Source organism: Streptomyces sp. NPDC102402, from assembly GCF_044765765.1.
Lineage (GTDB): Bacteria > Actinomycetota > Actinomycetes > Streptomycetales > Streptomycetaceae > Streptomyces.
The window spans coordinates 421,224-536,566 of sequence record NZ_JBIWKR010000003.1 but is presented as its reverse complement, the minus strand read 5'-3'; the positions used below and the strand labels follow the sequence as shown (position 1 = coordinate 536,566).

Genomic DNA, 115,343 nt, shown 5'->3' with positions numbered 1-115,343 from the left:
GGGTGCGGCAGCGGCTGCGGGGCTGGCCATCGTCCGTCCCGTCGCTCTGCGGCACATGGCACAACAGCCCGTCACACGTGAGGGCAGTGACGCGCTGATCGGCAAGCGGGCCGAAGTCATGCGGGAGGTCACCGCGACCCGCGGCCTGATCAGGCTCTCCGGCGAGGACTGGTCCGCCCGTGCCCTCGACGAGAGCCTGGTGATCCCGGCAGGAACGCTGGTGGACGTCATGGAGATCGAAGGTGCTACGGCCGTCGTCTACCCGCGCGAACTCCTTCCGTGACCGGCCCTGACCGGATCTGACCGGCCCCTGACCGGCTGAACGCATAGCAACGGAGGCAGCGGCGATGGACCCAGTTGTCATACCCATCCTCGTGGCGGCCATTGTCGTGATCTTCCTGGTGGCCGCCACCGTACGAATCGTGCCGCAGGCGCGCCGTTACAACATCGAGCGGTTCGGCCGGTACCGCAGGACGCTCCAGCCCGGCCTGAACCTGGTCCTGCCGGTGGCGGACCGCGTCAACTCCAAGCTCGACGTGCGTGAGCAGGTCTACTCGTCCGAGCCCAAACCGGTGATCACCGAGGACAACCTCGTGGTGAACATCGACACCGTGCTCTACTACCAGATCACCGACCCGCGATCGGCTGCCTACGAGGTCGCCGACTATCTGCACGCGATCGATCAGCTCACCGTGACCACGCTGAGGAACGTCATCGGCAGCATGGACCTGGAGGGGACACTCACCTCGCGTGAGGAGATCAACGCCCGGCTACGCGCGGTCCTCGACGACGCGACCGGCAAGTGGGGCATCCGGGTCAACCGCGTCGAGATCAAGGCCATCGATCCGCCGAACACCATCAAGGAAGCGATGGAGAAGCAGATGCGGGCCGAGCGCGACAAGCGCGCGGCCATCCTGCACGCCGAAGGGGAGCGCCAAGCCAAGATCCTCACCGCTGAGGGCACGAAGCAGAAGGACATCCTGGAAGCGCAGGGCACGCAGCAGGCCATGATCCTTCGGGCGGACGGCGAGGCCAAGGCGGTGGAACACGTGTTCCAGGCCGTCCACCGCAACAACGCCGACCCGAAGGTCCTGGCCTACAAGTATCTGGAGACGCTCCCTCACCTGGCGAGCAGCGACAACAACACGTTCTGGGTGATCCCGGGCGAGTTGACCGAAGCGGTGCGGACCGTCACCAGAGCCTTCGGTGACGAGCCCCCGGCGGGTGCTCCCGCCTCCGTGCGGCCGGAGGAAGGCGCTGTCACCGACAGTGACGGCGCAGCGGACGGGGACGGGATGCCGGAGCTCGATGCGGGCTCGGCCTTCCCGCTCGACGCCGCCAGGGCTACTGACGAGGCCGAGAAACAAGCCGCCGCCGCGGTGAGCGACGCCAAGGCCGAGGCCGAGGCCGCACAGTCACCCCAGGTCCCGCACAGGGGGCAGGCTTCCGACGACTGAGCCGAGCCCACGAGCCCACCTGGGCGTCGGCGACGAACCCCCGTCCGGGACCCCGGGGAGCACCACCGGTCCGCCGGTCCCGTCGAGGACGGTCGGGCGGCCGAGGCCGCCCGGCCGACGCGGCAGGCCTTGGCACCTGAACCGCCGGACAGAGCTCAGACGCAGGCGCCCGTCTTCGGAGCGCAGAACTTGACCTGCGGGTAGCGCGTGGACCGCTTGTTCAGGAGGGGCTGGGGCCGATGGCGCAGGTGCAGGTCGAGGAAGGCGCGGGTGTACCTGCGGGTGATCTCCGAGGCGCGGGCCGCCGGCAGATCGGCGCCGATGTCGATTCCCAGTTGCTCGGCCAGAAGTCCGACGTCGGTGAAAGAGGCGTGTTCGGCCCCTTCCACCACGAGCCACCGCTTCCACCCGGTCAGGCGTTGCCAGTCGCGTTCCCAGGTGGCGGCGGCGCCGCCTCCACTGCCCGGGCTGTACTGGGACTGCCTGCCGAGGAAGAGGAACGGCCGGGACAGACCGCTGTCAGGGATCGGTACCTGGGTCGTGCCGTCGATGTCGATGCCTGCGCGTACCCGGGGGTCCGTCACCATGGACGTGACGGCGGCGGCGCCGCCGACGGAGTGGCCCGCCATCGCGATCCGTGACGGGTCGATGAGCCGGGAGCCGTCCCATTTCGCGTGCGCGGCCGTCAGTTCACTCAGTACGAAGGAGACGTCGGCGGCCCGGCTCGTGACCAGCCGGTTCCAGAACGCTTCGTCATGCGGGACCTCGCAGGCAGCGCAGGTGGCTACACGACCGTCCGGAAAGGTGGTGGCAACGCTCTCGTAGGTGTGGTCGATCGCGGCCACTGCATAGCCGTGGCTCGCCAGGTCCTCGGCGAGGGAGGTCAGCGTGGTGCGCGGCTTGGTGAAGCCGGGAGAGAGAACGACCAGTGGCAGACTCCGCGTGTGCCCTGCCGGTCGGGCGTCGGCGAAGGCGTTGGTCCGGGTCGTGCTCAGCACGTCCGACGGCACGCCGGTGATCCCCCCTTCCTCGAGGAGCAGTTCGGACTCCCTCGGGGTCATGTACTGTGCCCGCCGCCCGCCCGGCGAGGCCGTCGGATACCACAGGGAGACCATGAGTTCGCGCGCGTCGACCCCGGAAGCCCAGGGATCAGGACGGGAGTTGTCCGTGACGTGCAGGGACGTGGTGCCGACCGCACGAGGCCCGGTGGGCCTGGGCAGATACGGTGCGCCGCCCGGGCCGTCGGCCGCCGCGGCGGGAGGCCCGCCCAGGCCGACGGCGAGCGTGAGCAGCGCGGTGGCGACGGTGAGGCCACGGCGGAAGAGCGCAGGGTTCACGGGTTCGTCCGTCCTCCGCTCGGGGCGGGCGGGGCCGTCGTCGTACGGGCGGCTCACCTCACGAAGTTCGATCACCGGCATGGGCATGAAACGGCTCCTCGGGTAAGGCGGTCGGACGCGTGAACGTTAGGAGCGGGACCGGCTGTCACGCGTCAGCCGCCCGGACCCGTTGCGGTACCGCGCTGGGACGATCCCCGGAGACGTCATCCCTGCGAAGTAGGCGGGTGATGTATCCGGTGCGAGGGAGATGGCCGCAAAGGCGGAGACCGCGGGTCAGCGCGGCAGCAACAATGAACCGGTGATGAACGTGCGTACGGGGCTGGAGCGGCTTCAGGAAGCCGCGCGTCGGACGGCCCGCGAGGTATGGGTCGCCGGCGGTCCACCTTTGCGGCCCACCAGGCGCGCCTGGCAGTTCGACGTGCTGGTGGCGCTGACGATCGGTGTCGCCACCGTCTACTACGGCGTCGACAACGCCGACAACGTGGTGGTGCGGGAGATCGCGCCCGGCGTGGAACGCGTCATCACGCGCCCGAACGGACCCGGCGGCATGGCCTTCATGGTGGCCCTCGCGTTCATCGCGTCGAGTGCCCTCGTACTGCGGCGCCGCTACCCGCTCGCCGTGCTGTGCGTCGTGACGGCCGCGACGCTGGCAACGCCTCAGAGCGTCCTGCGGCTGACCTTCTACGCGTACGTCATCGCCGTCCACAGCGCCGCCGTGCACAGCCCCTACCGGACGGCGACCCTGGCAGCACTGCCGGTGTCGGTCCTCCTGGTCAGCGCCTCGGGGAACACGGTGACACCCATCGTCCCCAACGAATACATCGCGCTGCTGATCCTGGTCCCGATGGCCGTGGCGTCCGTCGGCCTGCGCACCTGGAAACTCCGGACCGACGAGGGGCGCACCCGGCTCACCGCCCTGGAACGCGAACAGTCCCAGGTCCTGCGCCGGGCCGTCGAGCACGAGCGGGCCAGGATCGCCCGCGAACTGCACGACGTCGTCACGCACAACGTCAGCGTCATGATCATCCAGGCGGGCGCCGCACGCAAGATCATGACGGCCTCCCCCGCGCAGGCCGACGAGGCGCTGCTCGCCGTCGAGGCGGGCGGGCGAGCGGCCATGACCGAACTGCGCCACGTCATGGGACTGCTCACCATGGCTGACGAGGGCGAGGTGACGACCGTGGACGGTCCGTCCACGGTGCCGGCTCCGCAACCTGGCCTGGGCCAGCTGGAAACACTGGTCAGACGGGTCCGGAACACCGGGCTGCCGGTCGACCTGGCAGTTGCCGGCCCGCCGTGTCCGCTTGCACCCGGCATCGAACTGGCCGCCTACCGCGTGGTGCAGGAAGCTCTGACCAACACGGTCAAGCACGCTGCCGGCGCCACGGCTGCCGTGACCGTCGAATACGGTCCGGGCCGACTCCGGGTAGAGGTCACCGATACCGGAGGGCACGCGAGTGCGGGCGCAGCCGCAGGGAACGGCCGGGGGCTGATCGGCCTGCGCGAGCGACTCGCCGTCTACGACGGAACGTTGGACACCGGCCGGAGTCAGACCGGCGGCTACCGCGTGGAGGCACTGATCCCCTTGGAGACACCGTGACCGAGCCGCTGCGTGTGCTCCTCGCCGACGACCAGACTCTCGTCCGCACCGGGTTCCGGCTGATCCTCGGTGCCGACGGCATCGACGTCGTGGCCGAGGCGACCAACGGGGCCGAAGCCGTCGACGCCGTCCGACGCACCAGGCCCGACGTGGTGCTGATGGACGTCCGCATGCCCGAAATGGATGGTCTGGAGGCCACCCGCCGCATCCTCACCGGCATGCCGGGCGAGCCCCGGATCATCATCCTGACCACCTTCGACCTCGACCGGTACGTCTACGCGGCACTCTCGGCAGGAGCCAGTGGCTTCCTCCTCAAAGACGTCACCCCCGAGTACCTGGCCGCGGCCGTCCGCACCGTCCGTACGGGCGACGCCCTCCTCGCGCCCGCCATCACCCGCCGCCTCGTGAAGCGTTTCGCCCGGCACGGCAGCGACACCGCCGCCCTCCACCGCGACCTCGCCTCGCTCACCCCCCGTGAGCTGGAGGTCCTCGGCCTGCTGGCCCGGGGACTGAGCAACGCCGAACTGGCCGCCCACCTCCACCTGGCCGAGACGACCGTCAAGACCCATGTCGCCCGCATCCTGGCCAAGCTCGGGCTCCGCGACCGCGTCCAGGCCGTCATAGTCGCCTACGAGACGGGGCTGGTCAGCGCCGGGGCGGGCGAGGCCGCCGACCGGTCGTAGCCCGGGACCGTGCTCTGGGACCAGCAGACGGAACTCGCGCCTGTCCCTGTGGACCAGCACGGCTGTTCGCACCGTTCCGGGACGCTCCAACCGGCGGATCGTGAATTGTCGGCCGTCGATCAGTCGGCCGAGAGCGCTGTCGGCCTTCGCGTCGACCGATCCAAGGACGAGAGAGCACGACACTCGAAGCGCCACGTCCGCCACGCCGCCGCAGGCGGACGACGCTCGCAACACGCCCCGGTGAAGTCACGTTTCCCGGGCCGGCCGGAGGCGTCCGGTCTCGGTCAAGGGCGCATTGCGGCCCTCACCCGTTCAAGATCCCCGGACCGTGGTGACCGTCACCGCACCCGACCTGCGTGGACCGAACAGCTAGCATCAGTCCACCCGCTGAGGTCCGATCGAGAAGGCGATTCCGCGCGATGTCCGATGACGCATACCTGTTCCTTCTTCCTGACCGCCGACCTCGGCTGGGTGCGGCCCTGGCTGCCGTCGGGTTCCTGGAGTGTGCTGACACACCAGCCGTCCTGGGATGGCTGCAGGCCCATGGGGTCTCAGCGGTCTCGGAGCAGGTCAGGATCCTCCCGGCCGACGCCAGGATGTTCATCCCGGAGAACGCGGAGTGCCTGCCTGTTCCACTGGGTGAGGCAGAAGCGCGGCGGGTGCGTCAGGAGTGTGCGCCTCAGACCGTCACGGACGTGGAGAGTGAACTGCTGGAGTTCCGGGAGACCACTCAGGACTGGGAAGCCCTCGTACACCGGGCCCTGACGGCCGGCGTTCCGGCTCCGCGCATCGCCCAACTGACCGGTCTCGATGCTCAGGACATCGGCCGCCTGACGATGTGAGCGTTCGGCGACACCGCTTGTCAGGCTCGGTCGTCCACGTCCCGTGGCCGACCGAGCCGGCTCTGCACCGCAAGGACGGCGCCCTGGCTACGGCGGACCTGCTCGACAGCGGCGACGAGATCCCGGACCCGGTGTTCACCTTCAGCGACGAACTCGCCCTGGGGCATCGGATCCACAGTCCGGACGACGAGGTCCCCCCCTCGGACCTCACGGCCCCGCACCGCTTGGTGATACGCGCCGGTGCAGCCCAGCGGCCCGGGCCCTCCGGGCGACGAGCTCGGATCACCCTCGCCGACGTGGCGCGGCACGCGACCCGTCACCTCCGCACGTGACGGCCGTGCGCCGTGGGTCCGGCGCGCCAAGAGCGGTCTCGGCCTCCAGCCGGGAGCCTCCGTTCCACACGTACACACGCCCGCGCAAGCAACCTGCGACCGTTCAGGTCCCGAGGCGAGAGAGCCGGGCACGAATCGTCTTGCCGGCACCGGGGCCCGGGGTGACAGTCAGGTCGGTGGTGAGACGGCGGACCATGTGCCAGCCGAAGCCGCCGCTGCCACCGTTCAGGTCGGGTGCACGCTCGCACGGGGGCACCGGGCTGGGGTCACTGATCGCGGCGGTCATCGCGTCCGTCGTGGCGGACAGTTCGAGGGAGTACCGGCCGCCACCATGACGCAGCGCGTTCGTGGCGAGTTCGGAGACCACCAGGACGAGAGTGTCGACCGTGTCGGAGTCCGGGGCCGGGACGAGGCCGCAGGCGAATCCGCGGGCGGCCTCGCGAGCCCGGTGGATACTTTCGGTGTTGCCGCCCCGCACCATCCGTGGCGCAGAGGACGTAGATGGCGTGGAGGGCGCAGCACCGATGGTGATCTTCGAGCCGTTCACGTCTATTTCACCCCGCTCCTTGTCGATTGTTCCGCTTTACGGTGACAGGCAGCTTGCCCTCCCTTTCCAGCCCCACACGTCCCGGCGCAGCTCTCCGGCATCGTTCGGCAACGGAACACCGTCATTCGGCACACAGAAAATCTGTCACAGGGGATGACATTGCGGATTCCGGCAAAGACCGGCCCCTCAAGGCGGTCACCACATGGCGCTCCCCTCGGCACGAGAACCGGTCTAGGGATTCCACGGCCCAGGTCGCCGGCCGCCGACAGCGAGACGGCCTCATCCGTTCACACATGACAGTTGGCAAGCGACGACCGGACCGATAAGTCCCATATTGTCAGGGGTGCATCGCGTGATGCGCGCTTGCGCGTACTGTGCGGATCGATAATATTTAGCCTCCGACAATTATTGTTCGGCAGAGGAGGCACCCGTCCTCCGCACCTACTCGACTCCGACTCGTGACGGTGTGCTGGGCGTCGCGAGTGAGGAGCATCTGGTGAGCAGTAGTGAGACCGCCACGCGAGAGCGCGTGAGCAACGCGCTCAACGAGCGCGCCGACAAGATCGCCGACCGGTGGGTACAGCTGCAGCTCCAACGCAGCGAGGCCGGATCCGGGATCAGTGAAGCGGAGTTGCATGAGGAGGCGGACACCGTTGTCGCCGCCCTCTCATCGAGTCTGGCCGGCGGTCTGCCGGTGGAGCGCGTGGTGACAGCGCATCCCGAGTTGCACCGTGCGATCACCGAGCTTTCGCTGCGCCGCGCGCGAGGAGGGGCCTCACCCACCGACACGTCCCTCGCGGTCCTGACTCTCAAGGAAGCCTTGCTGGAGTCGGTGCAGGAGTCGGTGCGGGCCTCTGACGACGTGCTCGCCGTCGCACTGCTGATCAACAGGCTGCTGGACGCCGCCGGCGCACTCTCGTTCAACACCTACGTCGAGGGCCGGGAGGAGATCATCGGGCGGCAGAGCCGGCAGTTGCTGGAGCTGTCGACTCCCGTGGTTCGTCTGTGGCGTCACGTGCTCGCCGTACCGCTGATCGGGACCCTTGACACCGCACGCACCCAGGTGGTCATGGAGAACCTGCTGCAGGGGATCCAGGATCATGAAGCGCTCGTCGCGATCATCGACATCACCGCTGTTCCCACGGTGGACACGGCAGTCGCGCAGCACCTGATGCAGACGGTCAACGCGGTGCGGCTGATGGGTGCCGACTGCGTCATCAGCGGGATCCGGCCCCCCATCGCGGTGACCATCGCCCAGCTCGGCATCGATCTCTCCTCCATCCTCACCCGGTCCACCCTCGCCGACGCCCTGTCCGTCGCCATCAAGATCACCGAAGGTGATCAGCTGAAGGCCGAATCATCGGCGGTGCGATGAACGCCCGGCCCGTGGCAGGTGTGCCCATACTTCGGCTGGGCGACGTACTGGTCACCGGGCTCCTTGACGAACTCGACGACAAGGCCGCCCTGGCCTTCACCGACGAGCTCACCCAGCGCATCACGGCGGAAGGCGCAAGCGGTGTCCTCATCGACATCTCCCGGCTGGAGATCATCGACTCCTTCGTCGCCCGGACTCTCATGGAACTCACCACCATGGCAAGGCTCCTCGGAGCCCGGGTCATCGTGGCAGGCATGCTCCCTCCGGTGGCGATCACCCTGGTGGAACTGGGTCTGCGCCTGAACGGGGTCGAGACCGCGCTCAACGCCGAACGGGGCATGGCTTTGCTCGGATGGCGACAAAACCGACAGCTCCCCGAGGGGGCAACCAGTGCTGCGCTCCGCTGAACCTTCCCCGTCCTCCGGAACCGTCCCCCGCCCCGATCCAGGGCCGGGCGAGCCGAACTCCTACCCGGTGCGTACGGAAGAGGACCTGCTGGCGGCCCGTCACGCCGTTCGCGCGGCGACCCTGGCCCTCGGGTTCGGCATCGTCGACCAGACGCGCATCGTCACCGCCGCGAGCGAGCTCGTCCGCAACGCCTACATCCACGGCGGGGGCGGCACCCTTACCCTCACCTTGCTCGATCGTCCGGGCGCACGGGGCCTGCAGTTCGTCATCAGCGATGAAGGGCCGGGGATCCAGGACGTCCAGCAGGCCCTCACCGACGGCTACACCACGGGGGCCGGTCTCGGCCATGGGCTGGGCGGGGCACGACGGCTGATGGACGACTTCCGTATCGACTCGGCACCGGCCCGGGGCACCACCGTCACCGCCACCCGATGGACGACCCCGTGACACCGGCACCCACCACGCCGACTGTCCAGATCCGTGTCGACCACCACAGCTCCGTCCAGCTTGCCGCGGAAGCCGCCCGCTCAGTAGCCGAGTTGTGCGGTCTGAGCGGTTCTCTGCCCGACCAGGCCGCCGTGCTGGCGTCGGAACTCGCCGGCAACCTTGCCAAGCACGCCACCGGCGGCTCGGTTTATCTGCAGCCGCTCCTCCTCGGAGGCGGAATAGAGATTCTCGCCGCCGATCGCGGGCCGGGCATCGACGACCTCTCCCTCGCCCTCACCGACGGTTACAGCACCACCGCGACCCTCGGCGCCGGCCTGGGAGCCGTCCGTCGCATCGCCACGGACTTCACCATTCGCACCGAGCCAGGCACCGCAACCCTCGCCTGTGCCCGGCTCACCGATGCCGACCATCGGCCGAAGGCCCATCAGGAACTCGGATCCATCTGTCTCCCCATCGACGGTGAACAGCTCTGCGGCGACGCGTGCGCCTCGGCGGACACCGCGGGTTACCGCACGGCCTTCGTCGTGGACGGCCTCGGACACGGCCCAGAGGCATCGGAGGCGGCACAAGCCGCCCTGCGGGTGTTCCACCGCGCGCCTGACCGCGCGCTCCATGACATGCTCTTCTCCGTCCACCGCGCGCTACGCCACACCCGCGGTGCCGCAGTCGGCATAATCCGGCTGCACCACGACCGGACCGAGTACTGCGGCGTCGGCAACGTCCGCGCCCTGGTCGTGACTCCGGAGACCGCCCACCACGGGGCGACCGGCCTGCCCGGTGTCGTCGGGTGGAACATGCCGACCCCTCGCACACACACCCTGCCCACCGGTCCGGGAGCCATGGCTGTGCTGCACTCCGACGGGATCCACCCGCGATGGGCCCACGCCCCCTCGCGCTTCCTGCTCCGACTGCCCCCCGCCCTGCTCGCAGCAGCAGTGGCTCACACTCACCGTTCGACGCGTGACGACGCGACCCTCCTTGCCGCCCGGGCACCCGGCGGCCGTTTTGTCTGACACCTTCCGGACGCTGCGCTCCTTGCGCCGCGCCCTGCGTCAGTTGGCCGACGCCTACGCCCTCCCCCTCGAAGTGCGAGCACGGCTCGTTCTCTCGATCAGCAGCGTCGCCGGCCGCGAACTGCGGGCCGGACGCACGGTCAGGCTCGAATCCGTCTGTCAGCCAGGCTCCAAGGATCAGCCGACGCTTCTCTCCGTCAGTCTGGTGTCCCCGGCGTCGCGGCGCCCGCTGCCGTTGGCCGGGCTCCCTCTTGCCGCGCAGGCAGTCTGCGACACCACGGCCACCTGGCACGTGCCTGCCCCGGAAGGAACCGAGACGCCCCCCGACGAATGCGCCACGCCTGCAGTGCATCGATCGGAGAGCGAAGAGCTGGAACAGGAACTACGGGCCTCGCTCGCACGCGTGGACGCCTTCACCGCCGAGCACCGCATCCTCAAGCACGAGCTGGCCGAAACCAACAGCGGCGTACTCGCCCTGTACATCCAGCTCGAAGAGCGTGACGAGCAACTGCGCCAGGCACATGGGCAGATGCTGCAGGAAATGGAGAAGGCTCTTCGCCCCCCTCCCCTGGCGGTGGACGGCCTGGAACTCGCCGTCCACTACGAGCCTGCCCACACGCACGACCCCACCGGGGGAGACCTCTACGACTGGTTCCACCTGCCCGACGGCACCGTCCACATCACGGTCGTCGACGCCCTCGGCCACGGAGTCACCAGCACCCGAAGCGCCCTGAACGTGACCCACGCCGTGCGGACCCTGGCACTGGACGGGCACCCGCTGGCCGCGATCATCGAGCGGGCCGACGAGATTCTCACGCCTCTGGACGGCGAGCTCATGGCCACCGTGCTCCTGGCGCGGATCAACCCGGCGACGGGTGAACTCTGCCTGGCCAACGGCAGCCACCCTCCGGCGCTCCTCGTCCGCCCGGACGGCCGAGCAGACTTCCTCAACGCGCGGGGGCGCGGCGTTGGCTACCCGCTGTCCGGCAGCGACAAGGTGCTGCGGACACGGATGGAACCGGACGATCTGCTCGTGCTGTACACCGACGGCCTCACCGAGAGCCGCCGCAATCCGATCGAGGGTGAAGCGCGCCTCATCGACTCGGCCCGGAAGCGGTCGCGGGACGCGACGGCTTCCATCCCCGGAGCCGTCGCGAGGGATATGCGCACGGTCGTACTGCACCCGGACGACACGCTCGCCCTCGTCGTTCGCATGGGCCGGCCCGGGACATGACCAGTGCGTCGATGTCACCGCCCGACGGCCGATGACATGTCCCCGACGACCCGTCACCGAGTACGTGGCGATCACCGGACCGGCCGGAAGGGCCGTTCGGCCTGCGGACTCGAGTGATGGGCATGGCCCGGCCCGGCCCCGCGGAAGCTGTGCTCAGCCGCACTCCTCGACGAGCTGCTCCTCTGCATACGGGAGGGGCTCGGCGACGGCTTCGCAGAGGGCGGCGAGTCCGGTGGCCAGGGCGTCACGCGTGGCGGGGGTCATCCGGTTCATCGCCTGACGGAGAGCTCGCTCACGGCGTCGCCGGATTTCGCGCAGGTGCGCGGTGCCCGCCTCGGTGAGCGTCAGCTGCATCTCCCGGCGGTCCCCGGGGCGGGGAGTCCTGCGGAGGAATCCGGCTGCCTGGAGGCGGTCGCACAGGCGCGTGGCCGTGGGAGCGGCCACCGCCAGGCGGCGACGAAGGGTGCTGAGATTGATGCCGGGCTCGCGTTCGATGACGTACATCACACGAATCTGTGCCGGGGAGACAGGGGCGGTGCTCAGGACGTCCCGGCCCCGCTCCCAGGCGATCTCAAGGAGCTCAAGGACATGACCGACCTCAGGCAGGGCGGTGGGGGCCTGCTGGTGGAGAGCCATGGGGTCCTCGCGCATGTGACACTCCCGTGTGAGCATTTTGTGCTCGATCCGGCTGGTCGTTATGAGAAGTCGCATGAATGAAGATATGTCAAGGAAGGCAAGGTCCGGTACCGGTGGACAGACCCAGCGCGGTTGAGCGCCTGTTGCGCGAGGCTGCACCCCATGAGGTATTCGACGTGGTCCGCTCGGTGATCGAGCAGCGACACGGCGCGGTGGCGGTCGACCTCCTGATGGCCGACTATGCCATGACGCAGCTGCAGCCCGTCGGCATCCTCCCGCACACCCATCATTCGCTGCCGGTCCACGACACTGCCCCGGGTCGCGCCTTCAACGCCCAGGAAGCGCACTGTGTGACCGACGTCGCCTCCTCCACCGTCACGGTGCATCTGCCTGTCAGCGTCCGCGGTGACAGGCTCGGCGTGCTCAGTGTGCAGTTGCCCGGAGACGAGAGCGACGTCGGCCCCGGAATTCTGGCGGACCTCGCACAGTGCGCGGCCGCACTGGCCCACGAGATCGCCGTCGCAGAGCGGGACACCGACCTCTTCCTGCAGGCCCGCCGCGCAGAACGGCTCACCCTGGCTGCCGAGATGCAGTGGCAGCTCCTGCCCGGGCGCTCTTGCTCGCGGCCCGAGTACAGCCTCGGCGCGCAGCTGGAGCCCGCTTACGCGATCTTCGGTGACAGCTTCGACTGGTCGTCGTCCGCCGACGACCTCATCGTGACGGTCAGTAACGGCATGGGTGAGGGCATCGACGCGGCCCTGCTCACGAACCTTGCGATCAACGCCCTGCGCAACGCCCGCCGCGCCGGGCTGAACCTCGCCGACCAGGCATACCTGGCCGACCAGGCCGTCTACGGCCAGCACCGCGGCCGACGGTTTCTGTCCACCCTTCTGCTCCGCTTCTGCCTTCCGACCGGAGACGTGGAGATCATCGACGCCGGCTCGCCCCGCATCTGGCGGCTTCGCCGGGATGTGGTCGAGGCCGTCGAACTCGATGCGCAAATGCCGCTGGGGATGTTCGAGGACACGACGTACACGCCGCAGCGCTTCAAGGTCGAGCCCGGGGACCGGCTGCTGTTCATCAGTGACGGCGTCTACGACGCCCTCTCACCGGGGGGTGAGAAGTACGGCCAGCGGGCACTGGCCAGGGCAATCACCAGCACACGGCTGCTGCCCGCTTCCCAAGTACCCAGGACGATGCTGCAGGAGTTGCTGGGGCACCGCGGCTCCGGGCCGGCGGCGGACGACTCCCTGGTCGTATGCCTGGACTGGCGCGGCCGCCCGGGCACCGCCTGACACAGCCCGAACCAGGTTTCGGGAATCGAGCAGCATCCGATGGCGAGGATCATGGAGAAGTTCAAGGTCATCCCCGCGCCTTCAGGGCCAGGACGTGCCCCGGGTCACCGGAACGCTCTCCACTCTCCCGAGGTGGCCGTTGAGCGGGACACAGAATCCGGCTGCGTCCCGCTCGATCCCGCTCGACCGGGGGTGGTGCAGCGCTCGCGGCACCACCTTTCCAGGACCTCGCCGGGTTCCCGGCTCCACGATCAGAGCGCCACGAAGGGCTCCCTCGGCCTCGCGTTCCACTGACGACCGCGCCCAAAGCACTCGCTCAGTTGCGGCTTCACACACATGGGCAGCGACGCCTGGCGGGGCAGAGCAGGATCCAGGTCGACCACCCTCACGAAAACCCAGCTGATCGACCTGGTCGCGCCGTAGAAGCGGGGTCAGCCCGCCCCGCCGTCCAGCAGCCTGCTGTAGCGCAGCCGCATCGCCCGCTCCGTGCTGGCCGCCACGGTGACGAGTCCGAGCACGGCGTTGCCCCAGCCCGGCAGAGTGGCGGGCGAGGTGAAGGTCCCGACGTACTGGGCGAGGCCCTCCGGGTCCCGGGTGACCTGTTCGACGAGCTGAAGGACAAGGAGGACCAGGCCGATGACGAGCACCATCACCGAGAGGGAGCCGATCGAGCGGCTCAGCGCGGGGTGCGCGCGGTCGAGGCGCGCGCGGCGTCCCTCGGCGGAGGCGGTGTCCGGGACGAGCTGGAACTCGGCGCCCCCGGCGGTGACGTAGTGGCAGCGCTTGAGCCCGAAACTGCTCGTCCTCACTTCGACGGTGCCGCCCGGGACGGGGAAGACGGCGGGGACTCTGGACTCGGCGTGATGCCTGCCATCGAGGTACAGGTGGGCCTTGACGTGGCCGTTCGACGACTGCCTTTGATGCCTTACGTCGACGGTGCAGACCGTCTGCCGGCCGTCGTCACCTGTCAGCCGAAGATGGAACAGTGCGCGGGTAAGCATCTGCCACCAGCGGAAACGCTTCAACGGTCGCCCGTCCCCGGGCTTGACCCGCTGCACGGCCCGACGATGTCGCCACTCCTTGAACATGTCTCCGCTCCCGCTACTCACTCGGCTCCGCCGCGCAGGCGAGGTCCCGCGACGGGCGCTGCCCGGTGGTCAGGAACGTCGTCACCGCGTCGTTCGCGCACGTGTTGGGGCCGAACGGATAGACGCCGTGCCCGCCTTGGTCGGCCGTCACCATCGTGGCCCGCTTCCCGAACGCCCGCCGCAGCTCCTGGGCGCCGGCCAGCGGGGTCCCCGGGTCGCGCTCGTTCTGCACCATGAGCACGTTCGACGGGCCCCGATCCCCGATGCGCACCGGCGGCTCGACCCGCTTGTCCGGCCAGAACGCGCACGGTCCGATGCCTGCGGCGGACGCCGAGCATCGGGTACCTCACCCGATCGACCGCGACATTGCGCTGATACTCCCGGACCGTCCCCGGCCAGCGCGCATCCCCGCAGATCACATACCACCTGGCCGCCATGGAGTTCTCCATTCCGTCCATCGCCGGTGGGGTGTCGGGCGGCAGCGGACGGTCCTTGTCGAGCGCCTGCCACATCGCGGCCACCAGGGGCATGGACGCGTCGCTGTAGAGGCGGTCGAAGGTGAGCCCTCGGAACAGGGTCGCGTCCATGCCCTGAACCGGCTTCGCCTCCAGCCGCTTCGCGAGCTCGAAGAACTTCGCGGTCACCTGATCCGGTGTGGTGCCCAGGCCGTACTCGGGGTGCGCCGCGGCGAACGCCGCGAAGTCCGGGAACCGTTCCTCCATCCCCCGGGCGAGCAACCGCGTGGCCGTGACGTCGTACCCGCCGGGGCCCAGGTTGCTGTCCAGCACGATCCGGTCGCCGTGCTTCGGGAACATCGTCGTGTACACCGCGCCGAGGTAACTGCCGTAGGACCCACCGAGGTACGAGAGCTTCGGCTCGCCCAGTGCCGCCCGGATCCGGTCCATGTCACGCGCGGTGTTCGCGGTGGTGGTGTGCGGCAGCATCCACGCCGTCCGCGAGGTGGCACACTGCCCGGCGACGGTCCGGGCGTTCCCCGCCTCCCGCGCGACATCGGCCGCGGTGTGCGCGTACGGCGGCAGGTTGCCGCGGTTGCGCTGTGCCTGCGTCAGGTCGCAGGTCACCGGCGTGCTCCGGCCGGTGCCCCGCGGGTCGAAGCCGATCACGTCGTAGGAGTCCAGCACGTCCTGCGGCAGCCCTGAGGCGGCGAGAGCGACTGGGTAGCCGAGACCTGAGATCCCGGGACCGCCCGGGTTGGTCAGCAGCACACCGCGGCGCTGAGACGGCTTCTCGCTCGCCAGCCGGGAGATCGCGACGTCGATCTGCCGGCCATCGGGATTGCGGTAGTCCAACGGAACTTCGAGTGTCGCGCACTCGAGACGGGATGACGCGGCCTCACCGGGTGAAGCGGCGCTCTTCTCCGAGCACGGGCCCCACCGCACGGTGTCCGGCGTCGTCGCCGCCGTGCCGGGCGTCGCCACCGACACGTCCGGAAGCACGGTCAGCGCCACGGCGGCCGCCGTCACGGTGGTGGCGGCGAGGGTGAGGGGCAAGGTACTCCTGCGCATCTGATGTCCTCCTGAGGGGCGCACGGGGGCGCCGAAGCGGGCATGCTCGGGACAACCCCGCCGTCGGCCGTTCACGCGGACCAGCACGCCGATCCGGGCGGGGTCGCGGAGGCCGTGGGCGGCCAGGCTGAGTGCGTGGACGGCGCATGCTCTCCCCAGGGCACGCGGGCACACGTGCCGTAGCGGCGAGTCAGTCGTCCGGATGGGCGTCAGATCGTTTCTCGGTCGCGGATTCCAGCCAACCCTCCGGTCCGCTTGGTGGTCGGTTCCTTGCGGGTGTGTGCCCAGCCACCGGCCACCGTCGCGACGAGCGCGATGAGTCCGAGGAGGATCGTCTGGCCGGTGAGGCCCCCGGGGGCCCGGTCGAGGATGCCCCACAGCGGCTCGGAGGAGCCGTGGTCGAGCAGAGCGCGGATCATCCCTGGGGCGGCCAGGGCCGTGATCACCATGCCGACCGCCTCAAGGGCCGTATAGCCACCCTTGCGCATCGCGTTTCTCCGCCTGGTGTTCGGTTGTCTCGGCACATGGACGAGTCTGTCCGTACGGTGCGGCAGACACATCAGCTTTGTGGCTCGCCCCGCCTTCGACCGGAGGCGGGGTGGTGATTCGACTCCGGTCGGGGGCGCATCATCCCGGAGTCGGACTCACCGGGCGCACGGCTTCGCGACAATGGCCGGGTGAACACCGACGTAGCGCCACGGCTCGGGTGGTGGCAGCAGGCATGGCGGCTGGGTGCGGCTGCGGCAGTGGGGATACCGCTCTGGCTGTCCATCGGTGTGTTACTGCGGGGGCAGACGGACGAAACGGGCCCGTGGTTCGTCGTCGGTGATCCGCTGGTGGCTCTCGGCTGCCTGACGGCGCTTCTGTGGCGGCGGCGGTTCCCGCTCGCCGTCGCCATGACGGTCGTGATCGCCTCGACCGCGTCGGCACTCGCTTCCGGCGCCGCGTTTCTCGCGCTGGTCTCGATCTCCACACGTCGTCGTCCGGTGGAGATCGGGGTCGTCGCTCTGGCCTTGGTGACCGCGTCACAGTTCGCCGGCGGGTTCTACCCGGTCCAGAGCCCGCCCGGCCTGTTGTGGTACCAGCTCGCGTTCCCGGCACTGATCGCGGGCATCGCGGTGGCCATGGGCATCGCCATCGGGGGGCGGCGCGTCGAAGTGCGGTCCTTGCGAGACCGGGCGGAGAGCGCGGAAAGTGAGCAGACCGCACGAGCGGCGCAGGCACGTGCCCTGGAGCGGAACCGGATCGCCCGCGAGATGCACGACGTACTCGCACACCGGATCTCCCTGGTCGCCATGCAGGCCGGAGTGCTGGACCACCGCAGCGACCTCACCGCGGAGGAAGGCCGCGTGCTGGTCCGCGGTATCGCCGACGGCTCCCACCAGGCACTGGAAGAACTACGGGATGTCCTCGGTGTGCTCCGGGCCGACCCGGGCCGCCCGGAACCGCCCCAGCCCGCCCTCGACCGCGTCCCCGAACTGATAGCCGAAGCCCGCGCATCCGGACTGGACGTCACGCTCACCGGCACCGTGGCGGGAACACCGTCCGATGCCGTCGGACGCACCTGCTACCGGATCGTCCAGGAAGGACTGACCAACGCCGCAAAACACGCCCCAGGTGCGCACGTACACATCACCCTCGAAGGAACAGCCGGCGCCCACCTCAGCGTCAGCGTCCACAACTCCCCCGCCACCACGGCAACCTCACGACCACCGACGTCGGGATTCGGTCTGCTGGGCCTCACAGAACGCATCAGCCTCGCCGGCGGAGAACTCAGCCACCACCGCACACCCGACAACGGATACGTCCTCACCGCGCAGCTACCCTGGCCGAACCCCACCCACGAAAAGAGAGTATGAGTGGATACCGAGCGGGAGCGGGTGCGCGTCGTCATCGTCGACGACGACCGGCTGGTACGGATGGCGCTGAGGCTCGTCATCGACGCCGAACCGGACCTGACCGTCGTCGCGGAAGCGGTCGACGGGGACGACGCGATCACCGTGGTGAACGAGCAGCGGCCGGACGTCGTTCTGATGGACGTGCGGATGCCCGGCCGCGACGGTCTCAGCGCGACCCGGGAACTCCTCACCCGACCGGCGCCGCCGCGGGTGCTCATGCTGACCACATTCGACTCCGACGATCTGGTACTCGGCGCGCTGCACGCCGGAGCACTCGGGTTCGTCCTCAAGGACACCCGACCGGCACGGATTCTCGACGCGGTGCGGACCGTCGCGGACGGCAACTCCGTGCTGTCTCCAGCGGTTACGGCACGGGTGATCGCCGCAGCCACCAGCCCGCAGTCCTCCTACGCTCGCGACTCGTCCCGCGAAGCCGCGCGGAAACAGCTGTCCGCACTGACCGAACGAGAACTCGAAACTGCTCGGGCCGTCGCGGACGGACTGGGCAACCCGGAGATCGCCGAGCGGCTGTGCATCAGCGTCGCGACCGTCAAGGCGCACGTAAGCAACCTGTTCGCCAAACTGGGGGTCGACAACCGGGTGCAGATCGCACTCCTGGTACGTGACTCGGAGGAATGACCAGCCTCGCGCAGAGGGAGGTCGACGCTGCTCCGAGAGGGCGGGGCCGGGGCGCCGCCGCCGGCCAGGTAGGGCTCCAAGATCCTGCGTGGCGTGGGCGGATCCGCACGGCCGTGCGGGGCCGGACGGCCTCGACCGCGGCCGAGGACGTGTCGCCGTTCAGACGAAGGCGTAGGAGCAACCACATCCCTCCCACCGGACCCGGCACCACAAAAGCCCAGTTCACAGCAGTGCAAGGCATACCCTGACGGCCCGAAGCCCCCGCGTTCGCCACACCACCGCGAGGCGAACGCCACACGCAGGTCTCGGCAACGACGCCGGCCCCTGTGACCGCAGAGCCCGCGGGTCGCCCTCCACCGAGGTGGCCGGGTCAGCCCGGTCGACGCTCCCGATCAATAGACGGGCACCGTGACCTTTCGACGCACGTCGAATCGATTGGATGCCCAAGCCACTGGTGCCAGCCTGATCTCGGCAACTGCAGGACCCGGCCGTCCGATATCAGGAGACCTCATGATCTTCGTCAACATCACCACAACCGACCTCGAGCGCAGCAAGGCCTTCTACACGGCGCTCGGCTGCGCCATCAACCCGATGTTCACCGACGAGAACGCCGCGTGCGTCGTCTGGGACGGGAACACGAACTTCATGGTCCTCACTCACGGGCACTTCTCGCAGTTCACCGACAAGCAGATCGCCGACCCGCACACGGTCGCCCAGGTGCTGCTGTCACTCTCGCGCGACTCGCGGGACCACGTCGACGGGACCGTCGACGCCGGTGTCGCCGCGGGCGGCCGTGAGCCGCGCCCCGCGCAGGACCACGGGTTCATGTATGGGCGCTCCCTCGAGGACCCGGACGGCAACGTCCTTGAGTTCCTCTACATGGAGCCCCAGGCAGCCCAGCAGGGTCCGGAGGCGTACGTCGCCGAGCACGGCGCGGGACCGGACCTCGTTCCCGGGCGGTAACCCCCATGCCGGCCACGGATGCGCTTGTCCACCGCGTCAGACCCGGTGGACAAGCGCATCGCCGAGCGGCGTGCGCGCGTGCAGCACACGCCGCCCGGCACGCCGGGACGCGATGAGCCCGGCGGCGCGCAGGGCGTCAAGGTGGTGGGATGCAGTGGAAGCCGCGATCCCGGCCTCTCCTGCGGTCTCCGTCGTCGACAGCGACTCGCCGACCGCGACGAGCACCGCGGCCCGGCTCTCCCCTAGCAGGCCCGCCAGCGCATCCGTCGAATCGGCACGATGCCACACCTCGGACACACCGAGCGCGGGGTAGAACAGCGTCGGCTGCGCAGGCGGCTCGGTGAGCACAGCGCAGTGGCGCCCGAAGAACGACGGCACGAGCACGAGGCCCTGCCCCTGGCAGTCGACGATCTCCTCGTGTCGTTCCATCCGCACGCGCACGGTATCGAAGCCGGTGTCGGCACTCCACTCGACACCTTCGCCGAGATCGGCCGCCATCCCGGCCAGACCGTCCGCGGTCATCCGCCGCACCCGAGAGCCGATGTCCGCATGAAGAATGCGTTCGATCTGCGCCCAGTACGGCGCGAGCGCGGCCTCCCAGAGCGCCTCGACGTGGCGCACGATCATGACGCGGATCCTCGCGGGATCGGCCGCCATCCTCTCCAGCGCGGCCCGCGCGATGCCGGCGCTGCGGACCGCGCGCTTGTGCAGATCAACCGAGATCGGCTCGAGCGGCGCCTGTCGCAGCCGCTCGATCTCATCCTCAGGCGTGAGATCCCACGACGCGGCCGACGTGAACAGATCGGGCGCGTAACCGGTTTCGCCCACGACCAGGCGCAGCAACTCGAGGGACTCCCGCGGGACATCGTCGTGCACGGCGCGCAGCCATCCCCACTGCAGCGGCTGCTCCTGCGGTCGACTGAGGGCCCGCACCGCGTGGACGATCTCGTGCCCTGGCGACACGCCGAATCGAATGGTGGAGATGTCCTTCGAAGCAAGGCGGAACTCGACATATCTCTGCAGCACGTCGAGCAGGCTACCGCCGACACGACTCAGCCGACCGAGCGCGGCCCGCTCCGTGCGCGCCACTCGCGCCGGCCTCGACCAGGCGCTCGCCGTAGCGGATGGACACGTATCGGGCGAGCTCAACCGGTTGATGCAACACGCCCCGCACGAGGCCGACGCGGTGATCAACCACCTCCGCGACGGCTTCGGGGTCAAGCCCGTCGGTTGGGAACTGAACCTGTCGGTCTCCGCCTACAACGCCCGCTGCCGGCGTCCGAAGTCCGCACGTCGGCGGCGCGCGACGACCACCTCGTCGCGGAGATCCGCCCCATCCACGAACACCTCGAAGCCGTCGACCGCGTCCGTCGGCTCCGTCGCCGACAGCTATGACGGCGCGATGGCCGAGGCCCTCAACGGCTCCTTCAAAGCCGAGCTGATCGACCACCACGGCCCGTGGCGCGACGCTGACCAGGTCGAACGCGCAGTCGTCCAGTGGATCGGCCGGTACAACACCGAACGCCTGCATTCCGCCCTCGGCTACCTCCCACCCGAAGAAATCGAGGCCCGACGCCACCGATCCCAGACGACCACGAACATCGCCTGAAACCACGAAAACCCCGGCCGCTACGAAACTCAGGGCAGCTCAGTCAGGCGCGCACGTCTCGTTGCTGCACTTCCTTCAGGACCGCCCCCACCGTGGCGAAGTCGTTGTCCACGTTAAGCACCGTGTGACCGTGATGGACCGCCGTCGCACACGCCAGGAGGTCGATGGCTCCGGCGGCACGGTGCTGCCCTCGCTGGGTGAGCTTGTACTGCGCGGCGTCGACCCAGCGCCACGCACTCTTGGGAACCGTGGCGAGATGGCAGAGGTCATCCAGCTCCTCGGCCAACTCGTCCCGATGAGCGGGGCTTGTGGCCGAGTAGAGGAACTCCGCCCTCGTGGGCTCGCAGATATGGAACACACCCGCAGCGATGTGCCCCTCCCAGGGACGCAATGCCCCCGGTGTACGAAAGAGGTGCCAGAGGGCGGACGTGTCGAGCAGGTATGTGATCACTCGAAGGCTGCCCTCCGGGCCTGCTTGGCCGCCGCATGCGCCGCAGCCGCAGCCTCGAACTCGCCCCGCTCACCTCGCGCGGCCAGCTTCTCGGCGGCCTCCAGTCGCTTGATGCGCGCCACGTAGTCCCGCAGAGCCCCGTTGACCGTCTCCTTCTTCGTCGAGACACCCATGAGACGCATCGCCTCAGCCAGCGCCTCGTCATCGAGATCGACCTGGGTCACAGACATATCAGCCACCCCTCACCCTGAGTCCATGATGTACATAACTACGATACATCACCAACATTCGCGGCGGCAGATCATCGAGCACGAGACAGAGAGGACCCGCCCCGGCCTCCGAGCCGGCGGCCACGAGCCACATACCGAGCGGATGATGTCGATGCGGTGAGGCAGGGCCGCTGCCTCAACAGCCGTGGGGAGCCTTCACCACGCACCCCATCGAAGACTCGAACAAAAACCCCAGGTCACAGGCCTCTTGACCCTCACAGGGGACACAAAACGGCACACGTTCGCCACACCGATTCGGGACACCCCATCCCGCGAAAACCGCGTTTCCGCAGGTCAGAACGTTTCCTCGGGGTGACTACTGGTGGGGCGGGTGGGACTCGAACCCACGGCCGACGGATTATGAGTCCGCTGCTCTAACCGGCTGAGCTACCGCCCCGTTACGGCGTGGCGCGTACAAGTGTGCGCGCCGTCTGCCGCAGCATAGCCGGTCATACGATCTCCTGCTGCGGTTGGCCGGCTTCGCGTGACCATGAAGACCGCGCAGCGTGCTGCCCGGTTCCGGGCGCCGCGGAATCCCCCCGAAAGAGTCCGGAAGCGGTCGCGGACCACCCTCGCAGAGCACACGAAAAAGGACCCCGAAGGGTCCTCTTCCGTTCCGCTCCCCCGACTGGACTCGAACCAGTAACCCTCCGGTTAACAGCCGAATGCTCTGCCAATTGAGCTACAGGGGATCGCGCTCCCCCGACTGGACTCGAACCAGTAACCTGCCGGTTAACAGCCGGCTGCTCTGCCAATTGAGCTACAGGGGATTGCTGCGTTGCCTCGAATCGTACCTGCCTGGCTGCTGCCGAGCGGCGCGCGTTCGCTGCGACACATACATTAGCGCAAGCAGGGGGGTGCTCCGCCAATCGGTATCTCCCGGGGTGATCTCGGGTGTCCGCGGGTAGGCGGGCAGCACACGTCGCACGGAGCGAAGGAAGGGTGGCAGCCATGCGGTACCGGCTCACGTTCATCGCCGGAGTGGCCCTCGGTTACGTGCTCGGCACGCGAGCCGGGCGCGAGCGTTACGAGCAGCTGAAGAAGGCCGCGCGACAGCTGGCCGAGAATCCCGCTGTGCGGAACGCGGCGGAGTCCGCCGCGCACGGCGGCAGGGACTTCGCCGGCAAGGCCTACCACTCGGTGAGCGAGAAGGTCGGGGACAAGGTTCCCGTGTCCGTCTCCGACCGGGTGCGCTCGCTGCGTGAGCGCAGCGGGCAGAACGGCAGCGACGACTGGGGGACGACGAACACGTGAGGCCTGTTCCCGTACCGGGTACCGCCCGGTACGGGAACGGTCCCCGCGTGCGGCAGAATCGTGTCCATGGGCATAGTGGCCGGCTTGGACAGTTCATCCGCCTTCACGCACATCGTCGTCTGCGACGCGGACACCGGTGCGGTGCTGCGGCAGGGGTACGCCGCGCATCCCATCGAGGCCAAGGCCTCCGAGGTGGATCCGCAGGCGTGGCTGCTCTCACTCGGTGAGGCGGCCTCCGGAGGGCTGCTCGAAGGCGTGCAGGCCATCGGTGTGTCCGCGCAGCAGCACGGTCTGGTGCCGCTGGACCGCCAGGGGAATCTCGTACGGCAGGCGCTGCTCGGCAACGACCGCCGGGCACAGGCCGCTGCGGCCGATCTGATCGACGGACTGGGAGGGCGGCAGCCCTGGGCCGAGGCCGTCGGGTCCGTGCCGCAGGCCGCCCAGCCGGTGGCGAAGCTGCGCTGGCTGGCCCGGACCGAGCCGGAGAACGCACAGCGGGTCGCCGCCGTCCTGCAGCCCCATGACTGGCTCGTGTGGCAGCTCCTCGGCCGCCCGGCCCGCCGGACGACGGACCGGGGTGCCGCGTCCGGGACCGGCTACTGGTCGGCGGGCTCCGCGTCCTACCGGCCCGATCTCGTGGAGCTCGCGCTCGGCCATCAGGCCGCGCTGCCCGAGGTCCTCGGCCCGGCCGACGCTGCGGGGACGACTCCGGAGGGCCTGCTGATCTCGGCGGGCACCGGCGAGACGATGGCCGCCGCGTTCGGGCTGGGCGTCGCTGTCGGGGACGCCGTCGTGTCGCTGGGCGCCTCGGGTTCCGTGATGGCCGTGCACCACGAGGCGCTGGCCGACCCCACGGGGATGATCACCTCCTTCGCCGATGCCACGGGTATGCACCTCCCGGTGGTCCACACGTCGAACGCGGTGCGCGCGCTGCGTGGCACCGCCGAGATGCTGGGTCTCGAAGGGGGTCTGGACGAACTGTCCGCACTGGCCCTGAAGTCGACGCCCGGCGCCTCGGGCCTCGTCCTGCTGCCGTATCTGGAGGGCGAGCGCACCCCTCGGCTGCCGCACACCGCGGGAACGCTGAGCGGGCTGCGGCGCGAGTCGATGAAGCCGGAGCACCTGGCGCGGGCCGCCTTCGAGGGCATGCTCTGCTCGCTGGCCGACGCCCTGGACGTGCTGCGCGACCGGGGCGTGGAGGTGCGGCGGGTCTTCCTGCTGGGCGGCGCGGCCGAGCTGCCCGCCGTGCAGGCGCTGGCGCCCGCGGTGTTCGGCACCCAGGTCGTCGTGCCGCAGCCCGCCGAGTACGCGGCGCTGGGTGCGGCCCGGCAGGCAGCGTGGGCCCTCGGGGTTTCGCGAGGGACGCTGGATCCGCGTGATCCTCCCGCCTGGCGGGGTGCGGCGGCGCAGGTGCTGGAGCCGGGCGATGAGCTCCCGGTCGGCGGCGCGGTGCGCCAGCAGTACGGGGCCACCCGGGACCAGATCCACCCCGGGGCGTTCGGCGGAGCCCTCTGAGGAGAGCCGCGCTCCGGAATTTGACCCGGGCTTGAGGAAAAGCGTTCGCCGCCGGGGGGCGCCGTACCGGAGTATGGATCGGCCTCTGCCCGCCGCCGACCGAGAGACACGCGTGCTCATAAAACTCCTGCGGACCTATCTGGGTCCGTACAGGCAGCCCATCATGCTGCTGGTGCTGCTCCAGCTCCTGCAGACCTGCGCCAGCCTCTATCTGCCCAGCCTCAACGCCGACATCATCGACAACGGTGTCGTACAGGGCGACACGGGCTACATCCTGCAGTTCGGCGCCGTGATGATCGCGGTCAGCGTCATCCAGATCGTCTGCAACATCGGGGCCGTCCACTACGGCGCCCGGACCGCCTCCGCGCTCGGGCGCGACGTGCGGGCCTCGGTCTTCGGCCGTGTGCAGTCGTTCTCCGCGCGTGAAATGGGACGGTTCGGGGCGCCCTCGCTGATCACCCGTACGACCAATGACGTCCAGCAGGTCCAGATGCTCGTCCTGATGGCGTTCACCCTGATGGTCTCGGCGCCCATCATGTGCGTCGGCGGCGTCATCATGGCCCTCGGCCAGGACGTCCCCCTGTCGGCGGTGCTGCTGGCCGTGCTGCCCGTCCTCGGTGTCTCGGTGAGCCTCATCGTGCGGCGGATGCGGCCGCTGTTCCGCACGATGCAGGTGCGGCTGGACACGGTGAACCGCGTGCTGCGCGAGCAGATCACCGGCAACCGTGTCATCCGCGCCTTCAACCGTGACGGTTACGAGGAGGAGCGCTTCCGCGGCGCCAACACGGAGCTCACGGACGTCGCGGTCTCGACGGGCCGGCTGATGGCCTTCATGTTCCCGACCGTGATGACGGTGGTGAACCTGTCGTCCATCGCGGTGGTCTGGTTCGGGGCCCACCGCATCGACAGCGGCGGGATGCAGATCGGGGCGCTGACCGCGTTCCTCGCGTATCTGATGCAGATCGTCATGTCGGTGATGATGGCCACCTTCATGTTCATCATGGTGCCGCGCGCCGAAGTCTGCGCCGAGCGCATCCAGGAGGTCCTGGACACCGAGTCGAGCGTGGTGCCGCCCACCGCCCCGGTCACGAAGCTGCTGAAGCACGGGCATCTCGAGGTCCGGGGTGCGGAGTTCCGCTACCCGGGCGCCGAGGAGCCGGTGCTGCGTTCGGTCGATCTGGTGGCCAGGCCCGGGGAGACGACCGCGATCATCGGGTCGACGGGCAGTGGGAAGTCGACGCTGCTCGGGCTCGTTCCGAGGCTGTTCGACGCGACGGGCGGCGAGGTGCTCGTCGACGGTACGGACGTGCGGACGCTGGATCCGGTCCTGCTGGCGAAGACGGTGAGCCTGGTCCCGCAGAAGCCGTACCTGTTCTCCGGGACGGTCGCGACGAATCTGCGGTACGGCAATCCGGACGCGACCGACGAGGAGCTGTGGCACGCCCTGGATGTGGCGCAGGCGAAGGAGTTCGTGGAGCGCCTGGAGCACGGCCTGGACGCGCCGGTCGCGCAGGGCGGCACCAATGTCTCCGGTGGCCAGCGGCAGCGGCTCGCGATCGCGCGGACGCTGGTGCAGAAGCCGGAGATCTACCTCTTCGACGACTCGTTCTCGGCGCTGGACTACGCGACGGACGCCGCGCTGCGCGGCGCCCTGTCCCAGGAGACCGCGGGAACGACCGTGGTGATCGTGGCGCAGCGGGTGTCCACGATCCGTGACGCCGACCGGATCCTGGTGCTGGACGAGGGCAGGCTCGTCGGGACCGGCACCCACCACGAGCTGATGGCCGGCAACGAAACCTACCGGGAGATCGTGCTCTCCCAGCTGACGGAAGCGGAGGCCGCCTGATGGCAGGGCCGGGCGGACGGATGATGGCAGGGCCCACCGAGCGGTCCATGGACTTCAAGGGGTCCGGCAAGCGGCTGCTGAGACGGTTCAGCAAGGAGAAGTCCTCGCTGTATCTGATGCTGGGCGCGGGAACGCTGAGCGTGGCGTTCTCCGTGGTGGGGCCGAAGATCCTCGGCGGGGCGACGGACCTGATCTTCGCGGGTGTCGTCGGACGGCAGATGCCGGACGGCACCACGAAGGAGCAGGCCATCGACGGCCTGCGTGAGCAGGGCAGCGGCGGGCTCGCCGACATGCTGGGCGGGGTGGACTTCGTCCCCGGCGACGGCATCGACTTCGGTGCGGTCGGCGGCGTCCTGCTGGCGGCACTGGCCGTGTACGTCGGCGCGGGGCTGCTGATGCTGGTGTCGACCCGGCTGTCGATCCGGGTGATCAACCGCGTCGTCTTCCAACTGCGCGAGGACCTGCAGACGAAGCTCTCGCGGCTGCCGCTGTCGTACTTCGACAAGCAGCAGCGCGGCGAGGTCCTGAGCCGGGCGACGAACGACATCGACAACATCTCGCAGACGATGCAGCAGACGATGGGCCAGCTCATCAACTCCCTGCTGACCATCGTCGGCGTGCTGATCATGATGTTCTGGATCTCGCCGCTCCTCGCCCTGGTGGCACTGGTGACGATCCCGCTGTCGGTGTTCGTCGCCACACGGGTCGGCAAGCGGTCGCAGCCGCACTTCGTGGCGCAGTGGAAGGTGACGGGCACGCTCAACGCCCACATCGAGGAGATGTACACCGGCCACACCCTGGTGAAGGTCTTCGGGCGCCAGGAGGAGTCCGCGAGGGACTTCGCCGAGCAGAACGACGCGCTGTACGAGGCGGGCTTCAAGGCCCAGTTCAACAGCGGGATCATGCAGCCGCTGATGATGTTCGTGTCCAACCTGAACTATGTGCTGGTCGCGGTCGTCGGCGGGCTGCGGGTGGCGTCGGGATCGCTCTCGATCGGTGACGTGCAGGCGTTCATCCAGTACTCGCGGCAGTTCTCGATGCCGCTGACGCAGGTCGCCTCGATGGCGAACCTGGTGCAGTCGGGCATCGCGTCGGCCGAGCGGGTCTTCGGCCTGCTGGACGCCGAGGAGCAGGGGCCCGACCCCGACCCGGCCGAGCGTCCGGAGGAACTGCGCGGCAGCGTCGCGCTGGAGCACGTGTCCTTCCGGTACGACCCGGAGAAGCCCCTCATCGAGGACCTCTCGCTGAGTGTGGAGCCCGGCAGCACGGTCGCGATCGTCGGGCCGACCGGCGCCGGCAAGACGACGCTGGTCAACCTCCTGATGCGCTTCTACGAGGTGACGGGCGGCCGGATCACCCTCGACGGGGTCGACGCGGCGAAGATGTCGCGTGACGAACTCCGTTCGGGCATAGGCATGGTGCTCCAGGACACCTGGCTGTTCGGCGGCACGATCGCGGAGAACATCGCCTACGGCGCCTCGCACGAGGTGACCCGGGAGGAGATCGAGGAGGCGGCGCGGGCGGCCCACGCCGACCGGTTCGTCCGTACCCTGCCCGACGGTTACGACACGGTGATCGACGACGAGGGGTCCGGGGTCAGCGCGGGCGAGAAGCAGCTGATCACCATCGCGCGGGCGTTCCTGTCCGATCCGGTGATCCTGGTGCTGGACGAGGCGACCAGCTCGGTGGACACCCGTACCGAGGTGCTCATCCAGAAGGCGATGGCGCGGCTGGCCCACGGGCGTACGAGCTTCGTGATCGCGCACCGGCTCTCCACCATCCGGGACGCGGACGTGATCCTGGTGATGGAGAACGGCTCGATCGTCGAGCAGGGCACGCACGACGAGCTGCTGACGGCCGGAGGGGCGTACGCCAGGCTGTACGCGGCACAGTTCGCGGAGGCGCTGGCGGAGGTCGACTGACGGCACCGCCCGGCGGTGGTACGCGTCCGGACGGGGCGGGGCGGTACGCAGCGGTTGCGCGAGCCGCCCCGCCCGCTCAGTCCAGATAGCCCCGGAGCTGGTCGGCGAAGGCGTGGTCCCGCAGCTTGTCGAGCGTCTTGGACTCGATCTGGCGGATGCGTTCGCGCGTCACGCCGAAGATCCTCCCGATCTCCTCGAGCGTGCGGGGCCGCCCGTCGTCCAGCCCGTAGCGGAGCTGGACGACCTTCCTCTCCCGCTCCCCGAGGGTGGAGAGCACCGCCTCCAGGTGCTGGCGCAGCAGGAGGAAGGCCGCGGTCTCCACGGGTGAGGCGGCGTCGCCGTCCTCGATGAGGTCACCGAGTGCGACGTCGTCCTCCTCGCCGACCGGCGCGTGCAGGGACACGGGCTCCTGGGCGAGGCGCCGGACCTCGACGACTCGTTCGGGCGTGAGGTCGAGCTGGGCCGCGACCTCTTCCACGGTGGGCTCGTAGCCGCGTTCCTGGAGCAGGCGCCGCTGGACGCGGACGACCCGGTTGATCAGCTCGACGACGTGCACCGGGACTCTTATGGTCCTGGCCTGGTCGGCCAGGGCCCGGGACATGGCCTGGCGGATCCACCAGGTCGCGTACGTGGAGAACTTGTAGCCGCGGGCGTAGTCGAACTTCTCCACCGCCCTGATCAGCCCGAGATTCCCCTCCTGGACCAGGTCGAGCATGGTCAGGCCCCGGCCGACGTAGCGCTTGGCCACGGAGACGACGAGGCGGAGGTTGGCCTCGATGAGCCGGCGCTTCGCCATCCGCCCCATGACCACGAGCCGGTCCAGGTCGTAGGCGAGCCGGGAGCCGGGGTCGGGGGTGCGGGCGAGCCGTTCCTCGGCGAAGAGCCCCGCCTCCACGCGGCGGGCGAGTTCGACCTCCTCGGCGGCGCTCAGCAGCGGTATCCGCCCGATCTCGCGCAGGTACTGGCGGAAGAGGTCGGACGACGGGCCGCCCGGCTCCGGGCGGCTGCGCGGCTCGGGGAGCTCGGGGCGCTCCACCGGTTCCTCCAGCACCGGTTCGGGCGGGCCTCCCGCGGTCTCCGGGTGACGTGCGCCCCGGTTCTGCGCGGGAATCGCCGGGACGAGCTCGGTCGTGATCGGCATGGTCCGGGTCTGCACGGGGGCGACCTCCAGGTGATCGCTGCGCGGATCGCGGGGATGGGGGTCCGCCCTCGGCGGACCGGCCGCGCTCCGATGACTCAGGCACCGCCATCCAGTGTGGGGTACGACACATCGCTGCCACGAGGGGCGTGCGGTGACTTTTTGCGTCCGGAGGGTGACGGGGTGCTGACCGGCCCCGGGTCCTGCGTGGCGAGGGCCTACAGGGCGTCGGCGCCGTGGCTGCGCAGCGACTGGGCGTACTGCTGGAGGACCCAGACCTCGTTCTGCGCGGCGGCCAGGTGGTCCGGGGCGACGTTGCTGCCCAGCCGGGCGAGACTGCCCTGGACGTCGTCGATCCTGCGGTCGACGGCGCGCAGGCGGACCTGGACGAGCTGCATGCCCGCATAGGTCTCATCGATCGTCTTGCCGTGGAACACCTCGACGGCGAGCTCGGTGACGAGGTTGCGGACGGTGTTGTCGGGAGCCGCGTCCAGCACGTTGACCAGGTACTCGCGGGTCTCGGCCAGGCCCTGTTCGGCGCCGCCCGCCTCCGCGATGCACTGGCGCACCGCCGCGTAGGGCGGGGCGGTGAACTCGTCGGTGCCGTAGGCGTCGAAGGCGGGCGAGACCAGGGCGGGCTTCTGCAGGGCCAGCTTGAGCAGCTCTCGCTCGGTGCGGTGGGCGGGGCTGCGGAGGTTGAGCGCGGGGCCCGCGGGTGCCTTCGGGGCCTGGACCTGGTGCTGCGGGGGTCCGCCCCGGGGCGGACCGCCCTGCCCGGGGCCGCGCTCGCCCCGGTCGCGGGCCCAGCGGGCGAGCTGGCCGACGCGCTTGACCACGAACTGGGTGTCGAGGATGCCCAGCAGGCCGGCCAGCTGGACGGCGACCTCGTGCTGCGAGGAGCTGTTCTTGATGCGGGCGACCACGGGCCCGGCCTCGTCGAGGGCCGCGGCGCGGCCCGCGGGGGTCTCCAGGTCGTACCGGCCGACGATCTGGCGCAGGGCGAATTCGAAGAGGGGGGTGCGGGGTTCGACCAGGTCGCGGACGGCGTCGTCGCCCTTGGCGAGCCTCAGGTCGCACGGGTCCATGCTGTCCGGGGCGATCGCGATGTAGGTCTCGGCCGCGAACTTCTGGTCGTCCTCGAAGGCGCGCAGCGCGGCCTTCTGGCCTGCGGCGTCACCGTCGAAGGTGAAGATCACCCGGGCGCTGCCGTTGTCCATCAGGAGCCGTCGGAGGATCTTGATGTGGTCGTTGCCGAACGCGGTGCCGCAGGTGGCGATGGCGGTGGTGACCCCGGCGAGGTGGCAGGCCATGACGTCGGTGTAGCCCTCGACCACGACGGCACGGCTGGCCTTGGCGATGTCCTTCTTGGCGAGGTCGATGCCGTACAGCACCTGGGACTTCTTGTAGATCGAGGTCTCAGGGGTGTTGAGGTACTTCGGGCCGTTGTCGTCGTCGCGCAGCTTGCGGGCGCCGAAGCCGACGATCTCGCCGGAGGTGTCGCTGATCGGCCACATGAGGCGGCCGCGGAAGCGGTCGATGGGCCCACGGCGGCCGTCCTGGGAGAGGCCCGAGCTGATGAGCTCCTTGTCGCTGAAGCCCTTGCCGCGCAGGTAGCGGGTGAGGTGGTCCCATCCGGCGGGGCTGTAGCCGACGCCGAAGTGGGCGGCCGCGTCCTGGTCGAAGCCGCGTCCGGCGAGGAACTTCCGGCCGATCTCGGCTTCGGGGCCGTTCAGCTGCTCACGGTAGAAGTCCGCGGCGATCTTGTGTGCCTCGACCAGCCGGATGCGCTCGCCGCGCTGGTGGGAGGGGTTGTAGCCGCCCTCCTCGTACCGCAGGGTGATGCCCGCCTTGGCGGCGAGGCGCTCGACCGTCTCGGAGAAGGTGAGGTGATCGATCTTCATCACGAAGGCGATCGTGTCGCCGCCCTCCTGGCAGCCGAAGCAGTGGAACAGGCCCTTGCCCGGGCTCACCTGGAAGGAGGGGGACTTCTCGTCGTGGAACGGGCAGAGTCCCTTGAGGTTTCCGCCGCCCGCGTTGCGCAGCTGGAGGTACTCGGACACGACGGCGTCGATCGGGACCGCGTCCCGGACCGCCTTCACGTCGTCGTCATTGATCCTGCCTGCCACGAGTGAAGTCTACGGGTGGGGCCAGGCTTCCGGGACCGGCCGGCGGCGGGGCGGCGCCCCTGGAGACGGCCGGTCCCGGAAGGGCGGGCCAGGGCTCAGAGCAGGGAATCCAGGGGCACCGAGGGGTCGCCCAGGGCGTCCGGAGCGACCGGCCGGGCGGCCTTGATCAGCTTCTGGATGCTCTCGGTGACGTCCCACACATTGACGTTCATCCCGGCCAGGACCCGGTCGTCCTTCAGCCAGAAGGCGATGAACTCGCGCTTGCCGGCGTCGCCGCGGATGACGACCTGGTCGTACGAGCCGGGGGGCGCCCAGCCGGAGTACTCCAGGCCGAGGTCGTACTGGTCGGAGAAGAAGTACGGCACCCGGTCGTACGAGACGTCCTGGCCGAGCATGGCCTTCGCGGCGGCCGGTCCGCTGTTCAGGGCGTTCGCCCAGTGCTCCACGCGCAGCCTGCCGCCGAAGAGCGGGTGGTCCACGGACGCGATGTCCCCGGCGGCGTAGATGTCGGGGTCGGACGTGCGCAGGGAGGCGTCGACGACGACACCGCCGCCCTCGGAGCGGGCCGCCGTGGTGAGCCCGGCGGCCTCCGCGAGCGAGGTGCGCGGCGCCGCGCCGATCGCGGCGAGCACGTCGTGGGCGGGGTGTTCCTCACCGTCGTCGGTACGGGCGGCGAGGACGAGGCCGTCCTGTCCGGTGATCTCGGTGAGGCGGGCGCCGAAGTGGAAGCGGACCCCGTGCTCGGCGTGCAGCTCGGTGAAGATCTGGCCGACCTCGGGGCCGACGACGTGGTGCAGCGGGGTCGCGGAGGGGGCGACGACGGTGACCTCGGCGCCGTAGCCGCGGGCCGCCGCGGCGATCTCCAGGCCGATCCAGCCGGCTCCGGCGATCACCAGGTGGCCGTTGTCGCGGCCGAGGGCGGCGAGGACGCCGCGCAGCCGGTCGGAGTGGGCGAGACGGCGCAGGTGGTGGACGCCGACCAGGTCGGTGCCGGGGATGTCGAGCCGCCGGGGCTCGGCGCCGGTGGCGAGCAGCAGCTTGTCGTAGCGGACGACGGTGTTGTCCCCGAGCTGCACGGACCGGCCGGCCCGGTCGATGGAGGTGACGGTCTGGCCGAGGTGCAGCTCGATGTCCGCACCGGCGTACCAGTCGGTCCTGTGGACGAAGACGGAGTCCCGCTCGTCCTTGCCCAGGAGGTATCCCTTGGACAGGGGCGGGCGTTCGTACGGATGGTCGCGCTCGTCGCCGATGAGGATCACCCGGCCGCTGAAGCCCTCCGCCCGGAGTGTCTCGGCCGCCTTCGCTCCGGCGAGTCCTCCGCCGATGATGACGAACGTCCGATGTGCGTCGACCACTTGGTGCCTCCTCGGTACTGTGCTGCGCGGCGCCGCCACCTGCGAGCGTCCCGCACGCGGCGTGATGGCGAAAGAGGGTGTGCCCCGATCAGGTCACAGCCGCTGGCATGTGGCCCGGTCATGGTCCAGTCTGCCGGGCGCCCGTGAGTGTCCCGTGGAGGGACCGCGCGGAAGCGTCCGTAAGTGCGGCGATCTGGTCGACGAGGACCCGCTTGCGCGCCCGGTCGTCGGCGGCCGCCCCGTACAGGGCCCGGAACTGTGGTTCGAGGCCCTCGGGCGCGCGGGCGGTGAGGGCGGCGGCCAGTTCCGCGATGACGACCCGCTGGTCGGCGCGGATGACCTCCTGCTCGGCGCGCTGCATGACGTAGCGGTCCGCGACGGCCTTGAGCACGGCGCACTCGTTGCGCACCTCGCGCGGGACGATCAGCTCGGCGCCGTATCTGCCGAGCCGTCCGGGTCCGTACGCGGCGTGGGTCGCGGTCTCGGCCGCGAGGCAGAACCTGCCGATGAGCTGGCTCGTCGCGTCCTTCAGCCGGGCCTGGGCGACCGCGGTGCCGTCGTAGCCGTGCGGCCACCACTCCTGGGCGGTGAGGCGGTCGAGGGCGTCGGCCAGCTCCTGGGGGTCGGTGTCCGCGGGGACGTACCGCCCGACGGCGACGTCCCAGATCTCCGCACGCTCCGGCTCGGAGAAGAGGCAGCCCGGGTCGACGTGCCCGGCGTGCAGGCCGTCCTCGAAGTCGTGCACGGAGTAGGCGACGTCGTCGGACCAGTCCATGACCTGCGCCTCGAAGCACTTCCGGTCCTGCGGGGCGCCCTTGCGCACCCACTCGAAGACGGGCAGGTCATCCTCGTACACACCGAATTTGGGTGAGCCCGGGTCCGTGGGGTGCGCGTCCCTGGGCCAGGGGTACTTGGTGGCGGCGTCCAGGGCGGCCCGGGACAGGTTGAGTCCGACGCTGACGAGGTCACCGCTGCGGGGGTCGCGGACGAAGCGCTTGGGTTCGAGGCGGGTCAGCAGGCGCAGCGACTGGGCGTTGCCCTCGAAGCCGCCGCAGTCCGACGCGAAGTCGTTGAGCGCCTGTTCGCCGTTGTGGCCGAAGGGCGGGTGGCCCATGTCGTGGGAGAGGCAGGCGGCCTCCACGAGGTCGGGGTCGCAGCCGAGCGCGGCACCGAGCTCCCGGCCGACCTGGGCGCACTCCAGGGAGTGGGTGAGGCGGGTGCGCGGGCTGGCGTCCCAGGACAGGCCGCGGGTGCCGGGTGTGACGACCTGGGTCTTGCCGGCGAGCCTGCGCAGGGCGGCGGAGTGGAGCACCCGGGCGCGGTCCCGCTGGAACGCGGTGCGGCCGGGGCGCTTGTCCGGCTCGGTGTCCCAGCGCTCGGTGTCAGCGGCGCCGTAGGGCGTGTCCCTGGGGTCGTGCGTACCGTCCATGTCACCGACATTAGCCCGGTGGGCTGACAGGAAGGGTCAGGCGGAGGCCAGGAGGCGGGGGTGCGTCCAGGCGTCGTGCGCCGGGGCGGTTCCGGCCACCGCCTGGTCGTAGCGGTGCAGCAGGAGGCGCGCCATCGCCGGGTGCGCGCCGAGCGGTGCGGCGGCGATGCCCGGCGCGGCGGCGGCCGAGACGGTCGCGAAGCGGCCGGGAGCCGTGAAGTACGAGGCGACGGCGGTGCGGTGACGGCCCCGGGCGGCGAGCGCCCGCAGGGCGGCCGGCACGGTGGGCGACGCCGCGGAGGCGTACGCGGGCACCACGGGGACACCGCCGAGGCGGTCGCTGAGCATGTCGGCGGTGCGGCGCGCGTCGACGTCGGAGTCGGGGTCGCGCGACCCGGCGGCGGCGAGCACGACGGCGGCGTGGCGGCTCGTGCCGTCCCCGTCCCGCCACCCGGCCTCGACGAGGCGCTCGTACAGGGCCTCGACGAGCAGCGGGTGCGGCCCGAGCGGGGCCGCGACACGGGTCCGCAGGTGGCTCGCGGCCGACGCGGCGAGGGGCAGGTCGTGCCGGACGTGGTGGCCGCGGCCGAGGAGCAGCGGTACGAGGACGGCGTCGCCCCGCCCGATGCCGTCCAGGGTGTCCGGCAGCAGGGGTTCGTTCAGCTCGATGTGGCCGAGGCGGACGTCGAGGCCCGGCCGCAGCTCCCGTACCCGTTCCAGGAGCTCCAGGACGGTGCGCAGGGCCCGCGGGTCCCGGCTGCCGTGTGCGACGGCGACCAGGGTGGGGGCGGTTCGGCGGATGCGGTGCATGGGCCTTCGGGTTCCGTTCAGGGAGACGAGGCTGAGCTGGGTTCCGAGCTGCGAGGTGATGCGGGTCAGGAGTTGCGCCGTGCTGTCGAGGGGCAGGGACTCACGAGGGTGTTCCGGTGCCGTCTCCGTCATGCACCGATGGTGCCGGGCGGACGTTGCCGGGCCGTTTCGCAGCGGTGACGGGTGTTTGCCTCGGCCTCACCGGAGCGGGTCGCACGGTGTCAGTACCTGTTCACATCGGCCCGCGAACCTTTCGTGCCCCTCGTTCGTCCCTTCCACGAGGGATCCGGTACGAGCGCGGGGGGCGCCGCATGCGGCTGAGGACACCGAAGGGGATCGGCCGTGTGCGGCTCGGGGCCCGGGGAGGGCCGGCCGCCGCGCGTCTGCGGCTGCCGCGCACCCGGCGGGGTCAGCGGCTGCTGGTGCAGGCGCTGATGGTCGCGTGCGCGGTGGCGCTGGCACCCGCGACGTGGCTGCACGCCACGGCCGATGCCCGGGTCCGGACGACGGCCGACGCACCGGCGCGGCAGGTCGCCGTGGTGTTCGGCGCCGGGCTGCGGGAGGGACGCCCGTCGCCGTATCTCGCGCACCGGCTGGACACGGCCGCCGAGCTCTACAGGAACGGCACCGTGCGGGTCGTGCTCGTCACCGGTGACAACAGCCGCGTGGAGTACGACGAGCCCGACGCCATGCGCGCCTATCTCACCGGGCGGGGCGTGCCGGACAGCCGCATCGTCAGCGACTACGCGGGCTTCGACACCTGGGACTCCTGTGTGCGGGCGAAGCGGATATTCGGGGTCGACCGGGCCCTCCTGGTCAGCCAGGGCTTCCACATACGGCGGGCGATCGCCCTCTGCCGGTCCGCCGGGATCGACGCGTACGGGGTGGGCGCCGCCGACGTACACGATGTGACCTGGTACTACGGCGGGGCGCGGGAGGTGTTCGCGGCGGGCAAGGCGCTCCTGGACACGGTGTTCGAGCCGGATCCGCACTTCCTGGGTCCGCGCGAGCCCGGGGTGGCGGAGGCGCTCGCCGATGACCTCACGGCGGCGGGCGGGGCGGGCTGAGGTGCGTGTACCGGGGGCGTAACCGGACGCACCGGTCCTCGTAATACCCGCCTCGCACGCTGGGTGTATGGCCCGCACCGAGACGTCCACCCACTGCCCGTACTGCGCGCTCCAGTGCGGGATGAAGCTGCGACCGGTCACCGACGGCGGGGTGGTCGAGGTCGTGGAGCGTCCCGACTTCCCGGTCAACCGGGGAGCCCTGTGCGGCAAGGGGCGTACGGCGCCCGCCGTGCTCGCCGCCGGTGTGCGGCTGACGGGTCCCCTCGTGCGCGACGCGGACGGTGAGCTGACGCCCGCGAGCTGGGACGAGGCGCTGGAGCGGATCGCGGACGGGCTGCGCGGGACACGTGCGGAGCACGGCGCGGACGCCGTGGGCGTGTTCGGCGGAGGCGGGCTCACCAACGAGAAGGCGTACGCCCTCGGGAAGTTCGCCCGGGTGGTGCTCGGCACCTCGCAGATCGACTACAACGGCCGCTTCTGCATGTCGTCGGCGGCTGCCGCCCACCAGCGGGCGTTCGGCCTCGACCGTGGCCTGCCCTTCCCGCTGGAGGACATCCCCCGGACCGGGTGCGTGATCCTGGTCGGCTCGAACCTCGCGGAGACGATGCCCCCCGCGCTGCGCTATCTGACCGAGCTGAAGGAGAACGGCGGCCGGCTGATCGTGATCGATCCGCGCCGGACCCGGACCGCCGAGCAGGCGGATCTGCACCTGGCGCCCCGGCCGGGCACGGATCTGGCCCTCGCGCTCGGCATGCTGCACATGGTCGTGGCGGACGGCCGGGTGGACGAGGAGTTCGTCCGCGCCCGGACGAGCGGCTGGGACGAGGCCAGGGCGGGTGCGATGGCGCACTGGCCGGAGCTGGTGGAGCGTCTCACCGGGGTGCCGGTTCCGCAGCTGCGCGACGCCGTGGAGATGTTCTGCGGCGCGGAGAGCGGGATGGTGCTCACGGCCCGGGGGCCCGAGCAGCAGGCCAAGGGCACGGACACGGTGGGGGCGTGGATCAACTTCTGCCTGGCCACCGGCCGGGCGGGCCGTCCGCTGTCCGGCTACGGCTGCCTGACGGGGCAGGGCAACGGCCAGGGCGGCCGGGAGCACGGCCAGAAGGCCGACCAGCTGCCCGGTTACCGCAAGCTCACCGACCCCGCGGCGCGACGCCACGTGGCGGGGGTCTGGGGCGTCGATCCCGATTCCCTGCCGGGGCCGGGCCGCAGTGCCTACGAGCTGCTGGACGCGCTGGGCCAGGATGTGCGGTCGCTGCTGGTCATGGGTTCGAACCCGGTCGTGTCCGCACCGCGTGCCGGGCACGTCGAGGAGCGGCTGCGGTCGCTGGACTTCCTCGCGGTCGCGGACGTGGTGCTGTCGGAGACGGCGGCACTGGCCGACGTGGTGCTGCCGGTGACGCAGTGGGCGGAGGAGAGCGGGACCACCACCAGTCTGGAGGGCCGGGTGCTGCTGCGGCAGCGGGCGGTCACACCTCCCAGGGGGGTGCGCAGCGACCTGGAGGTTCTGAACGCGCTGGCGGGCCTCCTGGGGCACGGCAAGGGCTTCCCGGCCGATCCGGAGGAGGTCTTCGACGAGCTGCGGCGGGCCTCGGCGGGTGGTCCCGCCGACTACGCGGGCATCACCTACGCCCGGATCGAGGCGGAGGACGGGGTGTTCTGGCCGTGCCCGGACGAGGAGCACGCCGGGACCCCCCGGCTGTTCCTCGAACGGTTCGCGACGGACGACGGGCGGGCCAGGTTCGTCCCGGTCACGCACCGGCCTCCGGCGGAGGAGACGGACGCGGAGTACCCGGTGGTGCTCACCACCGGGCGGGTCGTGTCGCAGTACCAGTCGGGGGCCCAGACCCGGCGGGTGGCCGAGCTGAACGCCGCCGCACCGGGGCCGTTCGTGGAGCTGCATCCGCGGCTCGCCGAGCGGATCGGGGTGGCCGAGGGCGAGCGGGTCGCGGTCACCTCGCGGCGTGGACGGGCGGTGGCACCGGCCCGGATCACGGTGGCGATCCGGCAGGACACCGTGTTCATGCCGTTCCACTGGCCGGGCGAGGGCCGCGCCAACTCCCTGACGAATCCGGCGCTGGACCCGGTTTCCCGGATGCCGGAGTTCAAGGTGTGCGCCGTGCGGGTGGAGGCCGCCGGCTGAGCCGGCCCCCTGCCGGCAGGGAGCGGGCCGCCCCGTACACGGGGAAGGGCAGCGGGCCGTCCGTCACAGGGGCGCCACGGGCGCCGTCTCCGCGGACACCCAGGCGAGGTAGCGGTCGCTGCCGCGCACGACGGGCACCGCGATGATCTCCGGCGTCGCGTAGTCGTGCGCCGCGAGGAGGTGGGCCTCCAGCTCGTCGTACCGCTGGGCCGTCGTCTTGAACAGCACCTGCCACTCCTCGCCGGACTCGACGGCGCCCTCCCACCGGTAGACGGAGGTGACGGGTGCCGAGATCTGGGCGCAGGCGGCGAGCCGGGCGTCCACCGCGCCCCGGGCCAGGGTGTGGGCCTTCTCCTCGCTGTCCGTCGTGGTCAGTACGGTCAGCCATGCGGGCTCGGTCATTCCCGGGGCTCCTCGTCTCTCGGTGTCCGTGGCCCTTCGATTGTCGGCCTCCGCGGTGTCAGCCGCCGTACGGGTGCCGGGTCCTGGCTTCGCGCAGGGCACGGCCCCACCAGACCAGCTGGTCGAGCATCCTCTTGGCCGCCCCGTCGACCGTGGACGGGTCCTTGGGCACGCCCCGGTCGTCGAAGAGGGCTCCGGCGTTGTGGAAGGAGACGGTGTCGCGTACGGAGACGGCGTGCAGTTCGGCGAAGACCTGGCGCAGGTGTTCGACGGCCCGCAGGCCGCCGGAGATCCCCCCGTACGACACGAACGCGACGGGCTTCGCCTGCCATTCGGAGAAGTGCCGGTCGATGAGGTTCTTCAGCGGGGCCGGGTAGGAGTGGTTGTACTCGGGGGTCAGGACGACGAACGCGTCGGCGCGCGCCAGGCGCGGGGTCGCCAGGGCGGCCCCGGTGGCGGGCGGTTCGGTGTCGGCGACGTCGATCAGCTCGGTCTCGATGTCCGGGTGACCGGCCGCCCGCCCGAGGAACCATTCGGCGACGACGGGCCCGAAGCGGCCCTCGCGGTTGCTTCCGAGGATGACGGCCACCTTCAGCGGGGCGTCGGACGACGTGGGAACAGGTGTGGTGAGGTCCATGCGCAGCAGCCTCACACCTCAACCGTGATTGAGGTCAAGCGTGGCGCGGTGACACCTACGCTGGAGGCCATGACGATCTCCGCACCGGACCTCCACGTCGAGTTCGACGGCCGCCCCGCCACCGCGGACGATCTGCGGATCCCCGCCTTCGCGGGCTACGGCCACTTCACGGCGATGCAGGTGAGGGACCGTACGGTGCGCGGACTCGCCCTGCACCTGGACCGGCTGGACTCCGCGAACCGGGAGCTGTTCGGGCTCCCCCTGGACGGGGAGCACGTGCGAGGACTGATCGGGCACGCACTCGACGGCTCCGGGAGGCAGAACGCGTCGGTCCGCGTGCACGCCTACCTGCCGCCGGGCGGCACCGCGACGGTGCCGATGGTGACGGTGCGGGAGCCCGCCCGGACGGACGGTGCGGCGCTGAGCCTGATGTCGGTCCCGTTCTCGCGCGCCGTGCCGCACATCAAGCGCCCGGGCGAGTTCGCCCAGACCTACTACATGCGGCAGGCCAGGCGGGCGGGGTTCGACGACGCGCTGCTGACCTCGCCCGGCGGCATGGTGACCGAGGGCGCGGTCGCCAACATCGGCTTCTGGGACGGCGCTTCGGTGGTCTGGCCCGACGCCCCGGCCCTCACCGGCATCACCATGGCGCTGCTGGAGAGCGGACTCGCACGGACGGGCCGGCCCTCGGTCCGGCGCGGGGTGACACTGGAGGGCCTGGGCGCCTACCGGGCGGCCTTCGTCAGCAACTCGCAGGGCATCGCACCGGTCCACCGGATCGACGACACCCCCTTCGCCGTGGACGAGGACCTGATGAACCTGCTCGGTCAGGTGTACGAGGACTCGCCCCGCGAGAGCGTCTGACCGCCTCGGCGTGCGGGACCATGGGGCCATGCAGATCCACATCGAAGCCTCGGACCTCCCGGGCCGCACCTGCGGCCCCGACACCGACTTCGCCGGTTTCGACAACATCCACGTCGGCGTGCAGCGCAAGGACCGGCCGGGCGAGCTGCTCGGCCTGCATCCGGGCGACGCGGCTCGCGCCTCCTGGACCCTGGACTGCGCCACCGCGTCCACCGCGGAGGGCGTCGAGGTGTCGGGCCCGTACATCCAGAACCGGCTCGGAGGGCGCTTCGTCTACCTGTCCTGGGGCACCGTGGACGACTCCGGAGCCTTCACGATGTTCCGGCGCGCCAAGCTCATGATGAGCGACATCGGCCCCGAGGTCCTGGAGGACGCCGCGAGGACCGGGCACCTCACCGCACGGCTGCGCCTGAGCGACGGCCGGGGGCAGCCGCGGTGCGCGCGCGTGCGCCCGCCGGACATCACCTGGTCCTCGGCGGACCGGAGTGGCGCGGGCGCGCCGTGAGGCGCGGGGGACAAGACACCGCCCCCACCGGTCCCGGGGGGGGTGGGCCGGTGAGGGCAGTTGCCTTGGGGCCGGCGGGGGGCTGCCGTCCCGTGGGGGGGTAGGGAGCGTTTTCCCGGTCGACCCGAGTCCATTCGTGTGACGTACGTCACACATGGATGCCGGGACGGTCACCCGATCGGCACCGGACGGCCGCGTCGGCCTTCGGCACCTCCGCGACCTGCACCGGACCGGGCCGGCGGACGCTCCACCGAGGGCCGTACGGGTGAAAACTGATGCTGCGTCAGCATGCGGCCGGCCGTCGCGGACCGTTACCTCGGAGGCAGGACACATCCGTCTGCCCGGAGGATTCCCATGCGCAGCCCTGCCCGCTTCGTGACCGGTACCGCCGCCGCGGCCCTCACCGCCGCCGCGCTGGGCCTCGCGGCCCCGTCCGTCCACGCGGACAGCCTCGGCAGACCGGATCTCACCGCCACGGCCGCCGCACCCGGGGCGGCGGACTGCGGACCTGAGGGCGCGGCGGAGTGCGACAGCGCCGCGGCGGCCCCCGTGGAGCCCGCGCCGGCCGATGACCTCGGGACCGGGGAGCTGGGATCCGAGGACCCGGCAGCCGATGACCTGGAGCCGCTCGGCTCCCTTGACCCCGCCGAGGACCCCGCGGCGGTCTCGGGGCCCGCCTGGCCGGAGGCCGGCGAGGAGGAGCTGGATCCCGGCGCCGCCGACGAGGCCGCGCCGGTCCAGCCGCCCGGGGCCGGAACCGGCACGTCTCCCGGAGAGCGCCCCGGACCCGTGCCGCCGCCCGGGACCGACCCCGGTTCCGCGAAGCCGCCCGTGCAGCCCGGCCACCGGCCCACGACCGCTCCCAGCCCCAGCAGGCCCTCCGGGCATGTCGGGACGGGCGTCGGCGGCAGCGCCGCCCCCGACACCGCCCAGCTCGCCGCGGGTGCCGGCCTCGTCGCGGCGGCGGCCGTCGTCGGTGTCCTGCTCCTGCGCCGCCGCCGCACGGGCGGCGGCCTGTACCGCTGAGCGCGGACGCCGGAGGACGAGACGTGGACAGGACGGCGCTGAAGGCCAGGGGCTGGCTGGCCGGCATCACCGCGCTCTGCGGGATATGGCTGCTCCAGACCGGCGCGGACGTGCGGACCGCCGCCCCCCAGCCGTCGGCCGCCCAGGCCTTCTCCGGCGGTCCCGGACCGCGGCCGGGCACAGAGGTCGCCGCACGGCCGCGTTCCTCCGAACCGGTCAGGATCCGCATCCCGGGCATCGGTGTGGACGCGCCCATGACGGGGCTCGGGCTGGGTGCGGACGGCAGCCTCGACGCTCCGCCCGCCGGGAACCGCAACCTCGCGGGCTGGTTCGAGGACGGGACCCCTCCCGGGGCCGAGGGAACCGCGATAGTCGCCGGCCATGTGGACAACGCGGAGGGCCCGTCCGTCTTCTACGCCCTCGGATCGCTGAAGAAGGGCGCCCCGGTACAGATCGACGGAGAGGACGGCCGCACCGCCGTCTTCTCCGTCGACGCGGTCGAGGTGTACGAGAAGGACGAGTTTCCCGACAAGCGGGTCTACGGCGCCACCGCGCACGCCTCGCTGCGGCTGATCACCTGCGGCGGCGGCTTCACCCGCGAGACCGGGTACCAGGGCAACGTGGTGGCGTACGCCCACCTCACCGAGGTGCGCTGATCAAGCGGTCCACTGGTCGAAGCCCAACTTGGCGACCAGCGAGAACACCACGACCAGCAGGACACCGCGGACGAAGTCGCTGCCCTTCCTCAGCGCCATCCGCGCACCGAACATCCCGCCGGCCAGATTGAATACGGCCATCAGGGCGGCCAGCTGCCACAGCACGGTGCCCTGGTAGGCGAACATCGCGAGGGCGCCGGCGTTGGTGCAGACGTTCACGATCTTGGCGGTGGCGGAGGCGGTGACCAGGTCCAGGTGGAGCACGGCGGTGAGCGCCAGCACCAGGAAGGTGCCGGTTCCCGGACCGAACAGCCCGTCGTAGAAGCCGATGCCTCCGCCGACCACCACGATCGCGGTGACCGTACGGGCCCGGGTGACCTTCCCGCCCTGGCCGTCGCCGGCCGCCGCGGTGCCGAAGGACGGCCTCAGCATCACGAAGGCCGCGACGGCGAGCAGCACAACCATGATCACCGGGCGGAGCACGTCGCTGCTGATGCCCGCCGCGAAGAAGGCCCCGGTCATCGATCCGGCGAGCGCCATGAGGCCGATCCGCACGGCGGTGCCCACCCGCACCGGCGCCTTGCGCACATAGGTGACGGCGGCGCCCGAGGTGCCGACGATGGCGACGGCCTTGTTGGTGCCGAGGATGTGCGCGGCCGGGACGTGCGGGAGTCCGAGCAGCAGGGCGGGCAGGAGCAGCAGCCCACCGCCGCCCACCACCGCGTCGATCCAGCCGGCCGCCGCTGCGGCGAGGCAGAGGACGACCAGGGTGGTGAGGGTTATGTCAGGCATGCTCACGACCTTAGACGGACCCGGTGGCCCCTCCCTCACAGAGGACGCCATGGCGCGCTGAGCGCAAGGTTCCTCCCGGGAAACAGGAGGGATCCGGTCGGGTAACACCCACCACGCACTCTCGTCGGTATGAGGACACAGACGGAGAACGCGGCGCGGGTGGTGGTGATCGGCGCCGGGATGGCGGGCGCGCGGCTCGCCGCCCGGGTCCCCGGTGTCACCGTCATCGGCGAGGAGGCCCACGCACCGTACAACAGGGTGCTGCTGGCCGAGGTGCTCGCCGGCCGGTACGAGCCGGACGTGATCGCGCTGCCGCCCGCCGAGGTGCGGCGCGGAGTGCGCGCCGTCCGGGTCGACCGGGCGGAGCGCCAGGTGCTCTGCGACGACGGCAGCGTCGTCGGCTACGAGCGCCTGGTGCTGGCCACCGGCTCCAACCCGGTACTGCCGCCGCTGCGGGGCCTCGGTCACATGCTCCCTGACGGGGTGCACCCCTTCCGCACCCTCGACGACTGCCTGGCCCTGCGCGCCGCGGTCCGCCCCGGTGTGCGCGCCGTCGTCATCGGTGGCGGGCTCCTCGGGGTGTCGGCCGCCCGCGCGCTGGCCGAGTGCGGCGCCCAGGTGGTGCTGGCCCAGCAGGGCGAGCACCTCATGGAGCGGCAGCTGGACGCGGAGGCGGCCGGGATGCTGCGCCGCCACCTGGAGGCCCTCGGCGTCGAGGTGCACACCGAGTGCCGGGTCCGCGGGCTGCGCTGCACCGACGGGGACACCCCCGCGGTGCGGGCCGTGGAGCTCGCCGACGGTTACGAGCTGGAGGCCGAGATCACGGTGCTGGCCTGCGGAGTCCGCCCCCGGGCGGGTCTGGCGCAGGCCGCCGGGCTGGAGGTCCGCAAGGGCATCGTCGTCGACGACGAGCTGCGCACCTCGGACCCCTACATCCACGCCGTGGGGGACTGTGCCGAACACAGCGGGACGGTCTACGGGCTGGCCGGTGCCGCGCTCGAACAGGCCGACGTGCTGGCCGAGGTGCTGGCCGGACGCCCCGCGCGCTACGAGGGCACGCGGGCCCTGACCCGGCTCACCCTGCGCTCGCCCTCCGCCACCCCCGCCGTCGCCGCCGGGGCACCTGGCGGACTCGACCTGGCCGCCTTCGGCGACTCCCGTCCGATGCCCGGCGACGACGTGATCCGGCTGGCCGACGCCACCCGGGGCGCGTACCGCACGGTCGTCGTCCGGGGCGACCGGCTGGCGGGCGGGGTGCTCTTCGGCGATCTCGCCGCGGTCGGCACCCTCGCCCGGACCTGGCAGGACGACGAACCCCTCCCCGCCGACATGTCCCTGCTCCACCTGCTCACCAACGACGGAGGCTTCTGATGCCGGTGTCCACTCCCCCGAACGCCCCCACCGCAGGCGTGCCGACGATCGTGGTCGTCGGGCACGGCATGGTCGGGCAGCGGTTCCTGGAAGCGCTCGCCGACCGCGGCCTGACCGCCACCGCCGGGACCGCCAGGGTCGTCGTGCTCTGCGAGGAGCCCCGCCCGGCGTACGACCGGGTGCAGCTGACCTCGTACTTCTCCGGGAGGACACCGGAGGACCTCTCGCTCGTCGAGGCCGGTTTCATGGAGCGCCACGGCGTCGAGCTGCGCGTCGGTGACCCGGCGACCAGCGTCGACCGTGAGGCGCGCACCGTCACCGCGCGCTCCGGTGAGACCTTCTCCTACGACACGCTGGTGCTGGCCACCGGTTCGTACCCCTTCGTCCCGCCCGTCCCGGGCAAGGACGCCGAGGGCTGCTTCGTCTACCGCACCATCGAGGACCTCCTCGCGATCGAGGAGTACGCGAAGACCGCGAGGACCGGCGCGGTCGTCGGCGGCGGGCTGCTCGGCCTGGAGGCCGCGGGCGCCCTGAAGGGTCTCGGACTGAGCACGCACGTCGTGGAGTTCGCGCCCCGGCTGATGCCGGTCCAGGTGGACGAGGGCGGCGGCGCCGCGCTGCTGCGCACCATCGAGAACATGGGCCTCTCCGTCCACACCGGTGTGGGCACCCAGGAGGTCACCGCGGGCGAGGACGGCCGGGTCAACGGCATGGCGCTGTCGGACGGCTCCTCGCTCGCGACCGACCTCGTCGTCTTCTCCGCCGGCGTACGCCCCCGGGACCAGCTGGCCCGCGACTGCGGTCTGGCGGTCGGCCCGCGCGGCGGCATCATCGTCGACGAGGAGTGCCGCACCTCCGACAGCGACGTCTTCGCGATCGGCGAGTGCGCGCTGGCCTCGGACGGCCGGGTCTACGGACTGGTCGCGCCGGGGTACGAGATGGCCCTGGCGGTCGCCGAGGTGATCGCGGGCAACGCGGCCTCCTTCACCGGCGCCGACCTCTCGACGAAGCTCAAGCTGCTCGGGGTGGACGTCGCCTCCTTCGGCGACGCGCACGGCGCGGCCGAGGGATGTCTCGACGTGGTGTACGCGGACTCCCGCTCGGGCGTCTACAAGAAGCTGGTGATCGGCCAGGACGGCACGCTGCTCGGCGGTGTCCTCGTGGGTGACGCCGACCAGTACGGCACCCTGCGGCCCATGACGGGCACGGTCCTGCCGGTCGCCCCGGAGCAGCTGGTGCTGCCGGCGGGCGCGGGCGGCCCGGTCACCCTCGGCCCGTCCTCGCTGCCCGACGAGGCCGTGATCTGCTCCTGCCACAACGTCACCAAGGGCGCGATCTGCGAGCACACCACACTCCCCGAGGTGAAGAAGTGCACCAAGGCGGGTACCGGGTGCGGCAGTTGCGTCAAGGTCATCGGGCAGCTGCTTCCCCAGCCCGAGGACCAGGGGCTGTGCGGCTGCTTCGAGTACACCCGCACCGAGCTGTACGAGATCGTCCGCACCCTCGGAGTCACGACGTACGCCGCCCTCCTCGACTCGCACGGCCGCGAGGCGGCCCGCGGCGGTGACGGCTGCGAGGTCTGCAAGCCCACGGTGGGCTCGATCATCGCCTCCCTCGCCCCGACGGTCGGCGCGAGCGGCTACGTCCTGGACGGCGAGCAGGCGGCCCTGCAGGACACCAACGACCACTTCCTGGCCAACCTCCAGCGCAACGGCTCGTACTCCATCGTGCCGCGCATCCCCGGTGGTGAGATCACCCCGGAGAAGCTGATCGTGATCGGCGAGGTGGCCCGGGACTTCGGCCTCTACACGAAGATCACCGGCGGCCAGCGCATCGACCTCTTCGGGGCCCGCGTCGACCAGCTGCCGCTGATCTGGACCCGCCTGGTGGACGCCGGCTTCGAGTCCGGCCACGCCTACGGGAAGTCGCTGCGCACGGTCAAGTCCTGTGTGGGGCAGACCTGGTGCCGCTACGGTGTCCAGGACTCGGTGAAGATGGCCATCGACCTGGAGCTCCGCTACCGGGGCCTGCGCTCCCCGCACAAGCTGAAGTCGGCGGTCTCGGGCTGCGCCCGGGAGTGCGCGGAGGCCCGCGGCAAGGACTTCGGGATCATCGCCACGGCGCAGGGCTGGAACCTCTACGTCGGCGGCAACGGCGGCGCCACCCCGCGCCACGCGGACCTGCTCGCCCAGGACCTCTCCGACGCCGAACTGGTCCGCCTGATCGACCGGTTCCTGATGTTCTACATCCGCACGGCGGACCGGCTGGAGCGCACCTCGACCTGGCTGGACCGGATCGAGGGCGGGCTGGACCACGTGCGCGACGTCGTCGTCCACGACTCGCTGGGCCTCTGCGACGAGCTGGAGCGGCTGATGGCCGACCACGTCGCCGGCTACCGCGACGAGTGGGCCGAAACCATCAACGACCCGGAGCGGCTCCGCCGCTTCGTCACCTTCGTGAACGCCCCCGACGCCCCCGACCCCTCGGTCAAGTTCGTCCCGGAGCGCGACCAGGTCAAGCCCGACCTGGACATCCTCGCGGGCCCGGTGCTCGCCATCCGTACTCTTGAAGGGACCTCTTCCTGATGACGACCCAGACGATGGAAACGGCGCAGGACACCCGGTCGATCCAGCTCGCGGACGGGGACGGCTGGCTCACGGTCTGCGACCGTTCGCTGCTGACCCCGGGGCGCGGTGTGGCGGCGCTCCTGCCGGACGGCCGCCAGGTCGCGCTGTTCGTGGACCGGGCGGGGCGCGCGTACGCGATCGACAACCGGGATCCGTTCACCGGTGCGTACGTCCTCTCCCGGGGCCTGGTCGGCTCCGCCGGGGGGCGTCCGTTCGTCGCCTCGCCGCTGCTGAAGCAGCGCTTCGACCTGGAGACGGGCGCCTGCCTGGACGACGACGACGTCAGCGTGCCGGTCTTCGCGGTCCGCGCGGACTGACCCCGCCCTGTTCATGACACGTTGGAGATCCGGCAACCACGCGCCTCTACTGTCCTGACGTTCGACCCGCCGGGCCGACCGGACCGGCGGGCCAGCACGTCACCCGTGGAGTGATCGTGGAACGTCGGACCTTCTTGCGCACGGCCGTGATCGGCGGCTCGGCGGCGGCCTTCGGCGGCACCCTGTGGCGGGGTGCCGCCTTCGCCGACCCCGCACAGCCCGCCGCCGGCCCGTACGGTGCGCTGCAGGCGGCCAACGGCAACGGCATCCTGCTGCCGAGCGGATTCACCAGCAGGATCATCGCGCGTTCGGGACAGACCGTCCCGGGCACCTCGTACCGCTGGCACAGCGCGCCCGACGGAGGGGCCACCTTCACGGACGGCGGCGGCTGGATCTACGTCTCCAACGCCGAGGTGTCCTCGGGCAGCGGGGGCGGGGCGAGCGCGGTGCGCTTCAGCTCCTCGGGGGCCGTCACCTCCGCGTACCGGATCCTGTCCGGAACGAACAACAACTGCGCGGGCGGCAGGACCCCGTGGAACACCTGGCTCTCGTGCGAGGAGGTCACGCGCGGCTTCGTGTACGAGACCGACCCGTGGGGAGTGAACGCCGCCGTGCAGCGCCCGGCGCTCGGCCGGTTCAAGCACGAGGCGGCGGCCGCGGACCCCGACCACGGGTACGTGTACCTGACCGAGGACGAGACGGACGGCCGCTTCTACCGCTTCCGTCCCACCACCTGGGGCAGCCTCGCGAGCGGCACCCTCCAGGTGCTGGTGGCGGGGACCGGGACGAGCGGTCCGGTGACCTGGACGACGGTTCCCGACCCGGACGGCTCCCCCACCCAGACCCGCTACCAGGTCTCCGGCGCCAAGGTGTTCAACGGCGGCGAGGGCTGCTTCTACGCGGCGGGCACCTGCTGGTTCACCACCAAGGGCGACAACCGGGTGTGGGCGTACGACGCGAACGCCTCGTCCCTCTCGCTCGCCTACGACGACTCGCTCGTCACGGGCGGCAGCGCCCCTCTGACGGGCGTCGACAACGTCACCCGGTCCGCCTCGGGCGACCTGTACGTCGCCGAGGACGGCGGAAGCATGGAGATCTGCCTGATCACCCCGGACGACACCGTCGCCCCGTTCCTGCGGATCAGCGGCCAGTCCGGCTCGGAGATCACCGGCCCGGCCTTCTCGCCGGACGGACGGCGGCTGTACTTCTCCTCGCAGCGCGGAACCAGCGGCAGCTCCTCGGGCGGGATCACCTACGAGGTCACGGGGCCGTTCCGCTCCTGACGCCTGCGGCAGCGGTCGCGGCGCCGGTTCCGCGGCCGCTCCCTCCCCGGGGTTCAGGCCTGGCCCCCGGCCGCGGCCGGGTCCATCCAGACGATTTCCCAGATGTGGTGGTCGGGGTCCTGGAAGGAGCGGCCGTACATGAAGCCCTCGTCCATGGGGTCGTTGGCGGGCGACCCGCCGTTGGCGAGCGCGGCGTCGGCGAGCTCGTCGACCTTCTCCCGGCTGTCCGCGCTCAGGGCGATGAGGACCTCGGTCGTTCTGGAGGAGTCGGCGATCTCCTTCCTGGTGAAGTCCTTGAAGCGCGGCTCGCTGATGAGCATGGCGAAGATGGTGTCGCTGATGACGAGACAGGCGGTCGTGTCGTCGCTGAACTGCGGGTTGAATCCGAAGCCGAGCTTCCCGAAGAAGTTCTTCGTCGTCTCGAGGTCCTTGACCGGCAGGTTCACGAAGATCATCTGAGGCTGAGGCATGGTGTTCCCACTCTTCCGTCCGGCACTCTGCGGTGCTCCCGCGCGCTCCGTACGAGCGCTTACGAGAGGTAGACGACCGGGCTCCGCGAAACTCATCGCTTCCCGGCCGGGTGATGGCGCCACGCCTCCGGTTCCGGCCCTCAGAGCACGGGGAGCGGGGCTCCGCCCCTGAGGAGGGCCGCGCCCAGCGGGGTGAGCGTGTGCAGGACCGAGCCGCCGTGGCGCAGGGTCCGGACCAGCCCGGCCTCGCGCAGTACGCAGGCGTGCTGGCTCGCCGAGGCGAGGGACACCCCGGTCCTGCGGGCCAGCTCGCTGGTCGTGCAGCCGTTGCCTATGGAGCGCAGGACCGCGGAGCGGGTGTGGCCCACCAGCCGGCCGAGCCAGGGCCCGGGTTCCGCGAACGCCGGGGCGCCGGGGTGGGTGACCGGGTAGACGAGGACCGGCGGGAGACCCGGGTCGCGGTAGACGACGGGAGTGCCCCGGCAGAAGAACGACGGCTGGAGGAGCAGTCCCCGCCCGTCGAGGCGCACGTCCCGGTCGACGGGGTAGTCGGCCTCCAGCACGGGGGGACGCCAGCGGATCATCGGCGGCAGGGTGGCCAGCAGTTCGTCCGCCCCGCCGTCCAGGAGGGCGCGGCCGCGGACGGCGCGGTCGGCCTCGACGCTCGCCCGGATGTGCGACCAGTACGGCTCCACCGCGGCGCGGTGATAGGCCCGCAGGGTGGAGACGAGGCGCCCCAGCGGCTCCGTCCGGCCCTCGGCGAGCGCATCCGTCAGGGCGCCGGGCGCCTGCCCCCCGGACGGCCGGCGGCCGGCGGTGCCGTTGCCGGAGAGCAGCCCGATCTCTCCGCGGACGCGGTCCACGGGTGTGTCGCGCAGCGCCTCCATTCCGGCGTCGAGTCCGAACGGCTCACCGGCCCCCTCCGAGGGCGTCAGGAAGTCGGGGAAATAGCCCCGGGGAGGGACGACCGCGGAGAGCAGACGCGTTTCACCGTTCAACCGGTTACGGGATTCCTTCCGCCATTTCCCGAACACCGTGGAACCCCGCCGGTCTCTCAGTCGGTGAAAACTGAGAACGGTCTCCCACATCGCGTCCGGCCTCGTGGCCATCCGCACACGCGAAAGGTCCACTCCGGACACATGGATACGCAGCACCGAACCCCCACTGTTGCACTCGCAATTGCCCCCACCGAAGCGTATGCACGGCGTCACAGGAGGTCACCACGGGGTTTCGGCCACAGTTGAAATGCCTCGCCCGAATCCGCGCCACCCGAAAGGCTGTACGACGTCGGGTGCGTTACCGGAGTCATCGAGGAGCGGGTGAAGGCCGTGGGGGGCTTTGCCTGTTCGGCGGCGGTGAACGACGGTGCGGCTCCGCATCCGGCAGGGGTAAGCGGGTGCGGCCCGGGGGTGGGGATCCCCGGGCCGCACCCAGGCCCCGCCTCTCGCCTTTGCGCACCGAACGGGGAAAAGCCGGGGCTTTCACATGGTTGGCTTTTCAATTGACGAAGCGGCGGCACCCCCGCACAGGGTGCCGCCGCTTCCTGGTGATCCGGCTCCGCCGTCGGCCGATGAGGGTCTCTGTGATCCGCCGGCGGTCTCCGGAGTCGTGGGGCCCGGGCCCCTGTGCCTCAGCGGCTGTCGCTGCCCCGGGATTCGGCGGCCGCCCGGCCGGCTTCCAGCCGGGCCACCGGAATGCGGAACGGCGAGCAGGAGACGTAGTCCAGGCCCACCTCGTGGAAGAAGTGCACCGACTCCGGGTCCCCGCCGTGCTCACCGCAGATACCGAGCTTGAGGTCCGGACGGGTGGCCCGCCCGGCCTCCACGGCACTGCGCACGAGCGCGCCGACGCCGTCCTTGTCGATCGTCTCGAACGGCGACACCCCGAAGATGCCCTTCTCCAGGTACGCGGTGAAGAACGAGGCCTCCACGTCGTCGCGGGAGAAGCCCCACACCGTCTGGGTCAGGTCGTTCGTGCCGAAGGAGAAGAACTCCGCGGCCTCGGCGATCTGGCCGGCGGTCAGCGCGGCACGGGGCAGCTCGATCATCGTGCCGATGGACAGCTTCAGCTCGGTGCCGGTGGCCGCCTCGACCTCGGCGATGACGCGGTCGGCCTCCTCGCGGACGATCTCCAGCTCCTGGACCGTGCCGACGAGCGGAATCATGATCTCGGCGCGCGGGTCGCCCTTGGCGTTCTTGCGCTGCGCCGCGGCCTCCGCGATGGCACGGACCTGCATCGCGAACAGCCCCGGGATGACCAGGCCCAGACGCACCCCGCGCAGCCCCAGCATCGGGTTCTGCTCGTGGAGCTTGTGCACGGCCTGCAGCAGGCGCAGGTCGTTCTCGTTGGCGTCCTTGCGGGACTCGGCGAGCGCCACCCGCACGGAGAGCTCGGTGATGTCGGGCAGGAACTCGTGCAGCGGCGGGTCGAGCAGTCGGACGGTGACGGGCAGCCCGTCCATCGACTCGAACAGCTCGATGAAGTCGGCCTTCTGGAGCGGCAGCAGCGCTTCGAGCGCCGCCTCCCGCTCGTCGTCGGTGTCCGCGAGGATCAGCTTCTCGACCATCTCGCGGCGCTCGCCGAGGAACATGTGCTCGGTGCGGCACAGGCCGATGCCCTGGGCCCCGAAGCGGCGGGCCCTGGAGGCGTCCTCGGCGTTGTCCGCGTTCGCCCGTACACGCAGCCGGCGTACGCGGTCGGCGTACGCCATGATGCGGTGCACGGCGGCGACGAGCTCGTCGGCGTCGTCGGCACCGGCGTGCATGCGGCCCTCGAAGTACTCGACGACCGGGGACGGGACGACGGGCACCTCACCGAGGTACACCTTGCCGGTGGAGCCGTCCACGGAGACGAGGTCGCCCTCCTCCACGACGGTGTCCCCGACCGTGAGCCGGCGGCGCTTGGTGTCGACCTCGATCTCCTCGGCACCGCAGACGCAGGTCTTCCCCATGCCGCGGGCGACGACGGCGGCGTGCGAGGTCTTGCCGCCGCGCGAGGTCAGGATGCCCTCGGCCGCGATCATGCCGTCGAGGTCGTCGGGGTTGGTCTCCCGGCGGATGAGGATGACCTTCTCGCCCGAACGCGACCACTTGACGGCGGTGTACGAGTCGAAGACGGCCTTGCCCACGGCCGCCCCCGGGGAGGCGGCGATGCCCCGGCCCAGCAGCACGCTGGCGGCACCGTGGTCGAAGCGCGGGAACATCAGCTGCGCGAGCTGGGCGCCGTTGACCCGCTGGAGCGCCTCGGCCTCGTCGATCAGGCCCTGGTCGACGAGCTGGGTGGCGATGCGGAAGGCGGCACCGGCGGTGCGCTTGCCGACCCGGGTCTGGAGCATCCAGAGCTGACCGCGCTCGATGGTGAACTCGATGTCGCAGAGATCCTTGTAGTGGGTCTCCAGCGTCTCCATGATCTTCATCAGCTGGTCGTACGACGCCTTGTCGATCGACTCCAGCTCGGCGAGCGGCACGGTGTTGCGGATGCCCGCGACGACGTCCTCGCCCTGTGCGTTCTGGAGGTAGTCGCCGTAGACGCCCTGGTGGCCGCTGGCCGGGTCACGGGTGAACGCGACGCCCGTGCCGGAGTCGGGACCGAGGTTGCCGAAGACCATCGAACAGATGTTGACGGCCGTGCCGAGGTCGCCGGGGATGCGCTCCTGGCGGCGGTAGAGCTTGGCCCGGTCGGTGTTCCACGAGTCGAAGACCGCGTTTATGGCCAGGTCCATCTGCTCGCGCGGGTCCTGCGGGAAGTCCCGCCCGGCGTCCCGGGTGACGATCTTCTTGAACTCCTTGACCAGCTTCTTCAGGTCGGCCGCGTCGAGGTCCACGTCGACCGAGACGCCCTTGGCGTCCTTCGCGGCCTCCAGCGCCTCCTCGAAGAGGTCACCGTCGACCCCGAGCACCGTCTTGCCGAACATCTGGATGAGGCGGCGGTAGGAGTCCCAGGCGAAGCGCTCGTCGCCCGCCTGTGCGGCGAGGCCGACGACCGAGGCGTCGGAGAGGCCGATGTTGAGGACCGTGTCCATCATGCCGGGCATCGAGAACTTCGCGCCGGAGCGTACGGAGACCAGGAGCGGGTCGTCGGCCTGGCCGAGGTTCTTGCCCATCCGCCGCTCGAGCGCCGCGAGGTGCGCGCTGACCTCGTCGCGCAGCTCGGCCGGCGAGTCACCGCTGTCGAGGTAGACCTTGCAGGCCTCGGTGGTGATGGTGAAGCCCGGAGGGACGGGCAGCCCGAGGTTGGTCATCTCGGCGAGGTTGGCACCCTTGCCGCCCAGAAGATCCTTCAGATCCTTGTTGCCCTCGGTGAAGTCGTAGACGAACTTCTGGGGGTCTTTGTTTTCCGACACGGGTCTCGACTCCTCGAGGACGCGGTGGCTGCCCTGACGGCGAGGAACATACCCAGATCGAAGGTGTCTGGGTACGGCCACTTGCGCGTCGTGAGGCCTCAACCACCCGTCCGCCAGCAGATCGAAAGTAACGCGCGGGTGCCACCACAGGAGAGGAGTCATTCACTCCTTGAAGCCAAGGTGACGGAGAGTGCGCCACATGACCGGATTCCCGCACGCGCAGTAGCCGATGCTTTGATCGATCAAAGTAAACGCACCTGGCACCCAGTGCCATCATTTGAGAAGTACAGCCGCCGAGAGCGCGCTCATCTGAGCCGAACGCCTCTCAGGGGTGGCGAGAATCACGCCGCCACGTGCGCTCAGATGTCACGATCCGGACGCCCACAGGTCGACACCTGGTCACTCTCGGGCCGCGCGGCGAGCACGGAAGGTGATTCCCGCCGCCCGAAAGGAGAGCGGGCCCACACGACTGACCCCGAATCGCGGAGGATCACCCCGGAACTCATGAAAAAGCCCGCTCATCCGAGCGGGCTCTCGGCGGGGCACCCGGTGCCCCGCCGTCGCGGGCGACTCTCAGCCGCCCGAGGTGTCCAGCTCCGCGTCGGCGCCGACGCCCGCGCAGTCGTACGGGTCCTTGAGCCAGCCGTCCGGCAGCGCCACCCGGTTGTTCCCGGAGGTGCGCCCGCGAGGGCCGTCCGCGCCGTCGGGCCAGGGCTGGTCCAGGTCCAGCTCCTGGAGCTGTCCGCCCAGCTCCTCCAGCGACGAGGTGACGGCGAGCCTCCGGCGCATGTCCGAGCCGACCGCGAAGCCCTTGAGGTACCAGGCGACGTGCTTCCGGAAGTCGATCACTCCACGGCTCTCGTCCCCGATCCACTCCCCCAGCAGCGTCGCGTGGCGCAGCATCACGTCAGCGACCTCGCGCAGGGCCGGAGCCTGCCTGCTGCCCGTGCCCTCGAAGGCGCTGACCAGGTCACCGAAGAGCCAGGGGCGGCCCAGGCAGCCGCGGCCGACGACGACGCCGTCGCAGCCGGTCTCCCGCATCATCCGCAGGGCGTCGTCCGCGCTCCAGATGTCGCCGTTGCCGAGGACGGGGATCTCGGGGACGTGCTCCTTGAGGCGCGCGATGGCGTCCCAGTCGGCCGTGCCGCCGTAGTGCTGGGCGGTGGTCCTGCCGTGCAGGGCGACCGCGGTGATGCCCTCCTCGACGGCGATACGGCCCGCGTCGAGATAGGTCGTGTGGTCGTCGTCGATGCCCTTGCGCATCTTGATGGTGACCGGGAGGTCGCCCGCCTGAGCCACTGCCTCGCGGAGGATCGCCCGCAGCAGGGGCCGCTTGTACGGGAGGGCCGAGCCGCCGCCCTTGCGGGTGACCTTGGGGACCGGGCAGCCGAAGTTCAGGTCGATGTGGTCGGCGAGGTCCTCGTCGACGATCATGCGGACCGCCTTGCCGACGGTCACCGGGTCCACTCCGTACAGCTGGATGGAGCGCGGGGTCTCGCTCGCGTCGAAGTGGATGAGCTGCATGGTCTTCTCGTTGCGCTCGACCAGCGCCCGCGTCGTGATCATCTCGCTGACGAACAGGCCCTTGCCTCCCGAGAACTCTCGGCACAGGGTGCGGAAGGGCGCGTTGGTGATGCCGGCCATGGGGGCGAGCACGACCGGCGGCCGCACGGTGTGCGGGCCGATCCGGAGCTGTGGGAGGGCAGGGGCGAGCGTGGTCATGGACCCATTGTCCCGTACGCGGGCGGCGGCGCGGATGGTGCCCGTTCAGGCTGTGGTGAAGGTCGCGGCGGAGAGGCCGGCGGAGCTCGCGGCCGGGGGCCCGGCGGAGAGCCCGGGAGTTGCGGAGGATCTTGGTGCGGCCGGGGTGGGCGGCACGGGCGCGGGCCCGGATCACGAGGTGATCCGGGCCCGCGCCGTACGGGTGGTGCGTGGTGCGAGGAGGTCAGCTCTCGGCCGGTGCGTCCTGCGCCGGCGCCGTCTGGGCGGCCGCACGCTCGCGCATCTTGCGCACCAGCTCCTGCTTCTTGTCCTCGGCCGCCTTGCGGTCGTTGTCGCGGGCGGGGCCCGCGCCCTGCTGTTCGGCGCGGGACAGCTTCTTGCGCTGTCCGCCGACGCCGAGGAGGTTGTTGCGGCTCTTGGCCACGGGGTCTCCCATTCGTAGTGAGGTGGTGAGGATGACGAGTCGTGTATCGATCCGATGGGCGACGGGCGGTCGGGCCCGTCGCGCGCTCACTCGTAGATCTGGAAGAACGAAGACATGGCAGAGAAGGTACCCCGGACGAAGGGGCTCCTCATCCGGTTATTTCCGGCCACACACGCTCCGGGCTCAGGCGGTCGGGTCGACCGTGGCCTGGTGGGCCTCGGTCAGGTGCTCCTCGGCCTTGAGCCAGGGCAGGAACTGAGCCCCCTTGCGCCATCCGCAGGTGCCACAGGCCAGCTGCCGCTGCATCCCCGACTTCCTTACGTGGACGACGTGTTCACGGCCGTGCTGGTCCCATCTGCTGACCTTGCTCGTGGTCATGGACGGCATCGGGGCCTCCCCTGTGGACGAGTGGGCCCAGTCTGCACGAGGCCCCCGGTTCCGTGCGCCGGAACCGGGGGCTTCGTGGGGGCTTCGTTATGAACGCGGGTGCGGTCAGCAGCCCAGCAGGCGGGAGCCGAGGTAGCCCTGGATCTGGTCCAGGGAGACGCGCTCCTGCTTCATCGTGTCGCGCTCGCGCACGGTCACCGCGTTGTCGTCGAGGGTGTCGAAGTCGACGGTGACGCAGAACGGCGTGCCGATCTCGTCCTGGCGGCGGTAGCGGCGGCCGATGGCGCCCGCGTCGTCGAACTCGATGTTCCAGTTCTGCCGCAGGTCGGCGGCGAGGCCCTTGGCCTTCGGCGACAGCTGCGGGTTGCGGGACAGCGGGAGGACCGCGACCTTGACCGGCGCCAGGCGCGGGTCGAGGCGCATCACGGCGCGCTTCTCCATGACGCCCTTGGCGTTGGGCGCCTCGTCCTCGTTGTACGCGTCGAGGAGGAAGGCCAGCATCGAGCGGCCGACACCGGCCGCGGGCTCGATGACGTACGGCGTGTAGCGCTCGCCCTTCTCCTGGTCGAAGTAGAAGAGGTCCGTGCCGGAGGCCTTGGAGTGAGCCTTGAGGTCGTAGTCCGTGCGGTTGGCGACGCCCTCGAGCTCGCCCCACTCGCTGCCGCCGAAGCGGAAGCGGTACTCGATGTCAGCGGTGCGCTTGGAGTAGTGGGAGAGCTTCTCCTGCGGGTGCTCGAACCACCGCATGTTCTCCTCGCGCATGCCGAGACCGGTGTACCAGTTCCAGCGCTGCTCCATCCAGTACTCCTGCCACTGCTCGTCCTCGCCCGGCTTGACGAAGAACTCCATCTCCATCTGCTCGAACTCGCGCGTGCGGAAGATGAAGTTGCCCGGAGTGATCTCGTTCCGGAAGGACTTGCCCATCTGCGCGATGCCGAACGGCGGCTTCTTGCGGGAGGTCTGCTGCACCTGGCCGAAGTTGGTGAAGATGCCCTGGGCGGTCTCGGGGCGCAGGTAGGCGACCGAGCCGGAGTCCTGGGTCGGGCCGAGGTGGGTGGAGAGCAGTCCCGAGAACGCCTTGGGCTCGGTGAACGTGCCCTTGTTCCCGCAGTTGGGGCAGTTGAGGTCGGCCAGGCCGTTCACGGGCGGCTTGCCGTGCTTCTCCTCGTACGCCTCCTCCAGGTGGTCGGCGCGGTAGCGCTTGTGACAGGAGGTGCACTCGGTGAGCGGGTCGGAGAAGGTGGCGACGTGGCCGGAGGCCACCCAGACCTCGGGGGCCAGGATGACCGAGGAGTCGATGCCGACCACGTCCTCGCGCGCGGTCACCATGTAACGCCACCACTGGCGCTTGAGGTTCTCCTTCAGCTCGACGCCCAGCGGCCCGTAGTCCCACGCGGCCCGCTGGCCGCCGTAGATCTCACTGCAGGGGTAGACGAAGCCACGGCGCTTGCTCAGGCTGACGATGGTGTCGATCTTGTCGGCGGCCACGGTGCTCTCTTCATTACGACGGCGGAACTGGACAGGGACGGCGCGCGACGCCTCGACGGAGGTGGTGATCGGGAGACGGGCGGGCGAATACCCCAGATTACCGGCGGGCGCACCCTCTGGATCAAATCGGTGGGGCGCATCGCGGTCACCGGGTTCGGTACCGGGCATCTCATCAGCCTTGTTGACAATCGTTTCCACTTTTGTTGAAAATGACTGTCATGAACGTACGCCGCCTCATACCCACAGCCGCCGTCGCCGGAGCAGTCGCCCTCGGCCTCACCGCGCTCTCCGCCTGTTCCTCCTCGGACGCGGCCGAAGGCGGGTCCGACGGCAAGCTGGACGTGGTGGCGTCCTTCTACCCGATGCAGTTCCTGGCCGAGGAGATCGGCGGGTCGCACGTCTCCGTGACCACGTTGACCAAGCCGGGCACCGAGCCCCACGACCTGGAGCTCTCCCCCCGGCAGGTGGGCGGTCTGAGCGACGCCGACTACATCCTGTTCCTCAAGGGCGTCCAGCCCGCCGTCGACGACGCGGTCGCGCAGGCCGGTGTCGAGAACACGGTCGACGCGGCGAAGCTCACCACGCTCGAGAAGCACGGCTCCGAGGTCGGCCACGACCACGGCCACGAGGAGGGCGAGGAGCACGGCGGCGAGGAGGAGGCCGGACTCGACCCGCACATCTGGCTGGACCCCGTGAAGTACGCCGAGGTCGCCGAGGGTGTCGGCAAGTCCCTGGAGAAGGCCGATCCCGACCACGCCGCGGACTACCGTGAGAACACGGACGCCCTGGTCACCGAGCTGAACGCCCTGAACACGGCGTACGAGACCGGGCTCAAGGACACCGCCACCAAGACGTTCATCACCACCCACTCCGCCTTCGGGTACCTCGCCGAGCGCTACGGCCTCACCCAGGAGGGCATCGCCGGCCTCGACCCCGAGGCCGAGCCCAGCCCCGCCCGGATCGACGAGATCCACCACGTCGCCGAGGAGGCCGAGGCCACCACGGTGTTCTTCGAGACGCTCGCCAGCGACAGGACCGCCAGGACCCTGGCGAACGACCTGGGTCTGAAGACCGGCGTCCTGGACCCGCTGGAGGGAATCACCGGCAAGTCCGCGGGTGCTGACTACATCGAGGTCATGGAGTCCAACCTGACCGCGCTGAAGAAGGCCCTCGGCGCGAAGTGACCCGAGCAACACCCGAACCCGTCGCAGCACCGGAGGCGATCGTGCCCGACCCCAGTACGCCAGAACCCGTGATCAGCATGCGCGGAGCCACGGCGACGCTCGGCTCGCGCCCGGTGCTGCGCGGTGTCGACCTCACCGTCCACCGCGGCGAGGTCGTGGCCCTGCTGGGGGCCAACGGCTCCGGCAAGTCCACCGCCGTGCGCTCCGTCATCGGCCAGGTGCCGCTGACCGGCGGCACCGTGGAGCTGTTCGGAACGCCGCTGCGCCGCTTCCGCCGGTGGGCCCGCATCGGATACGTGCCGCAGCGCACCACGGCGGCGGGCGGCGTCCCCGCCACGATCCGCGAGGTCGTCGCCTCAGGGCGGCTGTCGGTCACGAGGCTGAGGCCGCCCGGCAGGGCGGACCGGGCGGCCGTGGACCGGGCCATCGAGCTCGTCGGCCTCACGGACCGCGCCAAGGACTCCGTGGACGCCCTCTCCGGCGGCCAGCACCAGCGGGTCCTGATCGCCCGCGCGCTCGCCTCCGAGCCCGAGGTGCTGATCATGGACGAGCCGATGGCCGGCGTCGACCTGGCCAGCCAGGAGATCCTCGCCACGACGCTGCGCGAGCAGGTCGCCGGCGGGGCGACGGTGCTGCTCGTCCTGCACGAGCTCGGCGCCCTGGAGCCGCTCATCGACCGGGCGATCGTCCTGCGCGACGGCTGCGTCATGCACGACGGACCGCCCCCCGAAGCCCTGGGACAGCACGCGCTGCCCGGTCACGACCACGTACACCCCCACGCGGCCACCGAGCCCGTCCGGACGGGACTGCTGAGCTGATCATGCTGGAATTCCTGAACCCCCCCTTCATGCAGCGGGCCCTGATCGCCGCCGTCCTGGTCGGCATCACCGCCCCCGCCATCGGCATCTACCTGGTCCAGCGCCGCCAGGCCCTGATGGGCGACGGGATCGGCCATGTCGCCATGACCGGCGTCGGCCTCGGCTTCCTGCTCTCCACCAACCCCGTCTGGATGGCGACGCTCGTCGCCGTGGCCGGTTCCGTCGTGATGGAGCTGATCCGCTGGTACGGGCGCACCCGGGGCGACATCGCCCTGGCCATGCTGTTCTACGGCGGCATGGCGGGCGGGGTGATGCTGATCAACCTCTCGGACACCGGCTCGAACGCCAACCTGACCTCGTTCCTCTTCGGCTCCCTGTCGACCGTCTCCGACGAGGACGTCACCACGATCGCCGTACTGGCCGCCTTCGTCGTACTGGTCACGGTGGGGCTGCGGCGGCAGCTGTTCGCGGTCAGCCAGGACGAGGAGTTCGCCCGGGTCACGGGACTGCCGGTGCGCGCGATCAACCTGCTGGTCGCGGTGACGGCCGCGGTCACCGTCACGGTGGCGATGCGGGTCGTCGGCCTGCTGCTGGTCAGCGCGCTGATGGTGGTGCCGGTCGCCGCGGCGCAGCAGATCTCGAAGTCCTTCAGGGTGACGTTCGTCCTGGCCGTCGTCATCGGTACGGCCGTCACTCTCGCGGGCACCGTGACCTCGTACTACCAGGACGTGCCCCCCGGTGCGACGATCGTGCTGCTGGCCATCGCCGCGTTCGTCGTGCTCACCGCGCTCGCCACGCCGCTGGCCCGCAGGCGGGCCAGGAGCCGCGGGGCGGAGGCGGACCGGTGCACCCTTGAGGTACCGGCCGCCCGCCCGGCCAAGGACGACGTGCAGGTGTGACCGTGACCCCGGGACGGGCTGGCACAATGGCCCGACATATGTACGGGCGACACGAGGAGGCAGCTGTGGCCACGGCGCCGATCAGTGGCACGAACGCGGCCCCGGTACGGGGCCGGTCCACCCGGCAGCGGGCGGCGGTCGCGGCGGCGCTCGACGAGGTCGACGAGTTCCGCAGCGCCCAGGACCTGCACGACGTGCTGAAGCACCGGGGCGACTCGGTCGGACTGACCACGGTCTACCGCACGCTTCAGTCCCTCGCCGACGCCGGCGAGGTCGACGTCCTGCGTACGACCGACGGCGAAGCCGTCTACCGGCGCTGCTCGACCGGCGACCACCATCACCACCTGGTCTGCCGCGTCTGCGGCAAGGCCGTCGAGGTCGAGGGGCCCGCCGTGGAGCAGTGGGCGGAGACCATCGCCTCGCAGCACGGCTATGTGAACGTGGCCCACACGGTGGAGATCTTCGGGACCTGCGCGGACTGCGCCGAGCGGAGCTGACCGCCGGCGGGGGCCCGCACCGGGCCCCCGCCGTCACGCTCAGCTCTTGGTGATCTCCTCGGCGCCGCCGAAGCGCCGGTCGCGCCGGGCGAACTCCAGGCAGGCGTTCCAGAGGTCGCGGCGGTCGAAGTCCGGCCACAGGACGTCCTGGAAGACCATCTCGGCGTACGCGCTCTGCCAGATCAGGTAGTTGGACGTGCGCTGCTCACCGCTGGGACGCACGAAGAGGTCCACGTCCGGCATGTCCGGGTAGTAGATGTACTTCGCGAACGTCTTCTCGTTGACCTTCGACGGGTCGAGCTTCCCGGCCGCCACGTCCTCGGCGATGCGCTGCGCCGCGTCGGCGATCTCGGCCCGGCCGCCGTAGTTGACGCAGAAGTACAGCGTCATCTTGTCGTTGCCCTTGGTCTGCTCCTGGGCGACCTGGAGCTCCTGGACGACGGACTTCCACAGCTTCGGCATGCGGCCGACCCAGCGGATCCGGATGCCGAGCTCGTCCATCTCGTCGCGGCGGCGGCGGATGACGTCCCGGTTGAAGTTCATGAGGAACTTCACCTCGTCCGGCGAACGCTTCCAGTTCTCCGTGGAGAAGGCGTACAGCGAGAGGTTCTTGACGCCCATCTCGATGCAGCCCTTGAGGACGTCCATGACGACGCCCTCGCCGACCTTGTGGCCCTCGGTGCGCGGCAGGCCCCGCTCCTTGGCCCAGCGGCCGTTCCCGTCCATCACGATCGCGACGTGCTTGGGAACGAGCTCACCGGGGATCTTCGGCGGGGTGGCGCCGGAGGGGTGCGGCTCGGGGGTCTTGTACTCACGCCTGTTACGGCCGCCGAGCATCCCGCGTACTGCCATGGGCTTCTCTCGTCTCCCTCTGTCACTTCTCTACGTACCGCAGCGAGCGCAGGCCGCGCTCCAGATGCCAGTGCAGGTAGGCGGACACGAGTCCGCTCCCCTCCCTGACATGGCGCGCCTCGGACGCGTCCGCCGTCTCCCAGTCACCGGTGAGCAACGCGCTCAGCAGTCCGACGGCCTCCGCCGAGGGTACGACGCTCCCGGGCACCCGGCAGTCGCCGCATATGACGCCTCCCCCCGCGACGGAGAAGAACCGGTTCGGTCCGGGCATGCCGCACTTGGCGCAGTCGTCGAAGCTGGGCGCGTAGCCGTTGACGGCGAGGGAGCGCAGCAGGAACGCGTCCAGGATGAGATTCGGCGCGTGCTCGGCGCGTGCGAGGGTGCGCAGCCCGCCGACGAGCAGGAGGTACTGCTGGACCGCGGGCTCGCCCTCGTGGTCGGTGAAGCGCTCGGCGGTCTCCAGCATCGCGGTGCCCGCGGTGTACCGGGCGTAGTCGGAGACGATGCCGCCGCCGTACGGGGCGATCGTCTCGCTCTGGGTGCACAGGGGGAGGCCGCGGCCGACGAGCTCGCTGCCGCGCGCGAAGAACTGCACGTCCACGTGGGAGAAGGGTTCGAGGCGCGCACCGAATTTGGACTTGGTGCGGCGCACCCCGCGCGCCACGGCACGCACCCGCCCGTGGCCCCGGGTCAGGATCGTGATGATCCGGTCGGCCTCGCCCAGCTTCTGCGTACGCAGCACGACGCCGTCGTCCCGGAACAAGCTCATGCGCCCATTGTCGCGCACCGGGGCGCCGGCCCGCGGAGGGGCTTCCAGGACCGGTGCGGGGGCCCCGGGCGCGGGCGTCCGCCCCGGAAGGCCCGGCAGGGCTCAAGCGGGGCCTACGACGGCGTACGCGCCGCCTCCAGGAGCTTCGCCGTGTCGGCGGGGCAGAGCTGGAGCGCGCCGCCCACCGTCGTCAGCACATGGCGCTCCGCCTGGGTGTACGGGCCGTCGGCGAGCGCGATCCTGGCGCCCCGCAGCAGGATCGCCTCGCGGCCGGGGACGGCCAGGTGCGGCGCGAGGGGTTTCAGGACCTCGTGGAGCTCGATGGCGAGGGCGGGCCCGCAGGCCTCGGCCGCGGGGTCGGCCCCGTCCCCGCGTCCGGTGTCCGCCGCGAGCACCTCGACGATGGTGAAGAGCTGTTCCTGGGAGCAGTCGTCGAGGCCGGCGTCGCGGACGGTGGCCGCCGCGGTCTCCAGGACGGTGCGGGAGGTGGTGCCGCCCGCGGCCAGCACGGCCAGGGTGACCGTGTGCACGGCCTCCCGCAGCATGCCGGAGAAGCGGGTGGTGGTGGGGTGGTCGAGGGTGTCGGGCGCGAAGTGCGTCCCGCAGGCCGCGCAGGCGACGACGGGCCCCGCGCTGCCCCGGGCCAGCAGCGGCAGTCCGAGGACGGTGAAGCGGTGTCGGCCGGTGAGACGCCGGTAGTTGCGGTCGCCTCCGCAGCACGGGCAGAAGAACTCGCCGTCACCGACGGTGTCCCAGACGGTACGGATGCCGTAGATGCGCAGTCTCAGGGCGCGTTGTCCTTTGGCTGTCCGCACGTCGCACACCTCCGTAACGCCACGGCAACATTGCCGCGTTGGACGTGATGTTAGCCACATGCGTGATGTGACGTCAGTATCCCGTAGGTCAAATCACCGGGAGATGGCCGAACCCCGTCCACCCTCGGCGGGTGAACGGGGCTCTCGGGCCGGGCAGTTCAGTGGCGTATCCGACGTTTGTCCGGAATGCCGCTCGACTGTGTCAGCGGGTCGCGCGGTTGACCGCGGAGACGACCGCCTTGAGGGAGGCGCGCGTGGTGTTGGCGTCGATGCCGATGCCCCACAGCACCTTGCCGTCGATCGCGCACTCGATGTAGGAGGCGGCCTGGGCGCTCGCACCCTCGCTCATCGTGTGCTCGGTGTAGTCCAGCAGACGGGCGTCGATGCCGATGGCCTGCAGCGCCTCGAAGAAGGCGGAGATCGGGCCGTTGCCCGTGCCGGTCAGCACGGTGTCGGCACCGTCGACGGTGGCCTCGACGGTGATCGTGTCCTGGCCGTCCGAACCGGTCGTCGTCTGGCCGGAGCGGATCTGCACGCGCCCCCAGGCGTTCTCGGGGTTGGGCAGGTACTCGTCCTGGAACGTGGACCAGATCTGGGAGGGCGTGACCTCGCCGCCCTCGGCGTCGGTCTTGGCCTGAATGATCCGGGAGTACTCGATCTGCATCCGGCGCGGCAGGTCCAGCTTGTGGTCGTTCTTCAGGACATAGGCGATCCCGCCCTTGCCGGACTGCGAGTTGACGCGGATGACGGCCTCGTAGGAGCGGCCGACGTCCTTCGGGTCGATCGGCAGGTACGGCACCGCCCACTCGATGTCGTCGACGGTCTTCCCCTGGGAGGCGGCGTCGGCCTCCATGGCGTCGAAGCCCTTCTTGATGGCGTCCTGGTGGGAGCCGGAGAAGGCCGTGTAGACCAGGTCGCCCGCGTAGGGGTGGCGCGGGTGGACCTCCATCTGGTTGCAGTACTCGCTGGTGCGGCGGATCTCGTCGATCTGCGAGAAGTCGATCTGCGGGTCGACGCCCTGCGAGAAGAGGTTCATGCCCAGGGTGACCAGGTCGACGTTGCCGGTGCGCTCGCCCTGGCCGAACAGGCAGCCCTCGATACGGTCGGCCCCCGCCATGATCGCCAGCTCGGCGGCGGCGACCGCGGTGCCCCGGTCGTTGTGCGGGTGGACCGACAGGCAGACGTAGGGGCGGCGGGTCAGGTTGCGCGACATCCACTCGAAGCGGTCCGCGTGGGTGGACGGTGTCGAGCGCTCCACGGTGGCGGGCAGGTTCAGGATGATCTCGCGGCCCTCCTCGGGCTGCCAGACGTCACAGACCGCCTCGCAGACCTCCAGGGCGAAGTCCAGCTCGGTGTCGGTGAAGATCTCCGGGCTGTACTGGTAGCCGAAGACCGTCTCGTCGCCCAGGATCTTGTCCGCGTACTCCATGACCAGGCGGGTGCCGTCCACGGCGATCTGCTTGACCTCCTCCTTCGAGCCGCGGAAGACCACGCGGCGGAAGGTGGGCGCGGTGGCGTTGTACAGGTGGACCGTGGCGCGCCGCGCGCCGACCAGCGATTCGACGGTGCGCTCGATCAGTTCCTCACGGGCCTGCGTCAGGACGGAGATCGTCACGTCCTCGGGGATCGCGCCCTCTTCGATGATGGAGCGCACGAAGGCGAAGTCGGTCTCGCCGGAGGACGGGAAGCCGACCTCGATCTCCTTGTAGCCCATACGTACGAGCAGGTCGAACATCTCGCGCTTGCGGGCCGGCGACATGGGGTCGATCAGGGCCTGGTTGCCGTCACGCAGGTCGGTGGACAGCCAGCGGGGGGCCCGCGTGATGCGGTTGTCCGGCCAGGTGCGGTCGGAGATGTCCACGGCCTCGTAGCCGCGGTACTTGTGGACCGGCATCCCGGAGGGCTTCTGCAGCTGCCCGGCATTGGTCACGGGGGTGGGTCCACCGACGGGGACGTCGTTGTGCACGGGGGAATTCACTGCGGTCATGGCGTACGGCTCCTCTGAGGTCCAGCAGGGCGGCCGACTGTGTCGCTGCAACAGCGAACTCCGCGGGGAGGGAGTCGGCCTACGACTACAGGCCCTCGCCGCGGCAGCTAAGAAGGAGCAGCCCGAAACGCATGATGCGGCAACAGTAACCGAGGAGCGCCCGATACGTCGGTCCGTATCAGTATGCGGGATCGAGGCCGCGTGAAGGCAGAACGGTGATACATCACTCTATTTCGTCAATCACAGTCGCAACCAGTGACAGTGCGGTGACGGAGTGCCACAGTCATTTGCATGCAGCCTCGACCGAACAACGGGTTCCAGCCCGTCTTCTGCACCATCGTGCCGCCCCACGTCCTCGACAAGCTGTCCCAGGCAGACGACCCGCTCCTGGCCGAACCCGCACGGCGGACCCTGGAGGCCGACGGAGCCCGGCGCCACCACCGACGGGTGACCGCGCTGGCCTGGACGCCCCAGGCCGCCCGCACCTCCGCCCCTGTCCCCACCAAGCCCCACCGGACCCTGCACGACTGCCGCCACGGCACGGACCTGCCGGGCGTGAAGGTCCGCGACGAGGGCGACGAGCCCACCCAGGACGCCAGCGTCAACCGCGCGTACGCGGGACTCGGCGCCACCTTCGACCTGCTGCTGACGGAGTACGGCCGCAGTTCGATCGACGGCAAGGGCCTGCCGCTCATCGGCTCCGTGCACTACGACGAGAAGTACAACAACGCGTTCTTCGACGGCGAGCAGATGGTCTTCGGGGACGGCGACGGGGAGATCTTCCTCGACTTCACCGTGGCCATCGACGTGATCGCCCACGAGCTGGCGCACGGGCTGACCCAGTACACCGCCAACCTGGCGTACGAAGGCCAGTCGGGCGCGCTCAACGAGTCCGTGTCCGACGTCTTCGGCTCCCTGGTCAAGCAGTACTCGCTGGGCCAGAGCGCGGACCAGGGCGACTGGCTGATCGGCGCGGGGCTGCTCGCCCCCAGGGTCAGCGGCGTGGCCCTGCGCTCGATGAAGGCTCCGGGCACGGCGTACGACGACGACGTGCTCGGCAAGGACCCGCAGCCCGCGTCGATGGACGACTACGTCGAGACGGACGAGGACAACGGCGGGGTCCACATCAACTCCGGCATCCCCAACCGGGCCTTCTACCTGCTGGCCACCGCCCTCGGCGGCAACGCCTGGGAGAGGGCCGGCCGGATCTGGTTCGACGTGCTGACCGGGGGCGAGCTGGCCCAGGACGCGTCGTTCACGGACTTCGCCAAGCTCACCGTCGCGGCCGCGCAGCACAGGTTCGGGGAGGGCGACGAGGCCGAGGCGGTGCTGAAGGCGTGGTCGGAGGTGGGCGTGCCGACCCGCTGAACGGGTAGGGAACGCGGGACCGTCCGGGCCGGGTCAGTCAGGAGCCAGCACGCATGCGCATTCAGGTGAGCCGGACCGGCGGTTTCGCCGGCATCGCACGCCACGGCGAGGTCGAGACCGCGGGACGGCCCGACGCCGCCGAGTGGGAGGCCCTGGCCGAGACGGTGCTCGCCGCCGGCCAGGGCGGCCCTGCGGCGGGTGGTGTGCCGGACGGCTTCCGCTACCGGATCACCGTGGGCGACCGGACGGTCAAGTGCGCGGACCCCCGGTTGACCGAGGCGCAGCGGACGCTGATCTCGCGGGTCCTGAAAGAGGGCGCGTAGTCCGGGCTCCGCAGAAGAGGCGTGTACCACGGGCCCTGAGCGCCTTACGGAGAGCGGGGCCCGGGGCCTGGGCGCCTTCGGAGAGTGGGGGCCCGGGTCCGCCCCGGCTCCTTTCGGAGAACGGGGCCCTGGTCCGCCCCCGGAACCCCGGCTCGCGCCGCCGCTTCGGGATCACCCGCCACGCCGCACTCGCGCCCCCGCCCCAGGGGCCTCAGCGGCTTCGCGCTACTGCGCCGACCTCCGGCCGCCGCTCCGCGGCCCCGCTCAGAACCCCAGCTTGCGCAGCTGCTTCGGATCGCGCTGCCAGTCCTTGGCGACCTTCACGTGCAGGTCCAGGAAGACCGGCGTGCCCAGCAGCGCCTCGATGTGCTTGCGCGACTTCGTGCCGACGTCCTTGAGCCGCTGGCCCTTCGGGCCGATGATGATGCCCTTCTGGCTGGGCCGCTCGATGTAGACGTTCGCGTGGATGTCCAGCAGCGGCTTGTCCGCCGGCCGGTCCTCGCGCGGGAGCATCTCCTCGACGACGACCGCGATGGAGTGCGGCAGTTCGTCCCGCACACCTTCCAGCGCGGCCTCGCGGATGAGCTCGGCGACCATGACCATCTCGGGCTCGTCGGTGAGGTCGCCCTCCGGATAGAGCGGCGGGCTCTCCGGCAGGAGCGGGGCGATGAGGTCGGCGAGCAGGCTCACCTGCTGGTCCTTGACCGCGGAGACCGGGATGATCTCCGCCCACTCGAAGCCGAGCTCGTCCGCGAGCGCGGAGACGGCGAGCAACTGCTCGGCGAGCGCCTTGGACTCGACCAGGTCGGTCTTGGTGATGATCGCGATCTTCGGGGTCTTCTTGATCCCCGCGAGTTCCTTGACGATGAACTTGTCGCCGGGGCCGAGCTTCTGGTCGGCGGGCAGGCAGAAGCCGATGACGTCCACCTCGGCCCAGGTGGTCCGTACGACGTCGTTCAGCCGCTCGCCGAGCAGCGTGCGCGGCTTGTGGAGGCCGGGCGTGTCCACCAGGATCAGCTGGGCGTCGTCGCGGTGCACGATCCCCCGCACCGTGTGCCTGGTGGTCTGGGGGCGGTTCGAGGTGATCGCCACCTTCTGACCGACCAGAGCGTTCGTGAGGGTGGACTTGCCCGCGTTGGGGCGGCCCACGAAGCAGGCGAAGCCGGCCCGGTGGGGGGCGGTGTTCTCAGCCTGCTGCGCAGCAGCTTCTGTGTTCGGTCGAGCGCTCATGGCGCCCATTCTCCCCGATCCGGGCGGCGGCGGTGCACAGCAGGGCGCAGCCGCCCCGAATCAGCCCGCGGACACCGTCGACCGGAGCGTGCCGTCGGGACCCGCGAGCAGCACGGGTGTGTCCGGACCTCCCAGGTCACGGACGGCGGCCCGGTCGGCGTGCGAGGCGGCGCCGGCCTCGGAGACGACGGCCGCCGCCTCCAGGGACGTGGCGCCGCCGGCCACCGCCATCGCGACCGCGGTCTGCAGCGCGGAGAGCCTCAGCGACTCCAGGTCCACGGTGCCGGCGGCGTACGTACGTCCCGTCTCGTCCCGGACCGCCGCACCCTCCGGCACTCCGTTGCGGGCGCGGACGCTGCGCGCCAGCGTGACGATCTTGCGGTCCTCGGGGCCGAGGTCGGTGCTCTCAGTCATGTGCTGAGCATACGAAGAGAGCGGGTACCTGCCGCACGACGGGGTCCGCTCGTCCCGGGACGGGTTCCGGTACCGGTCCGGGAGGTGGGCCGGGACGGGCATCCAGGCGTCGCAGAGGCTGCTGAGGCCGTCACACATGCCCGTGTGGGCCTGGACCGACCTCGGGGGGCGGGGCCCGATCGAGCCCGGCCTGCACAAGGGGCTACGGCCGGTCCAGGCGGAGCCGTTGCGCCTTCGGGAGCCCGGCGACCACCAGGTCGTAGCTGTCCTCCACGAGCTCCCGGACCATGCGGTCCGGGAGCTCGGCGACCGTCACGGTGTTCCAGTGCCTCTTGTTGAGGTGCCAGCCGGGGACGATCGCGGTGTGCTCCTTGCGGAGCCGCAGCGCCTCGTCCGGATCGCACTTGAGGCTGACCTTGAGGGGCGGCGCGTCGAGCGCGCTGAGGGCGAACACCTTGCCCAGGACCTTGAAGACCGAGGCCTCGGGCCCGAAGGGGAACTCCTCCGTGCTCGCGTTGAACTCCAGGCAGAACGCGCGCAGCTGCTCGGGGGTCATGCCGCCTCCGATCCCTCCGGTTCGACCAGCACCGTGACGATCTTGTTCCTGCGGCCCGCCGGGGATTCCGCGGTGAGCCGGAGCTTGCGCCCGTCGGGGAGGTCGACGATCGAGGAGGCGCCGGAGATCGGGACCCGCCCGAGCGCCTTGGCCAGCAGGCCGCCGACCGTCTCCACGTCCTCGTCGTCGTACGCGTCGAGGCCGAACAGCTCCCCGAGGTCGCCGATGTCGAGCCGTGCGGTCACCCGGAAGCAGCCGTTCTCCAGCTCCTGGACCGGCGGGAGTTCGCGGTCGTACTCGTCGGTGATCTCGCCGACGATCTCCTCGAGGATGTCCTCGATGGTGACGATGCCGGCCGTGCCGCCGTACTCGTCGATGACGACGGCCACGTGGCTGCGGTCCTGCTGCATCTCGCGCAGCAGGTCACCGGCGTTCTTCGTGTCGGGGACGAAGGCCGCGGGGCGCATCGCCGTGGAGACCAGGTCGGCCTCCGCCTCACGGTTGATGTGTGTCTTGCGGACCAGGTCCTTGAGGTAGACGATCCCGACGATGTCGTCCTCGTTCTCCCCGGTGACCGGGACGCGGGAGAAGCCGGAGCGCAGCGCGAGGGTCAGTGCCTGCCGGACCGTCTTGTACCGCTCGATGCAGACGAGGTCGGTGCGGGGCACCATGACCTCGCGCACGAGGGTGTCGCCGAGCTCGAACACCGAGTGCACCATGCGGCGTTCGTCGTCCTCGATGAGCGACTCCTGCTCGGCGAGGTCGACCATCGCGCGCAGTTCGGCCTCACTGGCGAAGGGGCCCTTGCGGAAGCCCTTGCCCGGGGTGAGCGCGTTGCCGAGGAGGATCAGCAGCTGCGGTACAGGCCCCATGATCCTGGCCAGGGGCAGCAGGACGTACGCCGCCGCCGTGGCGGTGTTCAGCGGGTGCTGGCGGCCGATGGTGCGGGGCGAGACCCCGATGGCGACGTAGCTGACGAGGACCATGACCCCCATGGCGAGGGCCAGGGCCTGCCAGGTCTCGTCCAGTTCCTTGAGGCAGGCGTACGTGACGAGGACGCCGGCGGACATCTCGCAGGCCACCCGGACGAGCAGCGCCACGTTGAGGTAGCGGGTGGGGTCGGCGGCGACCTGCTCCAGCTTGGCGCTGCCGCGGCGCCCCGCCCGCACGGCCTCGGCGGCACGGAAGCTCGACGTACGCGCGATCCCGGCCTCGGCGCAGGCCGCGAGCCAGCCGACGATGATCAGCAGGACGGCGCCGGTGACGAGGGGGCCGCTCACGAGACCGTGGGGGCGGGGGACGGACCGGTCAGACCGCGCTCACCGCGCCAGCCGTCGACGATGGCCGCCTGGAGACCGAACATCTCGGCCTTCTCGTCCGGCTCCTCGTGGTCGTACCCGAGGAGGTGCAGCACCCCGTGGACGGTGAGGAGCTGGAGCTCCTCGTCCATGGAGTGCCGCGTCCCGGCGTCCTCGCCCTGCTTCTTCGCGACCTCCGGGCAGAGCACGATGTCACCGAGGAGCCCCTGCGGGGGCTCCTCGTCGTCCTTGGCCGGGGGACGGAGCTCGTCCATCGGGAAGGACATGACGTCCGTCGGGCCCGGGAGGTCCATCCACTGGATGTGGAGCTGCTCCATGGCGGCGGTGTCCACCACGATCACCGAGAGTTCGGACAGCGGATGGATCCGCATCCGGGCGAGGGCGTAGCGGGCGATGTCGAGGATCGCCTGCTCGTCGACCTCGGTTCCGGACTCGTTGTTGACGTCGATCGACATGGTGCGCTGCGACTACTTCCCGTTGCGGCCGGTGCGGCCCTCTGCGTTGTCGTACTTCTCGTACGCGTCGACGATACGGCCGACGAGCTTGTGCCGGACGACATCCTGGGAGGTGAGCCTGGAGAAGTGGACGTCCTCGACGCCGTCGAGGATCTCCTGGACCTGACGGAGACCGCTCTTGGTGCCTGTCGGCAGGTCGACCTGGGTGACGTCACCGGTGATGACGATCTTCGAGTCGAAGCCGAGACGGGTGAGGAACATCTTCATCTGCTCGGCGCTGGTGTTCTGCGCCTCGTCGAGGATGATGAACGCGTCGTTCAGGGTGTTGTGGGTCAGGAGGTAGTCCTGGGTCACATACAGCGAGTCCTCGGCCGCCACCTGGATGCATACCGCTTCCTCGCGCCCGGCGGGCTCGATGCTGTCGATGAAACGCACGGGCCTCCCGCCTCCGCCTGCCGTGTGGTAGGCGTCGCGCTTGCGTGCCAGGCGGAAGGGCTCGACGCCCTCGGGGAGACGGATGTCGAGAACGTGGGCGTCGTAGCGGTGGTGGACCTCGCGCCCCTTGGCCAGACCTGGCTTGCGACCCTCAGCCGGCCGGCGGCGTGTGTAGGCAACCCCTCCCAGTGACTGGACCAGGGAGATCACATCGTCCCGGAGCATGATCGACGCAGTGCTGTACTGCACGCGACACGTGCGCTGGGCCTGGGTGACCGGTCCGCCGTCCGCGTCGAGGAGACCCTGCAGCAGCGCCAGCCGAACATCGGCGGAGTTGTTCAGGTAGTCGTCCGGCACGAACTTGGAGTGGGAGCGGGTGCCCAGCAGCTCGAGCGCGCGGAGCGAACCTGTGACCGGATTCTCCAGCGTGACCACGTCACCAGGCGACTTCACCCGGTTGAGTACGTAGTCAGGCCCTGCCTTGTGCCGCACGGAGACTCCCGGGAGGGAGGCTTCCAGCGCCAGGGCGAGTTCCGGGTCATTCGTCGAGAACGAGGGGGTGGTGGACCCGGTCAGGCATCCGTCGCCCAGCATGAGGCCCAGTGCGTAGGGATCCATCGGGACCTCGCGCTCCGGCATACTGACGGGTGCTGTCAGCAACGGCAGCTCGTAGCGGCGCGCGTGCGCCGCGCGGAGGTTGCCGATCATTTCCTTGGTCTCCAGGACCCGCCACGGCTTGTCCCGGCGGCGGTCGGAGGCTGTCCGGACCGTCCACAGGTGGTCCCCGCAGCACAGCGTCCACGAACCGTCCTGAGCCGTGACCCGGTAGATGTCCTTCTCACCCTGCGGGTAGACCCCGAGTACCGGCGTAGGCGTCCCGTCGGAGCCGATGACCAGGTCCCCGACCTGGAGATCACCGATGGGGCGCCAGCCCTCAGGTGTGAGCACATTGGTGAAGACGGGCTGTGCCCTGCCACGCATATAGGCCAGCGGCGCGACCTCGATCGTGCCCGCGGCCATGAGCCGGGGGATCGAGTCGGGGTCGAGCATGTCGTGCAGGGCGTCGTAGAGCGGGCGCAGATACGGGTCGATCTTGTCGAAGAGCGTGCCGGGCAGGAAGCCGAGCCGCTCCCCCGCCTCGACGGCGGGCCTGGTCAGGATGATCCGGCTGACCTGCTTGGACTGCAGGGCCTGGACCGCCTTGGCCATGGCGAGGTAGGTCTTGCCGGTGCCCGCGGGGCCGATGCCGAAGACGATGGTGTGCTGGTCGATCGCGTCGACGTACCGCTTCTGGTTGAGCGTCTTGGGGCGGATCGTGCGGCCGCGGCTGGAGAGGATGTTCTGGGTGAGCACCTCGGCGGGAGTCTCGGTGCCGTCCCCGTCGCCGGTGCCGGCCGCCCTGAGCATGGCGATCGAGCGTTCCACAGCGTCCTCCGTCATCGGCTGCCCGGTGCGGAGCACCAGCACCATCTCGTCGAACAGGCGCTGGATCAGGGCGGTGTCCGCCGCGCTTCCAGTCGCGCTGATCTCGTTGCCCCGGACATGGATGTCGACGGCCGGGAACGCCGCTTCGATCACGCGCAGCAGCGAGTCGCCCGATCCCAGGAGCATCACCATGGGGTGTGCCGGCGGGATGCTGATCCGGGCCGTCGCCTGCGGCTGTGTGGGTGACTGAGTCATGGGCCGGCCCTCGGGCCTGCGCATACCTCCTGTTGCAGGGCCTTCGCTGCTCGACGGCCTCCGGAGTACCAGCGTACGACCCCGCACCGACAACGCCGAGAGAATTACCGTGTGATCATCTGTAGTTCACTGGCGGAAGCCGATGGTCGGCACCGCGCGGCGCAGGGGCCAGTCCCGGCTCGTGGCGGGCAGCAGTTCCTCGAGGAACGCGTAGCGCTCCAGCGCCGCCGGGTCCTGGTCGGCGCAGGTGCGCACCTGCTGCCACCAGCCGGCCACCTCCGACCATCCGGGTGCGGACAGCGACCCGCCGAACTCCTGTACGGAGAGGGCCGCCGTGAGTCCGGCGAAGGCGAGGCGGTCGGCGAGCGGCCAGCCCGCGAGCGTCCCGGTGACGAATCCGGCGACGAAGACGTCGCCCGCTCCGGTGGGGTCCAGTGCCTCCACCTCGATGGCGGGCACCTCGGCGGCCGTGCCGGTCGCCCGGTCCACCGCGTAGGCGCCTTCCGCCCCCAGGGTGACCACGGCAAGGGGAACCCGCTCGGCCAGTGCGTGGGCGGCCGCGCGCGGGCAGTCGGTGCGGGTGTAGCGCATGGCCTCCTCGGCGTTGGGGAGGAAGGCCTGGCAGTGCTCCAGGTCGGGCAGGGCGTCCAGGTCCCAGCGGCCGGTCTCGTCCCAGCCGACGTCGGCGAAGACCATCGCGCCGTTGCGGGCGGCTCCGGCGACCCAGGGCTCGCTGCGGCCCGGCGTCAGTGAGGCGACGGCGGCGCGGGCGCGCGGCGGGCAGTGCGGGAGCGTACGGCCGGGCACGGCGGAAGGGGCGGGCGCCGGGGCCTCGTGGCCGTGCGAGACCATGGTGCGCTCACCCTCGTACGCCATGGAGACGGTGACGGGTGAGTGCCAGCCGGGGACGGTGCGCGACATCGACAGGTCGATGCCCTCGCCCTGTTCGAGGGCGTCCCAGCAGTACTCGCCGTAGTGGTCGTCGCCGAACGCGGCGGCCAGCGAGGTGTGCAGACCGAGCCTGGCGAGTGCGGTGGCCATGTTGGCGACGCCCCCGGGACTGGAGCCCATTCCCCGGGCCCAGGACTCCGTCCCGCGCACCGGGGCGCTGTCCAGTCCGGTGAAGACGATGTCGAGGAAGACCGTGCCGGTCAGGAAGACGTCGCAGGCCGGATCCTGCGGGGCGCGCAGCCCGAGCAGCGGGTCGATGCCTGGATTGGCTGTGCTCACCGTGCGCTCCCCGGCCGTGGCAGTCCTGAACAGTGCGAGATCCGGCCAGTGTGCCGGATTCGTCCTCGCTTCCGGAGGGTCCGCGCCGCGGCGCGCATACTCACTCCCACCTGCATAAACATGCGCAGCTACCCGGCCTGATCCTGCATAAACCTTAACGTGACCCAGATCACATCGAGCCGACTTTCCGTCGCCTGGGCCCGCTTGATACAAATTGCCCCGCGAGCACCGTCCGGGACTGTCGACGGCGAGTGCCGCTCCTCCCGCATTTCTCGCTCCACCCTCCCCTGCGTTGATTCGGCGCACCCTCCCCTGCCTTACCCCTGCTCTGCCTGCTCCGCCCTCCCCTGCCTTACCCCTGCTCTGCCTGCTCCGCCCTCCCCTGCCTCCTTCTGCCTCTTCTGGCATGTCTTCAGGAACGCCCATGTCCTCGCGCCCTCGCGCCGCGTGGCCCCTGGTCGCCGTGTTCACCGCCGGTTACCTCGCCGCCTATCTGCTCCCCACCATCGTCGGCCGTCTCAGCACCTACCTGGGGCTCAGCTCGGCCCAGGCCGGCCTGGTCGGCAGCGCCCTCCTCCTCAGCTCCGCCTCGGCCGGCTTCGCGCTGGCCGGACGCGTCGAGAGACTCGGTGCGCGGAGACCGGCACGGGCGGGCCTGCTGCTCGCCGTCCTCGGCTACGGCTGCGCCGCGCTGACCACCTCGGTGCCGCTGGTCGTCGCGGGCGTCGTGATCGGCGGCTTCGGCTCCGGTGCGGCGACCGCCGTCGCGGCGTCGGGCATCGCGGCGCAGCACGATCCGCACCGGACCTCGTCGCTCGGGCTACTGAGCGTCTCGGCGACGGCGGGTGCCCTCTACCTGACGATCCCTCACCTGGGCGGCGGTCACCGGCTGCCGTTCGCGTCCATCGCACTGGTCGCCCTGCTCGTCTGGCCCGCCACCTCCCGGCTGGGCGGCTCCTCGCCCCTCAGCGGGACGTCGCCGGCCCAGGGACGGCTGCCGCACCGCCGGTCGGGTCTGGTGCTCGCGGGCGGGATGCTCGTCTGGTCCATGGCGCAGAACGCGCTGTGGGGTGTGAGCAGCCGTATCGGCGCCGTCCAGGTCGGCCTCTCCGAGGTGACGATCGGCGCCGTGTTCGCCGCCGCGCTGGGAGCGGGCCTGCTCGGCGTCATGGGCGCCGGGATGCTGGGTGCCCGCCTCGGACGGGCGGTGCCCATCGGCCTCGGGACGATGATCATCGCCGGGAGCATCGTGCTCAGCTCGTCCGCCGACGACCTGGGGTCGTTCGCGACCGGTGAGATCGCGTGGAACACCTTCTACCCGGTGGTCCTGTCCTACCTGATCGGTCTGGCGGCCTCGCTGGACGTGCGCGGTCGCTGGGCGGTCCTCGCGGGCTCGGCGTCCTCCGTCGGAACGGCCTGCGGTCCCCTGCTCGGCAGCGTGCTCTCCGAGCAGGCGGGCTATGCGGTGATGGGCCTGGTCCTGGGGGCGGCCACGCTCCTGGTCGCGGCCCCCGTCACCGCCGTGGCCCTGCACACCGGCGGACGCCCGCTGGTGCCGGGATCCGTCCGGCGCAGGGGTGGCGCCCCGGCGGCACTGCTCGCCGCCACCACCAACAGCCTGTCCGGCTCGGTGCCCAAGCTGGGCGCGCCGGAGCAGGCGGTGGCGGAGATCAGCGTGCCGGCGCTGCGGCGCAGGCGGCTGGTGCGGAGCGCGATCCGTACGGCGGGGCCGTCCGGTGGGGACGGTCAGTCGAACGCGTACGCCTCGACCTCGGAGAGGTAGCGCGCCCGGCGCTCCTCGTCGTGGTCGAGGAAGGCCGCCTCGAAGGAGTTGCGCGCCAGGGTGCGCAGGTGCTCATGGTCGAGGCCGAGCGCCTCGTGCACGGCGTGGAAGGTGTCTCCGACGTATCCGCCGAAGTAGGCCGGGTCGTCGGAGTTCACCGTGCAGAGCAGGCCGGCGTCCATCATGGAGCGCAGCGGGTGCTGCTCCAGGACGTCGATGGCGCGCAGCCGCACGTTGGAGAGCGGACACAGCGTCAGCGGGATCCGTTCGGAGACCAGGCGGTCCACCAGCTCCGGGTCCTCCATGCAGCGCAGGCCGTGGTCGATCCGCTCGACGCCGAGGACGTCCAGGGCCTCCCGGATGTACTCCGGCGGGCCCTCCTCGCCGGCGTGGGCGACCTTGCGCAGGCCGAGGGCCGTGGCCGCCGCGTACACCTCGCGGAACTTCGCGGGCGGGTGGCCGACCTCCGCCGAGTCGAGGCCGACGGCGCTGACGCGGTGGAGGTACGGCTTCGCGGCCTCCAGTGTCTCGAGCGCCGACTCGGCGGACCTGTCGCGCAGGAAGCACATGATCAGCTGGGTGGAGACGCCGTGTGTCTCCTCGCTGCGGTCCAGCGCCCTGCCGAGCCCCTCGATGACGGTGCCGATCGGGACACCCCGGTCGGTGTGGGCCTGCGGGTCGAAGAAGATCTCCGCGTGCCGGACGCCCTGGGCCGCGGCGCGGGCGAGGTAGGCGTCGGCCAGTTCGGCGAAGTCCTCCTCGGTGCGCAGGACCGCCATCAGGGAGTAGTACAGGTCGAGGAAGCTCTGGAGGTCCTCGAAGAGGTAGGCCTCGCGGAGCTCCTCGGTGCCCGCGTAAGGCAGCTCCACGCCGTTGCGCGCGGCGAGGGCGAAGGCCAGCTCGGGTTCGAGCGTTCCTTCGATGTGGAGGTGGAGTTCGGCTTTGGGGAGGTGCACGGGGTTCTCGTTACGTTACGTGTGGCGGGTGGGTACCGGGACCCTGATCAGGTCCTGGGCGATGGTCAGTCCGCCTTCGAAGCCGGCTGCCCTGGCCTGCTGCTCGAAGACTTCCGGGTCGTCGTAGCGCTGGGAGAAGTGCGTCAGCACGAGGTGCCGTACGCCCGACTCCTTCGCCACCCGGGCCGCCTGGCCGGCGGTGAGGTGGCCGTGGTCGGCGGCGAGCCGGCCGTCCTCGTCGAGGAAGGTCGACTCGATGACCAGCATGTCGCATCCCTCGGCGAGCGCGAACGCGCCGTCGCAGAGCCGGGTGTCCATGACGAACGCGAAGCGCTGTCCGCGGCGGGTCTCGGAGACCTCCTCCAGCGGGATGCCGCGCAGGGCTCCCTCCCGGTGGATCCGCCCGACGTCCGGCCCGCCGATGCCGTGCGCGGCCAGCTTCGCGGGCAGCATGCGCAGCCGGTCGGGCTCGGTGAGGCGGTAGCCGTAGGACTCGACGGGGTGCGAGAGCCGGCGGCTGTCCAGGGTGTACGCCCCGGTGGTGGCGAGGACGCCGTCGGCGGCGACGGGCACCTCGGTCAGTTCGACGGACTCGCGGTAGGCGGTCGCGTACCGCAGCCGGTCGAAGAAGCGTTGCCCGCTCGCCGGGAAGTGGGCGGTGACGGGGTGCGGGACCCGGTCGAGGTTGATCCGCTGGATCACCCCGGAGAGGCCCAGAGCGTGGTCGCCGTGGAAGTGGGTGACACAGATCCGGTTGATGTCGTGCGCGGCGACACCGGCCCTCAGCATCTGGCGCTGGGTTCCCTCGCCCGGGTCGAAGAGGATGCCCTCACCGTCCCACCGCAGCAGGTAGCCGTTGTGGTTCCGGTGGCGGGTCGGCACCTGGCTGGCGGTGCCGAGGACCACGAGTTCTCGTACGGACACGGGCGCGGCCTGCCTAGCCGGGGGGCCACTGCATCCCGCGCCCGCCCAGGACGTGGGCGTGCGCGTGGAAGACGGTCTGTCCGGCGCCCGCACCCGTGTTGAGGACGATGCGGTAGCCGCTCTCGGTGATCTTCTCGTCGGCGGCGACCTGACCGGCCTCGCGCAGCACGTCGGCGGCGGTCCCCGGTTCGGCTGCGGCGAGCGAGGCGGCGTCCGGGTAGTGCGCCTTGGGGATGACCAGGACGTGCGTCGGGGCCTGGGGGTTTATGTCGCGGAAGGCGACGGTCGTCTCGCTCTCGCGGACGATGGTCGCCGGGATGTCGCCCGTGACGATCTTGCAGAACAGGCAGTCGGTCTGCGGCTCTCCCGCCATGGGTGCTCCTGTGTCGTGGTGATCGGTCACAGGGCAGCCTAGCGGGCCGCGGGCGAGGCGAGACGGCCAACTCGGGCCCCTCGGGCGACCAGGGGGCGGCGGTGCGGCAGGTTTCCCGCGCCGCCGCCCCGTCGGGCTACTCCGCGGCGTCCTCCGACGGCAGCCGCGGGGGCGTCTTCGCCGGGGTCCGCCCCAGCGACTCCAGCGCGATCCGGATCGCCTCGTCCAGCTGCGGATCCCGCCCCGCCGCGTAGTCCTGAGGGGTCGTCACGACCTCCACGTCCGGGTCGACACCGTGGTTCTCGACGCCCCAGCCGTACCCCTCCAGCCAGAAGGCGTACTTGGGCTGGGTGACCAGCGTGCCGTCGACCAGGCGGTAGCGGCTGTCGATGCCCACGACACCGCCCCAGGTGCGCGTGCCGACCACCGGGCCGATACCGAGCGCCTTGATCGCCGCGTTCACGATGTCGCCGTCCGAGCCGGAGAACTCGTTCGCCACGGCCACGACCGGTCCGCGCGGCGCGTCGCCCGGGTAGCTGGCGGGCTGCATGCCGCGCGGAAGGTCCCAGCCGACGATGCGGCGGGCCAGCTTCTCGACCACCAGCTGCGAGGTGTGCCCGCCGCGGTTCTCCCGTACGTCCACCACCAGTCCCTCGCGGGCGACCTCGGTGCGCAGGTCGCGGTGGATCTGCGCCCACCCCGAGCCGACCATGTCGGGGACGTGGAGGTAGCCGAGGCGGCCGCCCGACCGCTCGTGCACGTACGCGCGCCGGCCGGCGACCCACGCGTGGTAGCGCAGCGGCTCCTCGTCGGCGACCGGGACGACCACGACATGGCGGCGGGAGCCGCCGTCGACCGGGGAGACGGTCAGTTCGACGGGCTTGCCGGCCGCACCGGTGAGCAGCGGTGCGGGGCCGGTGAGGGTGTCGACGGGGTGGCCGTCGACCGCCAGGATCGCGTCCCCGGCCCGCACGGCGACGCCGGGCGCGGCGAGCGGGGCGCGGGCGGCGGGGTCCGAGGTCTCCGAGGGCAGGATCCGGTCGATGCGCCAGCTTCCGTCGTCGGCGCGGGAGAGGTCGGCGCCGAGCAGCCCCTGCCGGGCCCGGTCGTCGCCCCAGCCGCCGGACGGCATGACGTAGGCGTGGGAGGTACCGAGTTCGCCCTGCACCTCCCAGAGCAGGTCGATGAGGTCGTCATGGGTCGAGATCCGGTCCAGGACCGGCCGGTAGCGTTCCAGGACCCCGTCCCAGTCGACGCCTCCCATGTCGGGGCGCCAGAAGTTGTCCCGCATGACGCGACCGGCCTCGTCGTACATCTGTCGCCACTCGGCGGCCGGGTCGAGGGTGCGGCGGACGCGGGAGAGGTCGACGGTGACGTGGTTGTCTCCACCGTCGTCGGGTCCCCCGGACACCCGGCTGTCGGAGGGAACCACCCTCAGCGTGCCCCCGCTGTGCAGGACCAGCCTCCTGCCGTCGCCGCTGACGGCGAACCAGTCGACGTCGGAGGCGAGTTCCTCGCGGTGCAGCTTCTCCAGGTCGTACCGCTCCAGGACGGGTTCGGGTCCGCGGGCGCCGGGCGTGGCCGCACTGGTGCCGAGCACTCCGGTGGCCGGGTGACGCAGCCACAGCAGCCCGTCCTTGGCCGCCTGGAGCGAGGAGTAGCCGGCGGCCTCGACGGGCAGCGGCACGATTCGGTCGGCGAGACCTTCGAGGTCGATGCGGGTGACGGGGAGCGCGGTGGGGTTGTCCTCGCCCTCGCCGCTCTTCTCCTTCTCGGGCGGGCGGCCGTGGAGCCACGGCCCGAACGGGGAGGGTGTGGTGGCGCAGAGCGTCAGCAGGTGCGGCCGGCAGGATCCGGCGAACGCCATGTCGAAGACGTGCGCGTCGTAGACCGGGTCGAAGGTGCGCTCGGAGAGGAAGGCCAGGTGCTTCCCGTCCGCGGTGAAGGCCGGGGCGAAGTCCCGGAACCGCAGCGGGGTGACCTCGGTGACCGACAGGTCCGCGAGGTGGGCGAGCCTGAGCTGGCTGAGCGACTCGGGACCGGGGTGCGACCAGGCGAGCCAGGAGGAGTCGGGTGAGAAGACGAGTCCGGAGGCGTCGCCGTTGCCGCTGCGGTCCACCTCATGGACCTCGCCGCTCTCCCGCTCGACGATCAGCACCCGCCCGTCGTGGGCGGCCACGGCGAAGCGGCTGCCGTCCGGTGCGGGGGCCAGGTCCAGGACCCGGCCGATCCGGCCTGCCGCGAGGCGTCGCGGTGCGGCGCCGGGCGCCGCACCGGCGGCGGGCGCGCACTCCAGGGCGTCGTCGCCCTCGGCGTCGGTCACCCAGACGACGTGCGGGTCGCCGTCGGCCTGGAAGGTGCGCGGGAGCCTGGCCCGCACGCCGGGTTCGGCGGCCAGCGCGCGGGCCGGGCCCTCGCGGTGGGTGACCCAGTGGACAGCGCCGCGGGACCCGACCGCGCTGCCCCGGCCGGTGCGGTCCGGGGACACGCTGTGCAGGTGGCTGCCGGCGTGCACGACGTGCGGCTGCAGGTCGGCGCGCTGGCCGCCGAGCCGGATGTCCAGGCGTCGGGCCTCGTCGCTCTCCAGGCTGTCCAGGAGCCGGAGTTCGCCGGCGGCGGCGAAGGCGATCCGGGTGCCGTCGGTGGTGGCGTGCCGGGCGTAGAAGCCGTCGATGCCGCTGTGGCGGCGCAGGTCGGTGCCGTCGGGCAGGGAGGAGTAGAGCGCACCGACTCCCTCGTGGTCGCTGAGGAAGGCGACGCGCTCACCGACCCACATGGGGCATTCGATGTTGCCGTCGAGGTCGGCGTGGATGCGGGTGAACTCCTCCGGGCCACCGTCCTCGGGCCGGTCCGCGGCGGCGATCCAGAGCTTGCCGGCCGTCCCTCCCCGGTAGCGCTTCCAGGCGGCGGCCTCGCGTCCCATGGTGGCCGAGAGCAGCAGGACCCGCCCGCCGGGACCGTACGCGAGGGAGCCGACCGGCCCGTACGGGAGGGTCCGGGCGGGGCTGCCGTCGACCGGGACGGCCCGGGCCCAGCTACGCCGCAGCGACACCTGCCCCTGGGTGCTGATGACCAGCACGTCGCCGTCGGGGGTCCAGCCGCGTACGGACGTGCGCGCGTCGCCCCAGTGGGTCAGCCGCCTGGCGGGGCCGCCGTCGGCGGGCGCGACGTGCACCTCGGGTGCCCCGTCCCGGGTGGAGGTCCAGGCGACGAGGCTGCCGTCGGGCGATATCCGCGGCTGGGTCACAGGGCGGTTGTCGGCGCTCACGCGCCAGGCTCGGCCGCCGTCGAGCGGCGCGAGCCAGACATCGTCCTCGGCGGTGAAGGCGATCAGGTCGCCCTGGACATGGGGATACCGGAGGTAGGAAGGCTGATTCACATGAATCACCCTAGGCCGCGGGCCCTTCCCGGGGACCGGAGTTGGCCGGAGTCCGCGCGCCCGCCTCCACACCGGCGGTACCGGTCACCGGCGGTACCGGCCGCCGTCGTCATGGGCTCCCGCCGCCCCACGCCCCGGCGGCCGCCCCCGGACCGGCGCTACGACCAGCGGCCCGTGCGCCCCAGCAGCAGGGCCGTCGCGGCCGTGCCCGCCGTGGAGGTACGCAGGACGGTCGGCCCGAGACGGCAGGTCCGGGCCCCGGCGGACGCGAACGCGGCCAGCTCGTCCTGCGAGACTCCGCCCTCGGGGCCGACGACGAGCACGATCACGCCCGTCTCGGGCAGGGCGACGGTGGCAAGGGGCTCGCTGTCGTGATCGCGGTCCTCGTGCAGGACGACGGCCAGGTCCGCGGTGGCCAGCAGCGCGGCCACCTGCTTGGTCGACATGGCCTCCGCCACCTCGGGGAACCGCACCCGGCGCGACTGCTTCCCGGCCTCGCGAGCCGTGTTGCGCCACTTCGTCAGGGACTTGAGCCCCCGGTCGCCCTTCCACTGCGTGATGCAGCGCGAGGCCTGCCAGGGCACGATCGCGTCGACGCCCGTCTCGGTCATCGTCTCCACGGCGAGCTCACCCCGGTCGCCCTTGGGCAGCGCCTGGACGACGGTGATGGAGGGGGCGGGAGCGGGCTCCTCGTGCACCTGCTCCAGTCCGGTGACCACGAGCCGGTCCTTGCCCTCGGCGGCCCGCACGACGCCTTCCGCCCAGTGGCCCCGCCCGTCGGTGAGGACGACGTCCTCACCGGGGGTCAGCCGCCTCACCGAGACGGCGTGCCGTCCCTCGGGTCCCTCCAGGACGAACTCCGGCCCTCCGGGCAGCTGTTCGACGACGAAGACCGGTGCCGTCACTGGGCACTCCTCACACTCACTGCCGCACGCGCGGCTTCCATCTCGGCGGCGAGCAGGCCGACGAGTTCCCCGGCGGGCATCTCGCGTGCCATCCGGTGGCCTTGGCCCGCCCACAGGGCCATGCCCTGGGCGTCCCCGGCCTTGGCGGCCGCGGTGCGCAGCCCGCTGGTCAGCTGGTGCACCTGCGGATAGGCGGCCGGGGCGTACGGGCCGTGCTCCCGCACGAACCGGTTGACCAGTCCGCGCGCGGGGCGGCCGGAGAACGCCCGGGTCAGGGTCGTGGTCACGAACAGCGGGTTGGTCAGGGCCTGCTTGTGCAGGGGGTGGGCACCCGATTCCGGACAGGGCAGGAACGCCGTACCGAGCTGAGCCGCATCGGCGCCCGCGGCCAGGACCGCCGTGATCTGGGAGCCGAGCATCAGTCCGCCTGCCGCGATCACCGGGAGGTCCACGGACGCGCGGACCTCGGCGAGCAGACAGAGCAGCCCGGTGCCGGACAGACCGGCCTGCGGGTCGTCGCGGTGCGTGGACTGGTGGCCGCCCGCCTCCGTGCCCTGGACACAGAGCGCGCCGGCCCCCGCCCACTGCGCGTTCCGCGCTTCCTGGGGCGAGGTGACCGTGACGACGGTGAGCGTGCCGGCCGCCGCGAACGCGTCGAGGACCTCGCGGGTGGGGCAGCCGAAGGTGAAGGAGACCACGGGCACGGGGTCCTCCAGCAGGATCGCGACCTTGGCCTCGTAGCCGTCGTCCCCGCCGGAGTCCGGGTCGCCGAGCGCGGTCTCGTACCAGGTGGCCTCGCCGGCGAGCTGGTGGCGGTAGACCTCGACGGCGCTGGGGTCGGCGACCAGCGGCTGCGGCATGAAGAGGTTGACGCCGAAGGGCCGCCCGGTCGCCCGCCGGACCTGCTTCACCTCGTTGTACATGCCGTCCGCCGTCTTGTACCCGGCGGCGAGGAAGCCGATTCCCCCGGCCTCGCCCACGGCCACGACCAGCTCCGGACGTGACGCGCCGCCCGCCATCGGGGCCTGCACGATCGGATAGCGGCAGAGACCGGTCAGCGCCAAGGACATGACCGCATCGTGCCACGTCCGGCGGATCGTGCCGAATCCGCCCTTTCGCACGGCCCGGGACCCGCCGGACGCACGGCACCGCCCGCCGGTACGGGACCGGCGGGCGGTGCGGTGGCCTGGTTCAGCGGCCGGGTTCAGCGGCCGTTGAAGGCGTCCTTCAGGCGGGAGAACAGCCCCTGCTGGCCCGGCTGGAACTGGCCCGTGGGCCGCTCCTCGCCGCGCAGCTGGGCCAGCTCCCTCAGGAGCCGCTCCTGCTCCGGGTCCATCTTCGTCGGGGTCATGACCTCGACGTGCACGATCAGGTCGCCGCGTCCGCCGCCGCGCAGGTGCGTGATGCCGCGCCCGTGCAACGGGACCGACTGCCCGGACTGGGTGCCCGGCCTGATGTCGATCTCCTCCAGACCGTCGAGCGTCTCCAGCGGCACCTGGGTGCCCAGCGCGGCGGCCGTCATGGGGATGGTGACCGTGCAGTGGAGATCGTCGCCGCGCCGCTGGAACACGGCGTGCGGGAGCTCGTGGATCTCGACGTAGAGGTCGCCGGCGGGGCCGCCACCGGGCCCTACCTCGCCCTCGCCCGCGAGCTGGATGCGGGTGCCGTTGTCGACACCCGCGGGGATCTTCACGGTGAGGGTGCGCCGCGAGCGGATACGGCCGTCGCCGGCGCACTCGGGGCACGGGGTCGGCACGACCGTGCCGAAGCCCTGGCACTGCGGGCAGGGCCGCGAGGTCATGACCTGGCCGAGGAACGACCGGGTGACCTGGGAGACCTCGCCGCGGCCGCGGCACATGTCACAGGTCTGCGCGGAGGTGCCGGGTGCGGCGCCCTCGCCACTGCAGGTCGTGCAGACGACCGCGGTGTCGACCTGGATGTCCTTGGTCGTGCCGAAGGCCGCCTCGGAGAGGTCGATCTCCAGCCGGATCATCGCGTCCTGGCCGCGCCGGGTGCGCGAACGGGGTCCGCGCTGCGACGCGGTCCCGAAGAACGCGTCCATGATGTCGCTGAAGTTGCCGAAGCCGCCGGCGCCGAAGCCTCCCGCGCCGCCGCCACCGCCCGAGGCGGACAGCGGGTCACCACCGAGGTCGTAGACCTGCTTCTTCTGCGGGTCCGAGAGCACCTCGTAAGCGGCGTTGATCTCCTTGAACCGCTCCTGGGTCTTCGGATCCGGGTTGACATCCGGGTGCAGCTCGCGAGCGAGCCGACGGAATGCCTTCTTGATCTCGTCCTGAGATGCGTCGCGGCGCACGCCGAGTACGGCGTAGTAGTCCGTGGCCACTTACGACTCCGCCAGGATCTGTCCGACGTAACGTGCCACTGCGCGTACCGCTCCCATCGTTCCGGGGTAGTCCATGCGGGTCGGTCCGACCACGCCGAGTTTGGCGACTGCCTCGTCGCCCGAACCGTAGCCGACCGCGACGACGGACGTGGAGTTGAGGCCCTCGTGGGCGTTCTCGTGCCCGATCCGTACGGTCATGCCCGAATCCGTTGCCTCACCCAGCAGCTTCAACAGCACGACCTGCTCCTCCAACGCCTCCAGCACCGGCCGGATCATCACAGGGAAGTCGTGCCCGAAACGGGTGAGGTTGGAGGTGCCGCCGATGATCAGCCGCTCCTCCGTCTCTTCGACCAGTGTCTCGAGAAGAACGGAGAGCACCGTCGAAACGGTTCCCCTGTCCTCGGCCTCGAAGGACTCCGGCAGGTCCTGCACCAGCTGCGGGACGTCCGCGAAGCGCCGTCCCACGACCCGGCTGTTGAGCCGGGCCCGCAGATCCGCCAGCGACATGTCACCGAACGGTGCGGGGCAGTCGATCATACGCTGTTCGACCCGGCCCGTGTCCGTGATCAGCACGAGCATCAGCCGGGCCGGGGCCAGCGACAGCAGCTCCACGTGCCGGACGGTCGACCGGGTCAGCGAGGGGTACTGCACGACGGCGACCTGCCTGGTCAGCTGCGCCAGCAGCCGGACCGTGCGGCCCACGACGTCGTCGAGGTCGACCGCGCCGTCGAGGAAATTCTGAATGGCCCGGCGCTCCGGCGACGACAGGGGCTTGACCCCCGCGAGTTTGTCGACGAAGAGGCGGTAGCCCTTGTCCGTCGGGATGCGCCCCGCACTCGTGTGCGGCTGGGCGATGAAGCCCTCGTCCTCCAGCACCGCCATGTCGTTGCGCACGGTCGCCGGGGACACCCCCAGGCTGTGCCGCTCCGTGAGCGCCTTGGAGCCGACGGGCTCCTCGGTCCCGACATAGTCCTGGACGATGGCGCGCAGCACTTCGAGTCTGCGTTCGCTGAGCACCGCGCACACCTCCAGCTGTGGTTCTTCGGCTTCTGCCTGGCACTCTGTACGTTCGAGTGCCAGCAATCCCCCCGGTCAGTGTACGGGGGCGGGGTGGGCCCGGGGCAAGGGCGACCGGCCACGCCGTCGCAGGACCGCGCAGGTCGTTGCCGATAGCGTCGCCGTATGGACGTCTGTTGGGAAGAGTTCGGCTGGGAGCGGTTGGGCAACGGTACGGGACGGAGGCGCCTCCCCGTCTGGGACGCGACCGCCGCGCTCGTGGCCGGGGCGGACGGGGTGCTGCTCTACGACACCGGTTCGTCCCTCCGGGAGGGCGCCGAACTGCGCGCCCAGGCGGAGGGGCTGCTCGGCCGGAGGGTGACGCATATCGCACTGAGTCATCCGCACTTCGACCATGTGCTGGGCACCGCGGCGTTCTCCGGGGCGCAGGTGTACGGCGCGGTCGGCACGGCGGACCTGCTGGAGCGGAGCGCCGAGGAGCTGCGCGCGGACGCCCTGCGGCACGGGATGAGCGAGGCGGACGCGTCGGCGGCCACGGACACCCTGGTGGCACCGCGGCACCAGGTGAGCGGGGAGTGGACGCTCGACCTCGGCGGCGGGCTCCAGGTGCTGCTGGCCAACGTGGGCCCCGGACACAGCGGCCACGACCTCGCGGTGCTGGTCCCGGGGTCCCCCGTCGTGGTGCTCTGCGGCGACCTGGTCGAACAGTCCGGCGAGCCGCAGGCGGGCCGGGACGCCGTCCCCTCGCACTGGCCGGCGGCGCTGGACCGGCTGCTGGAGCTGGGCGGCGAGGAAGCGCTGTACGTGCCGGGGCACGGGGCGGTGGTGGACGCGGCGTTCGTACGGGCCCAGCGTGATCAGCTGGCTTCCCGCTTCGGCGTGTCGTGAAAGGGGGCCCGTTTATCGTCGTGCCATGCGCAGCTACCAGCCGGATCTGACTCCGCCGTGGAAGAAGTCCGCCCCCGCCCCCGAGGTCCCCGCCGAGCCCGACCTGGTCGTCGAGGAGGCCGTCACCGGCTTCTGCGGGGCGGTGATCCGGTGCGAGAAGACGGCCCAGGGGCCGACGGTCACGCTGGAGGACCGCTTCGGCAAGCACCGGGTGTTCCCCATGGAGCCGCGCGGTTTCCTGCTGGAGGGCAGGGTGGTCACCCTCGTGCGCCCGTCGGCCGGCGGTCCCGTGCGTCCCGCGCGTACGGCGTCCGGTTCGGTGGCGGTCCCCGGGGCGCGGGCACGGGTGGCCCGGGCGGGCCGGATCTATGTGGAGGGGCGGCACGACGCCGAGCTCGTCGAGCGGGTCTGGGGCGACGACCTGCGCGTCGAGGGGGTGGTGGTGGAGTACCTGGAGGGGATCGACGACCTCCCGGCGATCGTCCGGGAGTTCTCGCCCGGTCCGGACGCCCGGCTGGGTGTGCTGGTCGACCATCTGGTGCCCGGCTCCAAGGAGTCCCGGATCGCCGCCCAGGTCACCGACGCGCACGTACTGGTGGTGGGACACCCGTACATCGACGTCTGGGAAGCCGTGAAGCCGTCGTCCGTGGGCATCCCCGGCTGGCCGTCGGTACCGCGCGGCCAGGACTGGAAGACGGGTGTCTGCCGCTCCCTGGGCTGGCCGGAGAACACGGGTGCGGCCTGGCAGCACATCCTTTCCAAGGTCGGCTCGTACAGGGACCTGGAGCCACAGCTCCTGGGACGTGTCGAGGAATTGATCGACTTCGTCACTCTTCCTTCCTGATGTACCGGAACGGTTGAGGAGGATCCGGTACCGATCCCCGTGAACTCCTGCGCCGCCTGCGCACCATCCGTTATTGAGGGGTGACTGCAGGGTGGGGCGGCGGGAAGGCACGGGGGCCTGATGACGCGCGAAGTGTGGCGGGACAGTGCGGAGAACGAGGCGGCCTCCGCCGTCTTCCACCTCATGCAGGAGCTGATCGACCAGTACCGGGTCAACCGGCCGGTGATGCCCCTGGTCGTGACGCAGGCGGAGGACGCGTCCGCCGGCCCGGAGATCGACAGCCGCGTCGAGCAGATCGTCCACCAGGTCCACCGGGCGAACCAGCTGCGCCGGGTCCCGGTGAAGCTGCTCGACGGCGGCGGGGGCACCCCGTACGACGCGGCGCTCTCCATGGTCCGCACGCTCACCGAGCGGCCCTGGGAGACCCGGGGCACCTCGCAGTACAAACCCTTCGCCTTTCCCCGCTCCCGCCTCCTGGCCGCCATCGAGCAGGCCACGGACGCGGTCGTCGCCCAGCCCGACCGGGGCTCCTCCCGTGATCGCGACGAACGGATCCTCGAACAGCTGGGCAGCCTGCGCTGGCGGGCGAGCCGGCCCGGGCGCACCACCTGGTGGGACTCGCTGCGCGCCTCGGTCCGGCCGGAGACGTTCCTGGGGGCCGTCTTCATCGCCGTGCTCAGCGTGCTGCTGGGTGAGATCGGCTGGCTCCTCACCGCGGTGGTCGCCGCCGCGGCCCTGTTCGGTCTGGCGGTCGTACGGCTGCTGACCACGGCGGCGCCCCCGCTGCTGTGGCTGCGCGGGGCCAGCAGGTGGCTGGCGACCACGTCGTCGCTGGCCGCGTCGAGCACGGCGTACCCCTCGGACGGCTGGTCGCGCTTCTCCCCGAGCGGTTCGTGGCGGGTGATCCGGGCGCGGGCGGCCGCCGTCGCCGAGCGGGTGGCCGACGCCGGGGCGGGTGACGAGCACGCGCGCCAGTTCCATCTCGAACTGCGGGTCCAGGCGCTGCTGGAGGACCTGCTGGACTGCTACCGGCCGCACGCCCTGGACTGGCGGCGCAGCAAGCGCACCGTGCCGCCTGTGGTGTTCCTGCCCACGGCCACGCAGGACAACGGCGGGATCCCGCTGATCAACGCCGTCAACAACGTGCGTTCACGGCGCAGCGAGGTGGACCCTCTGCTGCTGCTCGCCTCGCTGCCCGCCGACCGGATCATGCGGCACACGCCGCCGCTGCCCCCGGTGACGCCGCCGAACGCCGGCGTCAGGTCGGGTGCCCGCGCACGGTACGAGAGCTGGGTCGACGACCTGAGCGTCGGCCAAGCGCCGGCGGCGGCCGTGACCCAGGCCTGGGTGCTGCGGCTCCCCCTGTCCACCGGGCAGCTGACCCACGAGCACGCACACGCCCAGCTCGTCACGCACCGCGTCCGCCGGACCTGGGCCTGGTGGGTGATGTCGGGGAAGACGACGGCCCTGGTGCTGGTCTGCGCCCTGCTGGGGACCTTCCTGTGGAGCGAGCACTGGAAGGAGACGTACTGCTACGGCCCGCTCGCCGGTCGCAGCACGGACGCGGTCCGGCTGGCGGGCCCCGGCGGCGCCACGGAGTGCATAGGGGTGGCGACGGCCTCCCAGGTGCGGTTCGCCGAAGGCAACACCCTGCGGCTGAGCGGGGTGGGCGAGGGCGTCACCTTCGAGCGGATCGAGCAGGCGGTACGGGAGCAGAACGCCGGCATCGGCGCGGACGAACCGCATGTCACCGTCGTCTACGCGGGCCCGCTCACCGGCACGGCCGCGAACAGGGAGGACACCCGCAAGGGCCTGGAGGAGCTGACCGGTGTCTATCTCCACCAGCGGTTCGTCAACGACACGGCGAATCGTTCCGTCAAGCTCCGGGTGCTGACGGCCAACGGCGGCCAGGACATGCTTCGGCAGACGGCGGCGGTCAGGAAGATCGCCGAGGTGGCCCGGCGGGACCCCTCCGTCGTCGGTGTGGTGGGTCTGGGCCGCAACACCACGGAGAGCGCTGCGGCCACCGGGATCCTCCAGCGCGCCGGGCTGCCCCTGGTCAACACCACGAACTCCGGCAGCGATCTGGCCCGCGAGTACCCGAACTACTTCGGTCTCGCCGCGACCGACGAGGAGCAGGCGGACGCGGTCGGACTGATCGCCGGGCGTCTCGCGGACGGGCTGGAGGACCCGCAGGCGGTCGTCCTGTCCAGGAAGGTGGCCAACGAGGACAAGGACCGCTACACCACCGAACAGCGCAGGGTCGGTCTGGAGATGCTGAAGCAGACCGGCTTCACCGTGGTCGCTGACACCCGGTACTCCCTGTCGAAGGACGGCGGATCCGCCAATCTGGACACGCCCCTGCACGCGATCTGCGGAGCGGCACGCGTGCCCGACGCCCTGTACTTCGCCGGCCGGGTCGAGGACGTGAACACGCTGATGTCGGGCCTCGGGCAGACCGCCGGCTGCTCGGACAAGGCCATCACGGTCTTCACCGGGGACGATCTGGCCAAGGCACGCTTCGACGACTCGACGAAGCTCGCGGACAAGGTCACCCTCTACTACGGTGCGCTCGCACCCATGAACCGGGGAGGCGGCCGGGCGTTCTACGAGGACTCCCGCAAGACCCTGGAAGCACTGCTGCCCGAGGGGCGGCGGCTGCCCGCACTGCCGGAGGAGCACCCGTACGAGGACAGGCTCTTCGCCAGCGGGCAGACCGTCATGTCCTACCAGGCGACGGCGGCCCTCTACGCCGCCGCGACCCGCGGCGACAGCCCGCAGAGCGCGGCGGAGACCTGGGCGACCCTCTACTCGGTGGCCCTGCACGACATGCCGACCGGGACCGTCACCTTCCGGGGGACGATTCCGTACGCCGACCAGAAGGTGCACGGCGTGAACGTCGTGGAAGTCACACGGCCGGGTCCGGACGCGCGGAGCCGTGTCGTGTGCGGCCGTGCGGCGGGTGACCCGAAGCCGCTCACCCGGGCCGACTGCACGGTGCCGTAGGGCTCCTCGCCCCGGCCGCCCGCGCGGTGCCGTAGGGCTCCTCGCCCCGGCCGCCCGCGCGGTGCCGCAGGGCTCCTCGCCCCGGCCGCCCGCGCGATGCCGCAGGGCTCCTCGCCCCGGGCCGGCCGTCCGGCTCAGTCCACCAGGTCCCGCACCACGGCGTCGGCCAGGAGGCGCCCGCGCAGGGTGAGGACCGCGCGGCCCTCGCCGTACGGCCCGGGCTCCAGCAGACCGTCCTCCACCGCGCGCCCGGCCGCCGCGAGCCCCGCGGGGGCGAGCAGGGAGAGCGGGCAGCCCTCGACGAGGCGCAGCTCCAGCAGGATGCGCTCGACCCGCCGGTCCTCGTCGCCGAGCACCTCACGGCCGGCTCCGGGCGAACGGCCCTCGGCCAGGGCCTGCGCGTAGGCGCCGGGGTGCTTGACGTTCCACCAGCGCACCCCGCCGACGTGGCTGTGCGCCCCGGGTCCGGCACCCCACCAGTCGGCCCCGCGCCAGTACAGCTCGTTGTGCAGGCAGCGGCCTTCCGGCGTGCGGGACCAGTTCGAGACCTCGTACCAGGAGAAACCGGCGGCGGCCATCGCCTCGTCGGCGATCAGATAGCGGTCCGCGTGGACGTCGTCGTCCGTCATGGGGACCTCGCCGCGGCGAATGCGGCGGGCCAGCTGGGTGCCCTCCTCGACGATCAGCGCGTAGGCCGACACGTGGTCGGGCCCTGCGCCGATCGCCGCGTCCAGGGACGCCCGCCAGTCGTCGTCGGACTCGCCGGGGGTGCCGTAGATCAGGTCGAGGTTGACGTGCTCGAAGCCCGCCTCGCGGGCCTCGGCGACACAGGCCTCGGGCCTGCCGGGGGTGTGGGTGCGGTCCAGGACCTTCAGGACGTGCTGCCGGGCGCTCTGCATGCCGAAGGAGACACGGTTGAAGCCTCCCTCCCGCAGCGCCGCCAGGTACGCCGGGTCGACGGATTCCGGATTGGCCTCCGTGGTGATCTCGGCGTCCTCGGCGAGACCGAACTCCTCCCGGATCGCCGCGAGCATCCGGACGAGGTCGGCGGCGGGCAGCAGCGTCGGCGTGCCGCCGCCGACGAAGACGGTGCGGACCGGGCGGGGGTCGTCGCCGAGCACCTTGCGGGCCTGGCGCACCTCCTCGACCAGGTGGGCCGCGTAGTTGTCCCGGGACGCGAGGGCGCCGCCGGATCCGCGCAGCTCGGTCGCGGTGTAGGTGTTGAAGTCGCAGTAGCCGCAGCGGGTGGCGCAGTAGGGCACGTGCAGGTAGAAGCCGAGCGGCCGGCCGGCGGCGCCTTCCAGGGCGTGGCGGGGCAGCGCCCCGTCGTCGGGCACGGGCTCACCATCGGGCAGTACGGAAGGCATACCGTCCATTGTCACTCGCCGGCGGAGCTGCCCCGTACATCCGTGTGGCGGTCCTCGTCGACCTGGATCACGAGCAGGGCCAGGTCGTCGTCGGGCGGGCGCTCGGCGAAGGTGTGGACGGCCTGCTTGATCCGGCCGGCTATCCCGGCGGCCGGAAGCCCCGCGCAGTCGGCGAGGACCCGTGCGAGGCCGTCGCCGTCGTCGAACATGAGCCGCCCCGAGCGCCGCTCCGTCACCCCGTCGGTGACGCAGAGCAGGCTGTCGCCGGGTGCCAGATCGAAGGTCTGGCTCCCGTACGCGACGTCCTCGACCACGCCGAGCAGCACCTGCGGTTCCGCGGCCGGGCGTACGGAGCCGTCGGGGCGGAGCAGGAGCGGGAGCGGGTGACCCGCGCTCGCCACGGTGCAGCGCACGCGGCCGTCCGGGAGCGGCACGAGGTCGCCGTACAGCAGGGACAGGAAGCGGGACTGGGAGCCGTCCTGGATCTGCTGCCCGTCCTGGATCTGCTGGCCGCCCGCCGCCGCGACCATGAGCGCTGCGGCCTCGGCCGCTTCCATGGCGTCGTCCAGGAGGAGCCGGTTCAGGCGGTCGAGGACCTCGCCGACGCGGAAGCCCTCCCGGGACAGCAGGCGCAGCCAGGGGCGGGCGAGGCCCGTGACGACGGCGGCTTCGGGGCCGCTGCCCTGGACGTCCCCGAGCACGAAGCACCAGCGGCCTCCGGGGCACGGGAAGAGGTCGTAGAAGTCACCGCCGACCACGCCGTCGTCGCCGGGCTCGTACACCAGCGCGCTGGTGACCCCTGGTATCTCGGCGACCTTGCTGGGCAGCAGCCCGCGCTGGAGGATGCGGCTGATCGTGGCCTGGCGGGTGTAGGCGCGGGCCGCCCCCACCGCGAGGCCCACCCGGCGTACGAAGTCCGCGAGGAGCACCGCGACCTCGTCGGGGATGTGGTCGGTGCCCTCACGGCCCACGAGAACCGCGCCCAGCGTCCGCCCGCCCGAGATGATGCGGTGGGCGAGCGCGGCGCCCGTCCCGTCCCCGCGCTCCGCCGTGGCGCTTCCGGGCCAGGGCATGGGCACCGGGCCGGTACCGACGCTTCCGGGTAAGCGGAGTGGATCCTTCTCCAGGGCGGGACGCAACAGCGCGGTCCGCGCCTCGTCGCTGTGCCAGACCCCCGCGAGCCGGGGCGCCGCAGCCGGGCCGCCGCCCTCGCTCTCCAGCCATATCGCGCACCAGTCGGCGAGGCGGGGCACCAGGAGCGGGCCCGCTGTCGACGCCACCAGGTCCTCGTCGAGCTGGCCCGCCAGCAGGCCGGACGCCTCGGCCAGGAACGAGAGGCCGCCGCGACCGGCCCAGCCCGCGTCGTCGCGGGCGGCGTGCCCGGAGGCGGGGGCGAGGGGGCCGGCGGCTCGGGGAGCGTGCCCGCGGGTGGCGCCGTCGTCCGACGGGGCGTCGGGTATCCCGTAGCGGTCGTCGCCGGGGAGACGGGCCCAGACGGTCTTGAGTCCGGTGCGGTAGGTGATGCCCCAGGATTCGGCGAGCGTGGCGACGAGCTGCAGCCCCCGGCCGTACTCGGCCGGGTCCGGCCGCTCGGCACGGCCGTCGCGCACCGATCTGGCGGGGTGGTGGTCGGTGATCTCCAGCACGAGCGCGGCCGGTTCGGGTCCTGCCGAGTCCTCCAGCCGCAGGAGCAGCTCGACCGTCGTACCGGCGTGCACGACCGCGTTGGTGACCAGTTCGCTGGCAACGGTCAGCGCGTCGTCGGTCAGCCGTTCGCCGAACTCGCCGACGGTGGGCAGGCCGGAACCCGTCCAGTCGCCGAGCGCCGCCCTGACGAACCGGCGGGCGGCGGCCGAGGCCTGCGGGATTCCGGGCAGGCTCGTGCGGGCGACCGGACGGGCACCCTCGCCCTGACCTGCGATGACGATGCCGGGACGCTGGACGATGTCCCGCTGCAAGGGAATGGGCCCCACGGTGCGGCTCCTGACGGTCTCGCGTTACACCGCTGACGTATCCCGACAGAGTGACAGACCGGGCGTACGCATAAGCGTCGAGTGACGGAAGTCGCCCGGGCGGACCGGGAACGGGCCGGGGCCGGTGGACGCTCCCGCGTCCACCGGCCCCGGCCCGTTCGGGCGTGCTCCTCGGCGTCTACGCCTCGCGGGAGCCCGCGTACATGTCGTCGATCAGACCCTTGTACTCACGCTCGACGACCGGCCGCTTCAGCTTGAGGCTGGGGGTCAGCTCGCCGTGCTCGATGTCCAGGTCGCGCGGGAGCAGCCGGAACTTCTTGATGGTCTGCCAGCGCTGGAGACCCTCGTTGAGCCGCTTCACATAGCCCTCGATGAGCTCCACGGTCTGCGGGGAGGCGACCACGTCGGCGTACGGCTTGCCCCCCAGGCCGTTCTCCTGCGCCCAGCCGAGGATGGTCGGCTCGTCGAGCGCGATGAGGGCGGTGCAGAAGTTACGGTCCGCGCCGTGCACCAGGATGTTGGAGACGAACGGGCACACGGCCTTGAACTGGCCCTCGACCTCCGCCGGGGCGATGTACTTGCCGCCCGACGTCTTGATCAGGTCCTTCTTGCGGTCGGTGATCCGCAGGTAGCCGTCCTGGGAGAGTTCGCCGATGTCGCCGGTGTGGAACCAGCCGTCGGACTCCAGGACCTCGGCGGTCTTCTCGGGAAGCCGGTGGTAGCCCTCCATCAGACCCGGACCGCGCAGCAGGATCTCGCCGTCGTCCGCGATGCGGACCTCGGTGCCGGGGAGCGGCTTGCCGACGGTGCCGGTGCGGTAGGCCTCGCCCGGGTTGACGAAGGAGGCGGCACTGGACTCGGTGAGTCCGTAGCCCTCCAGGATGTGGATGCCCGCGCCGGCGAAGAAGAGGCCGATGTCGGGGGCGAGCGCGGCGGAGCCGGAGATGCAGGCGCGGAGCTGGCCGCCGAAGGCCTCCCGGATCTTGGCGAAGACGAGGGCGTCGGCGACCTTGTGCTTGGCTCCGAGGGCGAAGGGGACGGAGGCCTTGCCGGTGCGGCGGAAGTTGTCCTGCGACACCTTCGCGTACTCGCGGGCGACGTCCGCCGCCCACTGGAAGATCTTGTACTTGGCCCCGCCACCGGCCCGCGCCTTGGCCGCGACCCCGTTGTAGACCTTCTCGAAGATGCGGGGGACGGCCGCCATGTACGTCGGCCGCACCACCGGGAGGTTCTCGATGATCTTGTCGACGCGGCCGTCGACCGCGGTGACGTGACCGACCTCGATCTGGCCCGACGTGAGGACCTTGCCGAAGACGTGGGCGAGCGGCAGCCAGAGGTACTGGATGTCGTCGGAGTTGATCATCCCGGTGGAGACGGTCGCCTTGGCCATGTACGACCAGTTGTCGTGCGGCAGCCGCACGCCCTTGGGGCGGCCGGTGGTACCCGACGTGTAGATCAGGGTCGCCAGCTGGTCCGCGGTGATGGCGGAGACCCGCTCGGTGATCGCGTCCGGGTTCTTCGCCAGGTATTCGGCGCCCCGGGCCTCGAGGTCGGCGAGCGTGAGGACCCACCCCTCGGGGTCACCCTCCGCCGGCCCGGCGCCGGCCGGGTCGATGACGACGACATGGGCCAGGTCCGGCAGCGAGGCCCGGCTCTCGCGGGCCTTCGCCAGCTGTGCCGCGTCCTCGGCGATCAGGACGCGGCTGTCGGAGTCGGCCAGGATGAAGGCGGACTCCTCGGTGTTCGTCGACGGGTAGACCGTCGTCGTCGCGGCGCCCGCGCACATCACGCCGAGGTCGGCGAGGATCCACTCGACGCGGGTGGAGGAGGCGAGCGCGACACGCTCCTCCGGCCGGACGCCCAGGCCGATCAGACCGGCTGCGATGGCGTTGACCCGCTCGGCGGCCTGCGCCCAGGTCAGCGACTTCCATTCGTCCGGGCCCTGCCCCGAGGCGGCCGGCACGGGGAAGCGGTAGGCCTCTCCGTCCGGGGTGGCCGCCACGCGGTCGATGAAGAGAGTCGCCACGGAGGGCGGTCGGCTATCGATCAAGGTCTGTGTGTCGCTCACGACGTCCTCCGGGCCTGCGGCATTGCTACGACCGGCTTATGGGTGCTGCTGCTTGTATGTCCTGCTTCTCGTTCCCGCCCGGCCTGCTTGTTTAACTGGCGAGTAACTAACGGGTGGTGATCAGAGTAGAGCGCGCGGGACCGTCACGTAAGAGGCAACAGGCAGCCGCTTGATAACGAACCGGGCCCCCGCACCGCGGATGTCCGCGGCACAGGGGCCAGTTGGGCTACTCCTGGGTACGCCCGAAAACGTACGGCCGGGCGGGCCCGTGTCCGGTCCGGGCCGGCTACTTCTTGCCCTTGGCCTCGCCCGCCGACTCGTCGGTCGACAGCACGGAGATGAACGCGTCCTGCGGCACCTCCACGTTGCCGACCATCTTCATCCGCTTCTTGCCTTCCTTCTGCTTCTCCAGCAGCTTCCGCTTACGGGAGATGTCACCGCCGTAGCACTTGGCGAGGACGTCCTTGCGGATGGCGCGGACGGTCTCACGGGCGATGACCCGGGAGCCGATGGCCGCCTGGATCGGCACCTCGAAGTTCTGCCGGGGGATGAGCTTCTGCAGCTTGGCGACGAGGCGGACACCGTACGCGTACGCCTTGTCCTTGTGCGTCACCGCGGAGAACGCGTCGACCTTGTCGCCGTGCAGCAGGATGTCGACCTTGACGAGCTGGGCGGACTGCTCGCCCGTGGGCTCGTAGTCGAGCGAGGCGTAACCGCGGGTCTTGGACTTCAGCTGGTCGAAGAAGTCGAAGACGATCTCCGCGAGCGGCAGGGTGTAGCGGATCTCGACCCGGTCCTCGGAGAGGTAGTCCATGCCGAGCAGGGTGCCGCGCCGGTTCTGGCAGAGCTCCATGATCGCGCCGATGAACTCGCTGGGGGCCAGGACCGTGGCCCTGACGACCGGCTCGTGCACCTTGTCGATCTTGCCCTCGGGGAACTCGCTCGGGTTGGTGACCGTGTGCTCCGAGCCGTCCTCCATCTCCACCCGGTAGACCACGTTGGGGGCGGTGGCGATGAGCTCCAGACCGAACTCCCGCTCCAGGCGCTCACGGATGACGTCGAGGTGCAGCAGGCCGAGGAAGCCCACGCGGAAACCGAAACCGAGCGCGGCCGAGGTCTCCGGCTCGTACACCAGGGCGGCGTCGTTGAGCTGGAGCTTGTCGAGTGCCTCGCGCAGGTCCGGGTAGTCGGATCCGTCCAGGGGGTAGAGCCCCGAGAACACCATCGGCTTGGGGTCCTTGTAGCCGCCCAGCGCCTCGGTCGCACCCTTGTTCAGGGAGGTGATGGTGTCACCGACCTTGGACTGCCGGACGTCCTTCACACCGGTGATGATGTAGCCGACCTCGCCCACGCCGATACCGTCGGCCGGGGTCATCTCCGGGGAGGAGACACCGATCTCCAGCAGCTCGTGGGTGGCGCCCGTCGACATCATCCGGATGCGCTCACGCTTGTTCAGCTGGCCGTCCACGACCCTGACGTAGGTGACGACACCGCGGTAGGCGTCGTAGACGGAGTCGAAGATCATCGCGCGGGCGGGGGCGTCGGCCTGGCCGACCGGGGCCGGAACGTCGCGGACGACCCGGTCGAGCAGCGCGTCCACGCCGACGCCGGTCTTCGCGGAGACCTTGAGCACGTCCTCGGGCTGGCAGCCGATGAGGTTGGCCAGCTCCTCGGAGAACTTCTCCGGCTGCGCGGCGGGCAGGTCGATCTTGTTGAGCACCGGGACGATGGTGAGGTCGTTCTCCATCGCCAGGTAGAGGTTGGCCAGCGTCTGCGCCTCGATGCCCTGGGCCGCGTCGACCAGCAGGACGGTGCCCTCGCACGCCGCCAGGGAGCGGGAGACCTCGTAGGTGAAGTCCACGTGGCCGGGGGTGTCGATCATGTTGAGGATGTGGGTCGCGCCCTTGTCCTCACCCACGGTGGGCGCCCAGGGCAGACGGACCGCCTGGGACTTGATGGTGATGCCGCGCTCGCGCTCGATGTCCATCCGGTCGAGATACTGGGCGCGCATCTGCCGCTGGTCGACCACTCCCGTCAGCTGGAGCATCCGGTCGGCAAGAGTCGACTTGCCGTGGTCGATGTGCGCGATGATGCAGAAATTGCGGATCAGCGCCGGGTCGGTACGGCTCGGCTCGGGCACGTTGGTAGGAGTCGCGGGCACGCAGGGTCCTGATTCTTGAGACGCCGGACGCCGTGTCTCGGGTCGATGTCGGGTCGGACGGATCGATACGTAGCCTCCATCGTCCCACGCCTGCGGGACAGGGACCGGTTTGGGCCGCTCCGAGGGTGACTGCTACCGTGGGCAGCTGTGCCTCGTGGCCCTCAGAAGCGACGTGGCGCACATAGAAGATCCAACGAACCTGAAAAGGCTCTTTCGTGGCGAACATCAAGTCCCAGATCAAGCGGAACAAGACGAACGAGAAGGCGCGCCTGCGCAACAAGGCCGTCAAGTCCTCGCTCAAGACCTCGATCCGCAAGGCCCGTGAGGCTGCCGCTGCCGGTGACGTCGAGAAGGCCACTGTGGCCGTCCGTGACGCGTCCCGCCAGCTCGACAAGGCTGTCTCGAAGGGTGTCATCCACAAGAACGCCGCCGCCAACAAGAAGTCGGCGCTGGCGCTCAAGGTTGCCGCCCTCCAGGGCTGAGCTACTGATGTGATCGCCGGTACGGACCCAGCGGGCCCTCTCTCCCGCTCCTGACCGGCACCCCGCGCCGCACACCGAACCTGCGTTCGCCACGCGGGTGCGGCGCACCCGAGCGTGAACCGAAGGCCCCGGCCGACGTCCTCCCCAGGACGACGGCCGGGGCCTTCGGGCGTGCCGGTGGCCGCCGGGACGGTGCGGCGCCGCGTCAGCGACCGCCGGGGAGCCTGCCACCGTGCCGACCGCCGGGGGGCCTGCCACCGAGCCGCGTCAGCGACCGCCGGGACGTGCCACCGTGCCGCGTCAGCGACCGCCGGGACGTGCGGCGCGGGCGACGGCGACCACGGCCTTCTCCAGTGCGTACTCCGGGTCGTCCCCGCCGCCCTTGACGCCCGCGTCGGCCGCCGCGACCGCGATCAGCGCCGCCGCGACCCCGTCCGGCGTCCATCCGCGCATCTGCTGACGGACCCGGTCGATCTTCCAGGGCGGCATGCCGAGCTCACGGGCCAGGTCCGCGGGACGTCCGCCCCGGGCCGAGGAGAGCTTGCCGATGGCCCTGACGCCCTGCGCCAGGGCGCTGGTGATCAGGACGGGCGCGACACCGGTGGACAGCGACCACCGCAGCGCTTCCAGGGCCTCCGCGGCCCGGCCCTCGACCGCCCGGTCGGCGACGGTGAAGGAGGATGCCTCCGCCCGGCCGGTGTAGTAGCGGCCGACGACGGCTTCGTCGATGGTGCCCTCGACGTCCGCGACCAGCTGCGAGACCGCGCTCGCCAGCTCCCTCAGGTCGCTGCCGATGGAGTCCACCAGCGCCTGGCACGCCTCCGGGGTCGCGGAACGCCCGAGCGCCCGGAACTCCGACCGCACGAAGGACAGCCGCTCGGCCGGCTTGGTGGTCTTGGGACACGCCACCTCACGCGCCCCAGCCTTCCGCACGGCGTCCAGAAGGCCCTTGCCCTTGGCTCCGCCCGCGTGCAGGAGCACGAGCGTGATCTCCTCGGCGGGGGCGCCCAGGTATGCCTTGACGTCCTTGACGGTGTCGGCGGAGAGGTCGTGCGCGTTACGCACGATCACCACCTTGCGCTCCGCGAAGAGCGAGGGGCTGGTGAGCTCCGCGAGCGTGCCGGGCTGCAGCTGGTCCGGAGTGAGGTCGCGCACGTCGGTGTCGGCGTCGGAGGCGCGGGCCGCGGCCACCACGTGCTGTACGGCACGGTCCAGGAGCAGGTCTTCCTGGCCCACGGCGAGCGTGACGGGGGCGAGCGGATCGTCGGTGGAACTGCGTCTGGTGGCCATCGCCGTCCAGCATCCCACGCGCCTGCGACAACCCCGCCGGGCAGCCGCCCCGGCGTACCCACGGCCTCCGGCGGTGCCGGAGAATGAACGGGTGAGCGATGTGAGACATGTACTGGTGCTGCCCGACCGGGACGCCGCGGAGGAGGTCGCAGCGGAACTGCACGACCGGTTCGGCGTCACCGAGGAGCCGCAGCTGGTCCGGGACGCCCTGGCCGGCGAGGACGACGCCGAGGACGCCCAGTGGCTGGTGGTGGTCGAGGACCCGGCCGCACGGCTGGACTCCACGGCACTCGACGCGTTCGCCGCGGAGTACGAGGGCTGGCTCGAGACTCCGTAGGGGCGAGCCGCACGCCGGGGTGCGGCTCGTCGGGTCCGCAGGGCCCTGCGGAGGGTGCGCAGGACCCGTGCGCCGTGCGGCGCTACGCCGGGCTGCCGCCGCCCTGGGACGCTGCCGGGCTGCCGCCGCCCTGAGGCGCTGGCCGGAGGCGCCGGGTCCGCGGGGCGGTACGCCGGGGTGTCAGCCCTTGGGGATGATCTGGATGTCCATCTCGATCTTGATACTCGGCCCGACCACGGCGATGCCGCGGGCCAGCATCGTCTGCCAGGTGAGCGTGAAGTCCTCACGGTGCAGCTCCGTGGTCGCCCGGCAGGCGGCCCTGGTCTCGCCCTCCAGGCCGTTGCCCAGACCGAGGTACCGGGCGTCCAGCGTGACGGTACGGCTCACACCGTGCAGGGTGAGCGCTCCGGTGACACCCCATCGCGTGCCGCCGCGGTGGACGAAACGCTCGCTGTAGAACTCGAGAGTCGGATAGCGCTCGACGTCGAGGAAGTCACCGGACCGCAGGTGGTCGTCGCGCATCCGGACGTTCGTGTCGATCGACGAGGCGTCGATGACGACGTGCATGGCGGAGTCCTCCATGCGATCGGCGATCCTCACGGCACCCGCGAAGGTGTTGAACCTGCCGTGGATCCGGGCCATCCCGATGTGACGTGCCGTGAAGCCGATCTGGGTGTGTGACGGCTCGATCTCCCAGTCGCCGGGATCGGGCAGTTGCGGAGGCTGGGCAGCCTGGAGCGAGACGTCCCCGAGAATCGCGTGCTCCCCTTCGGCCACGGTGACCGAGCCGTGGAAAGGAGTGAAACCCTCGGCCGTGACACCCAGACGGTATTCGCCCGCCGGCACTGTGGCGACCACGTTCCCGAACGGATCCGTCTCCCCGCCGACCACCTTGCGGCCCGCACTGTCGGTGACGACGTAATCGGCCTGATGCACCGGCTCGGTGACCGGGCCCAGAATCCGGCAGCTCAGCATTCCGGCGTTACGTGGCATGGGGCGAACCGCGGTGCCGTCGGCCTGTGCGGTGCCGGACTTCGCTCTGCTGCCTAGCCAACGGCCGAACATGTGCGTACTCCCCAGGGGCGGTTCTCACCTCGGGCCCTGGAAGCCGGACGTCGTTGTCGGAACAGTGGCCCGCCGACGAATACGCATTCGATCATCATTGCGATGTTCGAGGCAAACGCCGCAGCTCAGAGGGGTTGTACCGAACTGTGGCCAGCTGTGGGCCGTTGTACACAGGTAGGGCCTGAGGTCCGGATTGCGCGCGATTCCTGCCGCTGTGCGCGGCCCGTACCTGTCACGCGGTCAGGGGAGCCCGCACCGAGGGCGTGTGGGTGAGGGAGATCCCGAAGTGGTCGCGGTAGGCGGCGAGTACCTCGGCGTCGCCGCTCAGCTCCGTCCCGTGCCGCTCGCCCCGCACGGTGGTGATCAGGGTGCGGGACCTGAGCGTCACCCGGCCGTCCCCCGTGTTCCTGGAGCAGACGAGGGAACGGGTGAAGTGAGAGTCCGGCGAGGTGCGGTGGTACCAGGAGCCGGCACGGAAGTCCTCCAGCACCCGCGGGCGCGGATCCAGGCGGAACTGCTCCGAACCGTCGCGCAGCAGGTCGAGGTCTCCCTGCGGTGCCTCGCGGAAACGGAACCTGCCGCAGGGATCCTCCTGTTCGGTGCGGGAGCCGAGGTCCAGCGGGTGCAGCGCATGGTCGCCGAACCCGACGTCGACGAGCCACGGGCCCGTACCGTCCGAGGTCTCCACGCGCAGAGCGATGTGGTCGTACGGGACACCGAGGCGACCGCCGTCGCCGAAGACCCGCGCCTGGAGCGGAGTCACTCGGAATCCGAGGCTGCGCAGCAGCGCGGCGAAGGCTCCGTTGAGTTCGTAGCAGAAGCCGCCGCGGCGCTTCGTCACGACCTTGTCGACGAGCTTCTCCTCCTCCAGCACGATGTCCTCGCCGAGGTGGATCGAGAGGTTCTCGAAAGGAACGGTCCTGAGGTGGCGGAGCTGCAGCTCGCGCAGGGCCGCGGCGTCGTCTCGGGCGGGGCGGGCGGCGCCGATGCGTTCCAGGTAGGCGTCCGTCCGGGCTGGGGTGAGCGGGTGCGCCGACTGCGGGAGTTCCTCGTTCATGGCTGCAGTCTGTCGCGGCGCGCCGGGCGATGCCATGAGTCCGTGGCCCTAGGACCGCCGACGGATGTGGTGTCGGGTGCCGATGGCCGGTGTGCGGGCCGTGAGGGAGCGAGAGCCGGCACGCGGCTCCGAACCGCGCGAGCAGGACGTGCCGGTGCTCAGGACGTGCCGGTGCTGGTGCGGCAGCGGTGCGCGGCACCCGGCGCGGCTAGGGTTCACGAGCGGCCTGCCGCACGCAGTCCCGCGCCGGCGCCCGTCATCGCGATCGCACCGTGGATGTCGGTCCGCAGGACCTTCGCTCCCGTCGCCTCGAGTGCTTCGAGCGTACGGGCCGCCGGGTGGCCGTACGGATTGTCCGTGCCGCAACTGATCAGGGCGAACCTCGGGCGGGCGCTGCGCAGGAGCGCCGTGTCCTGGTGAGCCGAGCCATGGTGCGCGACCTTGAGCACATCCACCCTGGGCAGTGCGGGATGACTGCGCAACACCCCTCGCTGGGAAGGTGGTTCGAGATCCCCGAGGAGGAGCAGGGTCATCCCTCCGGAGCGTACGAGGAGTGTGACGCTCGAGTCGTTGGGCTCTTCCGTCACAGCGGCCGGTGCCGCTCCCCCGACGCCGGCAGCGGGCCAGAGCACCTGCCAGTCGACCGGGCCCGAACGGCGCCGCTCCCCCGGTACGGCCCGGACCACCGGGACGTGCGCCGCCATGGCCGTTCTCTTCACGAACGCTGCTTGCTCCGGCGGTTCGTCGAGGTTCGTCGTCTGGACGGCACCCACCTCGCGCCCTCGCAGCACACCCGGCAGCCCTCGTACGTGGTCGGCGTGGAAGTGGGTCAACAGCAGGAGCGGAACACGGGTGATACCGAGGTCGCGCAGACACCGGTCCACGAGTCGGGGTTCAGGGCCGGTGTCCACGACCACTCCCGTACCGTCCCCCGCGGCCAGCACCATGGCGTCTCCCTGCCCCACGTCGCAGAGGGCGAAGACCCAGCCAGGCGGGGGCCACCCTGTCATGAGGCGGCTGAGGGGCACCGGTCTCAGCACGGCGAGCACCAGCAGGAGCGCGGCGGCGGAGCACAGCCAGGGGTGACGGGCCAGACGGCGGGCCGACAGCACCAGCAGCGCCGTGACGCCGGCCAGGAGGGCCGCTCCGCGCCATCCACCCGGCCAGTCCACCTCCGCCCCAGGAAGGGCGGCCCCGGTGCGGGCGACGGACGCGATCCATCCGACGGGCCAGCCGGCGGCCTCGGCGAGCAGCCTCGCCACAGGCATGGACACGGGTGCCACCGCGAGAGCGGCGAACCCCAGCACCGTGGCGGGCGCCACCGCGAACTCCGCGAGCAGGTTGCAGGGGACCGCGACCAGGCTCACGCGCGACGCCAGGACCACGACCACGGGCGCGCAGACCGCCTGCGCGGCTCCGGCGGCGGCGAGCATCTCCGCGCCGCGTGCCGGTACCCCGCGCCGTTGAAGAGCATCGCTCCACCTCGGGGCCAGGGTGAGCAGCGCCCCGGTGGCGAGGACGGACAGCAGGAAGCCGTAGCTGCGGGCCAGCCACGGGTCGTACAGCACCAGCAGCAGAACGGCCATGGCCAGTGCGGGGATCAGTGACCGGCGTCGGCCCGTCCCGATGGCGAGCAGGGTGATCAGGCCACAGGCAGCCGCACGCAGAACGCTCGGCTCGGGGCGGCAGACGATCACGAAGGCGAGCGCGATCCCTCCGCCGGTCAGAGCGGTCACTCGAAGAGAGATGCCCAGTCTGGGCGCCAGCCCCCGGCGTTCGCTGCGCGAAGCCGTGCCCGGCGGGCCGATGAGGAGGAACAGGAGGATCGACAGGTTCGCACCCGACACTGCGAGCAGGTGGGTGAGGTCGGTCGCCTTGAAGGCGTCGTGCAGATCGGGCGGAACCCTTGAGGTGTCGCCGACGACCAGCCCTGGCAGGAGCGCCCGCGCATCGGCGTCGAGCCCGTCGGTGGCCTCCCTGAGGCCGGCCCGCAGGCGCCCTGCGGTGCGCTGCGGAAGAGTGGGTTCCGAAAGGACCCGCGGTGGGGCGTCCGCGTCGGTGCCGAGAACAGCGGCGATCCGCTCCCCCTCGTGACGCGGTGGCGTGAGGCGGCCGCTGATACGGAGGCTCGTCGAGGGCAGCAGCCGCCGCCACCGCGCCGACGCCTCCCCCGGGGCGACCATGACCAGGACAGGGGTGCGGAGCCTGGTCACCGTGCCGTCGGGGGCGGTCAGCCGGTCGACCTCGGCATCTACGAGCAGGGACACGGGTGTGCTGTGGTCGCCCCGTACCCGTGGCCGGGTCTGCCGGGGATCGGACGTGACCGTCACGTCCGCCTCCACCCGCGCGTACGCCGCGGCCAGGCCGGGGACGGGCCCGCTGCGGGCATCCGCCCCATGGAGGCCTGCGGCGGCCGCCCCCGCCGCAGCGCAGAGCAGCGCCCCGGCAGCGACCGTGGTGCGGGCGCCGGCACGCGCCGCGGTCGTGGTGCGGGCGCCGACACGCGCCGCGGACCTCGTGCGCCCCGGTGCCCCGGCCCGAGGCCCCGCCCGCCCTGCCGGCGGCCCTGCACCCCGCCCCGTCCCGGCCAGGGGTGCTGCTCGTGGCGCGGCCCGGGACAGGGCGGCGAGGACCAGACCTGCGCATACGCAGAGCACGGCCCCGGCCGCCACCCAGCCGCCCGGCGCATCCAGGGCCAGGGCTGCCGCAGCCCAGCACGCCAGGGCCGGAGCTACCAGCCTGAGATCGGCCGGAGCTTCCTGGCGGGGGTCGGCGGCGCCCAGCCGCCGACCCGAATCCGAGTGCACGTCAGGGACGCTCATGGCCTGACCAACGGCCGCAGGTCGGCGAACCGGCGGTCGCCGATGCCGTTGACCTCACGGAGTTCGTCGACCGAGCGGTAACCCCCGTGCTCGGTGCGGTAGTCGATGATGTGCTGGGCGAGCACCGGCCCCACCCCGGGCAGGGTCTCGAGCTGCTCGACCGTGGCCGTGCCGAGGCTCAACGGCACCACCGGACCGGTCTGCCCCACCGCGGCTCCGCCGCCCACCGCCGGTCCGCCCCTGGGTGGCGGAGCGGCGGGCATTCCCACAGCCACCTGCTCACCGTCCGTCAGAACACGCGCGCGGTTGAGCGTGCTGACATCCGCACCTTCACGGACACCTCCCGCGGCACGCAGGGCGTCCTCGACACGGGAGCCGGCCGGCAGGTGCTGGATTCCCGGCCTCCGCACCTTGCCACTCACGTCGACGACGATCCGCCCGCCGGACGCGGCACCTGCCTGCGGTCCGGCGGTGGGACCGGGCGTGAGGCCGGGCATCTGATCGGGGGCGGCTCCAGGAACATCCGCCTGGACCGCGGCGGCCTCCGCGACCCGGTCGGGCGCGCGTACGGGCTCGGGCCGGGCCGACCAGAAGTGTGCCGTCGCGAGGACCGCGCCCCCGATCAGGACGACGGCGAGCGCGGCGAGCGCGCGTGGTTCCATGCCGCACCGCAGCTGCACCCACAGGGGTAGCCGGTCGCGCAGAGCGGGCAGTGCCTCTCTCCACCACCGGGGCCCCTCGGTGGCGCCGCCGGGCATTCCGCGGCTCGGCGGGAGCGCCGGCCCGGCCTGCGGTGCCGGTGCGGAGCTCACGTCGGGTGCTGTACGCACCGGCGGAGTCAGAGCCCAGGACGGCGTCGCGCGGGAGTCCTTGGAACGGTCCCGCACCGCAGCGGGCCGTGCCGTCCCGCCGCCCCTCGCCGCCGCAGCCGTGGTCGCGGACGTGGCCGTGGCCGTGGCCCTTGGCGGACGGGCGGGCGTGGCAGCCGCCATGGTCCCCGCCGCGACGCCCGCCGGAGCCACAGGCGCCGGCCGCTCGCCGGTCAGGAGCGCCTCAGCCCTGAGCCTGGCAGCCGCCGCGACCTCGGCAGTTGGCGCGCGCCCGGTACGCCGCCTGCGCACGTGCCGGGCGGCGGTTGCCGCCCCGGGCGAGGTACCGGCCGCTCCGCCCGGCCGGACACCGGGCCTCCGCCGGGCGTACCCGGCGGTTCCGGCCCCGCGCGACAGACGATGCGCGCCGCGGTGCGAGGCCCTCCGCGTGGGCGGATCCATCGCCGCGTGCGCGGGTAGATCCGCGAGACGGAACGCCGGCGCATCCGCGAGCCGGGGTACGGACGGACCCGGAAGCCGGGGTACGGGCGCATCCGCGAGCCGGGGTGCGGGCCGGTCCGTCGCATCGCTGGTCAGATTCTGCCGGCCGGTAGCGCGGCTCGCCGGGGGAAGTGATCGGGAGGTCATGCCTCACGACGCTAGACAGGTCTGCGAAAATCCGCCGAGACAGGCTATTTCCGGTGGATAACCCAGCAGTTGTGGATATCCACATCACCCGCCTGAGTGCAGTTCAGCGGGGCGAGACCACCACGCCCAGCAGCCCCGGACCGGTGTGCGCCCCGATCACCGCGCCCACCTCGCTCACATGCAGATCGACGAGCCCCGGAACTCGGCCACGCAGCCGTTCCGCCAGCCGCTCGGCACCGTCCGGAGCGGCCAGATGATGGACGGCGATGTCCACGGCACCCGCACCGGCCTGCGCGGCCACGATCTCCTCGAGCCGTGCGATCGCCTTGGACGCCGTCCGCACCTTCTCCAGCATCTCGATGCGGCCGCCGTCGAGTTGGAGCAGCGGCTTCACGGCCAGGGCCGATCCGAGCAGCGCCTGGGCGGCACCGATGCGCCCGCCCCTGCGCAGATAGTCCAGCGTGTCGACGTAGAAGAACGCCGACGTGCCCTCCGCCCGCTTCTCCGCCGCCGCGACCGCCTCGTCCAGCCCGCCGCCCCCTTCGGCGGCCTCGGCCGCCGCGAGCGCGCAGAATCCCAGGGCCATGGCGACCATGCCGGTGTCGACCACCCGCACCGGCACCGGCGCGTCCTTCGCCGCGAGGACGGCGGCGTCGTACGTCCCGGAGAACTCGGCCGACAGGTGGAGGGAGACGATGCCGTCGGCACCTTCTTCGGCCACGGCGCGATAGGCGGCGGCGAAGACTTCCGGGCTGGGCCGCGACGTGGTGACGGAGCGGCGCTTCTGCAGGGCCAGCGCCAACGACCGCGCCGAGATCTCGGTGCCCTCTTCCAGAGCCTGATCACCCAGGACCACGGTCAGCGGCACCGCGGTGATGCCGTGCTGTTCCATCGTCTGGGGCGGCAGGTAGGCCGTTGAATCGGTGACGATCGCGACATGGCGGGACATGAGCCGGAGGTTACCTTCCGCGGTGGGTGCGCGGCAGCCCGGGACCGGCCTGCTGATCATTTCCGTACGGTCCGGCGTCCGTCCTTGACGCACCTGGGACTGTCCGCCGTGCTTCGGGGCGTGTGCGCGCCCCTCCTCTGTCGGTCCCGGCCGTAGCCCGCCTCTCCGCACACCGGCCGGCGTCTTCGCCGCCGTTGTACGTCAGTTCGTGGTCTCGGGCTTGGCGGACTTCTGCCACGGATAGCCCCCGCGCAGCCGCGGGTCCGGGGGCGTGAGCGACGGGGCTTGCTCCTGGTCGGTCGGCCCGCTCCAGCCGTGTCCGGCCGAGCCACTCGGTGCCGCCTGCTCCTCGGTCGTCCAGTGGCGCAGTGCCCCGGCCTCCAGGTCGATCTGCGCGTTGAGCGCGGCCAGATCGTCGTCGGCGAACTGCCTCGCCCGGTCGCGCGCCGCCCAGCGCAGCGATTCCGCCGAGTGTGTGATGCGCTCCGTCCGCTCCCGCAGCCCGGGCATCAGCGAGGCCACCGTCGCGCGGTCCGGCTCGCGTTCCAGGCGTTTCAGGTCGTCGTCGAGCTCGCGGCCGTGTGCACTCAGTCGCTGGAAGAGCCCCAGCGACTCCGAGAGGGAGGCGTCCTCCGCGGCCCTGGCTTCCAGCACGTCCTGAGTGGCACGCATCGACGTACGCAGTGCGAGCCGCAGCTGCGCGAGCTCCCCCGGTACGCCCGGCTGCCCGTAGCTCTTGGCCCGCAGGGCGGTGTCCTCCACGGATCGGCGGGCCTGCGTGATCGTCCGGTCCACACCGCGCTTGGCCGCGCGGACCGCCTTGACGCCGGCGTACACCCCGAGCGCCACGAACGCGACGAACAGCAGCGTCAGGATCAGGATCGCGGCTTCCATGAACGCCCCTCGGTTGTCGGATCGGCTGCCCGTGTGCGGTCGCCCCTTCTACCGTAAACGGAACGGGCAGGCCGAGGGTTCCATCGGAACCCCCAACCTGCCCGTAGGGGAAAGCCCTGGCGCGTCGGCCGGATCACCGGACCGTCGGGGTGCCGGGTCACCGGACCGCCGGACCGCCGGACCGCCGGACCGCCGGGGTGCCGGATCACCGGACCGCCGGACCGCCGGACCGCCGGGGTGCCGGATCACCGGACCGCCGGGGTGCCGTTACGCGGGAACGATGTTGACCAGCTTCGGCGCGCGCACGATCACCTTGCGGATCCCGGCCCCGCCCAGTGCGGCGACGACGTTCGCGTCGGCCAGGGCCAGCGCCTCCAGTTCCTCGTCCGAGATCGACGGGGAGATCTCCAGGCGCGCCCTGACCTTGCCCTTGATCTGCACCACGCAGGTCACGGTCTCGTCCACGACGTACGCGGGGTCGGCGGCCGGGAAGTCCTGGTGCACCACGGACTCGGTGTGGCCCAGCCTGCGCCACAGCTCCTCCGCCACGTGCGGCGCCAGCGGGGCGATCAGCAGCACCAGCCGCTCGGCCACGGACCGGGACAGCGGACCGCCCGCCTTCGTCAGGTGGTTGTTCAGCTCGGTCACCTTGGCGATGGCCGTGTTGAACCGCATCCCGGCCATGTCCTGGCCGACACCGTCGATGGCCTTGTGCAGCGCCCGCAGCGTGTCCTCGTCGGGCTCGGTGTCCACGACGGTGACCTCACCGGACTCCTCGTCGACGACGTTTCGCCACAGCCGCTGCAGCAGCCTGTACTGGCCGACCACGGCCCGGGTGTCCCACGGGCGGGAGACGTCCAGCGGCCCCATGGCCATCTCGTACAGCCGCAGGGTGTCTGCCCCGTACTCGCCGCAGATCTCGTCGGGCGTCACGGCGTTCTTCAGGGACTTGCCCATCTTGCCCAGGACCCGGCTGACCTTCTCGCCACCGTGGTAGTACGCCCCGTCGCGCTCCTCGACCTCTGCCGCCGGTACCGCGATGCCGCGGCTGTCCCGGTAGACGAAGGCCTGGATCATGCCCTGGTTGTACAGCTTGTGGAACGGCTCGGCGGACGAGATGTGCCCCAGGTCGTGCAGCACCTTGGACCAGAAGCGGGCGTACAGCAGGTGCAGGACCGCGTGCTCGGCACCGCCGACGTACAGGTCGACACCGCCGGTCGGCTGCCCCTCGCGCGGCCCCATCCAGTACTGCTCGATCGCCGGGTCGACCAGCCGCTGGTCGTTGTTCGGGTCCAGGTAACGCAGCTCGTACCAGCAGGAACCCGCCCAGTTCGGCATGGTGTTGGTCTCGCGGCGGTACTTTCGCGGGCCGGCGCCGTCTCCCAGGTCCAGGGTGACGTTGACCCAGTCGGCGTTCCGGGACAGCGGGGTCTCGGGCTGGGTGTCGGCGTCCTCCGGGTCGAAGGTCCGCGGCGAGTAGTCCTCGACCTCGGGCAGCTCCAGCGGCAGCATCGACTCGGGCAGCGGGTGGGCGATTCCCTCCTCGTCGTAGACGATCGGGAAGGGCTCGCCCCAGTACCGCTGACGGCTGAACAGCCAGTCGCGCAGACGGAAGTTGACGGTGCCCTCGCCGACGCCGTGCTCCTGCAGCCACTCGGTGATCTTCGCCTTGGCCTCGACGACGCCCAGGCCGTCCAGCGAGATCTCGTCGTTGGCGGAGTTGACCAGCTTCGCCTCGTACGAGGCGAAGGCGTCCTCCCACGTCGACGCGTCCGTACCTCGGTCGTCCGACGGCTCGACGACACAGCGCATCGGCAGTTCGAAGGCGCGCGCGAACGCGAAGTCGCGCGCGTCGTGCGCCGGTACGGCCATGATCGCGCCGGTGCCGTAGCCCATCAGCACGTAGTCGGCGATGAAGACGGGGATCTTCTGGCCGCTGACCGGGTTGGTCGCGTAGGCACCGGTGAAGACACCGGTCTTGTCCTTGGCCTCGGCCTGCCGCTCCACGTCGGACTTGGCCGCGGCCTGCTTGCGGTACGCGGTGACGGCCTCGGCGGGGTTCGCGTGGCCGCCGGTCCACACGGGGTGGGTGCCCTCGGGCCAGGCTGCGGGGATGATCCGCTCGACCAGCTCGTGCTCGGGCGCCAGCACCATGTAGGTGGCACCGAACAGGGTGTCCTGCCGGGTGGTGAAGACGGTGATGTCGCCGGCTCCGTCGACCGGGAAGTCGACGCGCGCACCCTCGGAACGGCCGATCCAGTTGCGCTGCTGCAGCTTGATGGCCTCGGGCCAGTCCAGCCCGTCCAGGTCGTCCAGCAGGCGGTCCGCATAGGCGGTGATGCGCATGTTCCACTGGCGCAGCTTGGCCTTGAAGACCGGGAAGTTGCCCCGCTCGGAGCGGCCGTCCGCCGTCACCTCTTCGTTGGCCAGCACGGTGCCCAGACCCGGCGACCAGTTGACGGGCGCGTCCGAGGCGTACGCCAGGCGGTACTGCCCCAGGATGTCGGCACGGTCTGCGGCGTTCAGCGCGCTCCACTCACGGCCGCCGGGAACCGGGCGCTCACCGCTCTCGAACTGGGCGACCAGCTCGGCGATCGGGCGGGCCCGGTCGGCCTCCGTGTCGTACCAGGAATTGAAGATCTGCAGGAAGATCCACTGGGTCCACTTGTAGTAGTCCGCGTCGATCGTCGCGAAGGAGCGGCGCTTGTCGTGGCCCAGGCCCAGCCGGCGCAGCTGGATCTTCATGTTCTCCATGTTGGCCTCGGTGGAGGCCCGCGGGTGTGTGCCCGTCTGCACGGCGTACTGCTCGGCCGGCAGGCCGAAGGCGTCGAAACCCAGGGTGTGCAGGACGTTGTGCCCGGTCATCCGCTGGTGGCGGGCGTAGACGTCGGTGGCGATGTAGCCCAGCGGGTGGCCGACGTGCAGTCCCGCACCCGAGGGGTACGGGAACATGTCCATGATGAACTTCTTGGGCTTGGCGGCCAGCCCCGTGCCGTCCGCCAGGTCGCCGCTCGGGTTCGGCGCCTCGTACGTCCCCTCAGCGTCCCAGAAGTCCTGCCAGCGTGCCTCGATGTCGGCGGCCATCGCTGCCGTGTAGCGGTGCGGCGCGGCCACCTCGGCCGCGGTGTTCGTCTCGCTCATGATCCTCAAAGCTCCATCGATCGTCATCTGCCGGCGCCCACGTCTACGGACACACGTCTACGGAAACGAAAAATCCCCTCGCACAGGAGGGGACGCCGCGCCGAGTCCGACCAGGCGTTCTCACCGGTCGGGAATGATCAGCGCGGCTCGCTAAGCAGAAGGCGTACGGCACGCATGGCGTCAGGGTACCGCACGGGCCCGGCGCCCGGCCCGGCACATACGCGTGCGGAAGGACCCCCGGGCCCCCTCGCGACAGGACCGGAAGGCACATCATCCGCGCGAATCTTCCACACGACCTGCACACTCCGGGGGTTACTCCGCGTACTGCCCTCTATCGGGGCAACAACTCAAACCCCGTACCGGTCGGTAGACGGCGACCTAGCATGCGGCAACGGGACCGCTTTGCCGAGCCATTCGGAGTCGCCCCCCATGAAGCCTCATCGCAGGATCCGTTCGTCCCCCGGTCCGACCCCCGGCCAAGGAATGAGCCGCCCGCTCCAGGGCGGGCTGACCGTCGCGGCACTGGTTCTCATCCCTCTGATCGCCGTCGCGGGCAGCGACGGAACGCGTGCCGCGTTCGACTTCACCACCGGCGTCCTCACGCTGGTCTCCCTCACCGCGGCAGTCGCCTGGGGCCTCCTGGCCACCGACCGGGTGTTCCTCTCCACCCGTCAGCGCCTGGTCTGCCAGGGCATCCACCGCGCCGCCGCCGTCACCTCGCTCGGCTTCCTCCTGCTGCACGGCACGGTGAAGGTCGCCCTGGGCCACGTCGGTCTGCTCGGTGCCCTCATACCGTTCGGCACGGGCGTGAGCGGCACCGCGGGCCTCATCGGGTTCGGCTCACTGGCCGGACTGCTGATGATCACCGCCGCGGCGACCGGTGCCATGCGCAGTGCCTTCGCCACCCCGGGCAGGATCGCCGGCCGCTGGCGCGCTCTGCACGCACTTGCCTACCCGGCCTGGTGCTTCGCGCTGGTGCACGGACTGTACGCCGGGCGCCCGCCCGCGACCTGGGTCGTCGTGATGTACATGCTCTGCCTGGCAGCGGTGGCCGGCGTGCTCGGACTGCGCCTGCTGCCCGACCCGGCCAAACGTCTGCTCACCAGCCTCGTCGCCGGTCTGATCGGCACGGACGCGCCGCCGTCCGCGTCGGACCCGGTCATACGCCCCTCCCCGCCCCCCAGCCCGGAACACGCGCCTCCGCCGCCCGGCCGGGGCCTGCCACCCGACGCGCCCGGCTGGGGCGACGACGACCGCGGAATACGCGGCACCCCGGTCCGCCCACGGACGCTGACCGCCCCGGTGACACCCGCGCCCCCCGCGTACGAGCCGCCGGACCACGCGTACGAGCCGCCGGACCGCGGGGCGCAGCCGTACCGCCGGCCGGCGTACGGACCCCCGCCGTACGCACCCCCGCCGTACGAGCCCCCGCCGCGCGGTTCCGACCGTCTCGCTCCGGGCCCCGCACCGGCACCGAGTCCCCGGGCCGGGATCTCCGCGGCGTACCGAGCCGTCGTCCGCCCGGCCGCGCGGCCGGCGGAGGCGTCGGACGGCCGCTGGCCCACCCCGTCCCCCGCGCCTCCCGCGCAGTCGCTCAGGCCGGCGTACCCCCCGCCCCCGCCCTACGCCTCCACCCCGTCCTCCGACCAGGAGACCGAACAGCTCCCGGGGCCGCTCTATCCCCCCTCGGCGGGAGAGCCCTGGCACGCACCAGCAGGAGACCGACCGTGAACGTCCCCCTCCCCGATGTGCCCGAGGTCCGTGTCGTCGGCCTGCCCCAGCTGACCACCGGGTTCGACCTCGTGGACCGGCTCGGCCTCGCGATGCACCTGAAGGTGCACGGCCCCCTGGAACCGATGACGGGCGAGCGGCTGGCCGAACTGGCCGAGTCCGTCTCCCTGCGGGGCCGCGGAGGTGCGGGATTCCCCTTCGGCAAGAAGCTGCGCGCGGTCGCCAAGGCCTCCATACGACGAGGGGTGCGGCCCGTCGTCGTGATCAACGGCAGCGAGGGCGAGCCCGCCTGCCGCAAGGACACCGTGCTGCTCAACCGCGCCCCGCACCTCATCCTCGACGGCGCCCTGCTCGCCGCGGAGGCGCTCGGCGCCCGCACTCTCGTCGTGGCCGTCACGCGCAACTCCACGGAGATCTCCGTGCGCACCGCCCTGGCCGAGCGCGGTCTCTCCGACCGCCGCGGCCAGCATCTGCGCGCCAGGGTGGTGCGTACACCTGAGCGCATGGTCTCCGGGGAGGCCTCCGCGGTGATCCGGGCGGTGAACGGCGGTCCCGCCCTGCCACCGGGCCGCCGCGAACGCGCCGCGGAGTCCGGCGTGGCCGGTGCCCCGACCCTCCTGTCGAACGCGGAGACCTACGCACAGCTCGCCGTCGCCGCACGGCTGGGCTCACGCCGCTACGGCCACACCGGCCTGCCCGACGAGCCCGGCACCGTCCTGCTCACCGTCTCCGGGGCCGTGGCACGCCCGATGGTGATCGAGGTGCCCACCGGCGTGCCCCTGCGCTACGTCCTGCAGCTGGCCGGCGCCCCGCCGCTGCCCCAAGGCGTCCTCACCGGCGGCTACCACGGCAACTGGATCGACGCGATCGCCTCGCACGACGCCGTGGTCTCCAGGGCCTCCTTGGCCGCGGCGGGCGGCGCACTCGGCGCCGGTGCCATCCTGCCGATCGGGCCGGAGACCTGCCCGATCGGTGAGTCCCTGAGGATCGCGAACTGGCTGGCCGCCGAGACCGCGGGCCAGTGCGGGCCGTGCAAGCTGGGGCTGCCGGCCGCCGCGGGCGGCCTCTCCGACGTACTGAACGGGGGCGGTCCCGCCGCTCTGGAAGCACTCCGCGAGGTGACCCAGGCCGTGAAGGGCCGCGGGGCGTGCAAACACCCGGACGGATCCGCCCGCTTCCTGTCATCCACCCTCTCGGCGTTCACCGACGACCTCGCCGCGCATGTGCTCGACGGCGGCTGCGGACGCGAAACGCTCGGGGTGCTGCCTCTGCCCTCCCCCGGCTACGAGGACCTGGAGGAGTCCATCCCGAGCGGCGAGAAGCTGGCGGTCGACTGGACGCTCTGCCAGGGGCACGGCCTCTGCGCGGACATCGTTCCCGAACTGATCAGACTGGGGCCCGACGGCTATCCGGCGCTCGCGGACGCCGCCGTCCCCGTGCACCTGCGGGGCCGGGCCCAGCGTGCCGTACGGCGTTGCCCCGCACTGGCCCTCCGCATCGAGCGGGCGCCTGCCGAGCGCCCCGCGCTCCCCGGCACCCAGCGCAGGGCCCTGGGCAGCGGACGCGGCTGACCGCACACCGCCGGGACAGGCGGACCCGTACAGGGGCGGGTACGACGAGAAGCGGGGGGGGGGGGGGGGGGGGGCGGCGGGGGGGGGGGGGGGGGTAAGAGTAATATAAAAAGAACAAACGAGAAGACAAACCAGCCGGCACACAACAAGAATAAAAACAC

General features: G+C 71.2%; 98 protein-coding genes, 3 tRNA genes and 1 pseudogene (1 of these 102 only partly in view). 44 read left to right on the top strand and 58 right to left on the bottom strand.

All coding sequences use genetic code 11. The features are described from left to right. A protein-coding gene (locus ACIRJR_RS11855; RefSeq protein WP_403777641.1) for an NfeD family protein crosses the window boundary here: on the top strand, window positions 1-283 show its 3' portion. 155 nt of this gene lie to the left of the window's left edge; 283 of the gene's 438 nt are visible here — the last part of the coding sequence; its start codon lies beyond the left edge, outside the window; it ends in the stop codon at window positions 281-283. Window positions 284-347: 64 nt separating this feature from the next. Further along, the gene (locus ACIRJR_RS11850) at window positions 348-1,457 is read left to right on the top strand and encodes an SPFH domain-containing protein (protein ID WP_403777638.1); all 1,110 of its coding nucleotides are present in this window, start codon (window positions 348-350) and stop codon (window positions 1,455-1,457) included. A gap of 155 nt (window positions 1,458-1,612) precedes the next feature. Here the strand turns inward: ACIRJR_RS11850 and ACIRJR_RS11845 are convergent, their stop codons facing one another. Continuing rightward, window positions 1,613-2,881 (bottom strand): alpha/beta hydrolase family protein, encoded by a 1,269-nt coding sequence (locus ACIRJR_RS11845; protein ID WP_403777635.1) that lies wholly within the window; start codon window positions 2,879-2,881, stop codon window positions 1,613-1,615. Window positions 2,882-3,095: 214 nt separating this feature from the next. Here ACIRJR_RS11845 and ACIRJR_RS11840 point away from each other — a divergent pair, with 214 nt between their 5' ends. The 4 genes from ACIRJR_RS11840 (at window position 3,096) to ACIRJR_RS11825 (ending at window position 6,251) form a co-directional block, all read left to right on the top strand. Continuing rightward, complete coding sequence (locus ACIRJR_RS11840) at window positions 3,096-4,394, top strand: sensor histidine kinase (protein ID WP_403777632.1); 1,299 nt, start codon at window positions 3,096-3,098, stop codon at window positions 4,392-4,394. Further along, a complete protein-coding gene (locus tag ACIRJR_RS11835) occupies window positions 4,391-5,077 on the top strand; it encodes a response regulator (RefSeq protein ID WP_403777629.1) in 687 nt (228 codons plus the stop codon). The genes ACIRJR_RS11840 and ACIRJR_RS11835 overlap by 4 nt, the downstream gene beginning before the upstream one ends. Before the next feature lie 419 nt (window positions 5,078-5,496). Then, the gene (locus tag ACIRJR_RS11830) at window positions 5,497-5,919 is read left to right on the top strand and encodes a DUF6003 family protein (RefSeq protein ID WP_403777626.1); all 423 of its coding nucleotides are present in this window, start codon (window positions 5,497-5,499) and stop codon (window positions 5,917-5,919) included. After that, window positions 5,916-6,251, top strand: coding sequence for a hypothetical protein (locus ACIRJR_RS11825; RefSeq protein ID WP_403777623.1), 336 nt, complete (start codon window positions 5,916-5,918; stop codon window positions 6,249-6,251). Before ACIRJR_RS11830 ends, ACIRJR_RS11825 begins: the two co-directional genes overlap by 4 nt. A gap of 103 nt (window positions 6,252-6,354) precedes the next feature. On the opposite strand, the gene ACIRJR_RS11820 is transcribed toward ACIRJR_RS11825, so the two are convergent. Continuing rightward, entirely contained in the window at window positions 6,355-6,798 is a 444-nt protein-coding gene (locus ACIRJR_RS11820) for an ATP-binding protein (RefSeq protein ID WP_403777620.1), read from the bottom strand. Window positions 6,799-7,294: 496 nt separating this feature from the next. On the opposite strand from ACIRJR_RS11820, the gene ACIRJR_RS11815 reads away from it, so the two are divergent. From ACIRJR_RS11815 to ACIRJR_RS11795, 5 genes are all read left to right on the top strand, one after another. Continuing rightward, window positions 7,295-8,173 (top strand): STAS domain-containing protein, encoded by an 879-nt coding sequence (locus ACIRJR_RS11815; RefSeq protein WP_403777617.1) that lies wholly within the window; start codon window positions 7,295-7,297, stop codon window positions 8,171-8,173. Next, window positions 8,170-8,580, top strand: coding sequence for an STAS domain-containing protein (locus ACIRJR_RS11810; RefSeq protein ID WP_403777614.1), 411 nt, complete (start codon window positions 8,170-8,172; stop codon window positions 8,578-8,580). The genes ACIRJR_RS11815 and ACIRJR_RS11810 overlap by 4 nt, the downstream gene beginning before the upstream one ends. 67 nt (window positions 8,581-8,647) lie before the next feature. Beyond that, window positions 8,648-9,028 (top strand): ATP-binding protein, encoded by a 381-nt coding sequence (locus ACIRJR_RS11805; RefSeq protein WP_403777611.1) that lies wholly within the window; start codon window positions 8,648-8,650, stop codon window positions 9,026-9,028. Next, on the top strand, window positions 9,025-10,041 hold the full coding sequence (locus ACIRJR_RS11800; protein WP_403777608.1) for a SpoIIE family protein phosphatase: 1,017 nt from the start codon (window positions 9,025-9,027) through the stop codon (window positions 10,039-10,041). Before ACIRJR_RS11805 ends, ACIRJR_RS11800 begins: the two co-directional genes overlap by 4 nt. Then, on the top strand, window positions 10,034-11,275 hold the full coding sequence (locus tag ACIRJR_RS11795; RefSeq protein ID WP_403777605.1) for a PP2C family protein-serine/threonine phosphatase: 1,242 nt from the start codon (window positions 10,034-10,036) through the stop codon (window positions 11,273-11,275). Before ACIRJR_RS11800 ends, ACIRJR_RS11795 begins: the two co-directional genes overlap by 8 nt. Window positions 11,276-11,428: 153 nt before the next feature. On the opposite strand, the gene ACIRJR_RS11790 is transcribed toward ACIRJR_RS11795, so the two are convergent. Beyond that, window positions 11,429-11,926 carry a MarR family winged helix-turn-helix transcriptional regulator gene (locus ACIRJR_RS11790; RefSeq protein ID WP_403777602.1) on the bottom strand — a complete coding sequence of 166 codons (498 nt, stop codon included), beginning with the start codon at window positions 11,924-11,926 and terminating at the stop codon, window positions 11,429-11,431. Window positions 11,927-12,024: 98 nt separating this feature from the next. On the opposite strand from ACIRJR_RS11790, the gene ACIRJR_RS11785 reads away from it, so the two are divergent. Then, the gene (locus ACIRJR_RS11785; RefSeq protein WP_403777599.1) at window positions 12,025-13,206 is read left to right on the top strand and encodes a PP2C family protein-serine/threonine phosphatase; all 1,182 of its coding nucleotides are present in this window, start codon (window positions 12,025-12,027) and stop codon (window positions 13,204-13,206) included. 431 nt (window positions 13,207-13,637) lie between these two features. Here the strand turns inward: ACIRJR_RS11785 and ACIRJR_RS11780 are convergent, their stop codons facing one another. From ACIRJR_RS11780 to ACIRJR_RS11770, 3 genes and pseudogenes are all read right to left on the bottom strand, one after another. After that, window positions 13,638-14,294 (bottom strand): hypothetical protein, encoded by a 657-nt coding sequence (locus ACIRJR_RS11780; protein ID WP_403777596.1) that lies wholly within the window; start codon window positions 14,292-14,294, stop codon window positions 13,638-13,640. A 13-nt stretch (window positions 14,295-14,307) separates the two neighbouring features. Further along, a pseudogene (locus tag ACIRJR_RS11775) lies at window positions 14,308-15,820 on the bottom strand (alpha/beta hydrolase). Between the two features lie 209 nt (window positions 15,821-16,029). Beyond that, a complete protein-coding gene (locus tag ACIRJR_RS11770) occupies window positions 16,030-16,308 on the bottom strand; it encodes a hypothetical protein (protein WP_403777593.1) in 279 nt (92 codons plus the stop codon). A gap of 189 nt (window positions 16,309-16,497) precedes the next feature. On the opposite strand from ACIRJR_RS11770, the gene ACIRJR_RS11765 reads away from it, so the two are divergent. The 3 genes from ACIRJR_RS11765 (at window position 16,498) to ACIRJR_RS11755 (ending at window position 19,320) form a co-directional block, all read left to right on the top strand. Continuing rightward, window positions 16,498-17,679 (top strand): sensor histidine kinase, encoded by a 1,182-nt coding sequence (locus ACIRJR_RS11765; protein WP_403777590.1) that lies wholly within the window; start codon window positions 16,498-16,500, stop codon window positions 17,677-17,679. Then, the gene (locus ACIRJR_RS11760; protein WP_403777587.1) at window positions 17,680-18,357 is read left to right on the top strand and encodes a response regulator; all 678 of its coding nucleotides are present in this window, start codon (window positions 17,680-17,682) and stop codon (window positions 18,355-18,357) included. Between the two features lie 510 nt (window positions 18,358-18,867). Then, window positions 18,868-19,320 carry a VOC family protein gene (locus tag ACIRJR_RS11755; RefSeq protein ID WP_403777584.1) on the top strand — a complete coding sequence of 151 codons (453 nt, stop codon included), beginning with the start codon at window positions 18,868-18,870 and terminating at the stop codon, window positions 19,318-19,320. A 36-nt stretch (window positions 19,321-19,356) separates the two neighbouring features. Here ACIRJR_RS11755 and ACIRJR_RS11750 read toward each other — a convergent pair whose 3' ends face one another. After that, window positions 19,357-20,346: a DUF5937 family protein gene (locus tag ACIRJR_RS11750; RefSeq protein ID WP_403777581.1), complete on the bottom strand. Its 990-nt coding sequence runs from the start codon at window positions 20,344-20,346 to the stop codon at window positions 19,357-19,359. A 130-nt stretch (window positions 20,347-20,476) separates the two neighbouring features. On the opposite strand from ACIRJR_RS11750, the gene ACIRJR_RS11745 reads away from it, so the two are divergent. Beyond that, window positions 20,477-20,929, top strand: coding sequence for an integrase core domain-containing protein (locus tag ACIRJR_RS11745; protein ID WP_403777578.1), 453 nt, complete (start codon window positions 20,477-20,479; stop codon window positions 20,927-20,929). Between the two features lie 43 nt (window positions 20,930-20,972). Here the strand turns inward: ACIRJR_RS11745 and ACIRJR_RS11740 are convergent, their stop codons facing one another. From ACIRJR_RS11740 to ACIRJR_RS11720, 5 genes are all read right to left on the bottom strand, one after another. Next, complete coding sequence (locus ACIRJR_RS11740; protein WP_403777575.1) at window positions 20,973-21,380, bottom strand: PIN domain-containing protein; 408 nt, start codon at window positions 21,378-21,380, stop codon at window positions 20,973-20,975. Then, on the bottom strand, window positions 21,377-21,610 hold the full coding sequence (locus tag ACIRJR_RS11735) for a type II toxin-antitoxin system VapB family antitoxin (protein WP_015577068.1): 234 nt from the start codon (window positions 21,608-21,610) through the stop codon (window positions 21,377-21,379). The genes ACIRJR_RS11740 and ACIRJR_RS11735 overlap by 4 nt, the downstream gene beginning before the upstream one ends. A 359-nt stretch (window positions 21,611-21,969) precedes the next feature. Beyond that, window positions 21,970-22,046 (bottom strand) — tRNA-Ile (locus tag ACIRJR_RS11730). Between the two features lie 222 nt (window positions 22,047-22,268). After that, window positions 22,269-22,341: transfer RNA gene (locus ACIRJR_RS11725), tRNA-Asn, on the bottom strand. Between the two features lie 5 nt (window positions 22,342-22,346). Next, window positions 22,347-22,419: transfer RNA gene (locus ACIRJR_RS11720), tRNA-Asn, on the bottom strand. A gap of 181 nt (window positions 22,420-22,600) precedes the next feature. Between ACIRJR_RS11720 and ACIRJR_RS11715 the strand changes: the two genes are divergently transcribed. The 4 genes from ACIRJR_RS11715 (at window position 22,601) to ACIRJR_RS11700 (ending at window position 28,186) form a co-directional block, all read left to right on the top strand. After that, window positions 22,601-22,903, top strand: a complete 303-nt coding sequence (locus tag ACIRJR_RS11715) for a YtxH domain-containing protein (protein WP_403777572.1) — start codon at window positions 22,601-22,603, stop codon at window positions 22,901-22,903. Between the two features lie 66 nt (window positions 22,904-22,969). Then, complete coding sequence (locus ACIRJR_RS11710) at window positions 22,970-24,418, top strand: FGGY family carbohydrate kinase (RefSeq protein WP_403777569.1); 1,449 nt, start codon at window positions 22,970-22,972, stop codon at window positions 24,416-24,418. Window positions 24,419-24,530: 112 nt separating this feature from the next. Beyond that, a complete protein-coding gene (locus ACIRJR_RS11705) occupies window positions 24,531-26,264 on the top strand; it encodes an ABC transporter ATP-binding protein (RefSeq protein ID WP_403777566.1) in 1,734 nt (577 codons plus the stop codon). Continuing rightward, window positions 26,264-28,186: an ABC transporter ATP-binding protein gene (locus tag ACIRJR_RS11700; protein ID WP_403777563.1), complete on the top strand. Its 1,923-nt coding sequence runs from the start codon at window positions 26,264-26,266 to the stop codon at window positions 28,184-28,186. The genes ACIRJR_RS11705 and ACIRJR_RS11700 overlap by 1 nt, the downstream gene beginning before the upstream one ends. Before the next feature lie 76 nt (window positions 28,187-28,262). On the opposite strand, the gene ACIRJR_RS11695 is transcribed toward ACIRJR_RS11700, so the two are convergent. The 5 genes from ACIRJR_RS11695 to ACIRJR_RS11675 form a co-directional block, all read right to left on the bottom strand. Continuing rightward, window positions 28,263-29,342 (bottom strand): RNA polymerase sigma factor, encoded by a 1,080-nt coding sequence (locus ACIRJR_RS11695; protein WP_403777560.1) that lies wholly within the window; start codon window positions 29,340-29,342, stop codon window positions 28,263-28,265. 200 nt (window positions 29,343-29,542) lie between these two features. Then, entirely contained in the window at window positions 29,543-31,450 is a 1,908-nt protein-coding gene (gene dnaG, locus ACIRJR_RS11690; RefSeq protein ID WP_403777557.1) for a DNA primase, read from the bottom strand. A 95-nt stretch (window positions 31,451-31,545) separates the two neighbouring features. Next, window positions 31,546-32,805 (bottom strand): NAD(P)/FAD-dependent oxidoreductase, encoded by a 1,260-nt coding sequence (locus tag ACIRJR_RS11685; protein WP_403777554.1) that lies wholly within the window; start codon window positions 32,803-32,805, stop codon window positions 31,546-31,548. 118 nt (window positions 32,806-32,923) lie between these two features. After that, window positions 32,924-34,234, bottom strand: a complete 1,311-nt coding sequence (locus tag ACIRJR_RS11680) for a deoxyguanosinetriphosphate triphosphohydrolase (protein ID WP_403777551.1) — start codon at window positions 34,232-34,234, stop codon at window positions 32,924-32,926. 36 nt (window positions 34,235-34,270) lie between these two features. Next, the gene (locus ACIRJR_RS11675; protein WP_403777548.1) at window positions 34,271-35,176 is read right to left on the bottom strand and encodes a sirohydrochlorin chelatase; all 906 of its coding nucleotides are present in this window, start codon (window positions 35,174-35,176) and stop codon (window positions 34,271-34,273) included. Window positions 35,177-35,355: 179 nt separating this feature from the next. On the opposite strand from ACIRJR_RS11675, the gene ACIRJR_RS11670 reads away from it, so the two are divergent. Together ACIRJR_RS11670 and ACIRJR_RS11665 are read left to right on the top strand one after the other, a co-directional pair. Further along, the gene (locus tag ACIRJR_RS11670) at window positions 35,356-36,111 is read left to right on the top strand and encodes a vancomycin high temperature exclusion protein (RefSeq protein ID WP_403777545.1); all 756 of its coding nucleotides are present in this window, start codon (window positions 35,356-35,358) and stop codon (window positions 36,109-36,111) included. A gap of 67 nt (window positions 36,112-36,178) precedes the next feature. Next, window positions 36,179-38,254 carry a molybdopterin oxidoreductase family protein gene (locus tag ACIRJR_RS11665; protein ID WP_403777541.1) on the top strand — a complete coding sequence of 692 codons (2,076 nt, stop codon included), beginning with the start codon at window positions 36,179-36,181 and terminating at the stop codon, window positions 38,252-38,254. A 63-nt stretch (window positions 38,255-38,317) separates the two neighbouring features. On the opposite strand, the gene cutA is transcribed toward ACIRJR_RS11665, so the two are convergent. Together cutA and ACIRJR_RS11655 are read right to left on the bottom strand one after the other, a co-directional pair. Beyond that, window positions 38,318-38,656: a divalent-cation tolerance protein CutA gene (gene cutA / locus ACIRJR_RS11660; protein ID WP_403777538.1), complete on the bottom strand. Its 339-nt coding sequence runs from the start codon at window positions 38,654-38,656 to the stop codon at window positions 38,318-38,320. A gap of 58 nt (window positions 38,657-38,714) precedes the next feature. After that, a complete protein-coding gene (locus ACIRJR_RS11655) occupies window positions 38,715-39,293 on the bottom strand; it encodes an NADPH-dependent FMN reductase (RefSeq protein ID WP_403778710.1) in 579 nt (192 codons plus the stop codon). 69 nt (window positions 39,294-39,362) lie between these two features. On the opposite strand from ACIRJR_RS11655, the gene ACIRJR_RS11650 reads away from it, so the two are divergent. The 4 genes from ACIRJR_RS11650 (at window position 39,363) to ACIRJR_RS11635 (ending at window position 42,344) form a co-directional block, all read left to right on the top strand. Then, window positions 39,363-40,157, top strand: coding sequence for an aminotransferase class IV (locus ACIRJR_RS11650; protein ID WP_403777535.1), 795 nt, complete (start codon window positions 39,363-39,365; stop codon window positions 40,155-40,157). Window positions 40,158-40,185: 28 nt separating this feature from the next. After that, window positions 40,186-40,662 (top strand): DUF5990 family protein, encoded by a 477-nt coding sequence (locus ACIRJR_RS11645; RefSeq protein ID WP_403777532.1) that lies wholly within the window; start codon window positions 40,186-40,188, stop codon window positions 40,660-40,662. A gap of 354 nt (window positions 40,663-41,016) precedes the next feature. Beyond that, window positions 41,017-41,688: a hypothetical protein gene (locus tag ACIRJR_RS11640; protein WP_403777529.1), complete on the top strand. Its 672-nt coding sequence runs from the start codon at window positions 41,017-41,019 to the stop codon at window positions 41,686-41,688. Window positions 41,689-41,711: 23 nt separating this feature from the next. Next, the gene (locus ACIRJR_RS11635; protein WP_403777526.1) at window positions 41,712-42,344 is read left to right on the top strand and encodes a class F sortase; all 633 of its coding nucleotides are present in this window, start codon (window positions 41,712-41,714) and stop codon (window positions 42,342-42,344) included. Here ACIRJR_RS11635 and ACIRJR_RS11630 read toward each other — a convergent pair whose 3' ends face one another. Continuing rightward, complete coding sequence (locus ACIRJR_RS11630) at window positions 42,345-43,136, bottom strand: sulfite exporter TauE/SafE family protein (RefSeq protein ID WP_403777523.1); 792 nt, start codon at window positions 43,134-43,136, stop codon at window positions 42,345-42,347. Between the two features lie 129 nt (window positions 43,137-43,265). Between ACIRJR_RS11630 and ACIRJR_RS11625 the strand changes: the two genes are divergently transcribed. The 4 genes from ACIRJR_RS11625 (at window position 43,266) to ACIRJR_RS11610 (ending at window position 48,734) form a co-directional block, all read left to right on the top strand. Then, window positions 43,266-44,507 (top strand): NAD(P)/FAD-dependent oxidoreductase, encoded by a 1,242-nt coding sequence (locus ACIRJR_RS11625; RefSeq protein ID WP_403777520.1) that lies wholly within the window; start codon window positions 43,266-43,268, stop codon window positions 44,505-44,507. Next, a complete protein-coding gene (gene nirB / locus ACIRJR_RS11620) occupies window positions 44,507-47,092 on the top strand; it encodes a nitrite reductase large subunit NirB (RefSeq protein WP_403777517.1) in 2,586 nt (861 codons plus the stop codon). The genes ACIRJR_RS11625 and nirB overlap by 1 nt, the downstream gene beginning before the upstream one ends. Continuing rightward, window positions 47,092-47,451, top strand: a complete 360-nt coding sequence (gene nirD, locus ACIRJR_RS11615; protein WP_403777514.1) for a nitrite reductase small subunit NirD — start codon at window positions 47,092-47,094, stop codon at window positions 47,449-47,451. The genes nirB and nirD overlap by 1 nt, the downstream gene beginning before the upstream one ends. Before the next feature lie 116 nt (window positions 47,452-47,567). After that, window positions 47,568-48,734 carry an alkaline phosphatase PhoX gene (locus ACIRJR_RS11610; protein WP_403777511.1) on the top strand — a complete coding sequence of 389 codons (1,167 nt, stop codon included), beginning with the start codon at window positions 47,568-47,570 and terminating at the stop codon, window positions 48,732-48,734. 53 nt (window positions 48,735-48,787) lie between these two features. Here ACIRJR_RS11610 and ACIRJR_RS11605 read toward each other — a convergent pair whose 3' ends face one another. The 7 genes from ACIRJR_RS11605 to ACIRJR_RS11575 form a co-directional block, all read right to left on the bottom strand. Continuing rightward, complete coding sequence (locus ACIRJR_RS11605; RefSeq protein WP_403777508.1) at window positions 48,788-49,204, bottom strand: VOC family protein; 417 nt, start codon at window positions 49,202-49,204, stop codon at window positions 48,788-48,790. Between the two features lie 140 nt (window positions 49,205-49,344). Next, a complete protein-coding gene (locus tag ACIRJR_RS11600) occupies window positions 49,345-50,358 on the bottom strand; it encodes a helix-turn-helix domain-containing protein (protein WP_403777505.1) in 1,014 nt (337 codons plus the stop codon). A 476-nt stretch (window positions 50,359-50,834) separates the two neighbouring features. Then, window positions 50,835-53,546, bottom strand: coding sequence for a pyruvate, phosphate dikinase (gene ppdK / locus ACIRJR_RS11595; RefSeq protein ID WP_403777502.1), 2,712 nt, complete (start codon window positions 53,544-53,546; stop codon window positions 50,835-50,837). A gap of 573 nt (window positions 53,547-54,119) precedes the next feature. Then, complete coding sequence (gene dusB, locus ACIRJR_RS11590; protein WP_403777499.1) at window positions 54,120-55,268, bottom strand: tRNA dihydrouridine synthase DusB; 1,149 nt, start codon at window positions 55,266-55,268, stop codon at window positions 54,120-54,122. Between the two features lie 223 nt (window positions 55,269-55,491). Further along, entirely contained in the window at window positions 55,492-55,692 is a 201-nt protein-coding gene (locus ACIRJR_RS11585; RefSeq protein WP_403777496.1) for a DUF6243 family protein, read from the bottom strand. A 183-nt stretch (window positions 55,693-55,875) separates the two neighbouring features. Next, window positions 55,876-56,079: a hypothetical protein gene (locus ACIRJR_RS11580; protein WP_403777493.1), complete on the bottom strand. Its 204-nt coding sequence runs from the start codon at window positions 56,077-56,079 to the stop codon at window positions 55,876-55,878. A gap of 105 nt (window positions 56,080-56,184) precedes the next feature. Beyond that, a complete protein-coding gene (locus tag ACIRJR_RS11575) occupies window positions 56,185-57,567 on the bottom strand; it encodes a glycine--tRNA ligase (protein WP_403777491.1) in 1,383 nt (460 codons plus the stop codon). A 218-nt stretch (window positions 57,568-57,785) separates the two neighbouring features. Here ACIRJR_RS11575 and ACIRJR_RS11570 point away from each other — a divergent pair, with 218 nt between their 5' ends. The 4 genes from ACIRJR_RS11570 (at window position 57,786) to ACIRJR_RS11555 (ending at window position 60,965) form a co-directional block, all read left to right on the top strand. Then, window positions 57,786-58,751, top strand: coding sequence for a metal ABC transporter substrate-binding protein (locus ACIRJR_RS11570; protein WP_403777488.1), 966 nt, complete (start codon window positions 57,786-57,788; stop codon window positions 58,749-58,751). A gap of 77 nt (window positions 58,752-58,828) precedes the next feature. Further along, window positions 58,829-59,569: a metal ABC transporter ATP-binding protein gene (locus ACIRJR_RS11565; protein ID WP_403778707.1), complete on the top strand. Its 741-nt coding sequence runs from the start codon at window positions 58,829-58,831 to the stop codon at window positions 59,567-59,569. Then, complete coding sequence (locus ACIRJR_RS11560; protein ID WP_403778704.1) at window positions 59,569-60,468, top strand: metal ABC transporter permease; 900 nt, start codon at window positions 59,569-59,571, stop codon at window positions 60,466-60,468. Before ACIRJR_RS11565 ends, ACIRJR_RS11560 begins: the two co-directional genes overlap by 1 nt. 65 nt (window positions 60,469-60,533) lie before the next feature. Beyond that, window positions 60,534-60,965, top strand: a complete 432-nt coding sequence (locus ACIRJR_RS11555; RefSeq protein WP_403777485.1) for a Fur family transcriptional regulator — start codon at window positions 60,534-60,536, stop codon at window positions 60,963-60,965. Window positions 60,966-61,004: 39 nt separating this feature from the next. Here the strand turns inward: ACIRJR_RS11555 and ACIRJR_RS11550 are convergent, their stop codons facing one another. The 4 genes from ACIRJR_RS11550 to leuA all read right to left on the bottom strand — a co-directional run bounded on the left by ACIRJR_RS11550 (window position 61,005) and on the right by leuA (window position 65,388). Further along, complete coding sequence (locus ACIRJR_RS11550; protein WP_403777482.1) at window positions 61,005-61,817, bottom strand: isoprenyl transferase; 813 nt, start codon at window positions 61,815-61,817, stop codon at window positions 61,005-61,007. Between the two features lie 22 nt (window positions 61,818-61,839). Continuing rightward, window positions 61,840-62,586, bottom strand: coding sequence for a DNA repair protein RecO (gene recO, locus ACIRJR_RS11545; protein WP_403777479.1), 747 nt, complete (start codon window positions 62,584-62,586; stop codon window positions 61,840-61,842). 113 nt (window positions 62,587-62,699) lie between these two features. Beyond that, window positions 62,700-63,401: a TerB family tellurite resistance protein gene (locus ACIRJR_RS11540; protein ID WP_403777476.1), complete on the bottom strand. Its 702-nt coding sequence runs from the start codon at window positions 63,399-63,401 to the stop codon at window positions 62,700-62,702. A gap of 202 nt (window positions 63,402-63,603) precedes the next feature. After that, window positions 63,604-65,388 (bottom strand): 2-isopropylmalate synthase, encoded by a 1,785-nt coding sequence (gene leuA, locus ACIRJR_RS11535; protein ID WP_403777473.1) that lies wholly within the window; start codon window positions 65,386-65,388, stop codon window positions 63,604-63,606. A 291-nt stretch (window positions 65,389-65,679) separates the two neighbouring features. Between leuA and ACIRJR_RS11530 the strand changes: the two genes are divergently transcribed. Together ACIRJR_RS11530 and ACIRJR_RS11525 are read left to right on the top strand one after the other, a co-directional pair. After that, on the top strand, window positions 65,680-66,756 hold the full coding sequence (locus tag ACIRJR_RS11530; protein ID WP_403777470.1) for a M4 family metallopeptidase: 1,077 nt from the start codon (window positions 65,680-65,682) through the stop codon (window positions 66,754-66,756). 53 nt (window positions 66,757-66,809) lie between these two features. Then, a complete protein-coding gene (locus ACIRJR_RS11525; RefSeq protein ID WP_403777467.1) occupies window positions 66,810-67,079 on the top strand; it encodes a protealysin inhibitor emfourin in 270 nt (89 codons plus the stop codon). Between the two features lie 264 nt (window positions 67,080-67,343). On the opposite strand, the gene era is transcribed toward ACIRJR_RS11525, so the two are convergent. The 7 genes from era to ACIRJR_RS11490 all read right to left on the bottom strand — a co-directional run bounded on the left by era (window position 67,344) and on the right by ACIRJR_RS11490 (window position 74,398). Further along, a complete protein-coding gene (gene era, locus ACIRJR_RS11520; RefSeq protein WP_401623742.1) occupies window positions 67,344-68,318 on the bottom strand; it encodes a GTPase Era in 975 nt (324 codons plus the stop codon). 51 nt (window positions 68,319-68,369) lie between these two features. Beyond that, window positions 68,370-68,723, bottom strand: a complete 354-nt coding sequence (locus tag ACIRJR_RS11515; protein WP_403777464.1) for a cytidine deaminase — start codon at window positions 68,721-68,723, stop codon at window positions 68,370-68,372. Window positions 68,724-68,925: 202 nt separating this feature from the next. Further along, complete coding sequence (locus tag ACIRJR_RS11510) at window positions 68,926-69,279, bottom strand: MmcQ/YjbR family DNA-binding protein (protein ID WP_403777461.1); 354 nt, start codon at window positions 69,277-69,279, stop codon at window positions 68,926-68,928. Then, a complete protein-coding gene (locus ACIRJR_RS11505) occupies window positions 69,276-70,559 on the bottom strand; it encodes a hemolysin family protein (RefSeq protein ID WP_403777458.1) in 1,284 nt (427 codons plus the stop codon). Before ACIRJR_RS11505 ends, ACIRJR_RS11510 begins: the two co-directional genes overlap by 4 nt. Next, window positions 70,556-71,053, bottom strand: a complete 498-nt coding sequence (gene ybeY / locus ACIRJR_RS11500; RefSeq protein WP_403777455.1) for an rRNA maturation RNase YbeY — start codon at window positions 71,051-71,053, stop codon at window positions 70,556-70,558. Before ybeY ends, ACIRJR_RS11505 begins: the two co-directional genes overlap by 4 nt. A gap of 12 nt (window positions 71,054-71,065) precedes the next feature. Beyond that, the gene (locus tag ACIRJR_RS11495) at window positions 71,066-73,168 is read right to left on the bottom strand and encodes a PhoH family protein (RefSeq protein WP_403777452.1); all 2,103 of its coding nucleotides are present in this window, start codon (window positions 73,166-73,168) and stop codon (window positions 71,066-71,068) included. Window positions 73,169-73,294: 126 nt separating this feature from the next. Beyond that, a complete protein-coding gene (locus ACIRJR_RS11490; RefSeq protein ID WP_403777449.1) occupies window positions 73,295-74,398 on the bottom strand; it encodes a carbohydrate kinase family protein in 1,104 nt (367 codons plus the stop codon). A gap of 424 nt (window positions 74,399-74,822) precedes the next feature. On the opposite strand from ACIRJR_RS11490, the gene ACIRJR_RS11485 reads away from it, so the two are divergent. After that, entirely contained in the window at window positions 74,823-76,181 is a 1,359-nt protein-coding gene (locus ACIRJR_RS11485) for an MFS transporter (RefSeq protein ID WP_403777446.1), read from the top strand. Here the strand turns inward: ACIRJR_RS11485 and ACIRJR_RS11480 are convergent. The 8 genes from ACIRJR_RS11480 to hrcA form a co-directional block, all read right to left on the bottom strand. Then, window positions 76,145-77,137 (bottom strand): adenosine deaminase, encoded by a 993-nt coding sequence (locus ACIRJR_RS11480; protein WP_403777443.1) that lies wholly within the window; start codon window positions 77,135-77,137, stop codon window positions 76,145-76,147. The genes ACIRJR_RS11485 and ACIRJR_RS11480 overlap by 37 nt on opposite strands. 15 nt (window positions 77,138-77,152) lie before the next feature. After that, on the bottom strand, window positions 77,153-78,061 hold the full coding sequence (locus tag ACIRJR_RS11475; RefSeq protein WP_403777440.1) for a ribonuclease Z: 909 nt from the start codon (window positions 78,059-78,061) through the stop codon (window positions 77,153-77,155). Window positions 78,062-78,074: 13 nt separating this feature from the next. Further along, window positions 78,075-78,434, bottom strand: a complete 360-nt coding sequence (locus ACIRJR_RS11470) for a histidine triad nucleotide-binding protein (RefSeq protein ID WP_403777437.1) — start codon at window positions 78,432-78,434, stop codon at window positions 78,075-78,077. Window positions 78,435-78,570: 136 nt separating this feature from the next. Beyond that, entirely contained in the window at window positions 78,571-81,813 is a 3,243-nt protein-coding gene (locus tag ACIRJR_RS11465; RefSeq protein WP_403777434.1) for a S41 family peptidase, read from the bottom strand. Window positions 81,814-81,971: 158 nt separating this feature from the next. Continuing rightward, entirely contained in the window at window positions 81,972-82,718 is a 747-nt protein-coding gene (locus ACIRJR_RS11460) for a 16S rRNA (uracil(1498)-N(3))-methyltransferase (protein WP_403777431.1), read from the bottom strand. Continuing rightward, window positions 82,715-83,788, bottom strand: a complete 1,074-nt coding sequence (locus tag ACIRJR_RS11455) for a nitronate monooxygenase (protein WP_403777428.1) — start codon at window positions 83,786-83,788, stop codon at window positions 82,715-82,717. The genes ACIRJR_RS11460 and ACIRJR_RS11455 overlap by 4 nt, the downstream gene beginning before the upstream one ends. Window positions 83,789-83,922: 134 nt before the next feature. Continuing rightward, on the bottom strand, window positions 83,923-85,062 hold the full coding sequence (gene dnaJ / locus ACIRJR_RS11450) for a molecular chaperone DnaJ (protein WP_403777425.1): 1,140 nt from the start codon (window positions 85,060-85,062) through the stop codon (window positions 83,923-83,925). Further along, the gene (gene hrcA / locus ACIRJR_RS11445; protein ID WP_403777422.1) at window positions 85,063-86,079 is read right to left on the bottom strand and encodes a heat-inducible transcriptional repressor HrcA; all 1,017 of its coding nucleotides are present in this window, start codon (window positions 86,077-86,079) and stop codon (window positions 85,063-85,065) included. It lies immediately after the preceding gene. A gap of 165 nt (window positions 86,080-86,244) precedes the next feature. Between hrcA and ACIRJR_RS11440 the strand changes: the two genes are divergently transcribed. The 3 genes from ACIRJR_RS11440 (at window position 86,245) to ACIRJR_RS11430 (ending at window position 90,817) form a co-directional block, all read left to right on the top strand. After that, window positions 86,245-86,967 (top strand): MBL fold metallo-hydrolase, encoded by a 723-nt coding sequence (locus tag ACIRJR_RS11440; protein WP_403777419.1) that lies wholly within the window; start codon window positions 86,245-86,247, stop codon window positions 86,965-86,967. Window positions 86,968-86,992: 25 nt separating this feature from the next. Next, window positions 86,993-87,811 carry a DUF3097 domain-containing protein gene (locus tag ACIRJR_RS11435; RefSeq protein WP_403777416.1) on the top strand — a complete coding sequence of 273 codons (819 nt, stop codon included), beginning with the start codon at window positions 86,993-86,995 and terminating at the stop codon, window positions 87,809-87,811. Window positions 87,812-87,931: 120 nt separating this feature from the next. Continuing rightward, entirely contained in the window at window positions 87,932-90,817 is a 2,886-nt protein-coding gene (locus ACIRJR_RS11430; protein WP_403777413.1) for an ABC transporter substrate-binding protein, read from the top strand. Between the two features lie 134 nt (window positions 90,818-90,951). Here the strand turns inward: ACIRJR_RS11430 and hemW are convergent, their stop codons facing one another. From hemW to lepA, 4 genes are all read right to left on the bottom strand, one after another. Continuing rightward, on the bottom strand, window positions 90,952-92,184 hold the full coding sequence (hemW, locus tag ACIRJR_RS11425; protein WP_403777410.1) for a radical SAM family heme chaperone HemW: 1,233 nt from the start codon (window positions 92,182-92,184) through the stop codon (window positions 90,952-90,954). 11 nt (window positions 92,185-92,195) lie between these two features. Further along, window positions 92,196-94,157 (bottom strand): SpoIIE family protein phosphatase, encoded by a 1,962-nt coding sequence (locus tag ACIRJR_RS11420; RefSeq protein ID WP_403777407.1) that lies wholly within the window; start codon window positions 94,155-94,157, stop codon window positions 92,196-92,198. Window positions 94,158-94,335: 178 nt separating this feature from the next. Beyond that, window positions 94,336-96,225, bottom strand: a complete 1,890-nt coding sequence (locus tag ACIRJR_RS11415) for an AMP-dependent synthetase/ligase (RefSeq protein WP_403777404.1) — start codon at window positions 96,223-96,225, stop codon at window positions 94,336-94,338. 286 nt (window positions 96,226-96,511) lie between these two features. Then, window positions 96,512-98,386, bottom strand: a complete 1,875-nt coding sequence (gene lepA / locus ACIRJR_RS11410) for a translation elongation factor 4 (protein ID WP_403777401.1) — start codon at window positions 98,384-98,386, stop codon at window positions 96,512-96,514. A 215-nt stretch (window positions 98,387-98,601) separates the two neighbouring features. Here lepA and rpsT point away from each other — a divergent pair, with 215 nt between their 5' ends. Next, window positions 98,602-98,868 (top strand): 30S ribosomal protein S20, encoded by a 267-nt coding sequence (rpsT, locus tag ACIRJR_RS11405; protein ID WP_014156344.1) that lies wholly within the window; start codon window positions 98,602-98,604, stop codon window positions 98,866-98,868. 300 nt (window positions 98,869-99,168) lie between these two features. Here rpsT and holA read toward each other — a convergent pair whose 3' ends face one another. Then, window positions 99,169-100,158: a DNA polymerase III subunit delta gene (gene holA / locus ACIRJR_RS11400; protein ID WP_403777398.1), complete on the bottom strand. Its 990-nt coding sequence runs from the start codon at window positions 100,156-100,158 to the stop codon at window positions 99,169-99,171. A 91-nt stretch (window positions 100,159-100,249) separates the two neighbouring features. On the opposite strand from holA, the gene ACIRJR_RS11395 reads away from it, so the two are divergent. Next, window positions 100,250-100,495 carry a hypothetical protein gene (locus ACIRJR_RS11395; protein WP_403777395.1) on the top strand — a complete coding sequence of 82 codons (246 nt, stop codon included), beginning with the start codon at window positions 100,250-100,252 and terminating at the stop codon, window positions 100,493-100,495. 180 nt (window positions 100,496-100,675) lie between these two features. Here the strand turns inward: ACIRJR_RS11395 and ACIRJR_RS11390 are convergent, their stop codons facing one another. The 7 genes from ACIRJR_RS11390 to leuS all read right to left on the bottom strand — a co-directional run bounded on the left by ACIRJR_RS11390 (window position 100,676) and on the right by leuS (window position 111,880). Continuing rightward, window positions 100,676-101,560 (bottom strand): YceI family protein, encoded by an 885-nt coding sequence (locus ACIRJR_RS11390; RefSeq protein WP_403777392.1) that lies wholly within the window; start codon window positions 101,558-101,560, stop codon window positions 100,676-100,678. 232 nt (window positions 101,561-101,792) lie between these two features. After that, on the bottom strand, window positions 101,793-102,617 hold the full coding sequence (locus ACIRJR_RS11385; protein ID WP_403777389.1) for an arylamine N-acetyltransferase: 825 nt from the start codon (window positions 102,615-102,617) through the stop codon (window positions 101,793-101,795). Window positions 102,618-102,832: 215 nt separating this feature from the next. Beyond that, the gene (locus ACIRJR_RS11380; protein WP_403777386.1) at window positions 102,833-105,439 is read right to left on the bottom strand and encodes a ComEC/Rec2 family competence protein; all 2,607 of its coding nucleotides are present in this window, start codon (window positions 105,437-105,439) and stop codon (window positions 102,833-102,835) included. Continuing rightward, complete coding sequence (locus ACIRJR_RS11375) at window positions 105,436-106,251, bottom strand: helix-hairpin-helix domain-containing protein (RefSeq protein ID WP_403777383.1); 816 nt, start codon at window positions 106,249-106,251, stop codon at window positions 105,436-105,438. Before ACIRJR_RS11375 ends, ACIRJR_RS11380 begins: the two co-directional genes overlap by 4 nt. 748 nt (window positions 106,252-106,999) lie before the next feature. Next, entirely contained in the window at window positions 107,000-107,845 is an 846-nt protein-coding gene (locus ACIRJR_RS11370; protein WP_403777380.1) for a DegV family protein, read from the bottom strand. Window positions 107,846-108,046: 201 nt separating this feature from the next. Next, window positions 108,047-108,739: a hypothetical protein gene (locus ACIRJR_RS11365; RefSeq protein ID WP_403777377.1), complete on the bottom strand. Its 693-nt coding sequence runs from the start codon at window positions 108,737-108,739 to the stop codon at window positions 108,047-108,049. 267 nt (window positions 108,740-109,006) lie between these two features. Beyond that, window positions 109,007-111,880, bottom strand: coding sequence for a leucine--tRNA ligase (leuS, locus tag ACIRJR_RS11360; protein ID WP_403777374.1), 2,874 nt, complete (start codon window positions 111,878-111,880; stop codon window positions 109,007-109,009). A gap of 483 nt (window positions 111,881-112,363) precedes the next feature. On the opposite strand from leuS, the gene ACIRJR_RS11355 reads away from it, so the two are divergent. Then, window positions 112,364-113,611 (top strand): hypothetical protein, encoded by a 1,248-nt coding sequence (locus tag ACIRJR_RS11355; protein WP_403777371.1) that lies wholly within the window; start codon window positions 112,364-112,366, stop codon window positions 113,609-113,611. Then, a complete protein-coding gene (locus ACIRJR_RS11350; protein WP_403777368.1) occupies window positions 113,608-115,182 on the top strand; it encodes an NADH-ubiquinone oxidoreductase-F iron-sulfur binding region domain-containing protein in 1,575 nt (524 codons plus the stop codon). Before ACIRJR_RS11355 ends, ACIRJR_RS11350 begins: the two co-directional genes overlap by 4 nt. Window positions 115,183-115,343 lie beyond the last annotated feature (161 nt).

What these genes read in the sequence shown, in the direction of transcription:
- ACIRJR_RS11580 (WP_403777493.1), bottom strand. Translation starts at nt 56,079, where the DNA reads ATGCCGTCCATGACCACGAGCAAGGTCAGCAGATGGGACCAGCACGGC.
- ACIRJR_RS11485 (WP_403777446.1), top strand. Translation starts at nt 74,823, where the DNA reads ATGTCCTCGCGCCCTCGCGCCGCGTGGCCCCTGGTCGCCGTGTTCACC.
- dusB (WP_403777499.1), bottom strand. Translation starts at nt 55,268, where the DNA reads ATGACCACGCTCGCCCCTGCCCTCCCACAGCTCCGGATCGGCCCGCAC.
- ACIRJR_RS11630 (WP_403777523.1), bottom strand. Translation starts at nt 43,136, where the DNA reads ATGCCTGACATAACCCTCACCACCCTGGTCGTCCTCTGCCTCGCCGCA.
- ACIRJR_RS11510 (WP_403777461.1), bottom strand. Translation starts at nt 69,279, where the DNA reads ATGACCCCCGAGCAGCTGCGCGCGTTCTGCCTGGAGTTCAACGCGAGC.
- ybeY (WP_403777455.1), bottom strand. Translation starts at nt 71,053, where the DNA reads ATGTCGATCGACGTCAACAACGAGTCCGGAACCGAGGTCGACGAGCAG.
- ACIRJR_RS11675 (WP_403777548.1), bottom strand. Translation starts at nt 35,176, where the DNA reads ATGACGGAGACGGCACCGGAACACCCTCGTGAGTCCCTGCCCCTCGAC.
- ACIRJR_RS11495 (WP_403777452.1), bottom strand. Translation starts at nt 73,168, where the DNA reads ATGACTCAGTCACCCACACAGCCGCAGGCGACGGCCCGGATCAGCATC.
- ACIRJR_RS11665 (WP_403777541.1), top strand. Translation starts at nt 36,179, where the DNA reads ATGGCCCGCACCGAGACGTCCACCCACTGCCCGTACTGCGCGCTCCAG.
- ACIRJR_RS11755 (WP_403777584.1), top strand. Translation starts at nt 18,868, where the DNA reads ATGATCTTCGTCAACATCACCACAACCGACCTCGAGCGCAGCAAGGCC.
- ACIRJR_RS11605 (WP_403777508.1), bottom strand. Translation starts at nt 49,204, where the DNA reads ATGCCTCAGCCTCAGATGATCTTCGTGAACCTGCCGGTCAAGGACCTC.
- ACIRJR_RS11385 (WP_403777389.1), bottom strand. Translation starts at nt 102,617, where the DNA reads ATGAACGAGGAACTCCCGCAGTCGGCGCACCCGCTCACCCCAGCCCGG.
- leuS (WP_403777374.1), bottom strand. Translation starts at nt 111,880, where the DNA reads ATGAGCGAGACGAACACCGCGGCCGAGGTGGCCGCGCCGCACCGCTAC.
- ACIRJR_RS11565 (WP_403778707.1), top strand. Translation starts at nt 58,829, where the DNA reads ATGCGCGGAGCCACGGCGACGCTCGGCTCGCGCCCGGTGCTGCGCGGT.
- era (WP_401623742.1), bottom strand. Translation starts at nt 68,318, where the DNA reads ATGGGCGCCATGAGCGCTCGACCGAACACAGAAGCTGCTGCGCAGCAG.
- ACIRJR_RS11625 (WP_403777520.1), top strand. Translation starts at nt 43,266, where the DNA reads ATGAGGACACAGACGGAGAACGCGGCGCGGGTGGTGGTGATCGGCGCC.
- ACIRJR_RS11455 (WP_403777428.1), bottom strand. Translation starts at nt 83,788, where the DNA reads ATGTCCTTGGCGCTGACCGGTCTCTGCCGCTATCCGATCGTGCAGGCC.
- ACIRJR_RS11850 (WP_403777638.1), top strand. Translation starts at nt 348, where the DNA reads ATGGACCCAGTTGTCATACCCATCCTCGTGGCGGCCATTGTCGTGATC.
- ACIRJR_RS11735 (WP_015577068.1), bottom strand. Translation starts at nt 21,610, where the DNA reads ATGTCTGTGACCCAGGTCGATCTCGATGACGAGGCGCTGGCTGAGGCG.
- ACIRJR_RS11650 (WP_403777535.1), top strand. Translation starts at nt 39,363, where the DNA reads ATGACGATCTCCGCACCGGACCTCCACGTCGAGTTCGACGGCCGCCCC.
- ACIRJR_RS11355 (WP_403777371.1), top strand. Translation starts at nt 112,364, where the DNA reads ATGAGCCGCCCGCTCCAGGGCGGGCTGACCGTCGCGGCACTGGTTCTC.
- ACIRJR_RS11370 (WP_403777380.1), bottom strand. Translation starts at nt 107,845, where the DNA reads ATGTCCCGCCATGTCGCGATCGTCACCGATTCAACGGCCTACCTGCCG.
- ACIRJR_RS11430 (WP_403777413.1), top strand. Translation starts at nt 87,932, where the DNA reads ATGACGCGCGAAGTGTGGCGGGACAGTGCGGAGAACGAGGCGGCCTCC.
- ACIRJR_RS11670 (WP_403777545.1), top strand. Translation starts at nt 35,356, where the DNA reads ATGCGGCTGAGGACACCGAAGGGGATCGGCCGTGTGCGGCTCGGGGCC.
- ACIRJR_RS11515 (WP_403777464.1), bottom strand. Translation starts at nt 68,723, where the DNA reads ATGACTGAGAGCACCGACCTCGGCCCCGAGGACCGCAAGATCGTCACG.
- ACIRJR_RS11435 (WP_403777416.1), top strand. Translation starts at nt 86,993, where the DNA reads ATGCGCAGCTACCAGCCGGATCTGACTCCGCCGTGGAAGAAGTCCGCC.
- ACIRJR_RS11810 (WP_403777614.1), top strand. Translation starts at nt 8,170, where the DNA reads ATGAACGCCCGGCCCGTGGCAGGTGTGCCCATACTTCGGCTGGGCGAC.
- holA (WP_403777398.1), bottom strand. Translation starts at nt 100,158, where the DNA reads ATGGCCACCAGACGCAGTTCCACCGACGATCCGCTCGCCCCCGTCACG.
- ACIRJR_RS11710 (WP_403777569.1), top strand. Translation starts at nt 22,970, where the DNA reads ATGGGCATAGTGGCCGGCTTGGACAGTTCATCCGCCTTCACGCACATC.
- ACIRJR_RS11365 (WP_403777377.1), bottom strand. Translation starts at nt 108,739, where the DNA reads ATGGAAGCCGCGATCCTGATCCTGACGCTGCTGTTCGTCGCGTTCGTG.
- hemW (WP_403777410.1), bottom strand. Translation starts at nt 92,184, where the DNA reads ATGCCTTCCGTACTGCCCGATGGTGAGCCCGTGCCCGACGACGGGGCG.
- ACIRJR_RS11655 (WP_403778710.1), bottom strand. Translation starts at nt 39,293, where the DNA reads ATGGACCTCACCACACCTGTTCCCACGTCGTCCGACGCCCCGCTGAAG.
- ACIRJR_RS11770 (WP_403777593.1), bottom strand. Translation starts at nt 16,308, where the DNA reads ATGCGCAAGGGTGGCTATACGGCCCTTGAGGCGGTCGGCATGGTGATC.
- nirB (WP_403777517.1), top strand. Translation starts at nt 44,507, where the DNA reads ATGCCGGTGTCCACTCCCCCGAACGCCCCCACCGCAGGCGTGCCGACG.
- ACIRJR_RS11745 (WP_403777578.1), top strand. Translation starts at nt 20,477, where the DNA reads ATGCAACACGCCCCGCACGAGGCCGACGCGGTGATCAACCACCTCCGC.
- ACIRJR_RS11830 (WP_403777626.1), top strand. Translation starts at nt 5,497, where the DNA reads ATGTCCGATGACGCATACCTGTTCCTTCTTCCTGACCGCCGACCTCGG.
- leuA (WP_403777473.1), bottom strand. Translation starts at nt 65,388, where the DNA reads ATGACCGCAGTGAATTCCCCCGTGCACAACGACGTCCCCGTCGGTGGA.
- ACIRJR_RS11715 (WP_403777572.1), top strand. Translation starts at nt 22,601, where the DNA reads ATGCGGTACCGGCTCACGTTCATCGCCGGAGTGGCCCTCGGTTACGTG.
- ACIRJR_RS11640 (WP_403777529.1), top strand. Translation starts at nt 41,017, where the DNA reads ATGCGCAGCCCTGCCCGCTTCGTGACCGGTACCGCCGCCGCGGCCCTC.
- ACIRJR_RS11440 (WP_403777419.1), top strand. Translation starts at nt 86,245, where the DNA reads ATGGACGTCTGTTGGGAAGAGTTCGGCTGGGAGCGGTTGGGCAACGGT.
- recO (WP_403777479.1), bottom strand. Translation starts at nt 62,586, where the DNA reads ATGAGCTTGTTCCGGGACGACGGCGTCGTGCTGCGTACGCAGAAGCTG.
- ACIRJR_RS11790 (WP_403777602.1), bottom strand. Translation starts at nt 11,926, where the DNA reads ATGCGCGAGGACCCCATGGCTCTCCACCAGCAGGCCCCCACCGCCCTG.
- ACIRJR_RS11380 (WP_403777386.1), bottom strand. Translation starts at nt 105,439, where the DNA reads ATGAGCGTCCCTGACGTGCACTCGGATTCGGGTCGGCGGCTGGGCGCC.
- cutA (WP_403777538.1), bottom strand. Translation starts at nt 38,656, where the DNA reads ATGACCGAGCCCGCATGGCTGACCGTACTGACCACGACGGACAGCGAG.
- ACIRJR_RS11780 (WP_403777596.1), bottom strand. Translation starts at nt 14,294, where the DNA reads ATGTTCAAGGAGTGGCGACATCGTCGGGCCGTGCAGCGGGTCAAGCCC.
- ACIRJR_RS11680 (WP_403777551.1), bottom strand. Translation starts at nt 34,234, where the DNA reads ATGGACGGTACGCACGACCCCAGGGACACGCCCTACGGCGCCGCTGAC.
- ACIRJR_RS11700 (WP_403777563.1), top strand. Translation starts at nt 26,264, where the DNA reads ATGGCAGGGCCGGGCGGACGGATGATGGCAGGGCCCACCGAGCGGTCC.
- ACIRJR_RS11645 (WP_403777532.1), top strand. Translation starts at nt 40,186, where the DNA reads ATGCAGATCCACATCGAAGCCTCGGACCTCCCGGGCCGCACCTGCGGC.
- ACIRJR_RS11570 (WP_403777488.1), top strand. Translation starts at nt 57,786, where the DNA reads ATGAACGTACGCCGCCTCATACCCACAGCCGCCGTCGCCGGAGCAGTC.
- ACIRJR_RS11845 (WP_403777635.1), bottom strand. Translation starts at nt 2,881, where the DNA reads ATGCCCATGCCGGTGATCGAACTTCGTGAGGTGAGCCGCCCGTACGAC.
- ACIRJR_RS11530 (WP_403777470.1), top strand. Translation starts at nt 65,680, where the DNA reads ATGCAGCCTCGACCGAACAACGGGTTCCAGCCCGTCTTCTGCACCATC.
- ACIRJR_RS11550 (WP_403777482.1), bottom strand. Translation starts at nt 61,817, where the DNA reads ATGGCAGTACGCGGGATGCTCGGCGGCCGTAACAGGCGTGAGTACAAG.
- ACIRJR_RS11390 (WP_403777392.1), bottom strand. Translation starts at nt 101,560, where the DNA reads ATGTTCGGCCGTTGGCTAGGCAGCAGAGCGAAGTCCGGCACCGCACAG.
- nirD (WP_403777514.1), top strand. Translation starts at nt 47,092, where the DNA reads ATGACGACCCAGACGATGGAAACGGCGCAGGACACCCGGTCGATCCAG.
- ACIRJR_RS11525 (WP_403777467.1), top strand. Translation starts at nt 66,810, where the DNA reads ATGCGCATTCAGGTGAGCCGGACCGGCGGTTTCGCCGGCATCGCACGC.
- ACIRJR_RS11840 (WP_403777632.1), top strand. Translation starts at nt 3,096, where the DNA reads ATGAACGTGCGTACGGGGCTGGAGCGGCTTCAGGAAGCCGCGCGTCGG.
- ACIRJR_RS11470 (WP_403777437.1), bottom strand. Translation starts at nt 78,434, where the DNA reads ATGGCGGGAGAGCCGCAGACCGACTGCCTGTTCTGCAAGATCGTCACG.